81 protein-coding genes, 6 tRNA genes and 2 pseudogenes are annotated in these 91,725 nt (G+C 43.1%); 70 read left to right on the top strand and 19 right to left on the bottom strand.

The annotated features are described in order from the left end of the window. Position 1: 1 nt before the first annotated feature. The 6 genes from P7J49_RS04370 to P7J49_RS04345 all read left to right on the top strand — a co-directional run bounded on the left by P7J49_RS04370 (position 2) and on the right by P7J49_RS04345 (position 505). Positions 2-68 (top strand) — tRNA-Phe (locus tag P7J49_RS04370). A 20-nt stretch (positions 69-88) separates the two neighbouring features. Continuing rightward, positions 89-169 (top strand) — tRNA-Tyr (locus P7J49_RS04365). A gap of 7 nt (positions 170-176) precedes the next feature. Next, positions 177-247 (top strand) — tRNA-Trp (locus tag P7J49_RS04360). Positions 248-254: 7 nt separating this feature from the next. Then, positions 255-327: transfer RNA gene (locus tag P7J49_RS04355), tRNA-His, on the top strand. Between the two features lie 11 nt (positions 328-338). After that, a tRNA-Gln gene (locus tag P7J49_RS04350) sits at positions 339-410 on the top strand. A gap of 11 nt (positions 411-421) precedes the next feature. Further along, a tRNA-Leu gene (locus tag P7J49_RS04345) sits at positions 422-505 on the top strand. Between the two features lie 118 nt (positions 506-623). On the opposite strand, the pseudogene P7J49_RS04340 reads toward P7J49_RS04345, so the two are convergent. Then, a pseudogene (locus P7J49_RS04340) lies at positions 624-1,004 on the bottom strand (transposase); the annotation flags it as partial. A gap of 219 nt (positions 1,005-1,223) precedes the next feature. Between P7J49_RS04340 and P7J49_RS04335 the strand changes: the two are divergent. The 11 genes from P7J49_RS04335 (at position 1,224) to P7J49_RS04285 (ending at position 7,574) form a co-directional block, all read left to right on the top strand. Next, positions 1,224-1,355, top strand: a complete 132-nt coding sequence (locus tag P7J49_RS04335) for a hypothetical protein (RefSeq protein ID WP_408569606.1) — start codon at positions 1,224-1,226, stop codon at positions 1,353-1,355. Positions 1,356-1,470: 115 nt separating this feature from the next. Then, on the top strand, positions 1,471-1,755 hold the full coding sequence (locus P7J49_RS04330) for an LPXTG cell wall anchor domain-containing protein (RefSeq protein ID WP_408569604.1): 285 nt from the start codon (positions 1,471-1,473) through the stop codon (positions 1,753-1,755). Positions 1,756-1,773: 18 nt separating this feature from the next. Next, complete coding sequence (locus tag P7J49_RS04325) at positions 1,774-1,944, top strand: hypothetical protein (RefSeq protein WP_408569603.1); 171 nt, start codon at positions 1,774-1,776, stop codon at positions 1,942-1,944. A 39-nt stretch (positions 1,945-1,983) separates the two neighbouring features. Beyond that, a complete protein-coding gene (locus P7J49_RS04320; RefSeq protein WP_044688517.1) occupies positions 1,984-2,325 on the top strand; it encodes a hypothetical protein in 342 nt (113 codons plus the stop codon). Between the two features lie 195 nt (positions 2,326-2,520). Beyond that, on the top strand, positions 2,521-3,081 hold the full coding sequence (locus tag P7J49_RS04315) for a hypothetical protein (RefSeq protein ID WP_408569601.1): 561 nt from the start codon (positions 2,521-2,523) through the stop codon (positions 3,079-3,081). A gap of 159 nt (positions 3,082-3,240) precedes the next feature. After that, positions 3,241-3,684 carry a zinc-dependent MarR family transcriptional regulator gene (locus P7J49_RS04310; RefSeq protein ID WP_004195554.1) on the top strand — a complete coding sequence of 148 codons (444 nt, stop codon included), beginning with the start codon at positions 3,241-3,243 and terminating at the stop codon, positions 3,682-3,684. Beyond that, entirely contained in the window at positions 3,685-4,389 is a 705-nt protein-coding gene (locus tag P7J49_RS04305) for a metal ABC transporter ATP-binding protein (RefSeq protein WP_002936595.1), read from the top strand. Next, positions 4,382-5,194, top strand: a complete 813-nt coding sequence (locus P7J49_RS04300) for a metal ABC transporter permease (RefSeq protein WP_002936593.1) — start codon at positions 4,382-4,384, stop codon at positions 5,192-5,194. Before P7J49_RS04305 ends, P7J49_RS04300 begins: the two co-directional genes overlap by 8 nt. A 9-nt stretch (positions 5,195-5,203) precedes the next feature. After that, positions 5,204-6,715: a zinc ABC transporter substrate-binding protein AdcA gene (locus tag P7J49_RS04295; RefSeq protein WP_408569599.1), complete on the top strand. Its 1,512-nt coding sequence runs from the start codon at positions 5,204-5,206 to the stop codon at positions 6,713-6,715. A gap of 102 nt (positions 6,716-6,817) precedes the next feature. Next, on the top strand, positions 6,818-7,288 hold the full coding sequence (locus P7J49_RS04290) for a CopY/TcrY family copper transport repressor (protein WP_172034892.1): 471 nt from the start codon (positions 6,818-6,820) through the stop codon (positions 7,286-7,288). Positions 7,289-7,364: 76 nt separating this feature from the next. Continuing rightward, the gene (locus P7J49_RS04285) at positions 7,365-7,574 is read left to right on the top strand and encodes a heavy-metal-associated domain-containing protein (RefSeq protein WP_256767930.1); all 210 of its coding nucleotides are present in this window, start codon (positions 7,365-7,367) and stop codon (positions 7,572-7,574) included. Between the two features lie 27 nt (positions 7,575-7,601). Here the strand turns inward: P7J49_RS04285 and P7J49_RS04280 are convergent, their stop codons facing one another. The 3 genes from P7J49_RS04280 to tyrS are packed head-to-tail and all read right to left on the bottom strand — an operon-like array spanning position 7,602 to position 10,075. Beyond that, positions 7,602-7,979: an HIT family protein gene (locus P7J49_RS04280; protein ID WP_029188889.1), complete on the bottom strand. Its 378-nt coding sequence runs from the start codon at positions 7,977-7,979 to the stop codon at positions 7,602-7,604. Positions 7,980-8,032: 53 nt separating this feature from the next. Then, positions 8,033-8,815: a TMEM175 family protein gene (locus P7J49_RS04275; RefSeq protein ID WP_024411350.1), complete on the bottom strand. Its 783-nt coding sequence runs from the start codon at positions 8,813-8,815 to the stop codon at positions 8,033-8,035. A 3-nt stretch (positions 8,816-8,818) separates the two neighbouring features. After that, on the bottom strand, positions 8,819-10,075 hold the full coding sequence (gene tyrS / locus P7J49_RS04270; protein WP_023369073.1) for a tyrosine--tRNA ligase: 1,257 nt from the start codon (positions 10,073-10,075) through the stop codon (positions 8,819-8,821). Positions 10,076-10,228: 153 nt separating this feature from the next. Here tyrS and pbp1b point away from each other — a divergent pair, with 153 nt between their 5' ends. From pbp1b to P7J49_RS04250, 4 genes are all read left to right on the top strand, one after another. Then, complete coding sequence (gene pbp1b, locus P7J49_RS04265; protein ID WP_171942979.1) at positions 10,229-12,652, top strand: penicillin-binding protein PBP1B; 2,424 nt, start codon at positions 10,229-10,231, stop codon at positions 12,650-12,652. A 1,292-nt stretch (positions 12,653-13,944) separates the two neighbouring features. Next, positions 13,945-17,517 (top strand): DNA-directed RNA polymerase subunit beta, encoded by a 3,573-nt coding sequence (gene rpoB, locus P7J49_RS04260; RefSeq protein WP_408569595.1) that lies wholly within the window; start codon positions 13,945-13,947, stop codon positions 17,515-17,517. Between the two features lie 181 nt (positions 17,518-17,698). Next, positions 17,699-21,346 (top strand): DNA-directed RNA polymerase subunit beta', encoded by a 3,648-nt coding sequence (gene rpoC / locus P7J49_RS04255; RefSeq protein WP_024380282.1) that lies wholly within the window; start codon positions 17,699-17,701, stop codon positions 21,344-21,346. A gap of 151 nt (positions 21,347-21,497) precedes the next feature. Continuing rightward, on the top strand, positions 21,498-21,860 hold the full coding sequence (locus tag P7J49_RS04250; protein ID WP_408551168.1) for a DUF1033 family protein: 363 nt from the start codon (positions 21,498-21,500) through the stop codon (positions 21,858-21,860). Here the strand turns inward: P7J49_RS04250 and P7J49_RS04245 are convergent. Next, positions 21,857-23,071, bottom strand: a complete 1,215-nt coding sequence (locus tag P7J49_RS04245) for an ROK family protein (protein WP_408569593.1) — start codon at positions 23,069-23,071, stop codon at positions 21,857-21,859. The genes P7J49_RS04250 and P7J49_RS04245 overlap by 4 nt on opposite strands. Before the next feature lie 173 nt (positions 23,072-23,244). On the opposite strand from P7J49_RS04245, the gene P7J49_RS04240 reads away from it, so the two are divergent. The 4 genes from P7J49_RS04240 to P7J49_RS04225 are packed head-to-tail and all read left to right on the top strand — an operon-like array spanning position 23,245 to position 26,167. Then, the gene (locus P7J49_RS04240) at positions 23,245-24,138 is read left to right on the top strand and encodes a haloacid dehalogenase-like hydrolase (RefSeq protein ID WP_408551170.1); all 894 of its coding nucleotides are present in this window, start codon (positions 23,245-23,247) and stop codon (positions 24,136-24,138) included. An 8-nt stretch (positions 24,139-24,146) separates the two neighbouring features. Next, on the top strand, positions 24,147-24,467 hold the full coding sequence (locus P7J49_RS04235) for a PTS sugar transporter subunit IIB (protein ID WP_408551228.1): 321 nt from the start codon (positions 24,147-24,149) through the stop codon (positions 24,465-24,467). Positions 24,468-24,470: 3 nt separating this feature from the next. After that, entirely contained in the window at positions 24,471-24,812 is a 342-nt protein-coding gene (locus tag P7J49_RS04230) for a PTS lactose/cellobiose transporter subunit IIA (protein ID WP_408569591.1), read from the top strand. Further along, entirely contained in the window at positions 24,812-26,167 is a 1,356-nt protein-coding gene (locus P7J49_RS04225; RefSeq protein ID WP_408569590.1) for a PTS sugar transporter subunit IIC, read from the top strand. The genes P7J49_RS04230 and P7J49_RS04225 overlap by 1 nt, the downstream gene beginning before the upstream one ends. Positions 26,168-26,185: 18 nt before the next feature. On the opposite strand, the gene P7J49_RS04220 is transcribed toward P7J49_RS04225, so the two are convergent. Further along, positions 26,186-27,154 (bottom strand): S66 peptidase family protein, encoded by a 969-nt coding sequence (locus tag P7J49_RS04220; RefSeq protein WP_408569588.1) that lies wholly within the window; start codon positions 27,152-27,154, stop codon positions 26,186-26,188. A gap of 85 nt (positions 27,155-27,239) precedes the next feature. Here P7J49_RS04220 and comGA point away from each other — a divergent pair, with 85 nt between their 5' ends. The 11 genes from comGA (at position 27,240) to P7J49_RS04165 (ending at position 35,712) form a co-directional block, all read left to right on the top strand. Beyond that, positions 27,240-28,190, top strand: a complete 951-nt coding sequence (gene comGA / locus P7J49_RS04215; protein ID WP_408569586.1) for a competence type IV pilus ATPase ComGA — start codon at positions 27,240-27,242, stop codon at positions 28,188-28,190. Further along, on the top strand, positions 28,111-29,139 hold the full coding sequence (gene comGB / locus P7J49_RS04210; RefSeq protein WP_408569608.1) for a competence type IV pilus assembly protein ComGB: 1,029 nt from the start codon (positions 28,111-28,113) through the stop codon (positions 29,137-29,139). Before comGA ends, comGB begins: the two co-directional genes overlap by 80 nt. A gap of 1 nt (position 29,140) precedes the next feature. Continuing rightward, a complete protein-coding gene (gene comGC / locus P7J49_RS04205; protein ID WP_408569584.1) occupies positions 29,141-29,437 on the top strand; it encodes a competence type IV pilus major pilin ComGC in 297 nt (98 codons plus the stop codon). Next, positions 29,406-29,825, top strand: coding sequence for a competence type IV pilus minor pilin ComGD (gene comGD, locus P7J49_RS04200; protein ID WP_408569582.1), 420 nt, complete (start codon positions 29,406-29,408; stop codon positions 29,823-29,825). Before comGC ends, comGD begins: the two co-directional genes overlap by 32 nt. After that, positions 29,797-30,090 (top strand): competence type IV pilus minor pilin ComGE, encoded by a 294-nt coding sequence (comGE, locus tag P7J49_RS04195; RefSeq protein WP_029186879.1) that lies wholly within the window; start codon positions 29,797-29,799, stop codon positions 30,088-30,090. The genes comGD and comGE overlap by 29 nt, the downstream gene beginning before the upstream one ends. Beyond that, entirely contained in the window at positions 30,077-30,511 is a 435-nt protein-coding gene (gene comGF, locus P7J49_RS04190; protein ID WP_029943411.1) for a competence type IV pilus minor pilin ComGF, read from the top strand. Before comGE ends, comGF begins: the two co-directional genes overlap by 14 nt. Beyond that, positions 30,489-31,016, top strand: a complete 528-nt coding sequence (comGG, locus tag P7J49_RS04185; protein ID WP_125070059.1) for a competence type IV pilus minor pilin ComGG — start codon at positions 30,489-30,491, stop codon at positions 31,014-31,016. Before comGF ends, comGG begins: the two co-directional genes overlap by 23 nt. A 56-nt stretch (positions 31,017-31,072) precedes the next feature. Beyond that, entirely contained in the window at positions 31,073-32,026 is a 954-nt protein-coding gene (locus P7J49_RS04180; RefSeq protein ID WP_408569579.1) for a class I SAM-dependent methyltransferase, read from the top strand. Between the two features lie 49 nt (positions 32,027-32,075). After that, positions 32,076-33,263 carry an acetate kinase gene (locus P7J49_RS04175; protein WP_408569577.1) on the top strand — a complete coding sequence of 396 codons (1,188 nt, stop codon included), beginning with the start codon at positions 32,076-32,078 and terminating at the stop codon, positions 33,261-33,263. Positions 33,264-33,844: 581 nt separating this feature from the next. After that, positions 33,845-34,393: a folate family ECF transporter S component gene (locus tag P7J49_RS04170; protein WP_408569575.1), complete on the top strand. Its 549-nt coding sequence runs from the start codon at positions 33,845-33,847 to the stop codon at positions 34,391-34,393. Positions 34,394-34,449: 56 nt separating this feature from the next. Continuing rightward, the gene (locus P7J49_RS04165; protein ID WP_408569574.1) at positions 34,450-35,712 is read left to right on the top strand and encodes a bifunctional folylpolyglutamate synthase/dihydrofolate synthase; all 1,263 of its coding nucleotides are present in this window, start codon (positions 34,450-34,452) and stop codon (positions 35,710-35,712) included. Between the two features lie 140 nt (positions 35,713-35,852). On the opposite strand, the gene pepA is transcribed toward P7J49_RS04165, so the two are convergent. Further along, positions 35,853-36,914, bottom strand: coding sequence for a glutamyl aminopeptidase (gene pepA, locus P7J49_RS04160; RefSeq protein WP_408569572.1), 1,062 nt, complete (start codon positions 36,912-36,914; stop codon positions 35,853-35,855). A gap of 212 nt (positions 36,915-37,126) precedes the next feature. On the opposite strand from pepA, the gene P7J49_RS04155 reads away from it, so the two are divergent. From P7J49_RS04155 to ytpR, 4 genes are read left to right on the top strand one after another with little or no spacing between them, the layout of a single operon-like run. Beyond that, complete coding sequence (locus tag P7J49_RS04155; protein WP_012774909.1) at positions 37,127-37,411, top strand: DUF4651 domain-containing protein; 285 nt, start codon at positions 37,127-37,129, stop codon at positions 37,409-37,411. Next, entirely contained in the window at positions 37,408-37,728 is a 321-nt protein-coding gene (locus P7J49_RS04150) for a thioredoxin domain-containing protein (protein ID WP_172001013.1), read from the top strand. The genes P7J49_RS04155 and P7J49_RS04150 overlap by 4 nt, the downstream gene beginning before the upstream one ends. A gap of 44 nt (positions 37,729-37,772) precedes the next feature. Continuing rightward, a complete protein-coding gene (locus P7J49_RS04145; RefSeq protein WP_408569569.1) occupies positions 37,773-38,729 on the top strand; it encodes a DUF1002 domain-containing protein in 957 nt (318 codons plus the stop codon). Between the two features lie 18 nt (positions 38,730-38,747). After that, the gene (gene ytpR, locus P7J49_RS04140; protein WP_408569567.1) at positions 38,748-39,371 is read left to right on the top strand and encodes a YtpR family tRNA-binding protein; all 624 of its coding nucleotides are present in this window, start codon (positions 38,748-38,750) and stop codon (positions 39,369-39,371) included. A 33-nt stretch (positions 39,372-39,404) separates the two neighbouring features. Here ytpR and P7J49_RS04135 read toward each other — a convergent pair whose 3' ends face one another. Further along, on the bottom strand, positions 39,405-40,181 hold the full coding sequence (locus P7J49_RS04135; RefSeq protein WP_408555256.1) for a DUF2785 domain-containing protein: 777 nt from the start codon (positions 40,179-40,181) through the stop codon (positions 39,405-39,407). 58 nt (positions 40,182-40,239) lie between these two features. On the opposite strand from P7J49_RS04135, the gene P7J49_RS04130 reads away from it, so the two are divergent. Further along, a complete protein-coding gene (locus P7J49_RS04130) occupies positions 40,240-40,635 on the top strand; it encodes a single-stranded DNA-binding protein (protein WP_408555255.1) in 396 nt (131 codons plus the stop codon). A gap of 114 nt (positions 40,636-40,749) precedes the next feature. Here the strand turns inward: P7J49_RS04130 and P7J49_RS04125 are convergent, their stop codons facing one another. Then, positions 40,750-40,995, bottom strand: coding sequence for a hypothetical protein (locus P7J49_RS04125; RefSeq protein ID WP_398582479.1), 246 nt, complete (start codon positions 40,993-40,995; stop codon positions 40,750-40,752). 197 nt (positions 40,996-41,192) lie between these two features. Between P7J49_RS04125 and groES the strand changes: the two genes are divergently transcribed. The 10 genes from groES to glnA all read left to right on the top strand — a co-directional run bounded on the left by groES (position 41,193) and on the right by glnA (position 52,616). Further along, positions 41,193-41,474, top strand: coding sequence for a co-chaperone GroES (gene groES / locus P7J49_RS04120; protein ID WP_014637330.1), 282 nt, complete (start codon positions 41,193-41,195; stop codon positions 41,472-41,474). 10 nt (positions 41,475-41,484) lie between these two features. Beyond that, positions 41,485-43,107 (top strand): chaperonin GroEL, encoded by a 1,623-nt coding sequence (groL, locus tag P7J49_RS04115; RefSeq protein ID WP_172102622.1) that lies wholly within the window; start codon positions 41,485-41,487, stop codon positions 43,105-43,107. A 230-nt stretch (positions 43,108-43,337) separates the two neighbouring features. Beyond that, positions 43,338-43,751, top strand: a complete 414-nt coding sequence (gene rpsL / locus P7J49_RS04110) for a 30S ribosomal protein S12 (protein ID WP_002940030.1) — start codon at positions 43,338-43,340, stop codon at positions 43,749-43,751. A gap of 16 nt (positions 43,752-43,767) precedes the next feature. Next, positions 43,768-44,238, top strand: a complete 471-nt coding sequence (gene rpsG, locus P7J49_RS04105) for a 30S ribosomal protein S7 (RefSeq protein ID WP_002940031.1) — start codon at positions 43,768-43,770, stop codon at positions 44,236-44,238. Between the two features lie 589 nt (positions 44,239-44,827). Then, positions 44,828-46,909 carry an elongation factor G gene (gene fusA / locus P7J49_RS04100; RefSeq protein ID WP_002938501.1) on the top strand — a complete coding sequence of 694 codons (2,082 nt, stop codon included), beginning with the start codon at positions 44,828-44,830 and terminating at the stop codon, positions 46,907-46,909. A gap of 206 nt (positions 46,910-47,115) precedes the next feature. Further along, positions 47,116-48,126, top strand: coding sequence for a type I glyceraldehyde-3-phosphate dehydrogenase (gene gap, locus P7J49_RS04095; RefSeq protein WP_408569563.1), 1,011 nt, complete (start codon positions 47,116-47,118; stop codon positions 48,124-48,126). Positions 48,127-48,271: 145 nt separating this feature from the next. Next, positions 48,272-49,471, top strand: a complete 1,200-nt coding sequence (locus P7J49_RS04090; protein ID WP_014637337.1) for a phosphoglycerate kinase — start codon at positions 48,272-48,274, stop codon at positions 49,469-49,471. 807 nt (positions 49,472-50,278) lie between these two features. Then, positions 50,279-50,794 carry an FUSC family protein gene (locus tag P7J49_RS04085; protein WP_024380260.1) on the top strand — a complete coding sequence of 172 codons (516 nt, stop codon included), beginning with the start codon at positions 50,279-50,281 and terminating at the stop codon, positions 50,792-50,794. 75 nt (positions 50,795-50,869) lie between these two features. After that, positions 50,870-51,241, top strand: coding sequence for a MerR family transcriptional regulator (locus P7J49_RS04080; protein ID WP_002940041.1), 372 nt, complete (start codon positions 50,870-50,872; stop codon positions 51,239-51,241). A gap of 28 nt (positions 51,242-51,269) precedes the next feature. Then, positions 51,270-52,616: a type I glutamate--ammonia ligase gene (gene glnA, locus P7J49_RS04075; protein ID WP_011921751.1), complete on the top strand. Its 1,347-nt coding sequence runs from the start codon at positions 51,270-51,272 to the stop codon at positions 52,614-52,616. A 364-nt stretch (positions 52,617-52,980) separates the two neighbouring features. Here glnA and rnjA read toward each other — a convergent pair whose 3' ends face one another. Both rnjA and P7J49_RS04065 read right to left on the bottom strand, forming a co-directional pair. After that, positions 52,981-54,660 carry a ribonuclease J1 gene (gene rnjA / locus P7J49_RS04070; protein WP_125070047.1) on the bottom strand — a complete coding sequence of 560 codons (1,680 nt, stop codon included), beginning with the start codon at positions 54,658-54,660 and terminating at the stop codon, positions 52,981-52,983. A 3-nt stretch (positions 54,661-54,663) separates the two neighbouring features. Next, entirely contained in the window at positions 54,664-54,894 is a 231-nt protein-coding gene (locus P7J49_RS04065) for a DNA-dependent RNA polymerase subunit epsilon (RefSeq protein ID WP_408569560.1), read from the bottom strand. 302 nt (positions 54,895-55,196) lie between these two features. On the opposite strand from P7J49_RS04065, the gene P7J49_RS04060 reads away from it, so the two are divergent. The 9 genes from P7J49_RS04060 to P7J49_RS04020 all read left to right on the top strand — a co-directional run bounded on the left by P7J49_RS04060 (position 55,197) and on the right by P7J49_RS04020 (position 62,935). Next, positions 55,197-56,063 carry an Rgg/GadR/MutR family transcriptional regulator gene (locus P7J49_RS04060; protein WP_408569558.1) on the top strand — a complete coding sequence of 289 codons (867 nt, stop codon included), beginning with the start codon at positions 55,197-55,199 and terminating at the stop codon, positions 56,061-56,063. A gap of 270 nt (positions 56,064-56,333) precedes the next feature. Next, the gene (locus P7J49_RS04055; protein ID WP_024377814.1) at positions 56,334-56,915 is read left to right on the top strand and encodes a hypothetical protein; all 582 of its coding nucleotides are present in this window, start codon (positions 56,334-56,336) and stop codon (positions 56,913-56,915) included. A 36-nt stretch (positions 56,916-56,951) separates the two neighbouring features. Further along, positions 56,952-58,055 carry a S8/S53 family peptidase gene (locus P7J49_RS04050; protein ID WP_408569557.1) on the top strand — a complete coding sequence of 368 codons (1,104 nt, stop codon included), beginning with the start codon at positions 56,952-56,954 and terminating at the stop codon, positions 58,053-58,055. A gap of 306 nt (positions 58,056-58,361) precedes the next feature. Then, a complete protein-coding gene (tsaB, locus tag P7J49_RS04045) occupies positions 58,362-59,045 on the top strand; it encodes a tRNA (adenosine(37)-N6)-threonylcarbamoyltransferase complex dimerization subunit type 1 TsaB (protein WP_408569555.1) in 684 nt (227 codons plus the stop codon). After that, positions 59,042-59,482 (top strand): ribosomal protein S18-alanine N-acetyltransferase, encoded by a 441-nt coding sequence (gene rimI / locus P7J49_RS04040; protein ID WP_408569554.1) that lies wholly within the window; start codon positions 59,042-59,044, stop codon positions 59,480-59,482. The genes tsaB and rimI overlap by 4 nt, the downstream gene beginning before the upstream one ends. Next, positions 59,472-60,479 carry a tRNA (adenosine(37)-N6)-threonylcarbamoyltransferase complex transferase subunit TsaD gene (tsaD, locus tag P7J49_RS04035; RefSeq protein ID WP_408569552.1) on the top strand — a complete coding sequence of 336 codons (1,008 nt, stop codon included), beginning with the start codon at positions 59,472-59,474 and terminating at the stop codon, positions 60,477-60,479. Before rimI ends, tsaD begins: the two co-directional genes overlap by 11 nt. A 412-nt stretch (positions 60,480-60,891) precedes the next feature. After that, a complete protein-coding gene (locus tag P7J49_RS04030; RefSeq protein ID WP_408569550.1) occupies positions 60,892-61,593 on the top strand; it encodes an AzlC family ABC transporter permease in 702 nt (233 codons plus the stop codon). Next, on the top strand, positions 61,580-61,903 hold the full coding sequence (locus tag P7J49_RS04025) for an AzlD domain-containing protein (protein WP_408569548.1): 324 nt from the start codon (positions 61,580-61,582) through the stop codon (positions 61,901-61,903). The genes P7J49_RS04030 and P7J49_RS04025 overlap by 14 nt, the downstream gene beginning before the upstream one ends. A gap of 9 nt (positions 61,904-61,912) precedes the next feature. Next, positions 61,913-62,935 (top strand): YeiH family protein, encoded by a 1,023-nt coding sequence (locus P7J49_RS04020; protein WP_408569546.1) that lies wholly within the window; start codon positions 61,913-61,915, stop codon positions 62,933-62,935. Positions 62,936-63,074: 139 nt separating this feature from the next. Here the strand turns inward: P7J49_RS04020 and P7J49_RS04015 are convergent, their stop codons facing one another. Both P7J49_RS04015 and P7J49_RS04010 read right to left on the bottom strand, forming a co-directional pair. Next, positions 63,075-64,697: a hypothetical protein gene (locus tag P7J49_RS04015; RefSeq protein WP_408569544.1), complete on the bottom strand. Its 1,623-nt coding sequence runs from the start codon at positions 64,695-64,697 to the stop codon at positions 63,075-63,077. 9 nt (positions 64,698-64,706) lie between these two features. Next, a complete protein-coding gene (locus P7J49_RS04010; RefSeq protein ID WP_408569542.1) occupies positions 64,707-65,405 on the bottom strand; it encodes an ATP-binding cassette domain-containing protein in 699 nt (232 codons plus the stop codon). Positions 65,406-65,810: 405 nt separating this feature from the next. On the opposite strand from P7J49_RS04010, the gene P7J49_RS04005 reads away from it, so the two are divergent. From P7J49_RS04005 to P7J49_RS03995, 3 genes are read left to right on the top strand one after another with little or no spacing between them, the layout of a single operon-like run. Continuing rightward, positions 65,811-67,649 (top strand): beta-glucoside-specific PTS transporter subunit IIABC, encoded by a 1,839-nt coding sequence (locus tag P7J49_RS04005; RefSeq protein WP_408569540.1) that lies wholly within the window; start codon positions 65,811-65,813, stop codon positions 67,647-67,649. Then, positions 67,650-69,110 carry a glycoside hydrolase family 1 protein gene (locus P7J49_RS04000; protein WP_408569538.1) on the top strand — a complete coding sequence of 487 codons (1,461 nt, stop codon included), beginning with the start codon at positions 67,650-67,652 and terminating at the stop codon, positions 69,108-69,110. It abuts the gene before it with no gap. A 47-nt stretch (positions 69,111-69,157) separates the two neighbouring features. Continuing rightward, entirely contained in the window at positions 69,158-69,988 is an 831-nt protein-coding gene (locus tag P7J49_RS03995) for a PRD domain-containing protein (RefSeq protein WP_105128355.1), read from the top strand. A gap of 167 nt (positions 69,989-70,155) precedes the next feature. Here the strand turns inward: P7J49_RS03995 and P7J49_RS03990 are convergent, their stop codons facing one another. Then, the gene (locus P7J49_RS03990) at positions 70,156-70,848 is read right to left on the bottom strand and encodes a GNAT family N-acetyltransferase (protein WP_408569536.1); all 693 of its coding nucleotides are present in this window, start codon (positions 70,846-70,848) and stop codon (positions 70,156-70,158) included. Between the two features lie 9 nt (positions 70,849-70,857). After that, positions 70,858-72,030 (bottom strand): NAD(P)/FAD-dependent oxidoreductase, encoded by a 1,173-nt coding sequence (locus tag P7J49_RS03985; RefSeq protein WP_044676191.1) that lies wholly within the window; start codon positions 72,028-72,030, stop codon positions 70,858-70,860. Between the two features lie 177 nt (positions 72,031-72,207). Between P7J49_RS03985 and P7J49_RS03980 the strand changes: the two are divergent. Together P7J49_RS03980 and P7J49_RS03975 are read left to right on the top strand one after the other, a co-directional pair. Then, positions 72,208-73,607, top strand: a pseudogene (locus P7J49_RS03980) (glycoside hydrolase family 1 protein). Positions 73,608-73,719: 112 nt separating this feature from the next. Continuing rightward, positions 73,720-74,214 carry a DUF536 domain-containing protein gene (locus P7J49_RS03975; RefSeq protein ID WP_012774919.1) on the top strand — a complete coding sequence of 165 codons (495 nt, stop codon included), beginning with the start codon at positions 73,720-73,722 and terminating at the stop codon, positions 74,212-74,214. 20 nt (positions 74,215-74,234) lie between these two features. Here P7J49_RS03975 and P7J49_RS03970 read toward each other — a convergent pair whose 3' ends face one another. Beyond that, entirely contained in the window at positions 74,235-74,783 is a 549-nt protein-coding gene (locus P7J49_RS03970; RefSeq protein WP_024378512.1) for a GNAT family N-acetyltransferase, read from the bottom strand. Between the two features lie 79 nt (positions 74,784-74,862). On the opposite strand from P7J49_RS03970, the gene P7J49_RS03965 reads away from it, so the two are divergent. Further along, complete coding sequence (locus tag P7J49_RS03965) at positions 74,863-76,629, top strand: glycerophosphodiester phosphodiesterase (protein WP_408569533.1); 1,767 nt, start codon at positions 74,863-74,865, stop codon at positions 76,627-76,629. 43 nt (positions 76,630-76,672) lie between these two features. Here the strand turns inward: P7J49_RS03965 and P7J49_RS03960 are convergent, their stop codons facing one another. After that, complete coding sequence (locus P7J49_RS03960) at positions 76,673-76,972, bottom strand: YbaB/EbfC family nucleoid-associated protein (protein ID WP_125065493.1); 300 nt, start codon at positions 76,970-76,972, stop codon at positions 76,673-76,675. Positions 76,973-77,245: 273 nt separating this feature from the next. Between P7J49_RS03960 and P7J49_RS03955 the strand changes: the two genes are divergently transcribed. Next, a complete protein-coding gene (locus tag P7J49_RS03955; protein WP_408569531.1) occupies positions 77,246-78,412 on the top strand; it encodes an SIS domain-containing protein in 1,167 nt (388 codons plus the stop codon). Between the two features lie 40 nt (positions 78,413-78,452). Here the strand turns inward: P7J49_RS03955 and P7J49_RS03950 are convergent, their stop codons facing one another. Continuing rightward, positions 78,453-80,720, bottom strand: coding sequence for a Xaa-Pro dipeptidyl-peptidase (locus P7J49_RS03950; RefSeq protein WP_408569529.1), 2,268 nt, complete (start codon positions 80,718-80,720; stop codon positions 78,453-78,455). A gap of 169 nt (positions 80,721-80,889) precedes the next feature. Between P7J49_RS03950 and P7J49_RS03945 the strand changes: the two genes are divergently transcribed. Together P7J49_RS03945 and P7J49_RS03940 are read left to right on the top strand one after the other, a co-directional pair. Next, complete coding sequence (locus tag P7J49_RS03945; RefSeq protein ID WP_408569527.1) at positions 80,890-81,636, top strand: CppA N-terminal domain-containing protein; 747 nt, start codon at positions 80,890-80,892, stop codon at positions 81,634-81,636. Beyond that, entirely contained in the window at positions 81,633-82,580 is a 948-nt protein-coding gene (locus P7J49_RS03940; RefSeq protein ID WP_408569525.1) for a serine hydrolase domain-containing protein, read from the top strand. Before P7J49_RS03945 ends, P7J49_RS03940 begins: the two co-directional genes overlap by 4 nt. Before the next feature lie 244 nt (positions 82,581-82,824). On the opposite strand, the gene pflB is transcribed toward P7J49_RS03940, so the two are convergent. Further along, positions 82,825-85,170, bottom strand: coding sequence for a formate C-acetyltransferase (gene pflB, locus P7J49_RS03935; RefSeq protein ID WP_408569523.1), 2,346 nt, complete (start codon positions 85,168-85,170; stop codon positions 82,825-82,827). Between the two features lie 279 nt (positions 85,171-85,449). On the opposite strand from pflB, the gene P7J49_RS03930 reads away from it, so the two are divergent. Further along, positions 85,450-91,491 (top strand): endo-alpha-N-acetylgalactosaminidase family protein, encoded by a 6,042-nt coding sequence (locus P7J49_RS03930; RefSeq protein ID WP_408569521.1) that lies wholly within the window; start codon positions 85,450-85,452, stop codon positions 91,489-91,491. The last annotated feature ends 234 nt before the right edge of the window (positions 91,492-91,725 follow it).

Raw genomic sequence — 91,725 nt, 5'->3', positions numbered from 1 at the left:
GGTAGCTCAGTTGGTAGAGCAATGGATTGAAGCTCCATGTGTCGGCGGTTCGATTCCGTCTCGCGCCATTAATTTAATATTATATTTCGGAGAGATAGCGAAGAGGCTAAACGCGGCGGACTGTAAATCCGCTCCTTCGGGTTCGGGGGTTCGAATCCCTCTCTCTCCATACCTTTACGGGCATAGTTTAAAGGTAGAACTAAGGTCTCCAAAACCTTCAGTGTGGGTTCAATTCCTACTGCCCGTGTTATATGGCGGGTGTGGTGAAGTGGTTAACACATCAGATTGTGGCTCTGACATTCGGGGGTTCGATTCCCCTCACTCGCCTATTTTAATATTGGGGTATCGCCAAGCGGTAAGGCAAGGGACTTTGACTCCCTCATGCGTTGGTTCGAATCCAGCTACCCCAGTTCAACTATATGCCGGCGTGGCGGAATTGGCAGACGCGCTGGACTCAAAATCCAGTGTCCGCAAGGACGTGCCGGTTCGACCCCGGCCGCCGGTATAGTTTATGAAGAAACGTTGATTTATCAGCGTTTCTTTTTTGCTTTGTCTGGCGGGTAGGGTGGTTTTAGGCTCAGAATATTTCGGCTCTTTGTCAACTGTAGTGGGTAGATGAAAAGCTAACACCTAGAGAGGACGAACTTCGTTCTCTCTTTCTTTATGTTCAAAGCAATCAAAATTCGCTTTTTAAAGTTTTCAAAGTTCCTGAAACCAAAGGCATTTCTCTTAATGACTTTGATGAGATTATTGGTAGCTTCCAGTTTGGCGTTGGAATAAGGCAATTCTAGGGCATTCAAAACCTTGTCTTTATCCTTTAGAAATGTCTTAAATACCGTCTGGAAAATAGGATTAACAGTGGCTATTTCCTGTTCGATGAGGTCAAAGAAATGGTCTGAGTTCTTCTCTTGGAAATGGAATAAGAGCAATTGATAGAGTTCATAGTGCTGTCGTAGTTCCTCGGAGAAAGAGTTGTTCCATATGAGTCTTTCTAATGTGAGTTTGGTTGCTTTTCATTATAGGTCATATGGGACTTTTTGTATATACTTAAAAAGGCTCCATAATCTCCACGGTGGTTTTACCCACTACAGAAATTATAGAGCCAATATTTCTGACATTGTAGTACTGTTAGATTTGCTATAGTACTTCTACTTTAGTATGTTGATAATACTGAAGCAACGGTTGATCAGGCGGCTACTATTAAGACTTCTGCTGACCAGGCTGTGACTGACCAAACTACTGTGGTGGCTGATGCTACTATTGCAGAAGAAGCGACTGCAGAAGCTGTTGACACAGCTACAGGCGCTGTAGCAGACGCCGAAGCAAGTAAAGCTGAAGAACATTGCAAAAGCTGAAGAAGCTGTAGAAGATACCAAAACAGCTATCTCAGAAGCTGAAAGTAATGCGAATCAAGCTGTTGATAACCTCAATGCTGACGTAGCAACGAAGACTAAAGCTCAATATGAGGCTGTGAAGGAGGCTTATACCCAAGCACAGATTGTGTCTCAGCGACAAGCTATCAATGATACAGGCGGTCAACCGATTGCTATCACAGATAAAGTTGGTAAGATTGCGGGCTACTTTGATGGCAACCAAACTGTAGGTACTAAGCTGCAGCCAATCACTTATAGCAGAGTTGAAAAGTATAGACAGCTGCCACAAACGGGCTCACAAGAAAGCCTTTTGGTATTGTTAGGCTACACGGTCCTTGCTGGTCTTGGACTAGGTTATGCAAAAAAACGGAGAAGAGGATAGGAAAGAATGGCAGAACAATTGGCGCGGAGTAATGCTCAAATTTCACAACTGCGTGATCAGGCAGAGCGACTTCGTAAAGGGCAGGCTCATTTGGAATATGCCGCGGCAAGGGCAGCTATCCAGAATGCGCGAGCTAATGAAAAATTAGCTAACATGGAGCGTTACGGCGTCCATGCAACTATTCGCTGATTCAAATGAACTGGAGAAGTCCTGGTTTGTAGGAGAAAGATGAAAAAGAAATTATTAAGATTAGGTTTTGTAGCCTTGTCAGTTTTGGTGTTAACGGCTTGTCAGATGGGAACGAAAGAATATCTATCGGTTTCTTTTAAGGGGTACGATGGTTATGGAACTGCAACCGTATCTCTTGATAGGGAGGAGCTGATTGCCGAACTTTATGGGAAGGATGCAACAGATGAGGAACAAGATGCTGTCCATGATGGGGTGTCTGTTTCAGTAGATGGCTCTGAGGCATTGAGCAATGGAGATAAGGTGAAAGTGACAGTTGATGTGGATAAGGAATTGGCTGTGGCTAGTAAGATAAAATCTGAAACCTATACCTACGATGTATAGGGGATTATAGAAAAAACAGAAATTAGTTCTCAGGATCTGGTAAAAAAGCTGGCAGTTACTTATACTGGCATTAGTGGTCAGGTAGATTATCCAGAAATCAGTATTGACAGTACTATTCTCTATCCTATTGGGGAGAATGGTGATGATATATTGAAACCTTCCGCAAGCAATAGTACACCAATTTCGAATGGAGATATGATTGCTTTTTCGGTAGAGAAAGTAGAATTAGCCATGAATACAGGCTATGTATTGACAGATGATAAGGAAATTAGTCTTGAGGTTTCTGGTTTGGATAAAATTCCTGATACTGTTAGCGAAATTAAAAATCTAGCTGACTTGCTTGCCATTGCCCAAGAGCAGGCTGAAAAAGATTTTGCAGAGAAAAAACTTACCAGTCAGTATAGTTTGAAGCGTCATCATATTTTTTATCGTCATGACTATCAAGAGACTAAAGGGTGGAAGAATAGTTATTATGGGGATTTAGCTATTGTTTATGAGTATGTTAATGCAAAAGAAGATTCTTTTGTCAAAACTTCAACAGATTTCTATGTTTACAATTTCTCTAAATTGATTATTGACAAGGATGGTATTGTTACACTAGAAGCACCGAGTAAACTAGATAAAGATAAAATGGTTAAGCTATCTGCTCAGTCGGATCATTTTTATCGTGATAGTATCGATGATGTCTATGCAAGCTTGACTAATCTCGAGTATAGGGATGTTACAACAGAGGCGGAATCTGCTGTTAACAGATAGTAAGAATAGTTTGAAATGAAGGAATTGGTGTTTCTTTTTTATTAAGAAGGCTTACGAGTTGCTATGGATAGATATACTTTTTTTCAGTAAATTTTCCTTGTTTTTTTGTTTTCTATGTGGTATACTTAACAAGTTAATTAAAAGGTTAAGGGGATGCCTATGAATCGTATTGCATTAGAAATTGAGAAGTACCTGCACGAGATTGTTTTGAGTTCGGAGAATCAATTGGAGATTTTGGTTGGTTCTTGTCAAAGCACGGTGAAGTTGACGAATACGCAGGAGCATATTTTGATGCTTATTGAAAAGGCTGCATATACTAATACTGAGATTGCTAAGGAGTTGAATGTTAGTCAGGCTGCGATCACGAAGGCTACAAAGTCATTAGTTGCTCAGGGGTTATTGGTGGCGGTTAGAGATGATAAGGATGCTCGTATTGTTCGCTTTAGTTTGACTGAGGCTGCTAAGCCTATTGCTGCAGAGCATGCTCATCATCACGCGCATACCTTGGAAGCTTATGAAGAGCTTTTGGAACATTATAGTCTTGAAGAGCAGGAGTCAATTGCTCGATTCTTAAGTGAGTTAGTGGAGAAGATTAGAAAATAAATGAGATATATTACTGTGGAAGACTTGTCGTTTTACTACGACAAAGAACCGGTTTTAGAACATATTCATTATTATCTTGATAGTGGGGAATTTGTGACTTTGACTGGTGAGAATGGCGCAGCCAAGACAACCCTCATTAAGGCGACTTTGGGGATATTGAAGCCCAAACAAGGGAAGGTTTCTATTGCTGAGAAGAGTATAAAGGGGAAGAAGTTGAGAATGGCCTATTTACCTCAGCAAATTGCAAGTTTTAATGCTGGTTTTCCGAGCACGGTTTACGAATTTGTAAAATCAGGGCGTTATCCTCGGCAAGGTTGGTTTCGTCGTTTGACAGCCCATGATGAGGAACATGTTCGGATTAGTTTGGAATCAGTTGGAATGTGGGAACATCGGGATAAGCGCTTAGGTGCTTTGAGTGGTGGGCAGAAGCAGCGTGCGGTCATTGCGCGTATGTTTGCCTCTGATCCAGATATTTTTATTCTGGATGAACCGACAACAGGGATGGATGCAGGGACCAAGGATGCTTTTTACCAGCTCATGCACCATTCGGCTAAGAAGCATGGAAAGTCGGTTTTGATGATAACTCATGATCCTGATGAGCTGAATAAGTATGCTGATCGAAACATTCACTTGGTTCGTGATCAGCAGTCTCCTTGGCGTTGTTTCAATGTTCATGAAGCGGATGAGGAGGTTGCCCATGTTTGATCTATCTGTATTTCATTATGACTTTATGCAGCGTGCTTTTCTGGCGATTATTGCGATGAGTCTGTTCTCGCCCATTTTGGGGGTCTTTTTGATACTTAGACGGCAGAGTTTGATGTCGGATACTCTTAGTCATGTTTCGTTGGCGGGGGTTGCATTTGGTTTGGTATTGGGGATTTCACCAACACTTTCGACTGTTCTTGTCGTTATTGTGGCAGCTGTATTTTTAGAGTATTTGCGGACAATTTACAAAAACTTTATGGAAATTGGGACGGCTATCCTCATGTCGACTGGTTTGGCTATTTCGCTCATTGTCATGAATAAATCTGGTGGGAAATCAGGGCTTAGCTTGGAACAATATCTGTTTGGTTCGATAGTGACCATTAGTCAGGAGCAGGTAATTGCTTTGTTTACGATTGCTGTGATTGTCATCGTGCTGACATTGTTGTTTTTACGTCCGATGTATATTCTTACTTTTGATGAGGATACGGCATTTGTAGATGGGTTACCTGTGCGAGCTATGTCCATTGCCTTCAATGTGGTGACTGGTGTTGCCATTGCCTTAATGATTCCTGCGGCAGGTGCTTTGCTGGTTTCAACAATTATGGTTTTGCCTGCTTCTATTGCATTGCGACTTGGTAAGAGTTTTAAAGCTGTTATCTTTACGGGGATGGGAATTGGTTTTTTTGGAATGGTCATGGGGTTGCTGACTTCTTACTATGCAGAAACCCCAGCGAGTGCAAGTATTACCTTGATTTTCATTAGTATTTTCTTACTGGTGAATGTTGTTCAAAAATTTAAAAAATAAGGAGTTAAGATGAAAAAAGTTGGTTTATTATTCTTGTCTGTCTCAGCTTTGCTTTTGGGGGCTTGTGGCAATAGCACAGCTTCTGAAGATGGGAAGTTGAATATTGTAACGACCTTTTATCCTGTTTATGAGTTCACCAAGCAGGTGGCAGGTGATGAGGCAAATGTTGATCTGTTGGTTAAGGCTGGGACAGAGGTTCATGGTTATGAGCCGTCAGCTAAAGATATTGCTCGTATCCAAGAGGCAGATGCTTTTGTTTATGAAAATGAAAATATGGAAACATGGGTTCATGATGTTGAAAAATCACTTGATACAACAAAGGTTAATGTGATTAGTGCGACGGAGGGGATGTTGCTTTTGCCTGGCGGTGAGGAGGAACATGAAGATCACGACCATAGTGAGGAGGGGCATAGTCATGCTTATGATCCGCATGTATGGTTGTCTCCTGAGCGTGCCATCACACTTGTAGAAAATATTCGTGATAGTTTGGTAGCTAAATACCCAGAAAAGAAAGATGCTTTTGAAACAAATGCGGCAGCCTATATTGAGAAATTAGATGCTTTAGATATGAAGTATTCTGAAACATTATCTGCTGCGAAACAGAAATACTTTGTTACACAACATACTGCATTTGCATATTTGGCTTTGGACTATGGTTTGAAACAAGTTTCTATTACAGGTGTTGCTGCAGATGAGGATCCGACTCCATCACGTCTAGCGGAATTGACAGAGTATATCAATAAATATGGTATTAAGTATATCTATTTTGAAGAAAATGCGTCAAAATCTGTTGCAGAAACACTTGCTAAAGAGACTGGGGTTCAGTTGGATGTTCTTAATCCTCTTGAAAGTTTGACGGATGAGGATATGAAAAATGGTAAGGATTATATTTCTGTTATGGAAGATAATCTGACTGCCCTTGAAAAAACAACTTCCCAAGAAGGTTCTGAAATTTTGCCAGAAGAGGGTGCTGAGACTGCGCAAACTGTTTATAATGGTTATTTTGAAGATAGTGCCGTAAAAGATCGTACTCTTTCAGATTATGTAGGTGAGTGGCAATCTGTTTATCCATACTTGCTTGATGGTACACTAGATCAGGTCTGGGATTACAAGGCTAAGATCAAAGGTGGTATGACAGCTGAAGAGTACAAGGTTTATTACGATACTGGCTACAAAACAGATGTTGATCAAATTAACATTACAGATAATACCATGGAATTTGTAGTGGGAGATAAGAAAGAAAAATTCACGTATAAGTATGTGGGTTATAAGATTTTGACCTACAAAAAAGGAAATCGTGGTGTTCGTTTCTTGTTTGAAGCAACAGATGCAAACGCAGGTGACTATAAGTACGTGCAATTCAGCGACCACAATATCGCCCCTGTTAAAACAGGTCACTTCCATATCTATTTTGGTGGAGAGAGCCAAGAAAAACTCTTGGAAGAGTTGGAAAACTGGCCGACATACTACCCTGTTGGTTTGACTGGTTTGGAAATTGGTCAGGAGATGCTGGCTCACTAAGAATAATGAGAAGACTGGGCAAGGTGTTCAGTCTTTCTTCTTGACAATTTTTGACTACAAATGTAAACTAAAATTAGAAAATTATTGTTGGGAGGTGAATGTGTGGAGCAGACAATTTCTGCTGCGGAGTGGCAGGTCATGCGGGTCCTGTGGGCCCATCCTGGTGCGACTTCTCAGGAAATTATTCAGGCCTTGCAGGAAGGCTTTGATTGGCAGGCGACGACCATTAAGACACTCTTGGGGCGGTTGCGGAAGAAAAACTATTTGAGAATGGCTAAAGAAACTAGCAAATACCACTATTATCCGCTGATTAGTGAAGAGGAACATTTGCAGGGGCAGGTGGAGCTCTTACTAGCTACCATATGTTCCACAAAACAGGGGCAACTGGTTGAAAAACTGCTAGACACAGGGATTTTTTCCAAAAAGACTTTAGAAAAGTTGGCGATAAAAATTCGTCAGTTGCAAGAATCAGCACCTGAGCATGTGGTCTGTCAGTGCTTGGCGGGGCAATGTACCTGTGGGCATCATCATACTCTTCGAAAATCAACCTCAGACGTTGTTGACTTGATTTGATGAACTTCAGTTCTATCTGCATCTGCGTCGCCTAGTCTGAATCTGATTTTAATTGAGTATAAAAAGGAGAAAGAACATGAAGCAAACTTTGAAATTGAAAAACTTATCGTGCCAAAACTGTGTCAAGCATGTGACCAATCGCCTCTTGGACTTGGATGGGGTGGAAGAGGTGCACATCCAGCTGGATCAGCAGTTGGCGGAGGTGGAAACCTCTGTAGCCTATGATTTGGAAGGTTATCAAGAGGCCTTGGAAGATACGGTCTATGAAGTAGAAGAGTTGGTATAAAGAAAAAAGCAGCCGTCGGGCTGCTTTTTATAATGCTTTGAGAAAATGAGTCAGGTCCAGCTGCACTTGTGCAAGTGAAATTTGGTCCCAGAAGCCGTCTGATTGAAAGCGTGGAATCAGGTGGACATGGAAATGGGTGCCAGCATCAAACAAGCGATCGTTGCAAGCTATGGTCACACCGTCAATTATCAATGCTTGACAGAGTTTATCAGTCAAAAAGACTTCCAAGTCCGATAGCTCATAGCGAACAGCAGAAGGGATTTGGCTGAGCGTGTCATAGTGTTCCTTGCTGATAATCAGTAGATGCCCCGTTTGGACAGGGTCAATATCCCAGACGACCTTGAAATGTTCCGTCTGGTAGAGAATATCTTCTTCTTTGAGTTGGTGGCAAAAAATACAGGCCATATCTTTTCTCCTAGGTTAGCAGAAAAGGAAATCACGGTGGATTTCCTTGGAAATTATATGTGATTTACTCTAACTGCCATTTTTTCTTTCCGCTCCTGTCGTTTCTTTTCGAAGAAGGCTGCTCCTAGGAAAGATACGATTGGTCGCAAAATGTAGAAATAAAAGGCAAGTGTCGGATTAAAGTAAGCAAATAGGATAACGACGATGTTGAAAAGGGCGACGGTCACCAATTGCCGTAAGTGTGCCATGGAAACAAATCGCTTTGTATATGTTGTTCCGGCAAACTTTTCTTGTAGGACAAAGTAATTCAAAATGGATTGACAGAGATTGACTGCAATGGTCACGACCCCATAACCAACAACAGCCGTGGTGGTTATGCCTTCCATCATCCACCGAGTAAAGAGGGGAATGAGGGCCAGCGTTGCCATAAAGTTGAATTGAACAATCAAGATTTTGCTGGTTGCGTGCTCAATCTGCCCCAGAATCTTGTGGTTGTCATACCAAAAATCCGCCACGATGAAAAAGGATACAAAGAAGATGAGGATGCCAGTGAAAAAGTGATGTGTATCAACAGTGTCGCTCGGTAAAGGAATTTCCAGCAACATCATGGTGATGATGACCCCAATCACTGCATCGGAGAACACCTCAAGATGCTCCTTCAGGCGCTTGGCACGACGTGTCTCATCCTCGCGATAGAGTTGGTCCAAAAATGCTTGACGTTCATCGGCAGACAAATGCTCTAACTCAGGATGCAAAAGACTGGCTTCCTGAGCCATTTGTTCAAAGTAGTCGTTCAAAAATTCTTGATTTTTAGGATTTTGCTTGGTATTTTTCATCGCTTAATAAGTCAAAACAGAATACTTCTTCTTCCCACGACGGATAACGGTCAACTCGCCGTCAATCTTGTCGCTGTCAGAAAGAGTATAATCCAAGTCCTGCACACGCTCACCGTTGACATAAATGGCACCATTTTGCACATCTTCACGAGCTTGGCGTTTTGAGTTGACAATACCAGAGGTAACTAGAAGTTCCACGATGTTAAGGTTGTCTTCAGCCTGTACAGCGTAGTTTGGCACGTTGCTGAGACCCTGCTTGAGCTCTTTTGCGGATAGGTTTTTGATATTGCCTGCGAACAATTGCTCGGTGATGTTAAGGGCTTGGTTATAGGCTTCTTCACCGTGGACCAATGTCACGACTTCCCTAGCCAAAATCTTCTGAGCCAGGCGTTCATGACGGGCAGCGTCAAATTGTTTCTCGATTTCAGCGATCTCATCTAATGACAAGAAAGTAAAGATCTTCAAGAAACGAACGGCATCGTCGTCCATGACATTGAGCCAGAATTGGTACATTTCATACGGAGAAGTCTTGTCGGCATCCAACCAAACGGCGTTGCCTTCAGACTTACCAAATTTCTTACCTGTTGAGTCAGTGATGAGGGGAACAGTCATCACGTGACCAGACTTGTCAGCCTTGCGGCGAAGCAACTCGGTACCTGCAGTCATATTGCCCCACTGGTCAGAACCACCGATTTGTAGGGTCACATTGTGCTTGTCATTAAGCTCGTAGAAGTCATAGCCCTGCATGATTTGGTAGGCAAACTCGGTGTAGGAAATCCCTGTTTCAATCCGTTTTTTCACAGAGTCTTTGCTCATCATGTAGTTGACCGTGTAGTATTTACCAACATCACGAAGGAAGTCGATAAAGCTGATGTCTGAGAACCAGTCGTAGTTGTTGACCATTTCGGCCTTGTTGTCACCATTTTCAAAATCCAAGAAGCGAGAGAGTTGACCTTGGATTTTTGTTACCCAGCCGTCCACGGTGTCTTTGGTTTGCAAGCTGCGCTCCGCATCCTTGAAGGAAGGGTCGCCAATCAGACCAGTTGCACCACCAACTAGGGCGTAAGGCTTGTGACCAGCTAACTGTAAGCGACGGCTGGTTAAGATAGCAACCAAGTGCCCCAAGTGTAAACTATCTGCTGTTGGATCGTATCCTGTGTAATAAGAAACCTGTCCTTCTGTCAATGCTTTTACCAAGGCTTCTTCGTCTGTCGTTTGAAAGACCAAGCCACGAGCTTTTAGTTCTTCAAAAATGTTCATGTGGGCTGTCTCCTTTAGGTTTAATATACAGGACCATAAATCATTTTATATGATTTTTGGACCGAACTTCATTTTAAAAAATTCCTCCCTATTATACCACGAAATTGCGGAAAATAAACAAAATTTGGTATAATGGAACGATAAGGAGTTAATATGGCGACTAAATCAGATAAGCAAGATTTTAAAAAGAAAATCAGTGCCCTAGGCCTAGGGGATGTAGTAGGAGTTTTCCTTCGGACGCTGAAATTATTATTCAATTCAGTAGCTGTCTTGGTGTTCCTATTCGGTCTTTTTGGTGCGGGCATAGGAATTGGTTTCGTGGTTAGTCTTTTTGATGACGTTAAGATTCCCAAAACAGAGGAACTGGTAGCGAAGGTTTCAGAAGTTAGTCGGATTTCCACCGTTACCTATTCGGATGGTAGCTTGGTGTCGGAAGTTAATTCAGATCTGCTTCGTGTACCTATTACTTCGGAAGAGGTCTCGAATTATCTAAAACAGGCTGTAATTGCGACAGAGGATGAAACATTTGAAACCCACAATGGGGTTGTGCCTAAGGCCGTTTTGCGTGCGGCACTGGGATCAGTTGGTCTAGGTTCATCTAGCGGTGGTTCAACCTTGACGCAGCAATTGATAAAACAGCAACTTGTCGGAGATGCTCCAACCTTTACGCGTAAGGCTAATGAGATTGTTTCGGCTTTGGCATTAGAGCGGAATATGACCAAGGAAGAGATTTTGACCATTTACTTAAATGTTTCTCCATTTGGTCGAAATAATCAGGGACGAAATATTGCAGGGGTAGAAGCTGCGGCTCAGGGAATTTTTGGTAAACCAGCGAAAGACTTGACTGTTCCGCAGGCTGCTTTTATTGCAGGATTACCTCAAAGTCCGATTGTTTATTCTCCCTATGCATCAGATGGAACACGTAAATCAGATGAAGATATGGTTTACGGTATTGAACGCTATCAAGATGTTCTCTTTAATATGTATCGGGCGTCATTCTTGACCAAGGAAGAATACGAAACCTACAAAGCTTACGATATTAAACAAGATTTTATTGCTCCAGCTCCTGTAATGGCGGATACGAAAGATTATCTCTACTACGAGGTCATGGAAGAAGCGCAAGAGGTTATGTTTGATTATCTGGTAAAACGCGATAAGGTTTCTGAAAATGACTTGAAAAACGATGAAACCAAGGCTTCCTATGAAGAATTGGCTAAGCAAGAATTGAGTCAAGGCGGCTATACGATCAAGAGTACCGTTGATCAAGGAATCTATGCGGCGATGCAGTCTGTTGTGGCAAATTATGGCTCTGTTTTGGATGATGGAAACGAATATGTCGAGACAGGTAGTGTCTTAATTGATAATGCCACAGGAGCCATTTTAGGATTTGTGGGTGGTCGCGATTATGCAACCAACCAAAATAACCATGCCTTTGATACCCTTCGTTCGCCAGCGTCAACCATCAAGCCTCTGTTAGCTTACGGTATTGCGATTGATCAAGGTTTGATAGGTTCTGCCAGCATCCTTTCCGATTATCCAACGAACTTCTCAAGTGGACAACCGATTATGTATGGTTCAGGACGTGGTACTGGTATGATGAACTTACAGACGGCTATTGACCGTTCTGTTAACATTCCTGCTTTTTGGACCTATAAGATGATGAGAAATGCAGGTGTAGATGCCAAAGCGTACATGGATAAAATGAATTATCATATTCCTATGTACGATATTGAAAGTGTACCGTTGGGCGGTGGTGTTGAAATTTCAGTATTGACAAATACCAATGCCTATCAAACTTTGGCAAATGGTGGCGTTTATAACAAACATTACATTGTTGAAAGCATTACTGCTTCTGATGGAACAGTAGTGTATCAGCATGAAGCGGCTCCGGTTCAGGTCTATTCTAAAGCAACTGCAAGTATTATGAACCAGCTTTTGAGACAGGTTGTCAACTCTGGTTATACTACGACGTTCAAGAGTCGATTGAGTGGTTTAAACCCACAGGCAGCATCATCTGATTTCGTCGGTAAGACGGGAACAAGTAATGAAGTCAATGACGTGTGGCTCATGCTATCAACCCCTAGAGTAACTTTAGGTACCTGGGCTGGGAATGATGATAACTCAGAAATGTATGTCTGGACAGGCTACCACAATAATTCACAATATGTGGCCCATATGGTTGATGCGCTTTACAATGTTAATGCGGATATGTTCGCAGGAAAATTTGAATTAGACAGTAGTGTTATTGCTTCTAGTGTCGTTGCTTCTACAGGTCAACGTGCAGGGACGACACAGGTAAATGGGCGTCAAGTAACAGTTGGTGGTGCGATGACAACTAGTTATTGGGCTAAAAATGGTGCACCAGTAACAAGTTATAACTTCATGGTTGGGGGGACAGATAGTGACCGAGCACAGGCTTGGAATACAATTATCGGTTCCCAAACGCCAACATCAAGTAGCTCAACCCAACGAAGCAGTTCGACTCGGAGTAGAACGAGTTCTTCAGCTAATAACACGAACCAGTCATCAGAAACGCAAACAGCAACTAGTGAGCAAGCGAATAATGATTCACCTTGATTTTTCCTAGTACTTGTGCTATAATAGTATAAATTATTTGTCGTGTGTCTTGTTTGAAATATTGTCCAAACAAGGCTTACAGCAGTTAAATCAAACTTTTTCAAAGGAAGATTTAGCTGCTCTTTTTGTGTCTATGAGGAATTTTTTTTGAGAATTGTTACCTATTCTTAAAGATTCTAAAAATTCAGAAAAAGGATAAATTTTGGTCATCACATGGCTGTATATAATTGAACTCGGGCTACACTCCTGTAGAAAAAGATACATCTCCTTGCAATCTTTTGATTGCTTTGTCGATGTCCTATTTTCTTTTGGAGTACTATACGCCCTCGTATCTTTTAATTGAACTCGCCTACAACTCTGTGAAAAAAAGAAAAGGTTTGTAGAGCTTTGTTTTTGTTTACTTCGTGGCGTCGTAAACGACTGAACTTTCTTCGACTATTGGTCTAGAAAGTCCTAGTCGTTCTGACGAGGGTGCGTCAACGAAATCAAAGATTTCGGACTTACCGCTTATTTTCTTTTGGAGTGTTAAACGCCCTCGTATCTTTTAATTGAACTTGCCTACAACTCTGTGAAAAAAAGAAAAGGTTTGTAGAGCTTTGTTTTTGTTTACTTCGTGGCGTCGTAAACGACTGAACTTTCTTCGACTATTGGTCTAGAAAGTCCTAGTCGTTCTGACGAGGGTGCGTCAACAAAATCAAAGATTTTGGACTTACCGCTTATTTTTCTTTGAGTTGTTTACGGCTTAGTATCTTTAATTGAACTCGGACTAAATTCGTCGGAAAAAAGCTTTGTTAATGAATTTTTGTTTCGCTAACTGCTCATAACGTCGTAAACGTCTGGTCTTTCTTCGACATTCTGTCTAGAAAGCCCTAGTCGTTCTGACGAGGGTGCGTCAACGAAATCAAAGATTTCGGACTTACCGCTTATTTTTCTCTCGAATTTTACGTCCTCGTATCTTTTAATTGAACTCGACCTAAAACCTGTGTGAAAAAGTGTATGAAATATTTACTTTGGTTTGTTACTCCCAACGTCGTAAACGTCTGGCCTTTCTTCGACGATTTGTCAAGAAAGTCCTAGTCGTTCTGACGAGGGTGCGTCAACAAAATCAAAGATTTTGGACTTACCGCTTATTTTCACTTTGGTTTTCACGGTCTCGTATCTTTTAATTGAACTCGCCTACAACTCTGTGAAAAAAGATAAACACTTCCTCGGAGGCTTGCCTCCGTCGTCGTGTTTCCTATTTTTCTTTGAGTTGCTTACGGCTTAGTATCTTAATACAAAGGAGAAAACTTTTGGCAGGACATGAAGTTCAGTACGGTAAGCACCGTACTCGTCGTAGTTTTTCAAGAATCAAGGAAGTTCTTGATTTACCAAATTTGATTGAAATCCAAACGGATTCATTTAAAGATTTTCTTGACTATGGTTTGAAAGAAGTCTTTGAAGATGTGCTTCCAGTTTCAAACTTTACAGATACCATGGAATTGGAATTTGTTGGTTATGAGCTGAAGCAACCTAAGTATACCTTGGAAGAGGCGCGTGCACACGATGCCAACTATTCTGCTCCAATCTATGTGACTTTCCGTCTTGTCAATAAGGAAACAGGCGAAATCAAGACTCAGGAAGTCTTCTTTGGTGAGTTTCCAATCATGACTGAAATGGGTACTTTCATCATCAACGGTGCAGAGCGTATCATCGTTTCTCAGTTGGTGCGTTCACCAGGTGTCTATTTCAATGATAAGGTAGATAAGAATGGTAAAGTAGGTTATGGTTCAACGGTTATCCCTAACCGTGGTGCCTGGTTGGAATTGGAAACAGATTCTAAGGATATTGCCTATACTCGTATCGACCGTACGCGTAAGATTCCGTTCACAACGCTTGTTCGTGCGCTTGGTTTCTCAGGTGATGATGAAATCTTTGACATCTTTGGTGATAGCGAATTGGTTCGCAATACCATTGAAAAAGATATTCATAAAAACCCAGCGGATTCTCGTACGGATGAAGCGCTTAAGGAAATCTATGAGCGCCTTCGTCCAGGTGAACCAAAGACAGCTGAAAGCTCTCGTAGCCTTTTGACAGCTCGTTTCTTTGATCCACGTCGTTACGACTTGGCACCTGTTGGTCGTTATAAGATTAATAAAAAGCTCAACCTTCGTACTCGCTTGCTTAATCAAACACTTGCTGAGCATGTGATTAACGGTGAGACAGGCGAAATCGTCTTGGAAGCTGGTACTGTCTTGAGCCGTGATGTGCTTGAAAAAGTAGAAGCACAATTCGATGAGCTCAACTTGGTAGAATATATTCCAAATGACAATGCTGTTCTTCTTGAGCCAGTTCTCTTGCAGAAATTCAAGATTGTAGCTCCTAAGGATCCAGAACGTGTTGTTACAGTGATTGGTAATGCTAATCCGGCTGAAAATGTGCGTATTGTTACACCAGCAGATATCTTGGCTGAGATGAGCTACTTCCTCAACTTGGCTGAAGGACTTGGTCGCGTTGACGATATCGACCACTTGGGTAACCGTCGTATTCGTGCCGTTGGTGAATTGCTTGCCAACCAAGTACGTATCGGTTTGACTCGTATGGAACGTAACTTGCGTGAGCGTATGTCTGTTCAAGACAATGAAGTATTGACGCCACAACAAATCATCAATATCCGTCCTGTTACGGCCGCAATCAAAGAATTCTTTGGTTCATCTCAGTTGTCACAGTTCATGGATCAACACAACCCACTTTCTGAGTTATCTCACAAGCGTCGTTTGTCAGCCTTGGGACCTGGTGGTTTGACCCGTGACCGTGCTGGTTATGAGGTTCGAGACGTTCACTACACTCACTATGGTCGTATGTGTCCGATTGAAACGCCTGAGGGACCTAACATCGGTTTGATCAACAACTTGTCATCTTATGGTCACCTCAACAAGTATGGTTTCATCCAAACACCATACCGCAAGATTGACCGTGCAACTGGTACAGTTACCAACGAAATCGTTTGGTTGACTGCCGATGAAGAAGATGCTTATATCGTAGCACAATCAACATCACCACTTGATGAAAACAACCGTTTCGTTGATAAGATTGTTATGGGACGTCACCAAGGTAACAACCAAGAGTTCCCAGCAGATTCAGCAGACTTCATGGACGTTTCTCCTAAGCAGGTAGTTGCCGTTGCGACAGCATGTATTCCTTTCTTGGAAAACGATGACTCCAACCGTGCCCTCATGGGTGCCAACATGCAACGTCAGGCTGTTCCATTGATTGATCCAAAAGCACCTTACGTTGGTACTGGTATGGAATACCAGGCTGCCCACGACTCAGGTGCGGCAATTATCGCTCAACACGATGGTAAGGTTGTTTACGCAGATGCGGACAAGGTAGAAGTGCGTCGTGAAGATGGCTCGCTTGATGTCTACCACATTTCTAAATTCCGTCGTTCAAACTCTGGTACTGCCTACAACCAACGTACCCTTGTAAAATTGGGTGACATCGTAGAAAAAGGCGACTTTATCGCAGACGGTCCATCTATGGAACGTGGGGAAATGGCCCTTGGTCAAAACCCAATCGTTGCCTACATGACCTGGGAAGGTTACAACTTCGAGGACGCGGTTATCATGTCTGAACGCCTTGTGAAAGACGATGTCTATACATCTGTTCACTTGGAAGAATACGAATCAGAAACACGCGATACCAAGTTAGGCCCTGAAGAAATCACTCGCGAAATTCCAAACGTTGGTGAAGATGCCCTTCGCAACTTGGATGAAATGGGGATTATCCGTATTGGTGCCGAAGTTAAAGAAGGCGACATCCTTGTTGGTAAAGTCACACCAAAAGGTGAAAAAGATCTTTCTGCTGAAGAGCGCCTCTTGCACGCGATCTTCGGTGATAAGTCACGTGAAGTACGTGATACATCTCTTCGTGTACCTCACGGTGCCGATGGTGTCGTTCGTGATGTGAAAATCTTTACTCGTGCCAACGGTGATGAATTGCAATCAGGTGTTAACATGTTGGTTCGTGTTTACATCGCTCAAAAACGTAAGATCAAGGTCGGAGATAAGATGGCCGGTCGTCACGGTAACAAGGGTGTCGTTTCACGTATTGTACCTGTTGAGGATATGCCATATCTTCCAGACGGAACACCAGTTGACATCATGTTGAACCCACTCGGGGTGCCATCACGTATGAACATCGGTCAGGTTATGGAACTTCACTTGGGTATGGCGGCTCGCAACTTGGGCATCCATATCGCAACACCAGTTTTCGATGGTGCAAGTTCAGAAGACCTCTGGTCAACTGTTAAAGAAGCAGGTATGGATTCAGATGCCAAAACCATTCTTTACGATGGACGTACAGGTGAGCCATTTGACAACCGTGTGTCTGTCGGCGTCATGTACATGATCAAGCTTCACCACATGGTTGACGATAAGCTTCACGCCCGCTCAGTCGGACCATACTCACTCGTTACCCAACAGCCACTCGGAGGTAAGGCTCAGTTTGGTGGTCAGCGTTTCGGTGAGATGGAGGTTTGGGCCCTTGAAGCCTACGGTGCTTCAAACGTCCTTCAAGAAATCTTGACCTACAAGTCAGATGATGTGACAGGCCGTCTTAAAGCCTATGAAGCCATCACCAAAGGTAAACCAATTCCAAAACCAGGTGTTCCAGAATCATTCCGCGTTCTTGTCAAAGAATTGCAATCACTTGGTTTGGATATGCGTGTCCTTGATGAAGACAACAATGAAGTAGAATTGCGTGACCTTGATGAAGGTGAAGATGATGACATCATCCACGTAGATGATCTTGAAAAAGCACGTGCAAAAGCCGCAGCGGATGCAGCCGCAGCCTTTGCAGCAGAAGAAGCAGAAGGTAAAGAATAGTTCAATTGGATGGAAGAAGTTGGTCCTTGTTCTAGTGATAATGAGGACAAGGACTGGCTGACTTTATCCGTTTGATTTATGGAAGAGTAATGAAATGGTTATTCCTCCTACCTTATGTAGATGATTCAAGAATTCGAGGTGTGATTCATCCACCTCTCACAAGAAAAGAAAGGGATTATTAGTGGTTGACGTAAATCGATTTAAAAGTATGCAAATCACGTTAGCTTCACCAAGTAAGGTTCGTTCATGGTCTTACGGTGAGGTTAAAAAACCTGAAACAATCAACTATCGTACACTTAAACCAGAACGTGATGGACTCTTTGACGAAGTCATCTTTGGTCCAACAAAAGACTGGGAGTGTTCATGTGGTAAATACAAGCGTATCCGTTATAAAGGGATTACTTGTGACCGCTGTGGTGTGGAAGTGACTCGTGCCAAAGTACGTCGTGAACGTATGGGACACATTGAGTTGAAAGCACCAATTTCACATATTTGGTATTTCAAAGGGATTCCAAGTCGTATGGGCTTGACCTTGGATATGAGCCCACGTGCGCTTGAAGAAGTTATCTACTTCGCGGCTTATGTGGTGATCGATCCGAAAGATACACCGCTTGAGCACAAGTCAATCATGACAGAGCGAGAATACCGTGAGCGTTTGCGTGAATATGGTTATGGTTCATTCGTTGCCAAAATGGGTGCAGAAGCGATCCAAGACCTCTTGAAACAAGTCGATCTTCCAAAAGAAATCGCAGCTTTGAAAGAAGAATTGAAAACAGCTTCTGGTCAAAAACGCATTAAAGCAGTTCGTCGTTTGGATGTACTGGATGCATTCTACAAATCTGGCAATAAGCCTGAGTGGATGATTCTCAATATCCTTCCAGTTATTCCGCCAGATTTGCGTCCGATGGTTCAGTTGGATGGTGGCCGTTTTGCCGCATCTGACTTGAACGAACTCTACCGCCGTGTTATCAACCGTAACAACCGTTTGGCTCGTCTCTTGGAACTTAACGCTCCAGGTATCATCGTACAAAACGAAAAACGGATGCTCCAAGAAGCTGTGGATGCTTTGATTGACAACGGTCGCCGTGGTCGTCCAATCACAGGACCAGGTAGCCGTCCGCTTAAATCACTCAGCCACATGCTTAAAGGTAAGCAAGGACGTTTCCGTCAAAACTTGCTTGGTAAGCGTGTTGACTTCTCAGGACGTTCCGTTATCGCCGTTGGTCCAACGCTTAAAATGTACCAATGTGGTGTGCCACGTGAAATGGCTATCGAGCTCTTCAAACCGTTTGTCATGCGCGAAATCGTTGCCCGTGATATTGCTGGTAACGTAAAAGCTGCAAAACGTTTGATTGAGCGTGGTGATGACCGTATTTGGGATATCTTGGAAGAAGTGATCAAAGAACACCCAGTTCTTTTGAACCGCGCACCTACCCTTCACCGTTTGGGTATCCAGGCTTTTGAGCCAGTTCTAATCGACGGTAAAGCCCTTCGTTTGCACCCGCTTGTCTGTGAAGCCTACAACGCCGACTTTGACGGTGACCAGATGGCGATTCACGTTCCATTGTCAGAAGAAGCTCAGGCAGAAGCTCGTATTCTTATGCTTGCCGCAGAACACATCCTTAACCCTAAAGATGGTAAACCAGTCGTAACACCATCTCAGGATATGGTTTTGGGTAACTACTACTTGACCATGGAAGATGCTGGTCGTGAAGGTGAAGGTATGGTCTTCAAGGATGCGGATGAGGCTGTTATGGCTTACCGCAATGGCTATGTTCACTTGCATACCCGTGTTGGTATCGCAACAGATAGCCTTGATAAACCCTGGAAAGACAACCAAAAACACAAGGTCATGATGACAACTGTTGGAAAAATCTTGTTCAACGCGATTATGCCAGAAGGTCTTCCTTACCTGCAAGAGCCAAACAATGCTAACTTGACAGAAGGAACTCCTGATAAATACTTCTTGGAACCAGGATCAGATATCAAGGCTGCTATTGCAGAATTGCCAATCAACCCACCATTCAAGAAGAAAAATCTTGGTAACATCATCGCTGAAATCTTCAAGCGTTTCCGTACAACTGAAACCTCAGCCCTGCTTGACCGTTTGAAAGACTTGGGTTATTATCACTCAACACTTGCTGGTTTGACAGTGGGTATTGCCGATATCCCAGTTATCGACAACAAGGCTGAAATCATTGAAGAATCTCACGAACGTGTAGAACAAATCAAGAAACAATTCCGTCGTGGTATGATTACCGACGATGAGCGTTACGCAGCAGTTACCGACGAGTGGCGTTCCGCTAAGGAAAAATTGGAAAAACGCTTGGTTGAAAAACAAGATCCGAAGAACCCAATCGTTATGATGATGGACTCTGGTGCCCGTGGTAACATCTCCAACTTCTCCCAGTTGGCCGGTATGCGTGGTCTGATGTCAGCTCCGAACGGACGTATCATGGAATTGCCTATCTTGTCTAACTTCCGTGAAGGTCTTTCGGTATTGGAAATGTTCTTCTCCACTCACGGTGCCCGTAAGGGTATGACGGATACGGCCTTGAAGACAGCCGACTCAGGTTACTTGACTCGTCGTTTGGTTGACGTTGCCCAAGACGTTATTATCCGTGAAGACGACTGTGGAACAGACCGTGGTCTTGACATTCGTTCTATCACAGATGGCAAGGAAATGATCGAGCCACTTGAAGAGCGTTTGCAAGGTCGTTACACTAAGAAAACTGTTAAACATCCTGAAACAGGAGCCGTTATCATTGGTCCAAACCAATTGATTACGGAAGATATTGCCCGTGAAATTGTCAATGCAGGTGTTGAACAAGTAACCATCCGTAGCGTATTTACATGTAACACTCGTCACGGTGTCTGCCGTCATTGTTACGGTATCAACTTGGCGACAGGTGATGCGGTTGAAGTGGGTGAGGCAGTTGGTACGATTGCAGCTCAATCTATCGGTGAGCCTGGTACACAGCTTACAATGCGTACCTTCCACACGGGTGGTGTAGCCTCAAACAGCGATATCACGCAGGGTCTTCCTCGTGTCCAAGAGATCTTTGAAGCCCGTAATCCGAAAGGGGAAGCGGTTATCACTGAGGTCAAAGGGGAAGTTATCGCTATTGAAGAAGATGCTTCTACTCGTACCAAGAAAGTCTTTGTTAAAGGTGTAACTGGTGAAGGCGAATACGTGGTACCATTTACAGCCCGTATGAAGGTTGAAGTGGGTGACCAAGTTGCGCGTGGAGCCGCCCTTACCGAAGGTTCTATCCAACCAAAACGCTTGCTTGAAGTCCGTGATGTCTTGGCGGTTGAAACTTATCTTCTTTCTGAAGTTCAAAAAGTTTACCGTAGCCAGGGTGTAGAAATCGGCGACAAGCACATCGAGGTAATGGTTCGTCAAATGCTTCGTAAAGTTCGTGTCATGGATCCAGGTGACACAGATCTTCTCATGGGTACCCTCATGGATATTACAGACTTTACAGATGCCAATGCGGAAGTAGTTATTGCAGGTGGCATTCCGGCAACAGCTCGTCCAGTTCTTATGGGTATCACTAAGGCTTCCCTTGAAACCAACTCATTCTTGTCTGCTGCATCCTTCCAGGAAACAACTCGTGTCCTTACAGATGCTGCTATCCGTGGTAAACGTGACAACCTTCTCGGTCTTAAAGAGAACGTTATTATCGGTAAGATTATCCCAGCAGGTACAGGTATGGCCCGCTACCGTAATCTTGAACCACAAGCCATCAATGAAGTTGAAATCATTGAAGACACAGTAGCAGAAGAGCTTGCAGCAGAAGCAGAGCTTGAAGCTGTAACTGAATAAATTAAGATGGCACATCTCTCTTTTCTAGGGATGTGCTTTTTGATATTCGGAAATGAAGCGCATACATTACTTGATAAGGAATTAACAAGCAGAATGTTTTCTTAAATCAGATGATTTCGATATAATGTGTACGAAAAAGGAAGTATGTGTTATGTATCAAGTTATTAGAATGTATGGAGATTTTGAACCCTGGTGGTTTTTAGACGGTTGGGAAGAAGATATTGTTAGTAAGGTAGCCTTTGACCGTTATGAAGATGCCTATATTGCCTTTCAAAAAGAATGGGTACGGTTGTCAGAAAAGTTCCCTAAAAAGCAGAGTAAAAATGGCACAATGGTGGCTTTTTGGGACGAATCAGACCAGCATTGGTGTGAGGAATGCGATGAATATTTGCAGCGGTATCATTCGCTGATGTTGGTAGAAGCGAGAGAAAATTTACCTGCTGGTTTTATCAAGCAGTCCCTCCAGGCTAAAGTTCGTTCGTGTAAGATTAGAAACAAAGAAAAGCTCGGTTAATCCGAGCTTTTTGCATAGCAACAGTTAATATTTTCTAGCAATCCCTTATATAGAGCTAGGGCAGTCGCGGCCCGTGCGCCTGTTAGAACACTATACGGGACAATGTGGACAGGGGGCGTTTCTTGGGTAGCTAATACCTTTGGTTCTAAGTGGATAAGGTGTTTGAGTAGGTTTACCAATTGTTCATTCAGAAGGAGGGGGCTGTGTAGATAAATAACCTGACTATCAATGAGCATATTAAGGTTTAAAATAGACTGTGCGAGATATTTTAAGGCGGTATTGAGTAGGTGTATAGTAGCCGCATCCCCTAGTTCATAAGCTGTTAATAAGGTTTCTAAACGAATGTCTTCTGGATCCTGAACAAGATTTGGTAATAAACTCTGGTCTGCGTTTTGATACAAAAGTTGAGCTTTTCTGATAAGCCAAGTTTCCCCGGCGTAGGTTTGGAGACAACCGCGTTTACCACAGGAACACAGTTCGCCATCTGGCTGCACAACAGTATGGCCGATTTCTCCAATAATACTATTATGCTTGCCATAGATAGCTCCATTGTACATGTAGGAGCAATGCATGCCTCTTCCAAAATGAAAGAAGACAAAATTAAGGTCTTTTCCTTGATTGAAGAATAGGCGCTGGGCTAAACTCATGCAATTCACATTGTTTGAAAAATAAATAGGATAGGGAAGGGCATCAGCTACTACTTTTAAGTTAAAATGTTGCCAGAGAGGATTGTCTGTTGTGATGCGGAAATCATTAAGATAACGCCCTGGCAAGCCCATACCAATTGCGGTTAGCTTTGCTTTTTCTGGTAGGGAATCAATAAAAGGGAGAAGGAGGTCGAGGATTAGTTGGCTTCCTTCTTCTCTTATCTTTTTATTTGATAAGGTAGCAGTCTGTTCCCTCAGAAGATTTCCTTTGCTATCTGTTGCCACGATAGACAAGTATTTTTCAGAGAGTTCAACGCCAATGAGGCACGCTTTATCTTCTTCAATCCGTAGAAGGATTTTTTTCCGTCCCGCTTTGATAATCGAAGTCTCTTCTTCGCCAATTTCCCTGATGTAACCTTCTTGTATTAAGTCAGCCGTAATACTGCTGGTTGTAGCAGGTGTAATGGAAGTATTTTTAGCGATGTCAATACGGGAGATTGGCCCCTGGACATAAATTTGTTCTAAAATTTTTGAACGGAGTTTTAATTGATTTTTTGAGTGCATATAAAAAATAACTCCTTAACTACATGATGCAAATTGATTATAAAAAATTATCAAAAAAATAGCAAATGTATTGACAATCTTTTCATAAAATTATAAAATATAATCAAATAAAACAAATAAAAGGAAATAAAAGTAGTAATTGATTTCAAATTGTAATTAAAGGAGGAGATTAAATGACACGGTTGATTAGTGCTAATCCTTCGGAGATTGTCAAGATGTCTGCTAAAGAATTAAAACAGAGTATCTTGGAAAGTGAAGGGAGAGTAGTATTATCGGAAAATGTAGCGTTTCGCGAAGCATTCGTTGATGACTTAACCAATGCAGAGATTGCTAGAGCTTTTGGTGCAGATCTTATCTTGCTGAATGGAGTTGATGTGTTTTCCCCTTTTGTTAGTGGAATGGGAACTGTAACAGATACATTTGTAGCAGACTTACGCTCCTTGGTTGCCTGTCCTATTGGGGTCAATTTAGAACCAGTAGATGCAAGTTATGAGAGCTTAAAAAACAATGGTCTCGTGAAGGGGCGTCAGGCAACAGTAGAAAGCCTTCAAAGGGCTGAGGAGTTGGGCTTTGATTTTATCTGTCTAACAGGTAATCCAGGTTCAGGTGTCAGCAACCAGACCATTAGAGAGATATTGGTAGAAGCAAGGCAAATTTTCTCAGGGCTTATTATTGCAGGGAAAATGCATGGAGCGGGTATTGGTGAAACTTTGATGACGCCAGACTTGGCAGACGAGTTTTTAGCTGCTGGGGCAGATATTATTCTTATTCCAGCTGTCGGTACGGTTCCTTCCCTATCTGAAGCAGATATGCGGATGATTGTAGAGCGTGTTCATCAGCAGGGAGGTTTGGCAATGAGTGCCATCGGAACCAGTCAGGAAAGTTCGGATCCTGATACGATTAAGACGATTGCTCTTCAAAATAAAATGTGTGGAGTGGACATACAACATATAGGCGATGCAGGCTATGGTGGTCTAGCTCCGGTTGAAAATATTTATGCCCTGAGCAAGGCGATTAGAGGTATTCGGCATACCGTATCGCGTATGGCTCGTTCAATCAAACGATAAGGAGAACGATAGTGAAAAAGACAATTATGCTAGTCTGTGCAGCGGGTATGAGTACTAGTCTTTTGGTGACTAAAATGCAACAAGCGGCAACAGCAGCCGATTTAGAACGGGAAATTTTTGCCGTATCTGCCATGGAAGCAGAAGAAATTCTTGCCGATAAAACAGTAGATATTCTCATGTTAGGACCACAAGTGCGGTATATGTTAGCAGAATTCGAAGCAAAACTGGCTCCTTTAGGGATTCCAGTCGTGGCGATTTCTATGACAGACTATGGAATGATGAGAGGGGATAAGGTCCTAGAAACTGCGGAATCCTTAATGGGAGGATAAAAGATGTATCAGGAAACAGAATTAGAAGTTATCATGTCATTGATTGCCTATGGTGGGGAGGCAAAAAGCTGTGCTTTTGAGGCGATAACTGCGGCAAAAGAAAAAGATTTTGTAGAAGCCCAAGCCCGAATCACTCAAGCAGAACAAGCTTTATTACAAGCTCACAAGGTACAAACTTCACTACTTAGTCAGGAGGCGACAGGCCAGGAAATGAAAACTGGTTTGTTGATGATTCATGGTCAAGACCATCTGATGACCAGCATCTGCTTTGTTGACTTAGCAAAGGAAATTATTGCTCTGCGGAAGGAAATGGTAGAAAACAATAAAAAAGAAAGGACAGACTGATGAAAAATAGTTTGGATCGATTGCAGGAAAAACTGACACCAATTGCAGCCAAGATTGGAAATCAGAAGTTTTTAGTGGCACTTAGGGACTCGTTTGTGGGAACCATGCCTGTTATTATGACAGGTTCTATTGCTTTACTGATCAATGCCTTTTTAGTTGACCTACCAGACCAGTTTAGGATGCCTCAAATTACAGAGATGTTCCAGTGGTTGGTAGATATCAACTGGTTGGTGTTTAAGGGAAGTATCCCCATTGTTTCCTTACTCTTTATCTTTTGTTTAGGTGTAAATATTGCTAAAATTTACAAAACAGATACTACCTCAGCAGGTTTGGTGGCTTTAGCATCCTTTGTTATTTCGATTGGCAATTCCATTACCAAGACCTTTACGTTAGAAAATCTTGGAGATGTTGATTTAGCAAGTATCGTAGAAGGAGTGGCGGGCTTAGAAGTATCGGGGTCAGATTTAACAGTTACCATTGGCGGTGTCCTATCTGGTGCACAGATTAATGCTAGAGGATATTTCACAGCAATCTTCATTGGTTTTGTAGCCTCAATTGTTTTCTGTAAAGCCATGAACAAAGAGTGGGTCATCAAATTGCCAGATTCTGTTCCGCCAGGTATTGTCAAGCCCTTTATGTCCATTATTCCTGGTTTCCTAGCTATGTATACTGTGGGGATTTTCACTTATGTCTTCAATTTGTTGAGTCAAGATACCTTTATTGAATGGGTTTACAAGGTGTTACAAGTGCCTCTCCTAGGCTTATCACAAAGTTTCTTCGCAGTGATTCTGATTGTACTGCTGAACAAGTTGTTCTGGTTCTTTGGGCTTCATGGAGGAAATGTATTGGCACCTGTCATGGAGGGTTTGTTTGGGGTAGCCATGCTTGCGAACCTAGAAGCCTATCAAGCGGGAGAGGCCATTCCATATTTCTGGAACAGCGGCTCGTTTGGAGCTTATGTCTGGTTTGATGGGCTGGCACTGGTCTTGGCAATCTTTATTGTATCTAAAAACAAGCATTATAGAGAAGTTGCGAAGTTGGGTCTTGGTCCTGTTCTCTTTAATATCGGTGAGCCGGTTAACTACGGTCTCCCTATTGTTCTGAACCCGATTATGTTTATTCCATATCTTCTAGGACCATGTTTGATGACAGCGGTTGCTTATCTTGCGTCAGCTTGGGGCTTGGTTGCCCCTGTAACTCAAAATGTTACTTGGGTTATGCCTCCGATATTGTATGGATTCTTCTCGACAGCATTCGATTGGCGTTCGATTATTCTTTCAGTTGTTTGTTTGGCAATAGGGACACTAACCTATATTCCATTTGTAAAAATGGCAGACAAGCAAGTAGAATTATAATAACAAGAAAAAGCTCGGCTAGTCCGAGCTTTTTCTTGTCTGAAAATACAGGGTCATGGTCTGGCTATCCAGCTCCACCTGTCCACCGATGGTAATGGTAAACAGCGGCTGGGTATGGGCAAAGTCCAAATCGTAGAGAACAGGGATGGTTTTGAGAATAGGGTGCTTGTCCAAAATCGCCAACAAAATCTTCTCGGTCATCTTGGTTTCTTTAGGAAAACGACCAAAGACAAGAGCCTGAGGATTTGGATAGGCTTGTAGAAGGGCAGTCAAGTGACGAGCGATAATCAGATAATCATCGTCCTCCGCCTCCTCCAAAAAGAGAATATACTTGTCCGGCTTGGGAGCAAACTCCGTCCCTGTCAGCAGGTTGAGGGTTGAGATGTTTCCGCCTATGGCAATACCAGAGGCCCGGCCCGGATTGTATACTTTCCAGTCAGTTGGGTAAAAGGTGCGAGGGGCGTCTAGTAAGTACCAAGCATCGCTAGACCACTCAGGACTGGGTGTCAGGTCATAGGAAGCTTGTGTCACAGCCTTGAGCCAGGCTTCTGTTTGGTAGGTTTGGCCCTGCTCCATTTTGAAGCTAGAGTAAGCTGGACCCATGTAGGTTTGCATGCCTGTCTTGGCGTAGATAGCATTGAGCAGGGCAGTCGTATCCGAATAACCGCAGAAAATTTTTGGATTTTGTGCAATCAAATCAAAATCCAGATAAGGCAGCAGATCGTTACAGTTGAAACCGCCAATGGTTGTCAGAATGGCGTCGACTGACTCATCCGCAAAGGCTGCTTCCAAGTCCGCAACCCGACTGGTAATCGGAGCAGAGTAAAACATATCATTTTCAAAATAATGTTCTGAGAAAGAGAGTTTGAAGCCCAGTTCTTCCAGTTTTTCCTTGGCGGCAAGATTGGCTTCAAAACCACCAATTCTTTCAATAGATGAAGAGGGGCTAACTACGCGTATGTGGTCGCCTTTTTTTATTTTTTTCATAGGAACCTCCAAGCTTTTTTATTATTTTAACAAAAAAGTATGGAAAATCAAGTTTCCTTGCGAATAGATAGGGTGAGGAGGTTTTATGATTCAAGAAAAAGCAAGAAAGTTGATTGAAGAGGCGGTGGCGGATAGGGTCAGTGATATTTATCTGGTTCCTCGTGGTCAGGGCTACCAAGTCTACCATCGGATCATGGACGAGCGAGAGTTTGTGCAAGACTTGGCTGAGGAGGAAGTAACAGCCATCATCAGCCATTTCAAGTTTTTAGCAGGATTAAATGTCGGTGAAAAACGCCGTAGCCAGCAGGGCTCCTGTGACTATGATTATGGTAGCGGAGAGATTTCACTTCGCTTATCAACTGTCGGAGATTATCGTGGCAAGGAAAGTCTGGTTATCCGCCTGCTCTATGACAATGACAAGGAACTCAAGTTCTGGTTTGAGGCGGCCGAGCGGCTTGCAGAAGAAATCAAGGGACGAGGGCTCTACCTTTTTTCGGGTCCAGTCGGCTCTGGTAAGACCACGCTCATGTATCATCTTGCCAGGCTGAAGTTTCCAGACAAGCAAATTTTGACCATTGAAGATCCTGTAGAAATCAAGCAGGACGGGATGTTGCAACTCCAGCTCAATGAAGCCATCGGAGCCACCTACGACAATCTGATTAAACTGTCCCTCCGTCATCGGCCAGACTTGCTCATCATCGGTGAAATTCGGGATGCGGAAACCGCTCGAGCAGTCATTCGAGCCAGTCTGACGGGAGCTACCGTTTTCTCAACAGTTCATGCAAGGTCTATTTCGGGTGTCTATGCTCGTATGTTGGAATTGGGGGTCAGTCCTGAAGAGTTAAATAATGCCCTTCAAGGCATTGCCTATCAACGTTTGATTGGGGGAGGAGGTGTAGTAGATTTTGCAAAGGGAAATTACCAAAACCATTCTGCAGACCAGTGGAATTCGCAAATTGATCGCCTTTTTGCAGCAGGACATATCAGTCTTCGGCAGGCAGAAACAGAAAAAATTGCCCTTGGTTCGCCAGCGTAAGGTCATTGAACTTTTCAATAATCTTTTTGCTAGTGGTTTTCATCTGGGAGAGATTGTTGATTTTCTCAAACGGAGTCAGCTTCTGGTAGATCCCTACACCCAGGTCTTGTCAGACGGGCTGTTAGCAGGCAAACCCTTTTCAAGTTTGCTGGCTGATTTGCGGTTTTCAGATGCGGTGGTCACACAGGTGGCTCTGGCAGAAGTTCATGGCAATACCAGCCTGAGTTTGAGCCATATCCAGTCCTATTTGGAAAATGTCAGCAAGGTTCGTAAAAAACTGATTGAGGTGGCGACCTATCCGATTATCTTACTAGGTTTTCTGCTCTTGATTATGCTGGGCTTGAAAAACTATCTTCTGCCCCAGTTGGAAGAAGGCAATGCAGCGACCGTGCTGATCAATCATCTACCGACCATCTTTTTATCCCTCTGTGGACTTAGTTTGGTGGCGGTCTTGGCTGGTCTTGTTTGGTTTCGCAAAACCAACAAAATCAGGGTCTTTTCCTGCTTAGCAGCTCTGCCATTTTTCGGAAAACTCATCCAAACCTATCTGACGGCTTATTACGCCAGGGAGTGGGGGAGTTTGATTGGGCAAGGCTTGGACCTGCCGCAGATTGTGGGTTTGATGCAGGAGCAACAATCGCAGCTCTTTCGGGAGATTGGGCAGGACCTGGAGCAGTCGCTTTCCAATGGTCAGAGCTTTCACGAACACATCAAGACCTACGCCTTTTTTAAGCGGGAGCTGAGTTTGATTATCGAATATGGTCAGGTCAAGTCCAAGTTGGGTAGCGAGTTGACAGTTTACGCAGCAGAGTGCTGGGAGGATTTTTTCTCTCGGGTCAATAGAGCCATGCAGCTGATTCAACCGCTGGTCTTTCTCTTTGTGGCCTTAATGGTCGTTCTTATCTACGCAGCTATGTTGCTGCCGATTTATCAAAATATGGAGTTATAAAATGAAAAAGTTAATGAAATTGAAAAATAAAGCTTTCACATTGGTGGAAATGTTAGTCGTTTTGGGCATCATTAGCCTGCTCTTGCTCCTCTTTGTACCCAATTTGAGTAAGCAAAAGGATGCTGTCCAGAAGAAAGGGGATGCGGCTGTTATCAAAGTAGTGGAAAGCCAGATGGAGCTTTATGAACTGGAACATGACAAGGAAGCAACGGTGGCAGACCTGCAGGCAGCAGATTATATCACTAAAGAACAAGCACAATCCTACAATGAATACAAGGCTCTTCAAGCAAACCAATAAGGCTTTCACCCTCTTTGAGAGCCTGCTGACCTTGTTTGTTGTCAGTTTCTTAGCTGTTTCCTTATCAGGAACGGTGCAGACAGCCTTTCAGTCTGTTCAGGAAGAGATTTTTCTTTGGGAATTTGAAGCTATCTATAAAGACAGTCAGAAATTGGCAGCCAGTTCCCATCAAACAGTGAGTCTTGCTATCGGTGGACAGGAGGTTACAAATGGTTATCAGGCTGTAGAGGTACCCATAAATGTAGAAGTATTGGAAGGGAAGACCATCACATTTGAAGAAAATGGTGGAAATTCTTCTCTGACCAAGATTCGTTTTCGGCTTAGTCGAAAGACAGTCACGTATCAATTATATATAGGGAGTGGTCGTTATAAGAAAACAGAAGAATAAGGCTTATATCTTGCTAGAAAGTCTGGTTGCCCTTGCGACCCTAGTGACCATTTGCAGTTTGATTTTATCAGCTGTGGATGCAGGTCGTAGGCGACAGGCTTGGGAATTGGAACAACAGGAGGTTCTCAATCTAGCACAGATGGCTGTTCAGACCGAGCAAGATAACCTAGCCTTAAACGGTGTTACAGTTCAGGTTCAACGAACAGCGGATAAGATCATTGTTTTCCACGAGGGAAAGGAGGTTTTATCGGTTGTTAAAAAGTAAAATTCCCGCTTTTACTCTCCTGGAATGCTTGGTAGCCTTAGTCATCCTATCAGGAAGTCTTCTGGTCTTTGAAAGCTTGTCAAAACTGCTGGTCCAAGAAGCGCATTATCAAAATCAAACTATTCAAAAGGAGTGGCTGGTCTTTTCTAGCCAGTTGCGGTCGGAGTGGGACCAGGCTGAATTGGTCAAGGTTGAAAATGGCAAGGTCTATGTCAACAAAGGCGAACAGGCTTTAGCCTTTGGCAAGTCACGGTCGGATGATTTTCGGAAAACAAATGACAGGGGACAGGGCTATCAGCCCATGATTTATCAAGTAGACAGCGCAGCTATTTCCCAAAAAAACCAGCTGGTGCGTATCGACTTTAGCTTTAAAAACGGAGAGGAGCGGACCTTTATCTATGCTTTTAAAGAAAAAAGTTAAGGCGGGTATCCTGCTCTATGCCCTTTTGATGTTGGCGGTTTTTAGTCTCTTGCTCCAGTTTTATCTCCATCGGCAAGAGGCTGAGAGTCGCTTGGTACAGGTGGCAAGGCAAGAAACGACTGCTTATATCATGGCTCAGATGGTCTTGGAACAAGTTGAAGAAGACTTGCAGGAGCGTCAAGCAATTGCCAAGAAGGTAGCAAGTCAAACAGAACAACAGAAGGAAGTTGAAGCAGCTGCTAGTGAAACAGCTAATATTAAGGAAGAAGGGGAGGTACAAGAAACAACAAGCACTAAGCCAGAACCAACTACAAAATCAGTTGACACATCATCAACTCAAAACGTGGAAAGCAAACCAATAGAAGATAAGGGAGCGGTCACTTTTCAGGAGGGTCAGGCTCGTTATCAACTTAAAGGAGACCAACTATTGGTTACAGTTGAGTTAACAAGTGATGGTCTGTATACCTATCAATTTCCTTTGGGGCTATCATCAGAAGGAGGGTGAGTTGACTCGCTCTCCTTTTTGGTGCAAAGTCTGTGAAATTTTGATAAGATAGGAGTATGAATTTTGAAAAGATCGAACAGGCTTACGACCTGCTATTAGAAAACGTACAGACTATCCAAAACCAGTTAGGTACCAATATCTATGATGCCATGATTGAGCAAAATGCTGCTTACGTAGCTGATCAACATGAGACGGACCTTGTTGTCAATAACAATCAGACCTTGAAACAACTAGATTTAACCAAGGAAGAATGGCGTCGTGCCTACCAATTCTTGCTCATCAAGGCCAATCAGACTGAACCCATGCAGTACAATCACCAGTTCACACCTGACTCTATCGGATTTATCCTATCTTTTCTAGTGGATCAGTTGGTTTCTACTCCAAAAGTAACGGTTCTGGAAATTGGTTCGGGGACAGGCAATCTAGCTCAGACCATTCTCAATGCTAGCCAGAAAGAATTGGATTACTTGGGGATTGAAGTGGATGACCTCTTGATTGATTTGTCGGCAAGTATTGCGGATGTCATGCAGGCAGATATTTCTTTTGCTCAGGGAGATGCGGTACGTCCGCAGATTTTGAAGGAAAGTCAAGTAATTTTGGGAGATTTGCCGATTGGTTACTATCCAGATGATCAGATTGCCAGCCGTTATCAGGTTGCCAGTCCTACTGAGCATACCTACGCCCATCATTTACTCATGGAACAGTCCCTCAAATATCTGGAAAAGGATGGATTCGCTATTCTCTTGGCTCCAAATGATTTGTTGACTAGTCCGCAAAGTGATTTATTGAAAGGCTGGTTACAGGAGCAAGCCAATATTGTTGCCATGATTGCCCTGCCACCAAATCTCTTTGGGAAGGCTGCTATGGCCAAGTCTATTTTTGTCTTGCAAAAGAAAGCTGCAAGACCGTTGGCGCCGTTTGTTTATCCCTTACAAAGTCTTCAAGAACCAGAAGCTATTCAGAAGTTCATGCTCAATTTCAAAAATTGGAAGCAAGAAAATGCAATTTAAGTAAAAATCTGTTATACTAATTAGGAAAACGCTTTTAAAGGGGAACACTATGTCAAAAACAATTGCGATTAACGCAGGTAGCTCAAGTTTAAAATGGCAATTATATCAAATGCCAGAAGAAACTGTCTTAGCAAAAGGGATTGTTGAGCGTATCGGTTTGAATGATTCCATCTCAACAGTTAAGTATGATGGGAAGAAAGAAAGTGAAGTTTTAGATATTCCTAATCATACGGTTGCGGTTAAGATTCTCCTAGAAGACTTGCTTAAACACAACATCATCGCTGCTTACGAGGAAATTACTGGTATCGGACACCGTGTTGTTGCAGGTGGAGAGATTTTCAAAGAATCAGCTGTTATTGGACCAAAAGAGGTTGAGCAAATTGAAGAACTAAGTGCTTTGGCACCGCTTCATAACCCTGCTCACGTAGCAGCAATGCGTGCATTTGAGGAAGTACTACCAGAAGTTTTGAATGTAGCTGTTTTTGATACAGCCTTTCACACTACGATGCCAAAGCATGCCTATCTTTATCCGATTCCACAAAAGTACTATACCGACCACAAGGTTCGTAAGTATGGAGCTCACGGAACTAGCCACTATTATGTAGCGCATGAGGCAGCAAAAGTATTGGGACGTCCGATTGAGGAATTAAAATTGATTACGGCTCACATCGGAAACGGTGTATCTATTACTGCCAACTACCACGGTCAATCAGTTGACACTTCTATGGGCTTCACTCCTCTAGCTGGTCCAATGATGGGTACTCGTTCGGGAGATATTGATCCAGCGATTATTCCTTACTTGATTGAAAATGTTGATGAGTTGAAGGATGCTGCGGATGTTGTGAACATGCTGAATAAACAATCAGGTTTGCTTGGTGTATCGGGTTATTCAAGTGATATGCGTGACATTGAATCAGGTTTGGAAGCTAAGAACCCAGATGCTGTTTTGGCTTATAACATTTTTATCGACCGTATCAAGAAATTCATTGGTCAATACTTTGCGGTTCTGAATGGTGCGGATGCTATTGTCTTCACGGCAGGTATGGGTGAAAATGCACCGCTTATGCGCAATGATGTAATAGCAGGCTTGTCTTGGTTTGGTATTGAGTTGGATCCTGCAAAAAATGTATTTGGCAACTATGGTGACATTTCAACGCCAGAATCAAAAGTTCGTGTCTTGGTTATCCCAACGGATGAAGAATTGGTCATTGCGCGTGAAGTTGAACGTTTGAAATAAGAAAAACTAACAGGCAGTCGGAGACTGCCTGTTTCTCTTATAGTTTATATCTTTAGAAAGGTATAGTTTTTAGCAAGTGGTCAAAATATATAGTGTGTGATACAATAGACTGGCAAAGAAATTTGCACAGAGTAGATGGTTTGCGTCAAGTGTATGTGGATGGGATGTTGCCACATAACGAAGCTTATCGTCATTTAGTTTTTCTTTTATTACTTCGACGAGCGAGGAAACTTTGTTTCCTTATTTCCAACTTCAAACACTCCAGTGGAGTGTTTGAACTCGCCTTGCCTGATTGAAACAGTCTGGGGGACTGTTTCAAGTCAATGCCTAGAAACAAGAAAGCATTGAGTTATGCCTGCGGTTTTTGATGCGAACTTTGTTCGCTTTATCTCCAACCTCCAAAGGTTCCCCGAACCTTTGGAGCGAGTACTAAAAGTAAACTAAAAGACTATATCTTTGCTTGTCTCTAATGTCTCCTAGAGTAGGAACATCGGGGTCTGGCTGAGACTAGCGCGGTAAACCATTGCATCCGCTGTCGAATACACACGACAGCTCCATTTTTTGAAAAAGGAGCATTTTTTATGGAAAAGATTCCAAAACTAACAGTGCAGTTGTTGACTGCTATTGCGATGACCCTGGCCTTGGTTATGGTTGTGGAGAACTATTTCTCCATTCGGATTTCAGAAACCTTGCAGGTCCAGTTTACCTTTATTCCCAATACTATTTTGGGAGCTATTGCTGGTCCGATTTGGGCGGCTGTCTTTGCGGCTATTTCAGACCCAGTCGTTGTCTTATTTAGCGGGCAAACTGTCCTCTTCACTTGGATTTTGATTGAGGCAGTATCGGCTTTTATCTACGGCTGGTTCTTTTATCAGAAGCCGCTGAATATTAAAAACAAAGCTGATTGGCTCTATGTGGCTGGTGTAGTTGTCTTGATTCAGGTTGTGATTTCCTTTATCATGACACCGATTGCCCTCCATTTCCATTTTGGAACACCTTGGATTGCCTTGTATAGCAGTCGTTTGATTAAGGCTATTTTTGAAATTCCGTTACGCATTGTCGTGACCATGCTTGTCTTGCCAAGTTTACAAAAAATACCTGAATTGGCCAAGTTAATGGGTATTAAATAAAAACAGTATCGAGCAACAGGTCATCCCCCTGTTGCTGCTTTTGTAGAGAGGGAATCATGGATTATCAAGAAACTCGTCAGTGGCTATCGAATCGCCCTGCATCAGATTTAGAAAACGGGGTTGCACGTGTCAACTGGCTCTTGGAGCGCTTGGACAATCCCCAGCTTCAAGTGCCGACTATTCACTTTGTTGGAACAAATGGCAAGGGGTCGACCTTGAATGCCTTACAGTCTATCTTACGGTTCTCGGATTACACCGTCGGCCGTTTTACCTCACCGTCCATCATTGATTTTCGAGAGCAGATTGTCTTTGAGCAGGAGATGATTTCAGAGGAAGATTTTGCGAAGATTGTGACAGACTTGCAGCCCTTGATTGAGGACTTGGACCAGACAGCTGGACTGGATGCCATCTCGGAGTTTGAGATTGTAGTAGTGGCTATGTTTATCTACTTTGCTCACTACCAGCGTCCCGACATTCTCTTGGTGGAAGCGGGCATGGGCGGTTTGCAGGATGCGACCAATGTCCTTACTCCTCTAGCGGTAGTTTGCCCGTCCATCGGCTTGGACCATCAGGCTTTTTTGGGAGAGACTCATGCTGCCATAGCCCGTCACAAGGTTGCTGTCTTGCGTGAGCGGGTTCCCCTCCTCTATGCGACCGACCAGCCAGAAGTGCAGGCAGTATTTGAGGAGTACGCCCATCAGCTTCAGAGTCCGACCTATTCGGTGGGGCGGGAGATTCTTTTGGAAAATAGCAGAGCAGGCTTTGCGGTTTCAAGCCCCTTCGGCCGTGTTGAGGATTTGAGGATACAGATGCAGGGGCGTCACCAAGAGGTCAACGCAGCCTTAGCAGTGACCACAGCTCAGCTCATCAGACCTCATTTTCCAAAGATTACCAAAGAAACCATCAGCCAGGGCTTGTCCCAAGCCATCTGGCCGGGCCGCTTAGAATTGATACAACCAACGCTCATGATTGACGGAGCCCACAATAATGAAAGCATCGCCGTCCTGACCCAGCTCCTAGAGGAAAAATATGCGAACAGAGACATTGAAATCCTCTTTGCGGCTATCAATACCAAGCCTGTGGACCAGATGTTGTCCCAGCTTAGCCAATTTGGACCTGTTAGCGTGACGATTTTTGACGATTTCAGAGCGGTACAGTTAGAAGATTATCCGTCAGGCTATGAACGAGTTCAGACCTATCAGGAGTGGTTGGAGCAGGCGGACTTGGACAATCCCAAAAAACTTTACCTGATTACAGGCTCACTTTATTTCATTACCTATGTGAGGAAGTACATTTTAGAAGAGTTTATAGTCATTTGAATTAGCTTTGATACATCGTCACTTTCGGTTTGCCGTACTCTAGTACTGTCTGCACCTCAGTTCCTTGTCTGAAAGCTAATTCATTCGACTATATAGAAAAAAGGCTTTGCCGGGTATTCTACCTAGCAAAGTCTTTTGTTTTAATAGTTTTTAATCAAATCAACCGTTGAGCGGTCTAATTTTTTCACGATAGCTTGCAAGAAGGCTTGGGCCTCTAGGAAGTCATCCATACTGTAGAGGGTTTGATGGGAGTGGATGTAGCGAGCGCAGACACCGATGGTTGTTGATGGAACACCATGATTTTTCAAGTGGGCTGCCCCGGCATCTGTTCCACCTTTACCACAGTAGTATTGGAATTTGACACCTGCTTCTTCGGCAGTTGTGAGGAGGAAGTCTTTCATGTTTTTTAACATGATATGACCTGGATCGTAGAAACGAAGTAGCGTTCCGTCACCAATTTTTCCTTGGTCGCCATAAATATCACCGGCAGGCGAGCAATCAACAGCAAGAAAAATATCTGGATTGAACTTAGTTGTAGAAGCATGAGCTCCACGTAGACCAACCTCTTCTTGCACATTTTCCCCAGCAATCAACTGATTTGGTAAGGTTTGACCAGATAGGCTTTCTAGCAACTCAGTCACCATAAGAACACCGAAGCGGTTGTCCCAAGCCTTAGAAATGACATTTTTTCCGTTGGCTGTTAGAATGGTTTCGTTTTTGGGAACCAGGACATCCCCCGGACGAACGCCGAACGCCCAAGCTTCGTCATAATTGGCAAAACCAGCATCGAAAATAATATCAGCGATGGCAGGCATGCCGGGAGCGTTAGCCCCACGAGAAAGATGGGGAGGCACTGAACCTGAAATGGCAGGAATGGTCCGACCGTCCTGTAGTTGAAGCGTGAAGGCTTGACTGGATACAACTAGCGGATTCCAGCCTCCCAACTCGACAACACGGAAAGTACCATCAGGTTTAATCTGGCTAATCATAAAGCCGACTTCATCCATATGTGCAGCCACTAGGATACGAGGTGCGTTTTCAACAGCCGTATCTCTGATACCAAAAATTCCACCTAGTCCATCTGTTTCAATGCGGTCTACATGTGGTGTGATTTTCTGGCGGATGTGATTGCGAACCTGTCCTTCAAATCCTGGTAAACTTTGTAATTCTGTAACTTCTTTAATTTTTTCAAAAAGAGTCATTCTTCTTCCTCCATGATATGATTACTACTATTTTATCACGAAGAGCTAGACTTGTCTTGAAAATATGGGAAAATAAACAATAAACACATGATGAAATCATGCTTTCTGAAAACTGAATCGTTTTCATATGTTTGTGGAGAGTTTGTCTCAGCTGTCACAAGTCCAATGGCATTTTTGGGAAAAATCTGCGGAAATATGATAAAATAGTCAACATGAAAAAGAAAAAGACAGCCTTGCTAGCAGGCTTATTGGGGGCAGGTGTGCTCACCGCTAGTGCTCAATTTTACCGTAAAATCCAAGAAGACCGTAAAAAAGCACAGGCCTTACAGGAGGTGCGTGACTTTTTCGCTGATTTAGGAGAGATTGCCACGGTCTATGTGGATGAAACAGCTTCTACGCAGACCACTCTTATCGGAGGGGTTGTGATGGAGGCAGGACAGGTATTTCTATTTGAAAATACCAAAGGTTCTATTCAATACAGGGAGGAAGAAAGATGATTTTTCCAACAAATTTTGAAGAAGTAGCTGCCTTGATTGAAGATGGCAAGCCAACTGTTTTTCTATTTGTGACGACTTGGTGTGGAGATTGCCACTATATCAAACCGCATTTGCCAGCTATCGAAGAGGCTTTTCCAGATTTCCGTTTTGTGCAACTGGATCGTGATGACTTTATGCCTTTGGCGCAGGAATGGGCTATTTTAGGCATTCCAAGTCTGGTTGTTTTGGAAAATGGTAAGGAAATCGGTCGTTTTGTCGATAAGAATCGCAAGACAAAGGAAGAAATCATGAACTTCTTATCTGGACTGGGTAGATAGATTAGCAGAGAAGCTCTGCCATTTCCCAAAAGAAAGGAAAGAACATGAAGAAATCACTAGGAAAAATCCTTCTAGCGCCTGTGGTGCTAGGGTTGAGTTTAAGTTTGGCACCGCTGGCTCAAGCGGAAATTCAGACGGATGTTATCAATGAAAAATGGGGCAAGCCAACCCTGGTCTACGGTGGCGGTTTGTCAGATGCCCAAGCGACAGAGGTTAACAATCTATTTGGTATTTCGGATGTTAATCATGTCAGTCGTCAGGTGGTTGTTGGCACGGATATGGACCAATATTTAGGTACATCTGGAGCAGACACAGCCTCCCTCTACTCATCTGTCTTGGTGCAAAAGCAGGATGCTGGAAAAGGGGTTGTGGTGGATATTAAGACGCCACAGAACATCACCTTGATTACCGAAACACAGTATGCCAATGCGGCTATTACAGCTGGTGCGTCGGATGTCTTGATTGATGTGGCAGCACCGATTCAGGTGACGGGGGAGTCTGCTTTGACAGGTGTTTACAAGGCTCTAGCGGCCAATGGTGAAACAGTTGATACCGCTCGAACCGAAGTGGCTCAACAGGAGCTAGAGACAGTCAATGAAGTGGCTACGGCTCATACAGGTGACTCCAATTTTGATAGTTCAGCCTTGGATAAGGCAGTGGCGGAAATCAAGACAGCTCTTGCCGACTACAAAAAGTCCAATGGTCAGGTAGCTTCTGAATCAGACATCAATACTATTATTAACGATGTCTTGGCCAATAACGGTTTGGAAAATGTCATCACAGCAGATGAGGTTTCGAAATTGGTTACCTTTGCCAAAGCCTATCAGGAAACCTCTGCTATTGATTCGGCTGAGGTTGCTGCCCAGCTCAACCAGTTCAAGCAACAGGCGGAGCAACAAATTTCAGAAGCCTATAAGAATCTACAAGATTCAGGGATTCTAGAAAAAATAGGTGCCTTTTTTGAAAATCTATGGAAAGGCTTGACCGGTCTATTTGCATAAAGGAGAAGTGAAAAAGAAATGATTTTTACATATAATAAAGAACACGTCGGCGATGTTCTGATGGTGATTGTTGCTGAGGATAAGGGACAAGCTGTCCAGTTTGAACGCAAGGGGCAAGTGGTGCGTGTTTTCCTAGAAGAAACAGGAAAAACAGTGGCTTGGAATATTTTTGAAGTATCAAGTTTGATTGAGATTGCCGGAAATGGTCAGGTTTTCCTAACAGACGAGCAAGTTGCGACCTTGAATGCAGAATTGGCAAAAGAAGGCTTTACTGAAAGCTTGGTCAACGACAATGCTCCAAAGTTCGTAGTCGGTCAGATTGTGGAATTGGTTCCTCATCCAGACAGCGATCACCTCAATATCTGTCAGGTCAATGTCGGTGACAAAACAGTGCAAATCGTAGCTGGTGCCCCAAATGCTGTCCAAGGCTTGAAAACCATTGTGGCTCTTCCGGGGGCAATGATGCCGAGCGGTAGCCTGATTTTCCCAGGGAAGTTGCGTGGTGAAGATAGCTTTGGTATGATGTGCAGCCCACGTGAATTGGCACTACCAAACGCCCCACAAGTCCGTGGGATTATCGAATTGGACGACTCCGCAGTGGTCGGAGAAGCTTTTGATCCAGCTAAACACTGGAAGGGATAGAAAAAAGAAGAATTGGTCAGACGGCCAATTCTTTTATGCTGTTTCAATTTTTCCTTCAATAGCTTGTCGGAGTTTCTCTGTCAAAACCTGATGTGAATTGAGTTGGAAGTAGAGACTGGATAGGAAATGCTGGAGGTTGAGCCACCGGAAGTAGTCCAGAGGTTCTTGGTTGGGAAAGTCTAGTTCGTTCATCCATTCTGTCAGCTCTTGGCTTGATACTTTTTCATTCAGCAGAAGGTAGACAGGGATTTGAGCCAGACGGATTTCCTCGCCAGCGGAGAAAACTTTACTTTGTTTAGTTAGACAAGTAAGAATAGCTTGCCATACCTCTTTGCTTTTTTCATTGGAAAATTGCTCATGACAGCTTGCAGCCAGAAGAAAATCTGCTCCGTGGGCAGCGGTGTGGATCCAGCCGAGTTTTTCATCAAAGCCAAACCAGTCATCTTCAATCGTCAAATAATCCAAGGCCTGTTGGAAAAGCAGTTCGTGGTCGTCAGTGCTTAAAAATGCAGAGTACTCAGAATCTTGGTCATTGTCAACAGACAGCAGAAGACAGTAAAGCAAGCAAGTAAAACTTCGCTTTAGTGTGGAACTTTCTAGGGAAAATGGCTTGGTGTCCTGTGAACCTTGAAGTAATTCCTGTGCTTGTTCTCTTGTAATCAAACCATTTAGAAAGATGTGGCAAAAACTAGCATAAACCAGTTCGTCGCGTATAGCAGGATCTGGATGACCGATGTTTTCCAGCAACCAAGCCAGTTCATCATTGGTATATGGTTTAGAGGATTGCAATTTTTCTATTAATTCTTTCATGATTTTCTTTCTTTCTTTTTATGAACTTTCTACGAATAAATAAGTAGGAGGATATAAAATGTATAATAAAGTTATTCTAATCGGTCGCTTGACGGCCCAACCTGAACTCACTCAAACCCCTAACGGTAAAAATCTGACCCGTGTGACCGTCGCAGTCAATCGACGATTTAAGACAGAAAATGGCGAACGTGAAGCGGATTTTCTCAATGTTATTTTCTGGGGCAAACTGGCGGAGACACTTGTTTCCTATGGCAGCAAGGGTAGTCTGATTTCTATTGATGGTGAATTGCGAACCCGTAAATACGAAAAAGATGGCAGCAATCACTATGTGACGGAAATCTTGGGCAATACCTTCCAGTTGCTAGAAAGCCGTGCCCAACGTGCTATACGAGAAAACAATACTGGCGATGACCTAGCTGATTTGGTCTTGGAAGAGGAGGAATTGCCGTTTTAATATCGGTCCCAAGACCGATGAAGAATGTTGAAAAGTAGGCTATACTATAGTCAATCCTAAATATTTTTCATATCTCCTTAAAAAACACCGACGAAAGTTGGTGTTTTTTGCTGTTCATTTTCTGTATTTCCACCATTCTACTAGCATAACAATCAGTGACAATAGGATAACACCATAAAAGAAAAAGATGATGTAGTGAGGGTGACTAAAGAAAAATATCCATACTAGCCAGAGCAGATAGGCGAATATCATCTTCCCCCAAAAGCCTAATTTACGTTTTAAAAACCATTCGGCAAAACTTTCGTGGGATGAAAATCGGCTTTCAAGGTAATCTGTTTTTAAATCTCTAAAAAATTTCATGAATACCCCCTAACTTGTTAAAAATAGTATAACATAGTTTACTAACAATGAATAGGTAAATTCTGTCTCATACTTAAGAAGGATTTTCACGAAAAAGGAATAGAATTTTCTTGACTATTTTTGACCAAGTGATACAATAGGAAATGTGAGTTAGCACTCGCATGTAGAGAGTGCTAAAAAGACCAGGAGGTAATAGAATGTTAAAACCATTGGGCGATCGTATCGTCGTAAAAATTGAAGAAAAAGAACAAACAGTTGGTGGCTTTGTCCTTGCAGGTGCAAGCCAAGAAAAGACAAAAGAAGCAAGTGTCCTAGCGATTGGACAAGGAATTCGTACCTTGAACGGTGACTTGGTTGCCCCAGCGGTAGCGGTTGGAGATACTGTTTTGATTGATGCTCACGCAGGATTGGAAGTTAAAGATGGGGACCAAACCGTTCACATCATCCGTGAAGCAGACATTTTGGCAATTGTAGAATAGAGGTAGAAAAATGGCAAAAGAAATTAAATTTGCAGCAGATGCACGTGAAAGCATGGTCCGTGGTGTCGATATTTTGGCTGATACGGTCAAAGTAACCTTGGGTCCAAAAGGTCGTAATGTTGTCTTGGAAAAAGTTTACGGTTCACCACTCATTACAAATGACGGTGTGACCATTGCTAAAGAAATCGAGTTGGAAGACCATTTTGAAAATATGGGTGCTAAGTTGGTATCCGAAGTGGCTTCAAAAACAAATGACATCGCAGGTGACGGTACAACAACTGCAACTGTTTTGACTCAGGCTATTGTTCGCGAAGGTTTGAAAAACGTAACTGCCGGTGCCAACCCAATCGGAATCCGTCGTGGGATTGAAGCAGCAGTTGCAACTGCGGTTGAAGCCTTGAAAGCACAAGCAAGTCCTGTGTCAAATAAAGCTGAAATTGCTCAAGTCGCAGCAGTATCTTCCCGTTCTGAAAAAGTTGGTGAGTACATTTCAGAAGCTATGGAGCGCGTGGGAACAGACGGTGTTATCACCATTGAGGAATCTCGCGGTATGGAAACAGAATTGGATGTGGTTGAAGGTATGCAATTCGACCGTGGTTATCTGTCACAATACATGGTGACAGATAATGAAAAGATGGTAGCTGAACTTGAAAATCCATTCATCTTGATTACCGATAAGAAAATTTCTCATATCCAGGATATTTTGCCACTTTTGGAAAGCATTCTCCAAACCAATCGTCCATTGTTGATTATTGCTGACGATGTGGATGGCGAAGCTCTTCCTACCCTTGTTCTCAACAAGATTCGTGGCACGTTCAATGTTGTTGCTGTTAAGGCACCCGGCTTTGGTGACCGTCGTAAAGCTATGTTGGAAGACATCGCGATTTTGACAGGTGGTACAGTGATTACAGAAGACCTTGGTTTGGACTTGAAAGATGCGACCATTGAAGCACTTGGTCAGGCTGCCAAAGTTGTGGTCGACAAAGATGGTACAACCATTGTTGAAGGTGCTGGAAATCCAGAAGCCATTGCCAACCGTGTCGCTGTTATCAAGTCACAAATTGAGGGAACAACTTCAGAATTTGACCGTGAAAAATTGCAAGAGCGTTTGGCTAAATTATCAGGCGGTGTTGCTGTTATCAAAGTCGGTGCTGCTACTGAGACTGAGTTGAAAGAAATGAAACTCCGTATCGAAGACGCCCTCAACGCAACACGTGCCGCAGTTGAAGAAGGGATCGTTGCAGGTGGTGGTACAGCCCTTGTCAATGTGATTGATAGCGTAGCGAAATTGGAATTGACAGGCGACGATGAGACTGGACGCAATATTGTTCTTCGTGCCTTGGAAGAGCCTGTGCGTCAGATTGCCTATAACGCAGGTTATGAAGGTTCAGTTATCATTGATAAACTGAAGAATTCAGAACTTGGCACTGGCTTTAACGCAGCAACAGGCGAATGGGTCAACATGATGGATGCAGGTATCATTGACCCTGTTAAAGTAACACGTTCAGCCCTTCAAAATGCGGCTTCTGTAGCCAGCTTGATTTTGACAACTGAAGCAGTCGTTGCCAACAAACCAGAACCAGCCGCTCCAGCTATGCCACAAGGTATGGATGGAATGGGTATGGGTTACTAAGAAATAGCAAAATGACACAGCTGCTTGGCTGTGTTTTTTTCTTGAAAATTTCAAACATATCTATTTGACAATGGGTTTGGGATGTGGTACTATATTAGACGGTACTTTTTACTTTTGGTCTCTCAAGAGTGTACAGGGACGTGCTGACAAATGTTGCAAAAGTACACACAGATAGGGGTTGTCACCAATGCTCTATCACCAAAAATAAAAATATATACAGGAGAATGTAGATGCCTACAATTAACCAGTTGGTACGTAAACCACGTAAGTCTAAAGTAGAAAAATCTAAATCACCAGCTTTGAACGTTGGTTACAACAGCCGTAAAAAAGTTCAAACAAACGTTTCATCACCACAAAAACGCGGTGTTGCAACTCGTGTTGGAACAATGACACCTAAAAAACCTAACTCAGCCCTTCGTAAATTTGCTCGTGTACGTTTGAGCAACCTTATCGAAGTTACTGCTTACATCCCAGGTATCGGTCACAACTTGCAAGAGCACAGCGTTGTTCTTCTTCGTGGTGGACGTGTAAAGGACCTTCCAGGGGTACGTTACCATATCGTTCGTGGTGCACTTGATACAGCAGGTGTTAACGATCGTAAGCAAGGCCGTTCTAAATACGGTACTAAACGTCCAAAAGGCTAAGAAAGGGGAAATATAAATGAGTCGTAAAAATCAAGCGCCTAAGCGCGAAGTATTGCCAGATCCATTGTATAACTCAAAATTGGTAACTCGTTTGATCAACCGTGTTATGTTGGACGGTAAACGTGGTACTGCTGCATCAATCGTTTACGGTGCCTTTGATCAAATCAAAGAAGCAACTGGTAACGATGCACTTGAAGTATTTGAAACAGCAATGGAAAACATCATGCCTGTACTTGAAGTACGTGCACGTCGTGTCGGTGGTTCTAACTACCAAGTCCCAGTTGAAGTTCGTCCAGAGCGTCGTACAACACTTGGTCTTCGTTGGTTGGTAACAATCGCTCGTAACCGTGGTGAGCACACTATGATTGATCGCCTTGCGAAAGAAATCATGGATGCAGCAAACAATACAGGTGCAGCTGTTAAGAAACGTGAAGATACTCACAAAATGGCAGAAGCAAACCGCGCATTCGCACACTTCCGCTGGTAAGATTAAGATACGAGGGCGTCAAGCAACTCCTAGACAAAATAGGGAAGCGAAGCAGATTGCTGTGCAATCAATGAGGTTCATCTTTTTGTCAGTGAGTTGTAGCCCGAGTTCAATTAGGATGTGAGGACGTTAAGAAAATTCAAGGAAAAATAGGAAATCAGACGATGGACCTCAAGGTCCAAGGAAGATTTACACCTAAGGTAGCCACACTTGTAATTGGCTAAAGCCAAAACAATTGCGTCTCTTTTTTCCAGAATTTTTAGTCCGAACTCAACTAATTAAGATACAGAGAACGTGCCTGTCGACGAAAAATAGGAAATCGAAGCAGAATGCTTTTGCATTCAATGAGATTTATCTTTTTTCGTTGACAGCAGGCCGTTCGAGTTCAGTTTCTACATTGGATATATGGAAGTTAACTGAACTTAATTAGATGAAGGAACTTCGTTCAATCATCACAAACCGGATTGAGGATGACCTCATCCACTTCACACCATTAGTAAGAAATCAAGCGGGTGGGACTTGCCCACTCGCTTTTCTTAAAATATGGTATAATAAAGTATAAAACTAAAATTATAGGAGAATAAACCTCATGGCACGCGAATTTTCATTAGAAAAAACTCGTAATATCGGTATCATGGCGCACGTTGACGCGGGTAAAACAACGACAACTGAGCGTATTCTTTACTACACTGGTAAAATCCACAAAATCGGTGAAACTCACGAAGGTGCATCACAAATGGACTGGATGGAGCAAGAGCAAGAGCGTGGTATCACAATCACATCTGCTGCGACAACAGCTCAATGGAACAACCACCGTGTAAACATCATCGACACACCAGGACACGTGGACTTTACAATCGAAGTACAACGTTCACTTCGCGTTCTTGATGGTGCGGTAACCGTTCTTGACTCACAATCAGGTGTTGAGCCACAAACTGAAACAGTATGGCGTCAAGCAACTGAATACGGTGTTCCACGTATCGTATTCGCTAACAAAATGGATAAAATCGGTGCTGACTTCCTTTACTCAGTAAGCACACTTCATGAGCGTCTTCAAGCAAATGCTCATCCAATCCAATTGCCGATCGGTTCTGAAGATGAGTTCCGTGGTATCATCGACTTGATCAAGATGAAAGCTGAAATCTATACTAACGACCTTGGTACAGATATTCTTGAAGAAGATATTCCAGCTGAATACCTTGAGCAAGCTGAAGAATACCGTGAAAAATTGGTTGAAGCAGTTGCTGAAACTGATGAAGAATTGATGATGAAATACCTTGAAGGTGAAGAAATCACAAACGAAGAATTGAAAGCTGCTATCCGTAAAGCAACTATCAACGTTGAATTCTTCCCAGTATTGTGTGGTTCAGCCTTCAAAAACAAAGGTGTTCAGTTGATGCTTGATGCGGTTATCGACTACCTTCCAAGCCCACTTGACATCCCTGCTATTAAAGGTGTTAACCCAGATACAGATGCTGAAGAAGAGCGTCATGCATCAGATGAAGAGCCATTTGCAGCTCTTGCCTTCAAGATCATGACTGACCCATTCGTAGGTCGTTTGACCTTCTTCCGTGTATACTCAGGTGTTCTTAACAGCGGTTCATACGTATTGAACACTTCTAAAGGTAAACGTGAGCGTATCGGACGTATCCTTCAAATGCACGCAAACAGCCGTCAAGAAATTGAAACTGTTTATGCAGGTGACATCGCCGCTGCGGTTGGTTTGAAAGATACTACAACTGGTGACTCATTGACAGATGAAAAAGCAAAAATCATCCTTGAGTCAATCCACGTTCCAGAACCAGTTATCCAATTGATGGTTGAGCCTAAGTCTAAAGCTGACCAAGACAAGATGGGTATTGCCCTTTCTAAATTGGCTGAAGAAGATCCAACATTCCGCGTTGAAACAAACGTTGAAACTGGTGAAACAGTTATCTCTGGTATGGGTGAGTTGCACTTGGATGTCCTTGTTGACCGTATGCGTCGTGAATTCAAGGTTGAAGCAAACGTAGGCGCTCCTCAAGTATCATACCGTGAAACATTCCGCGCTTCTACACAAGCTCGTGGTTTCTTCAAACGCCAGTCTGGTGGTAAAGGTCAATTCGGTGACGTTTGGATCGAATTCACACCAAACGAAGAAGGTAAAGGATTCGAGTTCGAGAATGCTATCGTCGGTGGTGTGGTTCCACGTGAATTCATCCCAGCGGTTGAAAAAGGTCTCGTAGAATCTATGGCTAACGGTGTTCTTGCTGGTTACCCAATCGTTGACGTTAAAGCTAAGCTTTACGATGGTTCGTACCACGATGTCGACTCATCTGAAACAGCCTTTAAAGTGGCAGCATCTCTTGCCCTTAAAGAAGCTGCTAAATCAGCTCAACCAACTATCCTTGAGCCAATGATGCTTGTAACAATCACTGCACCAGAAGATAACCTTGGTGACGTTATGGGTCACGTTACTGCACGTCGTGGTCGCGTTGATGGTATGGAAGCTCGTGGTAACACACAAATCGTTCGTGCTTATGTGCCACTTGCGGAAATGTTCGGTTACGCAACTGTACTTCGTTCAGCAACACAAGGTCGCGGTACTTTCATGATGGTATTTGACCACTACGAAGATGTACCAAAATCTGTACAAGATGAAATCATTAAGAAAAACGGTGGCAATGCATAATTGCTAACCAAGGCAGCTTCGGCTGCCTTTTTCTATGTAAGTTCCTGCATTAAAGTATGCAAACTCTTGCAATTTTCGGTAAATAGTTATATAATAAAAACGTTGAAAAGATGCTTGTAGGCTTACAAGTTAATATTTTCACAAAAGGATTAAAAGGCTTGCCTTTTAAAATATAGAACTCGATTTTCATAAGGAGGAAATCATTCATGGTAGTTAAAGTTGGTATTAACGGTTTCGGACGTATCGGTCGTCTTGCTTTCCGTCGTATCCAAAACGTAGAAGGTGTTGAAGTTACTCGTATCAACGACCTTACAGATCCAGTAATGCTTGCACACTTGTTGAAATATGACACAACTCAAGGTCGTTTCGACGGTACTGTTGAAGTTAAAGATGGTGGTTTTGAAGTTAACGGTAAATTCGTTAAAGTTTCTGCAGAGCGCGAGCCAGGAAACATCGACTGGGCTACTGATTGCGTAGATATCGTTTTGGAAGCTACAGGTTTCTTTGCTTCTAAAGAAAAAGCTGAGCAACACATCCACGCTAACGGTGCTAAAAAAGTTGTTATCACTGCTCCTGGTGGTAACGATGTTAAGACTGTTGTTTTCAACACTAACCACGACATCCTTGATGGTACTGAAACAGTTATCTCAGGTGCTTCATGTACTACAAACTGTTTGGCACCAATGGCTAAAGCTCTTCACGATGCATTTGGCGTTCAAAAAGGTTTGATGACTACAATCCACGCTTACACTGGTGACCAAATGGTTCTTGACGGACCACACCGTGGTGGTGACCTTCGTCGTGCACGTGCTGCTGCTGCAAACATCGTTCCTAACTCAACTGGTGCTGCTAAAGCTATCGGCTTGGTAATCCCAGAATTGAACGGTAAACTTGACGGTGCTGCACAACGTGTTCCAGTTCCAACAGGTTCTGTAACTGAATTGGTTGCAACTCTTGACAAGAAAGTAACTGCTGAAGAAGTAAACGCTGCTATGAAAGCTGCTGCTACTGAATCATTTGGTTACACTGAAGACCAACTCGTATCTTCAGATATCGTAGGTATCTCATTCGGTTCATTGTTTGATGCAACTCAAACTAAAGTTATCGAAGTTGATGGCGAGCAATTGGTAAAAGTTGTTTCATGGTACGACAACGAAATGTCTTACACTGCACAACTTGTTCGTACTCTTGAGTACTTCGCAAAAATCGCTAAATAATCCTTAGTGAAAATCGAAGAGGCTTCGGCCTCTTTTTTCATTCGTTCTTTTTGAAGATTTGTGAAAAAAATATCTTTATGCAAGAAAAAATACAGAAAATATGATACAATGGTAAAGTAAATATAATTTAAGGAGTTCTTATCTAATGGCAAAATTGACTGTTAAAGATGTAGAATTGAAAGGCAAAAAAGTTCTTGTTCGTGTGGACTTCAACGTGCCTTTGAAAGATGGCGTTATCACAAACGATAACCGTATTACAGCTGCTCTTCCAACTATCAAGTATATTCTTGAGCAAGGTGGACGTGCAATTCTTTTCTCTCACCTTGGTCGTGTGAAAGAAGAAGCTGACAAAGAAGGTAAATCATTGGCTCCTGTAGCAGCTGACTTGGCAGCTAAATTGGGTCAAGACGTTGCTTTCATCGCAGGTGCTACTCGTGGTGCTGAATTAGAAGCAGCTATCAATGCTTTGGAAGATGGACAAGTTCTCCTTGTTGAAAACACTCGTTTCGAAGATGTTGATGGTAAGAAAGAATCTAAAAACGACGAAGAACTTGGTAAATACTGGGCTTCACTTGGTGATGGTATCTTCGTTAACGATGCATTTGGTACTGCACACCGTGCGCACGCATCAAACGTTGGTATCTCAGCAAATGTAGAAAAAGCAGTAGCTGGTTTCCTTTTGGAAAACGAAATTGCTTACATCCAAGAAGCTGTTGAAACTCCAGAGCGCCCATTCGTGGCAATCCTTGGTGGTTCAAAAGTATCTGATAAGATCGGTGTTATCGAGAACCTTCTTGAAAAAGCTGACAAAGTTCTTATCGGTGGTGGGATGACTTACACATTCTACAAAGCTCAAGGTATCGAAATCGGTAACTCACTTGTAGAAGAAGACAAGCTTGATGTGGCAAAAGCACTTCTTGAAAAAGCAAACGGTAAATTGATCTTGCCAGTTGACTCAAAAGAAGCTAACGCATTTGCTGGATATACTGAAGTTCGCGATACAGAAGGCGAAGCAGTTTCAGAAGGCTTCCTTGGTCTTGACATCGGTCCTAAGTCAATCGCTAAGTTTGACGAAGCTTTGACTGGTGCGAAAACAGTTGTTTGGAACGGACCTATGGGTGTATTTGAAAACCCAGACTTCCAAGCAGGTACAATCGGTGTAATGGATGCTATCGTGAAACAACCAGGCGTGAAATCAATCATCGGTGGTGGTGACTCAGCAGCAGCAGCTATCAACCTTGGCCGTGCAGACAAGTTCTCATGGATCTCAACTGGTGGTGGTGCATCAATGGAACTCCTCGAAGGGAAAGTGCTTCCAGGACTTGCAGCTTTGACTGAAAAATAGGCGGTAAGTCAGGAATCTATGATTCCGTAGACGCACCCCCGCAAGGCTGAATAGGTTGGTCACAAGCGTAGCAAAGTGAACTGCCATTCAGCTACTGCGTATGAAAGATGAACGATGAAAAGAGTTGGGAGACCAACTCTTTTCTAGTGCAAAGGCTAGATTTTCTGTGAACGTAGTGAGTTTAGAAAATCAGCCTAGGTAAAGGCTAAGATGCAACGGATTTCCGTTGCATTTTGTGCATCGCGTAGCATTTCTACGAAGCTAAGCGAGTTAGAAAGTCTAGCAAGGTGTAAAGTGCTTCCAGGACTTGCGACGGCACGGAGTGCCTAGTGGCATGCCTAGTCTTTTTGGGAAGTATGACCTTGAAAGACTGGCTAGGTGCAGCTCTTACTGAAAAATAGGCGGTAAGTCAGCTCAAAATATCTGGGAGATATGTTGAGGTTAGAAATAGAAGAAGCGAAGCTTCTGTCAAAAATGATTCCGTAGATTGTTACTTTGATTTTTCTTGGTGACAACTTCAAATAGTCTACTGGGCTATTTGAACCCCGCAAGGCTGAATCTTGGTCACAACTCCCATTCAGCTACTGCGCAAAAAATATAAATGTAAAAAAGACGTTGTTTTTTTTGCAGCGTCTATTTGTTTGTCTTACTTCTGGGTTCCTTCTTGCAACTGATTTAAAGTGGCAGATTATTGTTTTTTCGAAAAGCTGGCGTGAACAGGAGGCTTTTCCAGTCGAGTTTAGGAGAAAAGAAAAGCTGGGCAGGTATTTGCTATTCTATTTTCCGAAATCATGTTAGAATAGAGGTATGTTTAAAAAATATACATTTGATCCAAAGAAATTTCGGTTGGGGATGCGGACGTTCAAATCGGGTTTGGCAGTCTTTCTAGTTATTCTACTCTTTGGCTATATGGGCTGGGAAGGGATTCAGATTGCGGCTTTGACGGCTGTGTTTAGTTTACGAGAAGACTTCGATCAGAGTGTCCATTTTGGAACTTCTCGTATTCTGGGTAATTCTATTGGTGGTTTTTATGCGCTACTTTTCTTTATTTTGGATAGGTTATTCTTAGATCATTTTTGGGTAACTGCGGTTTTTGTTCCGATATTTGTCATGTTAACGATTATGACAAATGTGGCGATGAATAATAAAGCGGGAATTATTGGTGGTGTATCAGCTTTATTAATTATTACATTGTCTATTCCTGCTGGTGATACGATTCAATATGTGTTTATTCGTGTATTTGAAACCTTTATCGGAGTTTTCATTGCGATTCTAGTTAATTATGATGTGAATGTTATAAAAAAACGTTTTCAGGATAAATAATGTTATAAAATATAACATCACCTATTGACCTCAAAAAAAAATTCTCCTATAATGGTAGGCAGAAAGGAGTTCGTTATGAGAGAAAAAGAGTTTCGTCGTTCCTTAGCCATCTTTCCGATCGGTAGTGTGATGAAGTTGACAGATTTAACTGCTCGTCAAATTCGTTACTATGAAGATCAAGGCTTGATTAAGCCTGATCGCAATGAAGGGAATCGTCGCTTGTATTCTCTAAACGATATGGACTTACTTTTAGAAATCAAGGATTTTTTGGATGAAGGTTTGAATATTGCTGCGATTAAGAAGGAATATGCAAATCGGGAAGCGAAAGCTAAGGTCCAAAAACAGCAGAAAACCTTGACTGATGAAGATGTCCGTCGTATCTTACATGATGAATTCAGTCGTCAGGGACGATTTTCAAGTCCTAGTTCCATTTTCCGTTCGTCGTAATTAGCTTTTAAAATAGAGGAGAAAAATAATGACATTCACAGTGGCAGATATCAAGCGCGATATCAAAGAGAAAAACGTTACCTTCCTACGTCTTATGTTTACAGACATCATGGGAGTGATGAAAAACGTAGAAATTCCAGCAACTGATGAGCAGGTCGAAAAGGTTTTGTCAAATAAGGTCATGTTTGATGGTTCATCTATTGAAGGATTTGTTCGTATCAATGAATCAGATATGTATCTTTACCCAGACTTGGATACATGGACTATCTTCCCTTGGGGTGATGAAAATGGCCGTGTAGCTGGCTTGATTTGTGATATTTATACAACAGATGCTAAGCCTTTTGCTGGTGACCCACGTGGAAATTTGAAGAAATCGCTTCGTCACATGGAAGAGGCAGGTTTCTCTTCATTCAACCTTGGTCCAGAACCAGAATTCTTCCTCTTTAAGATGGACGAACAAGGAAATCCAACGCTTGAAGTAAATGATAAAGGTGGTTACTTTGACCTCGCACCAACGGACTTGGCTGATAATACACGTCGCGAAATCGTCAATGTCTTGACAGAGATGGGCTTTGAAGTTGAAGCGAGCCATCACGAAGTGGCAGTAGGTCAGCATGAAATTGACTTCAAATATGCGGATGTCTTAAAAGCTTGTGACAATATTCAAATCTTCAAGTTAGTTGTTAAAACAATTGCTCGTAAGCATGGTATGTATGCGACATTTATGGCCAAGCCTAAGTTTGGTATTGCTGGCTCAGGTATGCACTGCAACATGTCACTCTTTGATAAGGATGGGAATAATGCCTTCTTTGATCCAGAAGATCCTCGCGGTATGCAGCTGTCTCAAACTGCTTACCATTTCCTTGGTGGTTTGATTAAGCATGCTTATAACTATACTGCTATTACAAACCCGACAGTGAACTCTTACAAGCGTTTGGTTCCAGGCTTTGAAGCTCCTGTGTATATTGCTTGGGCTGGTAAAAACCGCTCACCATTGGTTCGCGTACCTGCATCACGTGGAATGGGAACTCGTTTGGAATTGCGTTCGGTTGATCCAACTGCCAACCCATACTTAGCTATGGCAGTTCTATTGGAAGTTGGCTTGGAAGGTATTCAAAATAAAATTGAAGCACCAGCACCAGTAGAATCTAATATCTATGCAATGTCTGATGAGGAGCGTCGTGAAGCAGGTATCACTGATCTTCCTTCAACTCTTCACAATGCATTGAAAGCTCTTCGTGAAGACGAGGTAGTTCGTGCAGCTCTAGGTGATCATATCTATACGAATTTCTTGGAAGCTAAGAAAATCGAATGGGCAAGCTACGCAACCTATGTTTCTCAATGGGAAATCGACAACTATTTAGATATGTATTAAACAAAGGACCCCGACGGGTCCTTTGTTCACGAGCCGAGAAATTGGAAAACGAGTAATGGTCCGGTGGAGTGAAACAGTCTGGGAAGAGACTGTTTCAGCCCGAGCTCAGAAATAGCAGGGCGAGGGAATGAACATGAGCTTGAAAACCAGATAGCGAATTAGGACCCCGACGGGTCCTTTGTTCATGAGCTTGAAAATTAGAGAGCGAGTAATGGTCCAGTGGAGTGAAGTAGTCTGGGAAGAGACTGTTTCAGCCTGAGCTAAGAAATATAAGGAATGAGCTTGATAACGGTCTTTTCTAATCTGGGTTAACTTGTTAATATAAATTAAATCCCAGAGATTTCACCTCTGGGATTTTAGTGTGTTATTGATCAGGTGTGAGAATCATTGGGATAATGATTGGCTCACGTTCTGTTTTTTCGTAAAGGAATGGTCTTAGCGCGTTAACGATGGCTCCGTTGACCGTTTGGATATTGGCATCTTTATTGCGCATGGCAATTCGGATAGCGTTGAAAAGGACGCGTTGGCTTTCGCGGATGAGGTCTCCAGATTCACGCATGTAGATGAAACCACGGCTGAGGATATCTGGACCTGCCAGAATCATCTTGGATTTGAAGTCAACGGTAGCAACAGCTAGTACAACACCGTCTTCTGAGAGGTCACGACGGTCTTTGAGGACAGCTGCGCCGATTTCACCGATACGGTTTCCGTCCACATAGATGTCCTGAGCGTTGAATTTGCCTGCTAGGCGGGCAGAATCCTTGGTCAGAGCTAGGACATCACCGTTTTCCATGATGAAGATGTTGTCTTTTGGCACGCCAGTATCAACAGCTAGGCTGGCATGGATTTTTTGCATGCGGTATTCGCCATGGACAGGCATGAAGTATTTTGGCTTGATTAGGCGGAGCATGAGTTTTTGCTCTTGCTGGCCGCCGTGCCCAGAGGTATGGATGTTGTTAATCTTGCCGTGAATGACGTCAACACCGGCTTCAATCAAGATATTAATCAGCTTGTTGACACCTGTGGTATTTCCCGGAATAGGACTGGACGAGAAGATGACCGTGTCGCCTGGCTGGAGTTGCACCTGACGGTGGGTGCCGTGGGCGATGCGGGAGAGGGCAGCCATAGGCTCACCCTGGCTACCTGTACAGAGAATCATAATCTCGCTGGCAGGATATTCTTTGATCTCGTTTGGCTCGATGAAGGTATCCTTAGGCACCTTGATATAGCCGAGCTCGATACCATTAACAATGGCCTTTTCCATGGAGCGTCCAAAGACAGCAATTTTGCGGCCGGTCTTAACAGCGGCATCTGCAGCTTGTTGCAGGCGGAAGATGTTGGAGGCAAAGGAAGCAAAGATGATACGTCCGTGAATGCCTTCAATCAATTTCATAATGGATTGACCGACCACTTTTTCCGAGTTGGTAAAGGTTGGGACTTCGGCGTTGGTAGAGTCGGAGAGGAGGCAGAGAACGCCTTCTTCACCGAGAGCAGCCATGCGATGTAAATCAGCAGGCTCACCAACAGGCGTGAAGTCGAACTTAAAGTCACCGGTACAGACGATTTTCCCTTGAGGGGTGTCAACGACGATACCGAGTGGCTCTGGAATGGAGTGGGTGGTGCGGAAGAAGCTGACTTTGAGGTGCTTGAAGGTCAACTCAGTCTTGTGGTTGATTTCATGCAAGGTTGCGTCACGAAGCAGTCCGTGCTCTTCCAATTTGCCACGGATAAGGGCAAGGGCTAATGGACCTGCATAGATTGGGACATTGGCCTGCTTGAGCAAGAAGGGAATGCCTCCGATGTGGTCTTCGTGCCCGTGGGTAATGACCAGACCTTTAACACGGTCTAGGTTTTCAACGATGTAGGAGTAGTCTGGGATAACGTAGTCGATACCCAATAGGTCATCTTCTGGGAACTTGATACCGGCATCGACGATGAGAATTTCATCCTTATACTCGATACCGTAGGTATTTTTCCCGATTTCTCCCAAACCACCGATGGCGAATACGCCAACTTCATGAGGTTTTAGATTGACTGATGACATGGATTAAAACTCCGTAATTTTGAAATCTGCGTGCTCTTTCTCGTATTCGAGGTGCTTATCAGAGAGAAGGTCTACAAATTCGACATTGTAGGCTGGGAATTTGGTTTCAACCAATTCTTTAACTTTAATACGTCCGTCCAATTCAGAAGTAGCGTCCACTTCCACATAGAGAACTTGAGTTTGTTCACGGCGTGGGCTGGTCTTTGTTTCTTGATAGAATACTTTATAAATCATGTGTAGTATAGTTCCTTTCTTTTTGACTGGCAACTATGAAAAAAGCCCCAAACAGTTGGGTATGTTTGGTAATGTCTATTCAATTTTCTCGAGTTGTCAATTTATTCAGTCTAAATGTACTCTTCATTATACCATAAAATATGCTGATGGTAAAAGGGTTTGGTAGGAAAATGGAAAAGTGTCGTGATTTTCAGAAACAAACAGTCATTTGGCAGAATAATAAGCAAAATTGACAAAAATATATTTGGATAGTATAATAAATGAAAACGGAATTTTCAATGTATCAAGAGAGGGGATGAGTCATGGGTATAGTACCACAAATGGGTTTAGGGGAGTTTTATCGAGAACTCCGTGGTTCTCGCTTGGTCAAACAAAAGGATGTTGTCGGTGGAGACTTTACAGCAGCCCAGCTATCACGCTTTGAGTCGGGCAAGTCTATGTTGGCAGCGGATAAGTTGATTGTAGTTGTCGAGGGTATTAACATGACCATGGAAGAATTTACTTACAAATACCATGGATATAAAGAAGCACCTCATATCGAGCTGGCCAATCTCATCTCAGATTTGTATTACCAGCAGGACAAAGAAGCTTTGAAAGCTTTATTAACATCAGATTTGTTAGCAGATGAAGGAGAACTTTACTCTCGGCTTAATGCTATTGTTATCAAGGTCGCTTTAGTCGCTTTAGAAGGGATAGATAATGTTGAAGAAGAAGATAGGCAATATTTGGCAGACTATCTCTTCGCTATTGAGGAGTGGACAAGTTTTGAGCTTTATCTATTTATGAATGCACAGATGTTGTTGAATAATCGGATGTTATTGTATTTTGCTCATGACTTATGTAAGGAAGAAAAATCTTTTAATAAACTTAGGAAACATCAGGAACTTATAAAATCTACGTTACTCAATACGATTTCGGAATTATTTGATAGAGGAATATACTCTCAAGTTTCCTATTACTTAGATAAAATGGAGTCTATGATTAGTTTTAAAGATACCTTTGTAAAGATAATGGCTCGCTATTATCGTCTGCTATTGGACTATATCGAAAATGGTCGTTCAGACAAAGAAAAAGAGATAATCGAAACCTACATTCAATCTATACAGGAATTGATAGATGATCAGACAGCTTCGATTATCCGGGTTCATTTTTTAAGATTTGAGTCTTAAAAATAAGAAGTTAGGAGAATGGGGACAGGATTGGATAATGGGTCAATAACGATTGGAATTGATAGCAACAAAGCGAGTACAATAATTGATATATTCTTTTTCATAGAACGCACCTCTTTTTCTTTTTAGTATAGCACAACATTTTATTTGTTAAAATGACTTACATATTTGTAAGTTTAAAAAATTGACTTACAGATTTGTAAGTGGACTTTATTTCGTTTTGAAGATGATACAATGTAGATGTACTATAAAAAAGATAGGAGTAGTTTTATGAAAAAGAAGTTCTTAGCAGTTACTATGCTGTTTTCATTGGTTTTTCCAGCTTCTTTAGTGTTTGCTGAGTCTCATGGAGACCACTCTAGTCACGGAGACCATTCTGAGGCTGTTGTTATTAGTGAAATGGCTGAAGGTCAGTTGATTGTGGAGCAACAAATAGAGGTTGCAGCACAGACGGAGCCTCTATATAGTTTTGAAGAAATCTTAGATCTACCAAATGAGGCTTTTCCGAATGCGACTCCTGATGAGGTGGAGAGTATTAAAGGTATGATTGAAGCCACTATGGATTACAATCATTCTGATATGAAGGTACCGTTATCAATGGTATATATTGATAAGACCGCAGAAAATTCAGATGCAATTCTTTCAGGCGGTGGTCTTCCATACTGTTTAGATAATAATGGTTGGGGATACCAAAATTTTATTACCTCAGATTGTAACATAGCTATGGCAGTTGTTAGCCAATGTGTTTATGAATCTATCATTAAGAATCCCAATTTGCGTTACTGTAGAGCGGATTTATATAGAAATTGTTCTCCTAGGATTGGTCACAGTCCATATTGGCATAGACATTAATAAATGTGTTTGTATAAAATTAGAAGGAGTTGCAGGTTGATTCAAAAAATACTAAGACTGTTTGGGCTTGTTAGTTGTCTTCTTGCCTTGGTTTGTGCGGTGTTATTTAGAGAGGGGCTGGTTTCCAATCCACTTGGTCAATTTTCGGGTTTTCCACTTAACCACCAGCATACAGGTTGGGGAACATCGCGTTATTATCCCAACATTGATCCGACAGCAAAGCCGACTCAGGAGGTCAGAGTTGCTATCATTGACTCTGGTATAAGGGAAGAAGCGGTAGATGAGTTTTATGTTGAGGATATGCAAGTTTTTTCCACTTCAACCTCTGTCTTTGATACCATTGGTCACGGGACAAAGATTGCCAGTATCATTGGTGCTAAGAATAATCATGTGCTAACGCTGGGATTGAGCCCGGAAGCAAGATTGTTTTCCTACAAGGTAACGGATGATGACGGGACGATAAAAAATGACTACCTTGTCAAAGCTGTTCAGCAGGCTATTGAAGATCATGTTGATGTTGTGAATCTGAGTATGGTGGTGACCAATCCAAGTAAAGAATTGGAAGATGTGGTTGAAGCCTACCTTCAACAAGGTGGCTATATGGTTGTCCCAGCTTATGATTTGAAAAAGGTAGAGGCCCTAAACCCTCTTTTGACGATTGAAGGGGTTGTCTCCGTAGGTACCTACAATGAATTTTTTACGTTATTGAATCCGCAGGAAGAGATTGCTTACTACGCACCGTACTCTCAAGAAACGCTGTCAATGGAAAACAGGATTGTACGAAGCGAGGGTTCCTCTTTTAGCACGGCCTTTGTTTCGGGGACAATTGCCCACTTGCTCTCCGTCGGACAAACCGATGCAGAAATCACCAAGCAACTAGATGACTTTTTTAGTGCACGGTCTGTGAAGAGCAAGCAGTCTCCATTGTTGGCTGGTTATGAAACGCATCAAGCTTTGGTAAATAACAGCTACACAGTGCTCTCTCTATCTCTGATAGGTCTTCTTGTTTTCCAGACAATCCTAGGGATACTCACCGCGAGAAAAGAGAGTGAGGTGCGGGGTGCTTATATGCGGTACATCGTTGTAACGGACGTGTTACTGGTTATTCTTGCCTTGTTAATTTTGCCGACTCAAATGTGAGGTGTTAGATGGAATTAATTTCAATTGTGTTCGTTGTCCTTATTGTTGGAGTTCAAGTCTATTTTTCGACAAGGTACTTTGCTAAGGCTACTTCCAAGCTACAAAAAGGATTTGTCGTCGTAACGTCCCTCTTTCAAATTGTATTTTCAATCTGGTTGATGCTGTTTGTTACACTGGGATATTTCGGTAGTATTCATTTTTGATGAGATTTTTTTGCCTCCTATACTCATAGGAGGTTTTCTATATTTGAAAAATTCCCCAAGTTAGCATACAATAGAAGGTAGTATTGTAAGGAAAGAGAAAAAGATGAAAATACTTGCTTTAGACAGCTCCAATCAGGCCCTGTCGGTTGCCTTGGTGGAGGACGGTCGTTTGCAGGCGGAAACCCTGCTGGCCGTCAAGAAAAATCATAGTATCAGCCTCATGCCTGTGGTCGATTTTTTGGTGGCACAGGTGGGCTGGACGCCCAAAGACTTGGAGCGGATTGTGGTCGCTCAGGGGCCTGGCTCCTACACGGGTCTGCGGGTGGCGGTGGCGACTGCCAAGACCTTGGCCTACACCCTCAAGATCGACTTGGTGGGGCTATCTAGTCTTCAGTCCCTGGTTCCACCTAGCCTGACGGGTCTGGTGGTGCCCCTCATCGATGCCCGCCGGAACTGCGTCTATGCAGGTGTTTATGAAAATGGCAGAGCAGTCGAGGCAGACCACTACTGGTCTTTTGAAGACTTGCTTTCTAGCCTGTCTGGTAAGGAAAATATCACCTTTGTTGGAGAAGTTGAGAACTTTAAGGAGCAAATCGAGCAAGTTCTGCCAGCTGCCCATTACCAAACTAGTCTGCCGTCTGCCTATCAACTGGCGGTGATTGGTCAAGACTTGCCAGCAGTAGATGTCACCAGCTTTGAACCCAACTATCTCAAGCGAGTAGAGGCAGAGGAGAACTGGCTCAAGGACAACCAAGCTGGCTCAGAAAGTTATATCAAACGTGTATGATAGAGATTAAACACTACGACGGTCAGGAAAATCTGGCGGAGGCTGTTTTGGCAGTTATGCAGTCGGTTTATGAGCAGTCTCCATGGACCTTGGAACAGATTGCCTCCAGTATGGCTAGTCAGGATGAGGATTATTATCTGGCCTATGAGGGTCAGGAATTAGTCGGATTTTTGGCTGTGCAGACGGTGCTGGATGAGATGGAAATCTTGCAGATTGCTGTCAAGGCTGATTTTCAGAGGTTGGGAATCGCCAGTCAACTGATGGCTGCTGTGATGGACTGGGATGGAGACATCTTCCTCGAAGTGAGGGAGTCCAATAGTGCAGCTCAGGCCCTCTATACACGCCAGCATTTTACCAAAATAGGAAAACGAAAAGACTACTACCGCCATCCTGTCGAGGACGCGGTGATAATGAAGAGAGAACGTGATGAAAGATAGATTGATTTTGGCGATCGAGACCTCCTGTGACGAGACCTCGGTGGCTGTTTTGCGAAATGACGCGGAGCTTTTATCCAATGTCATTGCCAGTCAGATTGCCAGCCACCAGCGGTTTGGCGGGGTGGTACCTGAAGTGGCCAGCCGTCACCATGTGGAAGTGATTACGGCCTGTATCGAGGAGGCCTTGTTGGAGGCGGAAGTGATGGCAGAGGACTTGACGGCTGTGGCTGTGACCTATGGGCCTGGCTTGGTTGGTGCCCTGTTGGTCGGGATTTCAGCTGCCAAGGCATTTGCTTGGGCTAATGGTTTGCCGCTCATTCCTGTCAACCACATGGCAGGGCATTTGATGGCGGCGCGTGCGGTCAAGGAGTTGGAGTTTCCACTTTTGGCTCTTTTGGTCAGCGGTGGGCACACGGAGTTGGTCTATGTGTCAGAGGCAGGCGACTACAAAATCGTCGGTGAAACGCGGGATGATGCGGTCGGAGAGGCCTATGACAAGGTGGGGCGGGTCATGGGTCTGCCCTATCCAGCTGGTCGGGTGATTGATGAGTTGGCACATGAGGGGCAGGACATTTATAACTTCCCACGGGCTATGATCAAGGAAGATAACTTAGAGTTTTCTTTCTCAGGACTCAAATCTGCCTTTATCAACCTCTACCACAATGCCCAGCAAAAAGGGGAAAGCTTGTCTAATGCGGACCTGTCAGCTTCCTTCCAAGCCTGTGTTATGGATATTCTCATGGCTAAGACCAAGAAGGCCTTGGAGCAATACCCTGTCAAGACCTTGGTCGTAGCGGGCGGTGTAGCAGCCAATCAGGGCTTGCGAGAGCGGTTGGCGGCTGAAATCACGGATGTGGAGGTTATTATTCCCCCGCTTCGCCTCTGCGGTGACAATGCAGGTATGATTGCCTTGGCAGCCGTTAGTGAATACAACAAGGAAAACTTTGCTGGCTGGGATTTGAATGCCAAGCCTAGTTTGGCTTTTGAGAATTTGTAAGAAGGAAGGGGGGCTGGGCTCAAGCCCGGCGCCACTTCTCAGAGTTCGTGTCAACATCTCAGCGCAGTGGTTGATTGGGTTTAACAGTCCAGTGGACTGTTAAAGGTTGGAGATAAGATTTGCGAAGCAAATCTCAGCAATTCGTGTCTTACACTCCAAATCCGACCTTTACTATTGTTGCGAACAGAGTTTGCCTTATTTCCAACCTCAAACTGTCTCCCAGACAGTTTGAGCTGTGCGGGGGTGGGAGTAAAATAGTCCAGTGGACTATTTTAGCCCGAACCTACTGTTTGGAAGTGAGGGGAACTCTTTTTTAGACCAGTCGAGTTCTTTCTCACTCCCTTTTTCTATTGACGGAGGGGGGCTGGTCCTCTATACTAGAATGATATAACCTGATTTCAAAGGAGAGAAGATGAAAAAACAGGATTTTCGTGAGGGCTTGCGGGATGCCATTCCCACAGCTCTAGGCTATGCCAGTATCGGTCTAGCTTGCGGTGTCGTTTCGGTTAATTCAGGCATTTCTTCAGTGGAAATGGCTTTGATGAGCCTCTTGGTCTATGCAGGGAGTGCCCAATTTGTCATGTGTGCCATGATTTTGGCAGGTGCTCCCTTGTTGTCGATTGCGGTGACGGTTTTCTTTGTCAACCTGCGGAATTTTCTCATGTGCCTGCATACGACGACCATTTTTCAGGGAAATAGGCTGGGTTCCAACATCTTGATTGGCTCATTTTTAACAGATGAATCCTATGCGGTTCTCTTGCGGAAACACATTGAAGACAAGCAGATTGCCCCTAGCTGGATGTACGGCAACAACTTTGCTGGCTATGCTTCTTGGGTTACATTTACGACTCTAGGTAATCTGATTGGTGGTCTTATTCCAAATCCTGAGCAATTTGGGTTGGACTTTGCCTTGGTCGCTATGTTTGTCGGGATTTTCTCAGGGCAGTTGGAGGCTATGGCTCGGACTATTCCTTTGAAAAAAATCGGCTTGATTTTGCTGGCGGTTGGTCTGGCCTATGTCGGCCTGTCTGTGCTGGTATCGTCCTATGTGGCGGTGCTTCTGGCGACACTCTTGGGTTGTTTTGTGGGGGTGATGATTGATGATAAAAACTAGTATTCTACTGATTATTCTGGCGGCGGCCCTAGTGACCTGGGTACCACGCGTCCTGCCTTTTGTACTGACGCAGAACAAATCCCTGCCTCCAAAGTTGGTGAAATTTCTCAGCTTTCTACCCATTACCATTATCTTTGCCCTGACCCTGTCCAGCATCATGGACGAAGAGGTGGGCTCGCTCCCCAGCCTTCTCCCCGTCGAAAGTCTGGCCCTCATTCCGACATTTTTTGTGGTTTTGAAAACAAAAAATATCCTTTTAGCAGTCTTGGTTGGTGTTGTTACAACCGCGGTTTTACGTTTTATATTTTAGGAGGTTTTTATGGTAAAAGAAAATGCCAGAGGTGTGGTACTTTGTCTCGTCTTGGCTTTGGTGGGACAGTGGTTAGGTGGCTTGTTGCCATTGGTGGGTGGGCCTGTTTTTGCCCTTCTAATCGGGATGAGCCTACATTCCTACATTTCTAAGAAAAATGCCTTTCTGCCAGGCTTGACCTTTACCTCTAAGAAGATTTTGCAGTATGCGGTGATTTGTTTGGGATTTGGATTAAACTTATCTGCGGTCCTTGCAGTCGGTCGCCAATCTCTACCAATTATTCTGTCAACAATTAGTTTTGCCTTGTTTTTGGCATTTCTGATGTGGAAATGGTTGCCCATTTCATCTCATCTGGCGACCTTGATTGGCGTTGGGACTTCTATCTGTGGAGGTTCTGCTATTGCGGCGACGGCTCCCATTATCCAGGCGGATGATGAAGATGTAGCACAGGCTATCTCGGTCATCTTTCTCTTTAATGTCTTGGCAGCTTTGGTCTTTCCGACTTTGGCAACCTGGCTTGGGTTTTCGACAGATTCGGGTCAGGCCTTTGGGATGTTCGCCGGAACGGCGGTCAATGACACCTCGTCGGTCACCGCGACAGCAGCCACCTGGGATAGCCTTTACGCCCTGGGCAGTCAGACCTTGGACACGGCAGTGATGGTCAAGTTGACGCGTACCCTGGCCATTATTCCCATTACGACAGTTTTGGCGATTTGGAGGAGTCGAGGGAAGGGGGAGCAGGCAGACAAGAAGTCCCTCTTGGCAGTTTTTCCAACCTTCATTCTCTACTTTATCCTAGCCAGTCTGGTGACAACAATCGCGGGTCACTTTGGACTGGGTGCGGACATTTTTACTCCGCTCAAAACCCTGTCCAAGTTCCTCATTTGTATGGCCATGGCTGCTATTGGTTTGCGAACAGATGTCTTTTCTTTGGTGAAAAATGGCAGAGCTGCTCTCCTGGTCGGTTTAATTTGCTGGCTGGGAGTGACTGTGCTGACACTGGTTTGGCAGGCAATCTTAGGGATTTGGTGAATATAGTCTTTTAGTTTACTTTTAGTACTAGGCAACGAGCTGCAGACATAACTGAAGTTAGGCAAGGCGAGTTAACGAAGTAATAAAAGAGAAACTAAATGACGAGAAAACAGCCTTCTCTTGCGAGAGGCTATTTTTATTATTTCAATCTAAAGGTCTGCGGAGCTTTTTTCAGTAAAATCCAGTAGCCGATGCTGACATAGGTAATCATAGCTATGGAAATGAGTAGGAGGTACAAGTGACTGCCTATATCCAGCTTGATATTGAGATAGGCTACCCAGTAGAGAGCTCCACTGAGAAATTTATAGACTGGGTTGACAACCTCCATGTCCTTGGTAAAGGGTTGGAGAATATAGTAGATAAAGAGGTCGTGGAAGGAAAATAGGGCTGTTAGACTCAGCAGGAGCAGAGCAGTTAGGAGATAGGTTTCAATAGGTAGCTGCGCTCTAGTAAAGATGATGAGGGCCAATAATAGAGATCCAGAGAAGGCAGCATTTAATTTTACAGTTTGCAGAAAACGATAATGAAAGCCTGCAATAATGGTTTTTGCTTCGCGGTAAAATGGATAGTGGAGCATGGAAATATCGCAATTAACAAAGACCATCTGTGCGACAGCCTTACCCATGGAGGCGGCATACATGACCATGAAAGCAAAAGGCAGTCCCTCGATATAGTTGGTATTGCTTATCTGAATGTCATCTTTTGAAAACCAACGAATTCCTTCAATAAAAAGGACAATAGCCAAAAGACAACCCAAGCGAAAATGCAGTTTCTTCGTAAGGACAGAACGATAGCGGTCAAATAGCAGAGCGTTTAAGTAGGTCATGCCTGACAGATGGGACAGGTCTTTCCCTTTTTCTATACTAAGCTTAGCCTGCATCTGCAAACCTTGGCGAGTGTATTCGTTCCCTTTGGTCATCTCAAAAATCTTCTTATCCATTTGTAAGGACTGGTCCATACAATATTGAAGATAGTCTAGGTGGTTGGTCTGTTGCTTCAAATACTTATAACTAAACCAAATCAGCAAGACCTGACAGGCAAGGACGGGCAGTAAAAAGATGGGCGACAGATGATTGCGGAAAAGGATAAGGCAGGCAATAGCTGCTAGACCAGTACCCAAGATAACCCAGTATTGCCAAGAATTACGGCGGGATAGAATCTGACGATTAAAAAACCAGCGGTTGAGAGCCTGTCCAGCAAAGCTTCCTGCTGGAATGGTCAGTAATCCTAGAGGCAGATAGAGCCAATTTCCTGACAGGCTAGAAAAAATCAGCAGGGCAGGCAGGTAGAACAGACTGGTGATAATGGGCTCTACAAAGAGTTGACTCTGGAGAAAACTAGATTGGGAAAGTCCAAAATTTTGCATGAATTCCCGCTCGGACTTGGCGATAAAAGGCTCAAATCCCTTGCCAAACCGATAGGCATAGCCAACAAAGACCAGCCAAATGGAAAAGCCTAGAAGCCAGGTCCCTGGAAGAATATTCCAAAAGGTCAATTCCTCACTGGCTAAGATATTCATCCAAAAGGAAGCAAAGTAGAAATTCAAGGCCAGCCACAAACCCTTGACAAGAAAGCGACTGGGAATAGAAAAGATATGCAGGACCAAAAAGAGACTCGACTTAAAACTGTAAGACTTGAAAATACTCTCTGGAATACTCTTGCCCACAAGTGGCAGTTTTCGCAAGTAGTAGAAAAATCCGTTGACGGTCCGATAGAGGTTGTACTTTTCCTGATACCAAAAATAACGTAGGATTGTTTTCATAAGCTCCTCCTAATCTGCTGTCAAGAGGGCAACCACTTCCTGTTCAAAGTCAGGGTCGTGGAGCTTGTCACTCGGAACAGCCTGTAATTCTTGGTGATGGAGCAAAACAATCTCGTCGCAGAGATCCTGAGCCAGTTGTAGAATATGGGTTGAAAAGATAATGACGGAATCCTTCTTAGCCTCCCGAATCAGCTGTTTAAACTCGTGGGCAGCCACTGGGTCAAAGGAAGTCAGTGGCTCATCCAAGAGCAGGACAGGAGGTTGAACAATCAAAGACAGGAGTAACTGGACCTTGTTCTGCATACCGTGGGAAAAGTCCTTGAGTAGACGGTGCTGGTCTTCTTCTCCGATACCGACTAAGTTCAGCCATTCTTCTGGACTGCGAGGAGATTTGAGCTTATCCTTGTGGATATCCATATAGAAACGGACAAACTCGTAAGCCGTCATAAAGGCAGGCAGTTGCGGATAGGTCTGGGTAAAACCAATGTCCGTATTATCGTAGTCAAGAGTTTCTTCGCCTTTCACAAACTGAATCGAGCCACCATCCAAGGTCAGATTGCGGGCAATGCAGTTGAACAGGGTTGTCTTACCAGCTCCGTTCCGCCCTAGCAAACCGTAAATCTTGCCTTGTTCGAAGGTAAAGGAAGTATCTTCCAAAATGATTTTATGGTCAAATTTCTTGGAAACAGAAGATAATTTCAGTTGCATAGCCAATCTCCTTTTTGTTATATTGTTATGGCTTTATCATACAATAAAAAACAAAAAAATTCAAGCAGTTTTCGGAAAAATAAAATGGATTTATAGATTATATTATCAGACGAGTAGGCCTTTTTTAGTTGTATAGTTTATGGTTTTCTCGACATAATTATAACCTTTTATTTTGAAATGTTTCTATATGGAAAATAATAAGAAACTGATGATTTTTAGAATAAACAAGAAAATTCCAAAAAATGTTGACGCTTTCATTTTTCTTGTGTATAATAAGTTTACAAAATAAAATTTAGGCATGTGACTGGTAAAGCAGGCAGGACCTTTATAGAACGACACTTATTTTTGAGGTGCCGTACTATAGGGGTCCTTTGTTTTTTGGTTAAATGCCAAAAGGAGTGTCCTATGGATTACAAACAAACAGCCAAAGAAATTGTGGCAAATATTGGTGGTAAAGAAAATGTTGCACACCTAGAACATTGCTCGACTCGCTTGCGTTTTACATTAATTGATAATACAAAAGCAAATATCGAGATACTGGAGAAAATTGAGGGGGTTATGGGAGTACGGCAAAATGCACAAACTCAAATCATTATCGGAAACGAGGTAAATGAAGTCTTTGCGGAAGTTCAACCGCTAGTCGGAGATTTAGCAGACAATCTCTCGACAAATAGGAAACAAGCACAAAGTTGGGGGGCAATTTTTCTAGATTTTCTGGTTGCTGTATTCCAACCAGTAGTACCCGCGGTAGCAGGAGGTGGAGTTCTAAAATCAGTTTTGATGTTGTTGGCATGGATTGGATGGCTGAATAAGGAATCTGCTGCCTATACTATTTTCAACCAGATTGGAGATGCTCCTCTTTACTTCTTACCTATTTTAGTGGCTTATAACACGGCTAAAAAATTACGTGCTAATGAATTAGTTGCCGCAGCAGCTGTAGGAGCGTTACTTTTGCCAAATGTAACGGCAATGTTGGCGGAGGGTACGCAGTTATTTGGAGTTACTATTCAGAATATTTCCTATCCTTATCAGGTTTTTCCAGCAATTCTGTCAACTTTATTCTTTGCTTCAATGGAAAAAGTCTTGACTAAATATACTCCAAAACCAATTCGGATTTTCTTTGTACCGATGGTGGCCTTAGCCATCACAGTGCCAGTGACCCTCCTTGTATTAGGTCCGCTAGGGTTTAACTTAGGTCAATTATTAGCAACAGCGGTAGTTGCTCTTCATAATACTCTTGGTTGGTTGGCTACGGGTATTCTAGCAGCAATCCTTCCGTTTATGGTAGTAACAGGAATGCACAAAGCTATGTTGCCTTATGCGATTGAAGCAATGAAAGCTGGTTTTGAAACATTGTATTTACCAGCATCACTTGTTCACAATATATCAGAATCAGGAGCTACTTTTGCGGTTGCCTTAAAAACAAAGAATAGTAAAATGCGTGCTACCGCCGTTTCAGCAGGTATTTCTGCCCTATTTGGTATTACAGAACCGGCTCTTTATGGTGTGACTATTCAGAATCGTAAAGTACTTTATAGTGTTGTAGCTAGTTCATTCTTTGGTGGAATTGCGATCGGGCTCACCGCTTTGAAAGCATTTGCCTTGGTCGGACCAGGATTGGCAACCATGACTATGTATATTGATCCCAATGGTGGTTCAAACTTTATGAATGCTTGGATTGCTTTTGCAATTTCAATTGTTCTATCATTTGTTTTTACATATGTTACATTTAAAGACGAGAAACTTGAGGGATCTCAGGAAGAAAATAAAATAGCAACCATTTCATTTGGTTCTCCTGTAGATGGTGAACTTCTAGCTCTGGAGGATGTCAATGATTCTGTTTTTGCCTCAAAGCTTGTTGGTGATGGGGTTGCGATTAAACCGTCGAAGGGTATTGTTTATGCACCTGTTGCCGGAGAGGTATCCCTTGTATATGAAACAGGTCATGCGATTGCGATGAAAGCGGATAATGGTGCAGAAATTCTCTTTCATGTTGGAATTGATACCGTACAATTGGGAGGAAGAGGATTTTGTCCTAAGATTGAAACAGGTGCACTTGTCGCACCGGGAGATGTTCTGCTAGAGTTTGATATTTCGGTTATTCAAGAAGCTGGATATGATCCAACAGTGATGGCATTAGTGACCAATCAAAATGAGTATGATGTAGCTATTCAAAAAAATTCTGGACAGGTTGTTCATAATGAGGAAGTAATGCTTGTATCCAGGAAAGACGAGGTGAATTAAATGCAAGAATCAATTTTTCCTAAAGACTTCTTGTGGGGAGGTGCTGTAGCAGCTAATCAGGTTGAAGGAGCATGGAATGTAGGTGGAAAGGGCCTCTCAGTTGCTGATGTTTCTATCTATAAACCAAACGTGGATGTAAAAAATTATAAGGCTCATGTTGCAATCACTTCGCAAGATATTCAGAATGCAATTGAAGATCAGACAGCTACTCATTATCCGAAACGCAGAGGGATCGATTTCTATAACCGATATGAAGAGGATATTAATCTGTTTGCGGAAATGGGTTTCAATGCTTTTCGACTTTCAATTGCATGGACTCGTTTATTCCCAACTGGAAAAGAATTAGTACCTAATCAGGAAGGAATTGATTTTTATAAACGAGTATTTGCTAAGTTAGAGTCTGTTAATATCGAACCCATTGTCACTCTTTCTCATTATGAAATGCCCCTTTACCTTGCTGTAAGTAATAATGGTTGGGCTGATAGGGCAGTTGTAGATGATTTTGTACGTTTCTGCAATGCTTGTTATGACCATTTTCCGAATGTGAAATATTGGTTAACCTTCAATGAAGTAGACTCGATTGTCCGTCACCCCTTTACAACCGCAGGAATTATTCCAGATAAATGCGAAGAAGGAAAAGAATTAGAAATCATTTATCAAGCTCTTCATCACCAGTTGTTAGCTTCGGCGATTGTAACACGTGATTTGCATGAGACGCTTCCAGAAGCTAAGATGGGGTGTATGTTGACAAAGTTAGAAACATATGCTCGGACATGTGCACCAGAGGATGTTGAACGAACTTTTAAAAAGAACTTGGATAACCATTTCTATACAGATGTACAGGTTTTTGGGGAGTATCCACGCCTAATTCTTCGTCGGATGGAGCTTGAAGGAATAAACTTAAATATTCAGCCGGGAGATTTAGAGGTAATGAAGGAAAATACTGTTGACTTCGTGACCTTCTCCTACTATATGTCGATGACAGAGTCGGCTGATCCAAATGCTGAACGTACACCAGGAAATACAGTGCTTGGGGTAAAAAATCCTTATCTTCCTTCAACAGATTGGGGCTGGCAAATTGATCCCAAAGGATTAAAAATTTCACTTTTAGAATTATATGACCGCTATAACAAGCCGCTCATGATAGTAGAAAACGGTATAGGAGCAAGAGACATCCTTGAAGAAGATGGTACTATTCATGATCCTTACCGGATTGACTATTTCCGAGCTCATTTTGAGCAGATGCGTGAGGCAGTAAACGAAGGAGTAGATCTCGTTGGTTATACGAGTTGGGGATGCATTGACCTGGTTTCTGCAAGTACATCTCAAATGTCCAAACGGTATGGTTTTATATATGTAGATGCAGATGATGAAGGAAATGGAACCTATAATCGATTTAAAAAAGACTCATTTTACTGGTATCAAAAAGTTATCCGTTCAAATGGACTTGATTTAGATTAGAAGGATATGTTATAGTATAAATCAATTATTCAAAGTGGAGATACAAGATGATTATCAAAAAGGTATTGAACTCTAGTGTCGTTTTAGTCGATGATGAAGGAGTTGAAAAAATAGCCTTAGGAAAAGGGATTGGTTTTGGGAAGAAGCAAGGAGAGGTACTTGTAAATTCCAATATTGATAAGCTGTTTCAATCTGTAAATACTCCACAGTCCCAACATTTGTTAGGGTTACTAGAAGAAGTGCCAGCTACGTATTTTGATATAGCCAGAGATATTATTGAGTATGCAAAGCAAGTTTTAAATGTTCCGTTACAAGAGTCGTTGTGGATTGGTCTTACAGATCATATCTACTTTGCGGTGGAACGATTTGAAAAGGAACTTGTTTTTGAGAATAAGGTCTTATGGGAAATAAAGGCTTATTATAACAAAGAGTATCAGATTGGGTGTTATGCCATTCAACTCTTAAACCGAGTGCTTCATATATCTTTACCAGAGGCTGAAGCGGCAAATATTGCATTTCATTTTATAAATGCTCAACAGGGTTCGGATAAAAATGATGCTGGTCGTATTGCTAAATTGATAGGAGATTTAGAGACTCTTATACGCTATTCCTCGAATATACAAATTGTTTCAGATAGCTTGAGTTATCAACGCTTTGTAACTCATATTCGATTCTTTGTGGAACGATTTTTTGCTGATAGGATGCTTCAGGATGGAAACCAAATTTTATTTGATCAGATCTGTCAAACCATGCCCGAGGGAATGAAACAGGCTGTAAAGGTTCAAACATTCCTTGAGGAGCACTATCATAAAACAATTACCATTGATGAGTTGACCTATCTAGCCATTCATTTTGAACGTATTACTCGAAAAAAATGAGACAGACCCTGTATACTTGCTAAGTTGAAGCCTCCAAGAGATTTTCGGGGAAATAATAGTTAAGCCCACCTATAGGTGAAAAATAACCTTGTTCTAAGCAGAACAAGGTTATTTTTGTACAATAGAATTCACAAAAAAGTCTTAGTATTAGACTAGTTTACTTGAATTTAGAAAGAGGATAGGGGTTGTTTTTGCTGGCCCTGGTCATCGAAGTTACTATCCTTTAGCCAGTTTTCAAGGGCACGCTTGCGGTCGGGCCATTCGTGGTCTAATAGAGAAAACCAGGCGGTATCCCGATTGCGTTCCTTATAGACTAGAGCCTGACGGAAGGTGCCTTCGTAGATAAAGCCCAGACGTTTGGCAGCAGCCTGACTGGCTTGGTTGAGCGAATCGCATTTCCATTCGTAGCGTCGATAGCCCAGTTCTTCAAACACATAGTTCATGAGAAGATAGTGGGCTTCTGTCGCCTGTCGGGTCCGTTGCAGTTGAGGAGAAAAGATGACCCAGCCCACTTCAATGCTACGATGGTTGGTATCTATTCGCATGAGTGCAAAGGTTCCGACTGCCTGATTGGTTGCTTGGTCAATGATGGCAAAATAATAGGGGTCGGTCGAGTTCAAAAGAGTCTGGAAATAGGCTTGAAAAGAGTCACGGTCTGCAAAGGGCTCAAGGGCCAGATAGGTCCAATCGGCTTTTTTAGCACTCGGTCCATAAAACTGATAGAGATCATCTGCATGCTGGAGACCAAGCATTTCTAAGCGGACTGTGTGTCCTTGTATAGTCTCCAGACTTGGTCGCTCACCACTGGTGTAATGTGGCAAGGGCATACCAATTTCTTGACCGAATGAATTGATAGGCATAGTTTCCTTCTAATAATGTAAACTTCCAGCCACCCAGCCAGTTGCAAGACAGTAGGTGATATTAAAGCCACCGGTATGGGCGTTGATGTCCAAGACCTCACCTGCAAAGTGGAGGCCAGGGATTTTCTTACTTTCCAAGGTTTTGGGATTGATTTCCTTGAGGTCAACGCCACCCTTGGTCACAAAGGACTTGGCCAGGGACATCTTGCCTGTAATCTTGATAGGTAAGGCTTTGAGGAGGGTGACCAGTTCAGTCAGGTCTTTTTGGGAAACTTGTTTGACCTTGCAGTCGTAGTTCTCCGCGAAAAAGTCTGCTAGGCGGTCTGGCATGAGTTCTCGGAGGGCATTCTTGACGGATTTTTCCCTGTTCTTTTCTAAATGCTCAAACAGATCTTGGTCAGAATGGGTCGGCAGAGCATCGAGAAATGCGGTTTCGCCGCCTTTGACAAAACTAGACAGACGAAGAGCAGCGGGCCCCGACAGGCCAAAGTGGGTAAAGAGCAGGTCGTGGGTGATGACGTGCTTGCCGTAGGTCAGGGTGACGTCGTCCAGGGAAATGCCTTGAAGCTTCTTGTGGGGGAAGTCGGTCAGGACAGGGCTTTCTGCGGCTTCAATCTCCGTGACTTCAAGCTTGAAATGGCGGGCAATGTCGTGTCCAAAACCGGTCGAGCCAGTGGAAGGATAGGTCTTGCCACCGGTGGTGACAATGAGCTGTGGAGCTGTGAAGGTCTCCTCGCTGGTCTTGATATGGAAGAGGTCGTCCATCTTGCGGACGGACACCACCTCAGTCCCTGTACGGATGTCCACGCCATTTTCCAGCATCTTCATCTCCAGGCATTTGATAATGGTCTGGGAACGATCGGTGGTCGGAAAGACACGACCGTGGTCCTCCACCTTGAGCTTGACCCCATTTTCCTGAAAGAAATTCATGATGTCATGGTTGTCAAACTGGGAGAAGACGCTGTAAAGAAAGCGGCCGTTTCCTGGAATGCCAGCTAGTAGGTCTTCCAGTGTGCCGTTGTTGGTCACATTGCAACGTCCGCCGCCTGTGCCAGATAGTTTCTTGCCCAAACGCTTGTTTTTTTCAAGGAGGAGGGTCTTCTTGCCGTAAAAGCTGGAAGAAATCGCAGCCATCATGCCAGCAGGCCCCGCTCCGATAATAATGGTATCTACTGTATTCATGCCTTTATTGTATCATATTTTCATCAAGAAAGTAGTTTGAGTCTTTGCTATGATTTGTGGAGTTTTTCCTTGAGATAGAAGAGGACGATTGTAGAGTGAAGGGAGTATAATGAGACTGAGGAAGTCTAGTTTTTATTAGATGTCCAATCTGTAAATTAAAGGAAAATAGGTGGTAGCATGGCAGGCGAGCAAAGAGAGTATCGTTTTCTAGAAGGTTTTTTGTGGGGCTCCTCCACTTCAGGCCCTCAAAGTGAAGGAAGCGCTGCTGGTGATGGAAAGGGGTGGAATAACTGGGATTACTGGTACAGTCAGGAACCTGAGCTCTTTCACCAGCAAATAGGACCGGAACAAACATCGACTTTCTATGAACATTTCCAGTCAGATTTGGATTTGTTGGTGGAAACAGGTCATAGTATTTTTCGCACCTCTATACAGTGGTCACGTCTGATTCCGGAAGGGATAGGCGAGGTCAATCCGCAAGCTGTGGAGTTTTATAGGGCTGTATTTGCAGGTATTCGAGAGCGCGGAATAAAGCTTTTGGTCAATCTTTATCATTTCGATTTGCCTTATGTCTTGCAGGAAAAGGGGGGCTGGGAAAATAAGGAGATTGTCTGGGCCTATGAGGCTTATGCTCGCCAGTGTTTCAGTCTCTTTGGAGATCTGGTGGATCATTGGATTACCTTTAATGAACCCATTGTTCCAGTAGAATGTGGCTATCTAGGTAATTACCATTACCCTTGCAAGGTGGATGCCAAGGCAGCTGTGGTCGTAGCGTATCATACTCAACTGGCTAGTTCTTTGGCTGTTCGGGCCTGTCACCAACTACACCCAGACCACAAAATTTCCATTGTTCTCAATCTTACTCCTGCCTATCCAAGAAGTCAGAGTCCAGAAGATTTACAGGCAGCGCGGATTGCTGAGCTATTTCAAACGAGAAGCTTTTTGGATCCATCTGTTTTGGGACAATACCCGAGGGAACTGGTTGACATTCTTGAAAAACACGGTTTACGTCCAGAAACCACAGAGGAGGAATTGACCATTATCAAAGAAAATAGGGTTGACTTCTTGGGGGTGAATTATTACCAGCCCCTGCGCGTGCAGGCTCCTTCAGAAGATGGATGGAACGGAGAACCTACTTTCCTATCCCAATATTTCCAGCCTTATGATAAGCTTGACAAGAAAATCAATCCCCATAGAGGCTGGGAAATTTACGAAGAAGGGTTATATGACATTGCCAAAAATATCCAGGAAAACTATGGGAATATCGAATGGTTGGTAACGGAGAATGGCATGGGAGTCGAAGGGGAGGATGTTTTTGAAGAAAATGGCATGATTCAGGATGACTATCGGATTCACTTCATGGAAGACCATTTGATTCAGCTCCATCGAGGTATTGATGAAGGGGCGAACTGTAAGGGCTATATGGTCTGGACTTTTATTGACTGTTGGTCTTGGTTAAATGCCTATAAAAATAGATACGGTTTGGTCTCGCTTGACCTCCAAACACAGAAACAAACTATAAAAAATAGGGACATTGGTTCAAGCAAGTAAGTGAAGAGAACGGATTTACAAGATAGCTAGAGGGTGATAGTCTTGTTTTGGAAATCTCCCATAATTTGACAGAACTTGGGCTTTTGTGGTAATATTTTAATGATACAAACTATGAGAAATGTAAGTACCGAGGATATTATGGGAATCGAAAAAACAGTCAGTGAGTTAGCTGAAATTTTAGGAGTGAGCCGGCAGGCTATGAATAATCGCGTCAAATCACTTCCTGAAGAATTTGTAGATAAAAATGACAAGGGTGTGACCGTTGTAAATCGTGCTGGCTTGATTAAGTTGGAGGAAATCTACAAAACAACCATTTTTGAAGATGAGCCGATTAGTGATGAAGTCAAGCATCGTGAATTGATGGAAATTTTAGTTGACGAGAAAAACGCTGAAATCATCCGCTTATATAGTCAATTAAAAGCCAAAGATAAGCAACTTGCCGAAAAAGATGAGCAACTCAAGGTCAAAGATGTGCAGATTGCTGAGAAGGATAAACAGTTGGATCAGCAACAGCAATTGACACTAAAAGCTATGGCCGATAAGGAAGTTCTCAAGTTGGAATTGGACGAAGTTAAAGCACAGGCAGAAGAAGTGCAAGCTAAAGGCTTCTTTGCACGTTTATTTGGGAAATAGATAAGTAAAAAATCAAGCTCTTAGGAACTTGATTTTTTCTTTTGTTCTAGCCATTCTTCTCTCAGAATTCCATATTTGATAGAATCATGATAATGCCCTTGCCAGTATCGAACCTTGCGGATATGGGCTTCTTTGGTCATGCCTAATTTTTCTGCGGTTCTCATCATGCCCTTGTTGCCAGACCAGGTAGTGAGCCCGATGTGTTCTAATTCTGTAAATTGCTGGAAAATGGTATCAATCCAGAGTTGGAGAGCAGCTGTGCCATATCCTTTTCCCCAGACCTTATCGTCATAGATTTCAATCCCGATTTCGAGCCAGCGTGTTGGCTGGCACTCCCAGTAATAGCTCACAAATCCAATAGGCAGCTGATCCACTAGGATTGCTCTGACACAATCTTTTTGTAACCACTGGTAGAGTTCAAGTGCTTGAAAATCTTCAAAAGTGGCGCAGGCCTGGTAGTCATCAAAATAGGGAGCTGCAAATTCCTTCCAGCGAGGTGCAGCTTCACGATGGCCAATCTTCCAAAGTGTATGCAAATAATCTTCAGTCATCGGTGCAATTCTAATCATGAGACCCTCCTTTATTTTTCTAGTCTAGCATATTTGACGAAGGCTTGCAATTCCTGTCAGAATATGGGACACTAGAATCATGAAAAAGATACAACGTGAATTTCAAAAAATATATTACAACTTAGACAAGATTCTTTTGCTCTTTTTTACCCTGTTTACCTTTATGGAATTTGTTTGGATACCGCTCAATTCATGGATTTCTGAGGGACTCTTAGCTATGACAGGGCATGCCTACCTTTCACCGACGAATTTGTTGTCGGTGTTTGCTGAAAATCCGCTCGTAACAGGCTTGTTTATTCTCCTCTTTTTTGTCAACCTTGCCATTGCCTATCTAGAATTAGCTCTATTGTTCACAGGGGTTTGGCAACTGTTGGATGAAAAAGTCAAGCACCTCCCCGACTATTTACGGGATGTACGAGATAGTATGGTGGCGATTATCCGTCACAGCAGCCTACCAAAGGTTTTATTTCTCCTCTTTTACTCAGTTATTCTTCTCCCGTCTTTACGACGGGTATTAAATATCTATTATTTTAATAAAATCGTAGTACCCCAATTTATCGTAGATTACCTATCCAACACAGTCTGGCTAGGAATATTGATTTTGTTCTTTCTCCTCTTGTTCTTCTGGCTCGCATCACGCTTTATGTACGCTCTGCCGAACATTTACTTTGAACACAGGAGTGTAAAGGAATCCATCGCTTATTCTTGGAAGAAGACCAGGGGAAGAAAACAAGTCAGTTCCTTTTTCCGTCTGATTTGGCTGGTCACTTTTCCAGTCCTCCTATTCACAGGAATAGGGATATTGCTCTATCTAGTGCAACTAGTGGCTGAACCTTATCTACCAGACACAGGCCCTTCATATTGGCTGGCAGTTGTTTGTTATGCAATCCTAAAATTAGCCTACTACGGAGTAGTTGCACTCTTTATGATGGGATTTGTAAGTCTCTTAACAGAGAAACAATTGCCAAACTACCGCCGTAAACGCCTCCGTCATCGCCTGCGATTGGCAATTTTGCTAGTATCTAGTCTGGTATTCGGTACACAAGGAGCGCTTGCACTCTACTATCCCTTCGATACCCTGCCAGTTACCATTTCCCATCGCGGTGTTGACAATGGCAATGCTGTCCAGAACTCTATCGAGGCCCTAGAGAAAACCTCTCAGCTCAAGCCAGATTATATTGAGATGGATGTTCAGGAGACGAAGGACGGTCAGTTTATTGTCATGCATGATACGGATTTATTGGCTTTGACGGGCAATCCCGGAGGTACACATGACTATACTCTTGCAGAGTTGACAGGGATGACTGCATCAGAAAACGGCATGGCAGCTCCAGTTCCTTCTTTTGATGAATATCTTGAAAAAGCGGATGAGCTGGGACAGAAATTATTGGTAGAAATTAAAGTGACCAAGGCAGATTCGCCAAAACTCACCCAGAATTTCTTAAAAAAATACGGTCAACGTTTGATTGCCAAAGGACACCAGATGCAATCATTAGACTACCGTACTATTATCGAAATAAAGCAGTATAGCGAGAAATTAGTATCCTTCTTTATTCTTCCGTTCAACTCTATCTATCCGACGACGGTTGCTGACGGCTATACTATGGAATACACTTCGCTGGATCAAAACTTTATGGTAAAATCTTGGATTCGTGGGAAGTCAGTTTATGCTTGGACACCGAATGAAGAAGAGAGTATGACCAAGATGTTGCTGCTACAAGTGGATGGTATCATCACTGACAATATGACCGAGCTTCAAATTCTGATGGAGGAAATGAAAGAGAATCGACGTTATTCAGACCTCTTTTTCCTGCAATTTCAGTCTTTGATTTATAATTTTGAATAAACAAAGAGACGCGAGGGCCTAGCCCAATCGCGTCTTTTCTGTCTTAAAATGGTAATTTACCTGCAAAGGCACCCAATTTTTTCTGAGTAGCATCGTCAATTTTTGAAAGAGCATCATTGACTGCTTGGATAGTCATATCCTGCAAGGTTTCAAGATCGTCAGCATCCACAACATCAGCCTTGAAGTCGATAGAAACCAATTTCTTATCTCCAGTAAAAGTAGCAGTAACCAAGTCCTGTACAGAGCTACCAGTAAATTGAGTAGCAGCCAACTCAGCTTGGCTCTTCTCCATTTGTTTTTGAAGTTTTTGAGCTTGGCGCATCATGTTTTGCATATTCATCATAAGATTTTTAAGATTCCTTTCGTACCAAGGGGTTAGACCTTGTTTTTAAATTGTCGTTGCCTTATTTTGCCTTATTGTTAAAAATTTTCAAAGGCAGAGGCGTAGTAAATATTATAACATGTTTTATGTAGATAATGCTACCTTCTTAAAATAAGTTATAGTCAGCAATATCGGATATAAATTTGACATATTAATCTATTTTAATTTGACTTTGTAAGCACTTTCTTGTATAATAAAAGAAAACTGGTTATAACCAGAAAACAAGGAGGAGCTATGTTCCGTTTAGCAAAAGAAGAATTAGAAAAATTGGGAGCCTTTATCACAGCGACTGAGATTTACCAACAGCCTGGCTTGTGGAAAGAGGCTCATCAACTATATCTTGACCAGTTGGAGAAGATTGAAGCCTTTCTAACAGCCATCAAGGACAAGCATAACTTTGTTCATGTGATTTTTACTGGTGCAGGGACTTCAGACTTCGTTGGTCAAAGTATTGCCAACTACCTCAACCAAGTCAATGACTTGAAACACATTCGTTTTTCTGCCATTGGTACGGTTGAATTGGTTGGTCGCCCACACGATTATTTACAGGCGGATGTGCCAACAGTTTTGGTATCCTTTGCTCGTTCAGGTAACTCCCCAGAAAGCGTCGCAGCGGTAGAAGTAGCCAAGCAATTGGTTGACCAGCTTTACCAAGTGACCATTACCTGTGCACCAGAGGGCAAATTGGCGATTGCGACTGAGGGGGATGCGGAAAATCTCCTACTCTTGCAACCAGCTGGTTCAAATGACAAAGGCTTTGCCATGACAGGCTCTTATAGCTGTATGGCTCTGACAGCCCTCCTCGTATTCTCTCCAGCCAGTCAAGAAGCAAAAGCTGCTTGGGTTGAGACCATTGCCCGTCTAGGTCAAGATGTCTTGGACCGTGAGGACTATGTACAAGAATTGATTGACCTTGATTTTGAACGAGTGATTTACCTCGGTTCAGGTGGCTTCTATGGTGTAGCTCACGAAGCACAGCTCAAGATTTTGGAATTGACTGCAGGTAAGATTGCGACCATGTACGAGTCCCCACTAGGCTTCCGTCATGGACCAAAATCATTCATCAATGAAAAGACCTTGATTTTCCTCCTTGCATCAAATGATGCTTATACTCGCCAGTACGATGTGGACTTGCTCAATGAGGTTCATGGTGATGGCATAGCAGAGCGGATTGTTGCCTTGTCGGCTGATAAGCTAGCAGGTACAGAGGCAGCTAATTTTGTCTTGGCAGAAGGCGGAGCAGATTTACCAGATGTCTTCCTAACCTTCCCTTACATCATCTTTGCCCAAACAGTATCTATCATGGCAGCTATCAAATGCAAGAATCTACCAGATACACCATCCCCAACAGGTACCGTCAACCGTGTGGTACAGGGTGTGATTATACATCCACTACCATAAACAAGGTATCAAAAGAGCTTCCGCAAGGGGAAGCTCTTTTTTAATATGGTAAATGAAGGCTAGACTGCTCCAAATCAAGAGAAATGGTCCAGTTGTTATTATCCCGAACAGTACACTCAAAGTCGGTTGTATAGAGAATCAGCTCCAGCACATCGCCTTTTTTCAATTGGTAAATAGTCGGTTGTAGTTTCCAGCTTAGGTCCATCCACTGGTCTGGCACCACTTCCTCAACAGTCATTAGGTCGGTGCGGTTCTGCAGGTTCATAAAGCCCTTGGTTACCAAGCGTTGCGGCATATCCACATAAGGCAACTCCAGCAGATTTTCTTGGGCATGGTAACGACCGTTATCCAGGCTCAATCTTGCTTTAGGCGCAGGGATTGGGGCTAGGCGTTTTTTATTTCCCTTGTCCAATAGCTGAGCAGATAAGAGGCCTTTAGCCACACTGGATGCGACACGGAGTTTCAGAGTGACCTGTCCGTTAATCAGGATATCCTCCGTCATAGGTAGTTCCATGCTGATTTGATTGGCCTTGCCTGTATAGAGGTCTTGGTGGAAACTTGGATAGGCCTTGCCGTAGCGATCAAAATCTTCTTGGGCATACTGATTGGAAATAGTCTGGCTTCCTGTTCCCAGTGGCAAGACAGCCTCGTTTTCACCGCCAAAGGTTTCTAAGGTCGTCCAGGTTTGCTCACCGCTGTTGTCCTGCCAGATGACCGTTGGCAGTTGATAGTTATTCTCGTAGCCCAGCAGTTTTTGACTGAGCAGGACGTTCATGGACTCACGGAAGTCGATGGACTGCCAGTTGTTCATATACACGTGGGCACCGTTGTGGAAGAAGAGATGCTTTTTGATGTGACTTGGCAGGGCATGGAACATATTCCAGACGTGGATTGGCTTGACATTCCAGTCCTGTGAGCCATGGGTAAAGACCACCTCACACTTGACCTTATCAGCGTGGAGCAGGTAGTTGCGGTCCTGCCAGTATTGGTTGTAGTCACCGCTGGTGCGGCCCAGGGCAGCTCGTTCGGTAGCTAAGCCTTTTTCATAGGCTGCTTTATTGCGGAGGAAGTCGCCTGCTTGTAGACTTTTCGAGTAGGTCAGGGCGGTCAAGCTGTCCAAATCTTCGCCTGGATAGCCGCCAGGGCTGGTCACCAGCCCGTTTTCACGGTAGTAGTCATACCAAGAGGAAATCCCCGCTTCTGCGATGACGACTTCCAATCCGTCCACGCCAGTTGTTGCCAAGGCATTGGACATGGTGCCGAGATAAGAAAGTCCCGTCGTCGCCACCTTACCATTGGCCCAATCGGCCTTGACCTCAATCGAGCGAGTGTGGTCTGTGTAGGCCTTGGTGCGACCGTTCAGCCAGTCAATCACCGCTTTGTAGCCCTCAACCTGCTGGTAGTCGCCAGATGTCATGTAGCCAGTCGAGCCCAGCGTGCCGACACCAGACACATGAAGGCTGGCGAAACCACGAGCGAGGAAGTAGTCATTGAGGGAGTATGAAGTAATGTGGCCCAGTTTTTCGGTGGCAGGGCTGACAGGAAGGTCCCGCTGGTCCAAGTCTAGCTTGGTGATGCTGGTCTGCTTGACCTCGATGGTGCCAGCTGGTTTTTCTGCCAGCTCTCCTTCCATCTTGTGCAGGGCCTTATCGCTAGCTACATCGTTAACTCCTTGATGATAAGGACTGTTGGTAATCACTGCAGGGATTTTTCCGTTAAAGTGCGGACGGAGAATGGACAGCTTAACAATATCTGTCTGCCCAGTCCCAGCCGTATCGACAGGTGTTTCGACATAGACCACCTCACGAATGAGGTTTTTTGTTGAAAAGGTCGCTAGCGATTTACCGTTGAAGAAGTGGTAGCGATTGTCCTCTGGGATTAGGTCGTCACTGACCAGCTGGTCAATCAAGGTATTTCCAGACTTGGTGCGGGTAGCGAGCAGCTGGTAGAGGTTGTCGATGATATCTCCATAGACAATAGGAAATTGGCTAGCCTCGCGGAATTCTTCCACATCTGTGTAATCCACACCAGGCACAAAGCCCAGCAACTGAAAGGCCACTTGATAGAAAATCAGGTCTGTCAGCTCACGGTCAGACTGGAAGAAGGTCAGTAGGTCTGTATTCCAATCCGCAATCATGTTGGACAGGGAAAAGTCGGTGTTGGCTGTCAGGAAATGGCACTTTCTGACAAAGGTTTCTAAATTTGTCTTACTACTTGCATTAGGAATCAGTTGAAATCCTAGAGCATCAAGCTCTTGCAAGTAGACGGAGGTCTCTTTTTTTATAAAAGAAAATTGATTAAAGCGCATAAATTCTCCTCTTTTTTAGGATAATAGTCTATAATAGCTATTATATCTGATAAGCTAGTGTTTGTCTAAAAATTATCCGTATATATAAAGATATTAATGTATAAAACGACGATACAATTAGTTGTAAAATGACGAAATTTTTAATACAATATTGTAGAATGACTGAGGAGTGAAATGTATCGTGTTGAGAAAAAATGATGCTATAGTCCCTGTTTTACGTATTAATAATAGGGCTATTAACCAAGGATTTTTAGAAAAAAATCTAGGAATGAGAACCAAGCTAGAAGATGGTCCTTTTGCTGATTTTGGAGATAGAACAAGTCCAGAAACGAAGCTCGTTTTGACAGAATCTCCTGGTAATCGCACCCGTGCTGTCGAAGGGCTTAAAAAATTGAATAAAATTGTGATAAAAGTAGACAATGCCTCTGAAATTGAAGCTTTACTGGCGCAAGGGTCACAGTATAGTAAGCTCTACCAAGGAAAAAATGGTTATGGTTTTGAAGCTGTGTCGCCAGAAGGAGACACCTTCCTTTTACATGCAGAAGCATCTGTTGATGACCTAAAAGCAATCCTTCCGCCTGTTCCATTTAAGGTGCAGGATGACTTTTCTGGTCTGACTGCTTTTACAGTAGAGTCTATTTGGATTAATACCCCACAGGCTAGTATCAGTCAAGACTATTATGAGGCTATCCTACCTCAACAAGCCTTTTTGCATTTTGTTGGAGCAGAAGGTAAGGATTTATTAACTCCCGCAGAACAAGTTTGGGATTTAGAAGGCTTGCGTTTTCCCGTCGAGCAGGACTTTGATTGGACGCATTTGGAAAGCCAGTCAGAGGGTCCGTTCTTTAAAGATAAAAAAGCAAGCTTTATTCAAACGGTTGACCCAAGTGGTATTGAATTGTGGTTCGAAAAATGAGACAAGCGATTTTAGACAAGATTTCAGAGCAGATTGGGCAAGGAGTCTATCCTGGTGCCAGTCTGGCTCTTTTTTCTAAGGGGCAGTGGCTGGAGTACTATCTGGGGACTCAGGATGGGCATACGCCAGTTGAGGCGGGTTTGACCTATGATTTGGCGTCTATTTCCAAGGTGGTTGGAGTAGGGACTCTTGCGACTTTTTTGGTTAACAGCGGAGCTTTGGAGCTCGATAGGACCTTGCAGTCTTATTATCCTGCTTTTGCGGATAGTCAAGTCACCATTCGGCAATTATTGACCCATACTAGTGGTATCGACCCCTTCATTCCCAATCGGGATAGTCTGGATGCCGACCAGCTCAAGGAAGCGATTTTGAAGATTACTGTGACGGACAAGAAAGCTTTCCTCTACACAGACATTAATTTTCTCTTGCTAGGCTTTTTGTTGGAGGAACTGGGTGGAGCAAGTCTAGAACAGCTAATCAGACGAGGTGTTCTAGAGCCCTTTGGCATGTCCCAAACCTCTTATGGACCAGTCAGTCAGGCGGTGCCGACAGTGCGTGGCGTGAAAGCGGGTCTGGTACATGATCCCAAGGCGCGTGTCCTAGGCCTCCACGCGGGAAGTGCAGGTCTCTTTTCGACCGTCAAAGATTTGGAAATCTTTTTGGAGCGCTATCTGACGGCTGACTTTTCGGCGAATTTAACGCAGGATTACGGTTTTGATGATAAGCGCAAGCGGTCTCTGGCTTGGGATAAGAAGGGGGACTGGTTGTCGCACACAGGCTATACGGGGACCTTTATCATGTATAACCGTCCCTTGCAGAAAGCTGCGATTTTTCTCTCGAATCGTACTTTTGATAAGGATGAGCGGGCCCAGTGGAAGTTGGATAGAAACCAGGTCATGGTCTTGATTCGTCAGGTCATGGAGGAAGAAGAGGCTATTGACTAATATAGTCATTTGAATTAACTTTGATACATCGTCGCTTTCGGCTTGCCGTACTCTACGAAAGTGACTTGCTTCGCAGGTCTTATTTCCAACCTAGAACAGCCTTTATGCTGTTCTAGCAACCTGCACCTCAGTTCCTTGTCTGAAAGCTAATTCATTCGACTATAACTATCCTTCCGCAACACTCAGTAGATTTTTCGACATAGTAAAAGGACTTGCATGTGCAAGTCCTTTTGTTTTTGTTTGATTAAGCTTGGCCTGAAACTTCAGCAGCGTGGTCGTCCATTGAAAGAACTTCGTGGAAGACACGTTGTGTCAATTCAGTTTTTTGCTCTTTAGTGAGGTATTTAGTGTTTACGCAGTATCCAGAGATACGAACGATAACGTCCTCACCAGCCATGATCTTGTCGTACACATCGTTCAAGTCCATAACGTTCAAGTTGACGTGTTGACCACCTTGCTCGAAGTAACCGTCAAGGATAGTCACCAAGTTCGCTACTTGCTCATCGAAGGTCTTACCAAGAGCTTTTGGAGAAACCTGAGTTGTCAATGAGATACCGTCGTTGGCATGTTTGAAGTTGAGTTTAGAAAGAGTATTCAAGTTTTGCAACCAACCACCACGAGATTTAGAAGTTGGGTTAGCACCTGGTGGGAAGAATTCCACTTTAGAAGTGTTAACAGAACCATCTTCGTTGAGGAATACACCGCGGTGAACTGGTGAGTTAGCTGTTTGTTTAGAGTAAGCAACGTTTGAAGTAATTGTCAAGATAGACACAGTTGCTTCAGCATTCTTGTACAATTTGTGCTTGTTCAAGCGAGAGAAGAATGCTTCCATGAGCCATTTCGCGATGTCATCTACACGGTCGTCATCCTCACCATAACGTGGGAAGTCGCCAGTTACTTCGTAATCGTAGATGAAGCCATCTTCGTCACGGATTGGTTTCACTTGTGCGTACTTGATAGCAGACAAGGAGTCAACAGTATTTGCGAAGCCACAGATACCGAAGCCCATGTTTGCACGAAGGTGAGTTGGCAAGAAGGCCATTTGAACTGCTTCATAGTTGTACTTGTCAGTCATGTAGTGGATGATGTTCATTGCATCTACATAAGTGTCAGTCAACCAGTCAAGGGCTTTTTCAAAGTTGGCAATAACTTGATCGTAGTCAAAGATTTCAGAAGTATTTGGTTCAACCCCATCGAACACTTTGTAATCTTTGTGAACATCGTCGTAGCCGTTGTTCCAGCTTGAAAGAAGAGCTTTAAGAACGTTAACACGAGCACCGAAGTACTGAATGTTGTGGCGTTGGTCTTCGCTTTCTGGATCAAGTGGAGATACACAGCAAGAGATACATGACATTTCGCCATAACCATCTTTCGCCATTGTTGTCACACCTTCGTATTGGATAGAAGAGTGTTTGTGGCTCATTGCCATACAGTAGCGACGGAATGAATATGGAAGTTGGTCTGACCAAAGAACTGTCAAGTTTGGTTCTGGAGAGTTACCGATGTTGTCAAGTGTGTTCAAGAAACGGTAGTCCATCTTAGTAACACGGTGACGACCATCGTTACCCATACCTGCCATAGATGTTGTCAAGAATGTTGGGTCACCAGAGTAGATTTCGTCGAAGGCTTTTGTACGAGCAAATTTCACTGTACGAAGTTTCAATACGAAGTCATCGACAAATTCTTGGATTTCAGATTCGGTAAATGTACCGCGAGCCAAGTCGCGTTCTGCGTAGATATCAAGAACGATTGGGACACGACCGAGAGAAGTTGCGGCACCGTTGATAACACGGCAGACTGCCATGAAGGCAATGTTTGTCCATTGGATCGCTTCTTTCGTGTTCATCGCAGGTTTGCGCACATCAACACCATAGTGATCACCTAAGCGTACAACTTGTTGCAATGCTTGGTATTGAAGGTTGATTTCTTCACGAAGACGGATTGATTCTTCATCAATTTCAGTAATCGCATTCCAGTCAGCTACTTTTTCTTCCATCAAGTAGTCTGCACCGTAGAGAGCCAAACGAGCGTACATACCGATGATACGGCCACGTGAGTAAGCATCTGGAAGACCAGAAACGTGGTGTGAGTGACGAGCACGGCGGATGTCAGCTGTGTAGGCACGGAAGATACCGTCGTTTACAGTTGTAGCGTGTTTTGTATAGATTTCATGAAGAAGTGGGTCTGGAGTATAGCCGTTCTCGATAAGTGTTGTTTCAGCCATACGAATACCACCACGTGGCATGAAGTTAAGTTTGAAGAGCTCATCGTTTTGGATACCAAAGATGAGTTCGTTCTCTTTATCAATGAAACCTGCTGGGATGTCAGCGATAGAAGTAGCACGATCTACGTCCATTGGGAAACGAGTATCCTCGTAACCAGCTTTAGTTTCTTCAATGATTTTTTTGATATGAAGTGAACGCTCAGTTGGGCCTGCGAGGAAGCTTTCATCTCCATCGTATGGAGTGTAGTTGGCTTGAACGAAGCGTGTTACACTTGCCTTATCTTGCCAATCTGTACCTTTAAAGCCTTCCCAGGCTTGGGCGAAAATGTCTTCAGCAACATTTTTTGTTTTAACTTTTGTTGACATGAGGGTTCTCCTTTAAGATATTGTTACTTTTCACATATTTTAGTATATCATATGTAAGCACTTTCTTCAAGACAAAACACTGAAAAATAAATTGGAATTTTTTCCAAGTAGTGGAATATAAATCCAATAATCCAGTCATCGGTCTCTCAAGTCATCATTATATTAAAATATTTAACAACAGTCAAATATAATGGATTGATATATTGACAAAGAAAGCGCTATCATGTAGAATGTATGTGTATATTATATTAATAACAAAAGATAAAAAGGAGGCAGACGATGAGAGCTTACTCTAAGGAATTATTTTCTAAGAAGAATAGATATTCAATTAGAAAATTGACAGTAGGTGCGGCGTCAGTTATCGTAGGAATTTCTCTATTTTCAGGTGGAACAGTATTGGCAGAGGGAACAGCGCTTGCCGATACTCCTGTTGATACGATAGAAAACAACGATGTTAGCAATACAAATGAAGGAGTTGTGGATCAAGATAGCTCCCAAACAGACGAGGTAGTTGCTACGGATATAGAAGCAGTACGGACGGAATTGAATTTTGCCCAGTCAGAATCTCAAGAAGTCGCTGCGGAATGGACGCCAACTTCTACACCGGCTGGTACAGTTGAGGTGGTTGAAGAAGAAGGAATTCGTTACAACCGCTTGTCCTCTGTTGCAGGTCAGGACAATTCGACAAATATCGGAACATTTGAAAATTCTGACTTGAAGATGAATGCAGATGGCAGTGCGGAGGTATCATTGTCATTTGTAGAACGTTCTGAACCAGAAAAGGCTCGCTTTGGTGTTTATCTCAATCATACTGATCAAAATAAACATGTCTTAGTCGGATATGATAAAGGTGGTTGGTTCTGGGAGTACAAGTCTCCAAGCGGAAGCACATGGTACCAAGGGCAACGGGTACCTGCTCCTGAAAGAAATGTTCTCTATGAATTAAGTGTTAACCTGACATCTACTGGGGAAATTTCTGCATCTATTATTTCAGATTCCATGACTGAAGCTCAGGAATTATTTGCTGCCAAGCAAATTCCTGAAGCAGCTTGGAATGACTTGAAGAATACACGCTCAGCAAAATTAAAAGTAACTAGCCGTGATGCTGACCGTACAGTGGTAGATATTGTTGCTAAAAACCAAGAAGGAGTTTCAGAAACTGCTAGCCAGCCAACAACGAATGCCACAACTGGTACAGGAGAGACGAATACACCTACGCCAACACCGACTGATATCCAACCAGACTGGAGATCTACTTCAGCTATCAAAGGAACAGTTGCCATTAAGGAAGAAGGTGGAGTTCGTTACAATGCACTTTCTTCAACGACACAAAACAATAATGGAGATAGCATTGCCGTCTTTGAAAAAGCTGGATTGGAAGGTAGTCCAGAAGGCAATGTCAATCTAAACTTGGAGTTTGTAGAGCGTTCTGAAAATAACCAAGGCCGTTTTGGAGTCTTTGTCAAATACAAAGATGTTAACAACTTCCTCTTTGTTGGATATGATAATTTAGGATGGTTCTGGGAGTACAAGGTTAACGGTACAGGAAACTGGTTACGTGAACGGACAGTCACTACATCTCCTGTAAAAGATAGTAAAAATACTTTATCGATTTCATACAAATCAGATGGGCAGTTGAATGCTACAAACAATGATATACAGTTGTTTGACACACTAAACTTGGAAACAGCTGTGAAAGAAGCCTTGTCAGCTGAAAAACGAGTTGCTTTGAAATTAGGTACATTTGGTCAGCAATTAACCAAGGTTGATATAAAAGCAGATGACCAAACAGGTGTGACCCCTGCAGATGAAAAAGAAGAAACACCTACAACAGCTTTTGTGGTCAATGATGCGGCAGTTGCCTATGATGAACTCAATTCGGGTGAATTGACTGCCAAGATTGACCGAGCCTTCCCACGTGTTAGAGAATATACCTTCAACGGGAACAAGGTATTTGGACAAGTTCATTCTCTCAATTCACTACGCATCAACAATGTGAAAGTGACGCCAACCGTTACCTATAACAAAGTTGACGACAAGACCGCTCACTATGTCTTGGATGTTGTGGATGAAGCTAACAAAATCAACGCTTCTATCAAAGTTCAAATCAAGGTAGAAGGTAAAGAACTTCACTTTGATGTTTTGGAAGTTAATAACCGCAACCAAGTGACCTATGGAGCAGAGATTGATGATGTTGCCAAGTTGATCCAAACCATTGCTTTTGATGAAAATAATTTGGTTTCAGTCGCTAGCCATCAAACCGATGCAAAATTTGATGGAAGCCGCATGTCGACCCACACCCATCGTACAGGTGATGAGCATATTCAATTGCAAGATGGTGTGAATTACCAACGTCAAGGATACATGTATGGCTTTGTTTCAACAGATCAATTTGCGGCAGCAGTTTGGAGTAATTCACAAAATAGCTATGGTGGTGGTGCAAGTGACTTTACACGCTTGACAACAAATAGCCACCGATATACTGTTGATGGTGAAACTGGTGTTCATCTAGGAATTGCTTCCTCTCCATGGAGATGGGAGGGAGCCCACAACGGTGTCGTTTACCCAGAATATACTCTCGAATTGCCAAGTGCAAAAGTAGTTTTTGCAGCTGATGTAAACAATGATAATAAGGTAGACTGGCAAGATGGGGCTATAGCTTACCGTGACATCATGAACAATCCAAAAGGGCATGAATATGTACCGGAACTGGTAGCTTACCGTATTGCTATGAACTTTGGATCACAGGCTCAAAACCCATTCTTGATGACCTTGGATGGTATTAAGAAAATTGCCCTTCATACAGATGGCTTGGGACAAAGTATCCTCTTGAAAGGTTATGGTAGTGAAGGTCATGACTCTGGTCACTTGAACTATGCAGATATTGGTAAACGTATCGGTGGCACAGAAGACTTCAAGACTTTGATTGAAAAATCGCAACCATATGGCGCAAAATTAGGTATTCACGTTAATGCATCTGAAACCTATCCAGAATCCAAATACTTCTCTGAAGAAATTCTTCGTCGTCACGCAAATGGCGAGTACGTTTATGGTTGGAACTGGATTGATCAAGGTATCAATATCAGTGGTCACTACGATTTGGCTCACAACCGTCTGAAACGTTGGGAAGATTTGAAGAAAGAATTGGGCGACGGCTTAGACTTTATCTATGTCGATGTATGGGGTAACGGCCAGTCTGGTGGCGAAAATGCTTGGGAAACCCATATTCTTTCTAAGGAAATCAATATGCAGGGTTGGAGAAATGCCTTTGAATGGGGCTATGCAGGTGAGTATGACTCGACCTTCCAACACTGGGCAGCAGATTTGACCTACGGTGGCTACACTCTGAAAGGTATCAACTCTAATATCGCCCGCTTCATCCGTAACCACCAAAAAGATTCATGGGTTGGTGACTATCCTGCATATGGTGGTGCTGCAAACTATCCACTGCTTGGCGGCTACGATATGAAAGATTTCGAAGGATGGCAAGGACGTAGTGACTATAATGGTTACATTACCAACTTGTTTGCCAACAACCTGATGACCAAGTATATCCAACACTTCCAAGTAACCAACTGGAAGAATGGTGACCCTGTTCGTATGAGGGACAACGGTGAGACTTATACTTGGGTACCAGAGATGGAAATCACTTTGAAAGACAAGTCTGACAATACCTTGGTCTTGACCCGTAAGTCAAATGATGTTAACAATGCTGGCTACCGTCAACGGACAGTAACCTTGAATGGTCGTACGATTCAAGATGGAGCAGCTTACTTGGTGCCTTGGAACTGGGATGCGAATGGTAATGACCTGACCAGTGACAAACACAAAATGTACTACTTCAACACTGCTGCAGGCGCTACAACCTGGACCCTCCCATCAGATTGGACTGGTAATAAGGTTTATCTCTACAAACTTACTGAGCTTGGTAAGACAGATGTTCAAGAATTGGCAGTAACAAATGGTCAAATTACCATTCAAGCGGATGCAAATGCGCCGTATGTTCTATATAAATCTCCGCAGACAAATCCAGAGATGTCCTGGAGCGACGGCATGCATATCTATGACCAAGGCTTTAACTCAGGTAAGCTAGACCATTGGACAATTGATGGTGATACTAGCAAGGCTACTTTAGTCAAATCCCAAGGTGCCAACGATATGCTCCGTATCCAAGGCAATACATCCAAAGTAAGTCTTAGTCAAAAATTGACAGGTCTGAAACCAAATACCAGCTATGCAGCTTATGTAGGGGTAGACAACCGCAGTACAGCAAAAGCTAGCATTACAGTCAATACAGGTAGTTCAGAAGTTACAAACTATACAAATGAGTCTATTGCTCTGAACTACGTTAAAGCCTATGCTCATAATACATTGCCACAAAACGCAACGGTTGATAATACAAGTTACTTCCAAAACATGTATGTATTCTTCACAACTGGAGACAATGTGGATAATGTACGCTTGACCCTATCTCGCGATGCAGATGCTGCAGCAACCTATTTTGATGAAATTCGTGTCTTTGAAAATGACTCAACGATGTTTGCAGGTGGTCACAATACAACTGCTGGTACCTTCAAGCAAAACTTTGAGAGTGTTCCGCAAGGTATTTTCCCATTTGTTATCGGTGGTATTGAAGGAGTTGAGGACAACCGTACCCACCTAGCAGAAAAACATGCTCCATACACTCAACGTGGCTGGAATGGTAAGAAGGTGGACGATGTCATTGAAGGCACTTGGTCACTCAAGACAAATGGTCTGACAGCTCGCAATAGTATTGTTTACCAAACTATTCCACAAAACTTCCGCTTTGAAGCTGGCAAGGCCTATCGTGTAAGCTTTGATTATGAAGCTGGTTCCAATGGAACTTATGCCTTTGCTATCGGCGAAGGACGATATAACAATGATGCCGGTAGCCTAACGCTGAATCCATTGAACAATTCATGGGAAGATAGTGATAAGGCTAAGAAAGCAAGTTTCTTAGTTACAGGTGCAGATTCTGGCAATACTTGGGTTGGTATCTTCTCAACACGCCGTGGTGGTGATACTAAGGGAGATACTGGTGGAAATGCCAACTTCCGAGGCTACAATGACTTTATGCTAGATAATCTGGTGATTGAAGAAGTTACCTTGACTGGTCACTTGTTGACAACGGATTACTATAACTTGAATACTCCAGTCTTGAATGAAAACTATACTCAAGAAAGTTTGGCACCGTACAAAGAAGCTTTGTTAGCAGTGTCTGCAGCTCCTGAGGATATTAGTATCGAAGACGCTCGTACCTTGATTGCTACCGCCAATACAGCCCGTCAAAATCTTCAAGTGAAGAAAACAGCGATCACAAACGAAGATATTGGCTTGGCTCAGGCTAATGCACAAGAAGGTGAAGAACTAGCTAAAGCCTTTGATGGCAATCCTTCTACTATCTGGCACACACCATGGAATGGCCGTCATATTAATGAGCCAGCGACAGTTAACCTTCGTAGACCAGTAGACATTCAACGTTTTGAATACGTGCCGAGACAATCAGGCCGTAACGGTATCTTGAAAGCATTGACATTGGTAATTACTGATGATCAAAACGTGGAACATACCTTTACTGGTGCGGATTGGCCAGCAACAAGTGCTACTAAGACAATTGATTTCGGTAAGACAATTGAGGCTAAGAAGATTGTGATTACAGGTACTGCCTCATACGGTGATACTGTAGATCAATTCATGTCCGCTGCAGAATTCCGCTTCTTGACCCCTGTTCAGGAAGAAGCCACCCTTGACAAGGCAGCATATGAAGCAGCCCTTGCGGCCGCACGTTCAGCAGGTAAGACAGCTCTTGTCAAAGAAGTGGAAGACTTTATGGCTTCTGTCGAAGCTGCAAATCTTTTGACAGCAAATATCTTAGATGCTACAGTTGCTCGCTTGAATGCTAGTGAAATACCATCAAACCCAGGCACAGTTGAGCAACCAGTTGATGAGCCAGTCAAACAGGATGAGGACATCGTCACTGCTAAAGGAGAAAGTACCAAAGCAGATCCTCTTCCGTTAGGGGAATTGCCACCGCTTGTGATTGCAAAAGGTGATAGTGTTAAAGCAGAACCATTACCTGCTTTCGATGGAGGCTTAGTTCCTAACTATGCTCCTACAGCAGCTGCTCTTCCAAGTATTGATCCTGCAAGCTTGGCGAAAGAAACTGCTAGTCCAAAACCAGCAAAAGCTACCTCAGCTACTTTACCGCAAACAGGTGAAACAACTGAACAAGGCTTGCTCCTAGCAGCTGGTTTAGTAGGTCTAATGGCTATGGCAACTCGAAGAAGACGCCCAGAGTAGTCGTTTCAGAATAGAATAACATAGCTTGTTCTCCAAATACATTAGAGGTAGGTCTCGGACCTGCCTCTTTTGTATTGTTTATCGAACCTTTTCGCAACCTTATAGCAAAATGGAATTAGAAACAGGACACGTCTAAGTTTATACATTTGAAAATTCTATAGACAATATGTAAAGACCCCCAGTTGAGAATTCGTGGATTTACCTGTACACTAGAATAAAAAAACAATCAACTTC

Origin of the sequence: Streptococcus suis (assembly GCF_046032515.1) — a bacterium.
Taxonomy (GTDB): Bacteria; Bacillota; Bacilli; order Lactobacillales; family Streptococcaceae; genus Streptococcus; species Streptococcus suis_AL.
The sequence above is the reverse complement of the archived record's forward strand: the minus strand, read 5'-3'. Positions and strand labels throughout refer to the sequence as shown.

Bases quoted from the DNA above. Each gene is read 5' to 3' on its own strand.
- P7J49_RS04320 (WP_044688517.1), top strand. From the start codon at position 1,984: ATGAAAAAGAAATTATTAAGATTAGGTTTTGTAGCCTTGTCAGTTTTG.
- P7J49_RS04315 (WP_408569601.1), top strand. From the start codon at position 2,521: ATGATTGCTTTTTCGGTAGAGAAAGTAGAATTAGCCATGAATACAGGC.
- P7J49_RS04310 (WP_004195554.1), top strand. From the start codon at position 3,241: ATGAATCGTATTGCATTAGAAATTGAGAAGTACCTGCACGAGATTGTT.
- P7J49_RS04305 (WP_002936595.1), top strand. From the start codon at position 3,685: ATGAGATATATTACTGTGGAAGACTTGTCGTTTTACTACGACAAAGAA.
- P7J49_RS04300 (WP_002936593.1), top strand. From the start codon at position 4,382: ATGTTTGATCTATCTGTATTTCATTATGACTTTATGCAGCGTGCTTTT.
- P7J49_RS04295 (WP_408569599.1), top strand. From the start codon at position 5,204: ATGAAAAAAGTTGGTTTATTATTCTTGTCTGTCTCAGCTTTGCTTTTG.
- P7J49_RS04285 (WP_256767930.1), top strand. From the start codon at position 7,365: ATGAAGCAAACTTTGAAATTGAAAAACTTATCGTGCCAAAACTGTGTC.
- P7J49_RS04280 (WP_029188889.1), bottom strand. From the start codon at position 7,979: ATGGCCTGTATTTTTTGCCACCAACTCAAAGAAGAAGATATTCTCTAC.
- P7J49_RS04275 (WP_024411350.1), bottom strand. From the start codon at position 8,815: ATGAAAAATACCAAGCAAAATCCTAAAAATCAAGAATTTTTGAACGAC.
- tyrS (WP_023369073.1), bottom strand. From the start codon at position 10,075: ATGAACATTTTTGAAGAACTAAAAGCTCGTGGCTTGGTCTTTCAAACG.
- pbp1b (WP_171942979.1), top strand. From the start codon at position 10,229: ATGGCGACTAAATCAGATAAGCAAGATTTTAAAAAGAAAATCAGTGCC.
- P7J49_RS04250 (WP_408551168.1), top strand. From the start codon at position 21,498: ATGTATCAAGTTATTAGAATGTATGGAGATTTTGAACCCTGGTGGTTT.
- P7J49_RS04245 (WP_408569593.1), bottom strand. From the start codon at position 23,071: ATGCACTCAAAAAATCAATTAAAACTCCGTTCAAAAATTTTAGAACAA.
- P7J49_RS04240 (WP_408551170.1), top strand. From the start codon at position 23,245: ATGACACGGTTGATTAGTGCTAATCCTTCGGAGATTGTCAAGATGTCT.
- P7J49_RS04230 (WP_408569591.1), top strand. From the start codon at position 24,471: ATGTATCAGGAAACAGAATTAGAAGTTATCATGTCATTGATTGCCTAT.
- P7J49_RS04225 (WP_408569590.1), top strand. From the start codon at position 24,812: ATGAAAAATAGTTTGGATCGATTGCAGGAAAAACTGACACCAATTGCA.
- P7J49_RS04220 (WP_408569588.1), bottom strand. From the start codon at position 27,154: ATGAAAAAAATAAAAAAAGGCGACCACATACGCGTAGTTAGCCCCTCT.
- comGA (WP_408569586.1), top strand. From the start codon at position 27,240: ATGATTCAAGAAAAAGCAAGAAAGTTGATTGAAGAGGCGGTGGCGGAT.
- comGC (WP_408569584.1), top strand. From the start codon at position 29,141: ATGAAAAAGTTAATGAAATTGAAAAATAAAGCTTTCACATTGGTGGAA.
- comGD (WP_408569582.1), top strand. From the start codon at position 29,406: ATGAATACAAGGCTCTTCAAGCAAACCAATAAGGCTTTCACCCTCTTT.
- comGG (WP_125070059.1), top strand. From the start codon at position 30,489: ATGCTTTTAAAGAAAAAAGTTAAGGCGGGTATCCTGCTCTATGCCCTT.
- P7J49_RS04180 (WP_408569579.1), top strand. From the start codon at position 31,073: ATGAATTTTGAAAAGATCGAACAGGCTTACGACCTGCTATTAGAAAAC.
- P7J49_RS04175 (WP_408569577.1), top strand. From the start codon at position 32,076: ATGTCAAAAACAATTGCGATTAACGCAGGTAGCTCAAGTTTAAAATGG.
- P7J49_RS04170 (WP_408569575.1), top strand. From the start codon at position 33,845: ATGGAAAAGATTCCAAAACTAACAGTGCAGTTGTTGACTGCTATTGCG.
- P7J49_RS04165 (WP_408569574.1), top strand. From the start codon at position 34,450: ATGGATTATCAAGAAACTCGTCAGTGGCTATCGAATCGCCCTGCATCA.
- pepA (WP_408569572.1), bottom strand. From the start codon at position 36,914: ATGACTCTTTTTGAAAAAATTAAAGAAGTTACAGAATTACAAAGTTTA.
- P7J49_RS04155 (WP_012774909.1), top strand. From the start codon at position 37,127: ATGAAAAAGAAAAAGACAGCCTTGCTAGCAGGCTTATTGGGGGCAGGT.
- P7J49_RS04150 (WP_172001013.1), top strand. From the start codon at position 37,408: ATGATTTTTCCAACAAATTTTGAAGAAGTAGCTGCCTTGATTGAAGAT.
- P7J49_RS04145 (WP_408569569.1), top strand. From the start codon at position 37,773: ATGAAGAAATCACTAGGAAAAATCCTTCTAGCGCCTGTGGTGCTAGGG.
- ytpR (WP_408569567.1), top strand. From the start codon at position 38,748: ATGATTTTTACATATAATAAAGAACACGTCGGCGATGTTCTGATGGTG.
- P7J49_RS04135 (WP_408555256.1), bottom strand. From the start codon at position 40,181: ATGAAAGAATTAATAGAAAAATTGCAATCCTCTAAACCATATACCAAT.
- P7J49_RS04130 (WP_408555255.1), top strand. From the start codon at position 40,240: ATGTATAATAAAGTTATTCTAATCGGTCGCTTGACGGCCCAACCTGAA.
- P7J49_RS04125 (WP_398582479.1), bottom strand. From the start codon at position 40,995: ATGAAATTTTTTAGAGATTTAAAAACAGATTACCTTGAAAGCCGATTT.
- groES (WP_014637330.1), top strand. From the start codon at position 41,193: ATGTTAAAACCATTGGGCGATCGTATCGTCGTAAAAATTGAAGAAAAA.
- groL (WP_172102622.1), top strand. From the start codon at position 41,485: ATGGCAAAAGAAATTAAATTTGCAGCAGATGCACGTGAAAGCATGGTC.
- rpsL (WP_002940030.1), top strand. From the start codon at position 43,338: ATGCCTACAATTAACCAGTTGGTACGTAAACCACGTAAGTCTAAAGTA.
- rpsG (WP_002940031.1), top strand. From the start codon at position 43,768: ATGAGTCGTAAAAATCAAGCGCCTAAGCGCGAAGTATTGCCAGATCCA.
- fusA (WP_002938501.1), top strand. From the start codon at position 44,828: ATGGCACGCGAATTTTCATTAGAAAAAACTCGTAATATCGGTATCATG.
- gap (WP_408569563.1), top strand. From the start codon at position 47,116: ATGGTAGTTAAAGTTGGTATTAACGGTTTCGGACGTATCGGTCGTCTT.
- P7J49_RS04090 (WP_014637337.1), top strand. From the start codon at position 48,272: ATGGCAAAATTGACTGTTAAAGATGTAGAATTGAAAGGCAAAAAAGTT.
- P7J49_RS04085 (WP_024380260.1), top strand. From the start codon at position 50,279: ATGTTTAAAAAATATACATTTGATCCAAAGAAATTTCGGTTGGGGATG.
- P7J49_RS04080 (WP_002940041.1), top strand. From the start codon at position 50,870: ATGAGAGAAAAAGAGTTTCGTCGTTCCTTAGCCATCTTTCCGATCGGT.
- glnA (WP_011921751.1), top strand. From the start codon at position 51,270: ATGACATTCACAGTGGCAGATATCAAGCGCGATATCAAAGAGAAAAAC.
- rnjA (WP_125070047.1), bottom strand. From the start codon at position 54,660: ATGTCATCAGTCAATCTAAAACCTCATGAAGTTGGCGTATTCGCCATC.
- P7J49_RS04065 (WP_408569560.1), bottom strand. From the start codon at position 54,894: ATGATTTATAAAGTATTCTATCAAGAAACAAAGACCAGCCCACGCCGT.
- P7J49_RS04060 (WP_408569558.1), top strand. From the start codon at position 55,197: ATGGGTATAGTACCACAAATGGGTTTAGGGGAGTTTTATCGAGAACTC.
- P7J49_RS04055 (WP_024377814.1), top strand. From the start codon at position 56,334: ATGAAAAAGAAGTTCTTAGCAGTTACTATGCTGTTTTCATTGGTTTTT.
- tsaB (WP_408569555.1), top strand. From the start codon at position 58,362: ATGAAAATACTTGCTTTAGACAGCTCCAATCAGGCCCTGTCGGTTGCC.
- rimI (WP_408569554.1), top strand. From the start codon at position 59,042: ATGATAGAGATTAAACACTACGACGGTCAGGAAAATCTGGCGGAGGCT.
- tsaD (WP_408569552.1), top strand. From the start codon at position 59,472: ATGAAAGATAGATTGATTTTGGCGATCGAGACCTCCTGTGACGAGACC.
- P7J49_RS04030 (WP_408569550.1), top strand. From the start codon at position 60,892: ATGAAAAAACAGGATTTTCGTGAGGGCTTGCGGGATGCCATTCCCACA.
- P7J49_RS04025 (WP_408569548.1), top strand. From the start codon at position 61,580: ATGATAAAAACTAGTATTCTACTGATTATTCTGGCGGCGGCCCTAGTG.
- P7J49_RS04020 (WP_408569546.1), top strand. From the start codon at position 61,913: ATGGTAAAAGAAAATGCCAGAGGTGTGGTACTTTGTCTCGTCTTGGCT.
- P7J49_RS04015 (WP_408569544.1), bottom strand. From the start codon at position 64,697: ATGAAAACAATCCTACGTTATTTTTGGTATCAGGAAAAGTACAACCTC.
- P7J49_RS04010 (WP_408569542.1), bottom strand. From the start codon at position 65,405: ATGCAACTGAAATTATCTTCTGTTTCCAAGAAATTTGACCATAAAATC.
- P7J49_RS04005 (WP_408569540.1), top strand. From the start codon at position 65,811: ATGGATTACAAACAAACAGCCAAAGAAATTGTGGCAAATATTGGTGGT.
- P7J49_RS04000 (WP_408569538.1), top strand. From the start codon at position 67,650: ATGCAAGAATCAATTTTTCCTAAAGACTTCTTGTGGGGAGGTGCTGTA.
- P7J49_RS03995 (WP_105128355.1), top strand. From the start codon at position 69,158: ATGATTATCAAAAAGGTATTGAACTCTAGTGTCGTTTTAGTCGATGAT.
- P7J49_RS03990 (WP_408569536.1), bottom strand. From the start codon at position 70,848: ATGCCTATCAATTCATTCGGTCAAGAAATTGGTATGCCCTTGCCACAT.
- P7J49_RS03985 (WP_044676191.1), bottom strand. From the start codon at position 72,030: ATGAATACAGTAGATACCATTATTATCGGAGCGGGGCCTGCTGGCATG.
- P7J49_RS03975 (WP_012774919.1), top strand. From the start codon at position 73,720: ATGGGAATCGAAAAAACAGTCAGTGAGTTAGCTGAAATTTTAGGAGTG.
- P7J49_RS03970 (WP_024378512.1), bottom strand. From the start codon at position 74,783: ATGATTAGAATTGCACCGATGACTGAAGATTATTTGCATACACTTTGG.
- P7J49_RS03965 (WP_408569533.1), top strand. From the start codon at position 74,863: ATGAAAAAGATACAACGTGAATTTCAAAAAATATATTACAACTTAGAC.
- P7J49_RS03960 (WP_125065493.1), bottom strand. From the start codon at position 76,972: ATGATGAATATGCAAAACATGATGCGCCAAGCTCAAAAACTTCAAAAA.
- P7J49_RS03955 (WP_408569531.1), top strand. From the start codon at position 77,246: ATGTTCCGTTTAGCAAAAGAAGAATTAGAAAAATTGGGAGCCTTTATC.
- P7J49_RS03950 (WP_408569529.1), bottom strand. From the start codon at position 80,720: ATGCGCTTTAATCAATTTTCTTTTATAAAAAAAGAGACCTCCGTCTAC.
- P7J49_RS03940 (WP_408569525.1), top strand. From the start codon at position 81,633: ATGAGACAAGCGATTTTAGACAAGATTTCAGAGCAGATTGGGCAAGGA.
- pflB (WP_408569523.1), bottom strand. From the start codon at position 85,170: ATGTCAACAAAAGTTAAAACAAAAAATGTTGCTGAAGACATTTTCGCC.
- P7J49_RS03930 (WP_408569521.1), top strand. From the start codon at position 85,450: ATGAGAGCTTACTCTAAGGAATTATTTTCTAAGAAGAATAGATATTCA.